Source organism: uncultured Friedmanniella sp. (assembly GCF_964244285.1).
GTDB lineage: Bacteria > Actinomycetota > Actinomycetes > Propionibacteriales > Propionibacteriaceae > Microlunatus.
In genome coordinates, this window is the sequence record NZ_CAXTHT010000003.1 from 503487 (window position 1) to 614842 (window position 111356).

General features: G+C 71.8%; 109 protein-coding genes and 2 tRNA genes (2 of these 111 cut by a window edge). 68 read left to right on the plus strand and 43 right to left on the minus strand.

What is annotated here, in order from left to right:
* The 4 genes from ACFE7W_RS10455 to dcd all read left to right on the plus strand — a co-directional run.
* A protein-coding gene (locus tag ACFE7W_RS10455; RefSeq protein WP_375424702.1) for a siderophore-interacting protein crosses the window boundary here: on the plus strand, positions 1 to 444 show its 3' portion. It extends 369 nt beyond the left edge of the window; the window shows 444 of its 813 coding nt (coding positions 370–813); its start codon lies off the left edge, out of view; the stop codon is at positions 442 to 444.
* 144 nt (positions 445 to 588) lie between these two features.
* Complete coding sequence (locus ACFE7W_RS10460) at positions 589 to 1806, plus strand: FHA domain-containing protein (RefSeq protein WP_375424703.1); 1218 nt, start codon at positions 589 to 591, stop codon at positions 1804 to 1806.
* A 42-nt stretch (positions 1807 to 1848) separates the two neighbouring features.
* Entirely contained in the window at positions 1849 to 2952 is a 1104-nt protein-coding gene (locus ACFE7W_RS10465) for an RDD family protein (RefSeq protein ID WP_375424704.1), read from the plus strand.
* A gap of 10 nt (positions 2953 to 2962) precedes the next feature.
* Complete coding sequence (dcd, locus tag ACFE7W_RS10470; protein ID WP_375424705.1) at positions 2963 to 3532, plus strand: dCTP deaminase; 570 nt, start codon at positions 2963 to 2965, stop codon at positions 3530 to 3532.
* Between the two features lie 213 nt (positions 3533 to 3745).
* On the opposite strand, the gene ACFE7W_RS10475 is transcribed toward dcd, so the two are convergent.
* Positions 3746 to 5938 (minus strand): (Fe-S)-binding protein, encoded by a 2193-nt coding sequence (locus tag ACFE7W_RS10475; RefSeq protein WP_375424706.1) that lies wholly within the window; start codon positions 5936 to 5938, stop codon positions 3746 to 3748.
* Positions 5939 to 6129: 191 nt separating this feature from the next.
* Here ACFE7W_RS10475 and ACFE7W_RS10480 point away from each other — a divergent pair, with 191 nt between their 5' ends.
* From ACFE7W_RS10480 to ACFE7W_RS10495, 4 genes are read left to right on the plus strand one after another with little or no spacing between them, the layout of a single operon-like run.
* A complete protein-coding gene (locus tag ACFE7W_RS10480; RefSeq protein WP_375424707.1) occupies positions 6130 to 7341 on the plus strand; it encodes an ABC transporter ATP-binding protein in 1212 nt (403 codons plus the stop codon).
* Positions 7338 to 7985, plus strand: coding sequence for an ABC transporter permease (locus ACFE7W_RS10485; protein WP_375424708.1), 648 nt, complete (start codon positions 7338 to 7340; stop codon positions 7983 to 7985). Before ACFE7W_RS10480 ends, ACFE7W_RS10485 begins: the two co-directional genes overlap by 4 nt.
* Entirely contained in the window at positions 7982 to 8671 is a 690-nt protein-coding gene (locus tag ACFE7W_RS10490; protein ID WP_375424709.1) for an ABC transporter permease, read from the plus strand. The genes ACFE7W_RS10485 and ACFE7W_RS10490 overlap by 4 nt, the downstream gene beginning before the upstream one ends.
* 13 nt (positions 8672 to 8684) lie before the next feature.
* A complete protein-coding gene (locus ACFE7W_RS10495) occupies positions 8685 to 9593 on the plus strand; it encodes an ABC transporter substrate-binding protein (RefSeq protein WP_375424710.1) in 909 nt (302 codons plus the stop codon).
* A gap of 16 nt (positions 9594 to 9609) precedes the next feature.
* Here the strand turns inward: ACFE7W_RS10495 and ACFE7W_RS10500 are convergent, their stop codons facing one another.
* The gene (locus tag ACFE7W_RS10500) at positions 9610 to 10632 is read right to left on the minus strand and encodes a zinc-dependent alcohol dehydrogenase family protein (protein WP_375424711.1); all 1023 of its coding nucleotides are present in this window, start codon (positions 10630 to 10632) and stop codon (positions 9610 to 9612) included.
* A gap of 68 nt (positions 10633 to 10700) precedes the next feature.
* Between ACFE7W_RS10500 and ACFE7W_RS10505 the strand changes: the two genes are divergently transcribed.
* Positions 10701 to 11846: a PQQ-dependent sugar dehydrogenase gene (locus ACFE7W_RS10505; RefSeq protein ID WP_375424712.1), complete on the plus strand. Its 1146-nt coding sequence runs from the start codon at positions 10701 to 10703 to the stop codon at positions 11844 to 11846.
* Positions 11847 to 11850: 4 nt separating this feature from the next.
* On the opposite strand, the gene ACFE7W_RS10510 is transcribed toward ACFE7W_RS10505, so the two are convergent.
* The 5 genes from ACFE7W_RS10510 to ACFE7W_RS10530 all read right to left on the minus strand — a co-directional run bounded on the left by ACFE7W_RS10510 (position 11851) and on the right by ACFE7W_RS10530 (position 18352).
* On the minus strand, positions 11851 to 12801 hold the full coding sequence (locus ACFE7W_RS10510; protein ID WP_375424713.1) for a DNA polymerase domain-containing protein: 951 nt from the start codon (positions 12799 to 12801) through the stop codon (positions 11851 to 11853).
* Positions 12802 to 12822: 21 nt separating this feature from the next.
* Positions 12823 to 14073, minus strand: coding sequence for a glycosyltransferase (locus tag ACFE7W_RS10515; protein WP_375424714.1), 1251 nt, complete (start codon positions 14071 to 14073; stop codon positions 12823 to 12825).
* A gap of 47 nt (positions 14074 to 14120) precedes the next feature.
* Complete coding sequence (locus ACFE7W_RS10520) at positions 14121 to 16193, minus strand: glycosyltransferase family 39 protein (RefSeq protein ID WP_375424715.1); 2073 nt, start codon at positions 16191 to 16193, stop codon at positions 14121 to 14123.
* A 108-nt stretch (positions 16194 to 16301) separates the two neighbouring features.
* Positions 16302 to 16964 (minus strand): response regulator, encoded by a 663-nt coding sequence (locus ACFE7W_RS10525; protein ID WP_375424716.1) that lies wholly within the window; start codon positions 16962 to 16964, stop codon positions 16302 to 16304.
* 44 nt (positions 16965 to 17008) lie between these two features.
* Positions 17009 to 18352, minus strand: a complete 1344-nt coding sequence (locus ACFE7W_RS10530; RefSeq protein WP_375424717.1) for a sensor histidine kinase — start codon at positions 18350 to 18352, stop codon at positions 17009 to 17011.
* A 123-nt stretch (positions 18353 to 18475) separates the two neighbouring features.
* Here ACFE7W_RS10530 and ACFE7W_RS10535 point away from each other — a divergent pair, with 123 nt between their 5' ends.
* On the plus strand, positions 18476 to 20362 hold the full coding sequence (locus ACFE7W_RS10535; protein WP_375424718.1) for an ABC transporter ATP-binding protein: 1887 nt from the start codon (positions 18476 to 18478) through the stop codon (positions 20360 to 20362).
* On the opposite strand, the gene ACFE7W_RS10540 is transcribed toward ACFE7W_RS10535, so the two are convergent.
* From ACFE7W_RS10540 to ACFE7W_RS10555, 4 genes are all read right to left on the minus strand, one after another.
* Positions 20349 to 21998: a sensor histidine kinase gene (locus ACFE7W_RS10540; protein WP_375424719.1), complete on the minus strand. Its 1650-nt coding sequence runs from the start codon at positions 21996 to 21998 to the stop codon at positions 20349 to 20351. The genes ACFE7W_RS10535 and ACFE7W_RS10540 overlap by 14 nt on opposite strands.
* Positions 21995 to 22729 (minus strand): response regulator transcription factor, encoded by a 735-nt coding sequence (locus ACFE7W_RS10545; RefSeq protein WP_375424720.1) that lies wholly within the window; start codon positions 22727 to 22729, stop codon positions 21995 to 21997. Before ACFE7W_RS10545 ends, ACFE7W_RS10540 begins: the two co-directional genes overlap by 4 nt.
* A gap of 145 nt (positions 22730 to 22874) precedes the next feature.
* Positions 22875 to 24410 (minus strand): flotillin family protein, encoded by a 1536-nt coding sequence (locus ACFE7W_RS10550; RefSeq protein WP_375424721.1) that lies wholly within the window; start codon positions 24408 to 24410, stop codon positions 22875 to 22877.
* 29 nt (positions 24411 to 24439) lie between these two features.
* Entirely contained in the window at positions 24440 to 24958 is a 519-nt protein-coding gene (locus tag ACFE7W_RS10555) for a hypothetical protein (RefSeq protein WP_375424722.1), read from the minus strand.
* Positions 24959 to 25063: 105 nt separating this feature from the next.
* Here ACFE7W_RS10555 and ACFE7W_RS10560 point away from each other — a divergent pair, with 105 nt between their 5' ends.
* Together ACFE7W_RS10560 and ACFE7W_RS10565 are read left to right on the plus strand one after the other, a co-directional pair.
* Complete coding sequence (locus tag ACFE7W_RS10560; protein WP_375424723.1) at positions 25064 to 25351, plus strand: hypothetical protein; 288 nt, start codon at positions 25064 to 25066, stop codon at positions 25349 to 25351.
* Positions 25352 to 25451: 100 nt separating this feature from the next.
* Positions 25452 to 25958, plus strand: coding sequence for a GyrI-like domain-containing protein (locus ACFE7W_RS10565; RefSeq protein ID WP_375424724.1), 507 nt, complete (start codon positions 25452 to 25454; stop codon positions 25956 to 25958).
* A 45-nt stretch (positions 25959 to 26003) separates the two neighbouring features.
* Here ACFE7W_RS10565 and ACFE7W_RS10570 read toward each other — a convergent pair whose 3' ends face one another.
* Positions 26004 to 27131 carry a hypothetical protein gene (locus tag ACFE7W_RS10570; RefSeq protein ID WP_375424725.1) on the minus strand — a complete coding sequence of 376 codons (1128 nt, stop codon included), beginning with the start codon at positions 27129 to 27131 and terminating at the stop codon, positions 26004 to 26006.
* Positions 27128 to 28264 (minus strand): hypothetical protein, encoded by a 1137-nt coding sequence (locus ACFE7W_RS10575; protein WP_375424726.1) that lies wholly within the window; start codon positions 28262 to 28264, stop codon positions 27128 to 27130. The genes ACFE7W_RS10570 and ACFE7W_RS10575 overlap by 4 nt, the downstream gene beginning before the upstream one ends.
* Before the next feature lie 194 nt (positions 28265 to 28458).
* Between ACFE7W_RS10575 and dnaK the strand changes: the two genes are divergently transcribed.
* The 6 genes from dnaK to ACFE7W_RS10605 all read left to right on the plus strand — a co-directional run bounded on the left by dnaK (position 28459) and on the right by ACFE7W_RS10605 (position 34090).
* Complete coding sequence (gene dnaK / locus ACFE7W_RS10580; protein WP_375424727.1) at positions 28459 to 30336, plus strand: molecular chaperone DnaK; 1878 nt, start codon at positions 28459 to 28461, stop codon at positions 30334 to 30336.
* A gap of 8 nt (positions 30337 to 30344) precedes the next feature.
* The gene (gene grpE, locus ACFE7W_RS10585) at positions 30345 to 30983 is read left to right on the plus strand and encodes a nucleotide exchange factor GrpE (protein ID WP_375424728.1); all 639 of its coding nucleotides are present in this window, start codon (positions 30345 to 30347) and stop codon (positions 30981 to 30983) included.
* A gap of 69 nt (positions 30984 to 31052) precedes the next feature.
* The gene (gene dnaJ / locus ACFE7W_RS10590) at positions 31053 to 32210 is read left to right on the plus strand and encodes a molecular chaperone DnaJ (protein WP_375424729.1); all 1158 of its coding nucleotides are present in this window, start codon (positions 31053 to 31055) and stop codon (positions 32208 to 32210) included.
* A 41-nt stretch (positions 32211 to 32251) separates the two neighbouring features.
* On the plus strand, positions 32252 to 32680 hold the full coding sequence (locus ACFE7W_RS10595) for a heat shock protein transcriptional repressor HspR (protein ID WP_375424730.1): 429 nt from the start codon (positions 32252 to 32254) through the stop codon (positions 32678 to 32680).
* Between the two features lie 96 nt (positions 32681 to 32776).
* Positions 32777 to 33208 carry a hypothetical protein gene (locus ACFE7W_RS10600; protein WP_375424731.1) on the plus strand — a complete coding sequence of 144 codons (432 nt, stop codon included), beginning with the start codon at positions 32777 to 32779 and terminating at the stop codon, positions 33206 to 33208.
* Positions 33209 to 33307: 99 nt separating this feature from the next.
* Positions 33308 to 34090 (plus strand): hypothetical protein, encoded by a 783-nt coding sequence (locus ACFE7W_RS10605; RefSeq protein ID WP_375424732.1) that lies wholly within the window; start codon positions 33308 to 33310, stop codon positions 34088 to 34090.
* On the opposite strand, the gene ACFE7W_RS10610 is transcribed toward ACFE7W_RS10605, so the two are convergent.
* Positions 34087 to 34368: a DUF427 domain-containing protein gene (locus ACFE7W_RS10610; RefSeq protein ID WP_375424733.1), complete on the minus strand. Its 282-nt coding sequence runs from the start codon at positions 34366 to 34368 to the stop codon at positions 34087 to 34089. The genes ACFE7W_RS10605 and ACFE7W_RS10610 overlap by 4 nt on opposite strands.
* 172 nt (positions 34369 to 34540) lie before the next feature.
* On the opposite strand from ACFE7W_RS10610, the gene clpB reads away from it, so the two are divergent.
* The 3 genes from clpB to ACFE7W_RS10625 are packed head-to-tail and all read left to right on the plus strand — an operon-like array spanning position 34541 to position 38634.
* Complete coding sequence (gene clpB / locus ACFE7W_RS10615; protein ID WP_375424734.1) at positions 34541 to 37138, plus strand: ATP-dependent chaperone ClpB; 2598 nt, start codon at positions 34541 to 34543, stop codon at positions 37136 to 37138.
* 35 nt (positions 37139 to 37173) lie between these two features.
* Positions 37174 to 38010 (plus strand): spermidine synthase, encoded by an 837-nt coding sequence (locus tag ACFE7W_RS10620; protein WP_375424735.1) that lies wholly within the window; start codon positions 37174 to 37176, stop codon positions 38008 to 38010.
* Between the two features lie 24 nt (positions 38011 to 38034).
* Complete coding sequence (locus ACFE7W_RS10625; protein WP_375424736.1) at positions 38035 to 38634, plus strand: hypothetical protein; 600 nt, start codon at positions 38035 to 38037, stop codon at positions 38632 to 38634.
* A 42-nt stretch (positions 38635 to 38676) separates the two neighbouring features.
* On the opposite strand, the gene ACFE7W_RS10630 is transcribed toward ACFE7W_RS10625, so the two are convergent.
* On the minus strand, positions 38677 to 39840 hold the full coding sequence (locus tag ACFE7W_RS10630; protein WP_375424737.1) for a pyridoxal phosphate-dependent aminotransferase: 1164 nt from the start codon (positions 39838 to 39840) through the stop codon (positions 38677 to 38679).
* A 40-nt stretch (positions 39841 to 39880) separates the two neighbouring features.
* Between ACFE7W_RS10630 and ACFE7W_RS10635 the strand changes: the two genes are divergently transcribed.
* From ACFE7W_RS10635 to ACFE7W_RS10645, 3 genes are all read left to right on the plus strand, one after another.
* Complete coding sequence (locus tag ACFE7W_RS10635) at positions 39881 to 41353, plus strand: NAD-dependent succinate-semialdehyde dehydrogenase (protein WP_375424738.1); 1473 nt, start codon at positions 39881 to 39883, stop codon at positions 41351 to 41353.
* A gap of 33 nt (positions 41354 to 41386) precedes the next feature.
* Entirely contained in the window at positions 41387 to 41800 is a 414-nt protein-coding gene (locus ACFE7W_RS10640; protein WP_375424739.1) for a VOC family protein, read from the plus strand.
* 71 nt (positions 41801 to 41871) lie between these two features.
* A complete protein-coding gene (locus ACFE7W_RS10645) occupies positions 41872 to 42594 on the plus strand; it encodes a class E sortase (protein WP_375424740.1) in 723 nt (240 codons plus the stop codon).
* A 38-nt stretch (positions 42595 to 42632) separates the two neighbouring features.
* On the opposite strand, the gene ACFE7W_RS10650 is transcribed toward ACFE7W_RS10645, so the two are convergent.
* Positions 42633 to 42815 carry a hypothetical protein gene (locus ACFE7W_RS10650; RefSeq protein ID WP_375424741.1) on the minus strand — a complete coding sequence of 61 codons (183 nt, stop codon included), beginning with the start codon at positions 42813 to 42815 and terminating at the stop codon, positions 42633 to 42635.
* A gap of 285 nt (positions 42816 to 43100) precedes the next feature.
* Here ACFE7W_RS10650 and pyrE point away from each other — a divergent pair, with 285 nt between their 5' ends.
* The 3 genes from pyrE to ACFE7W_RS10665 all read left to right on the plus strand — a co-directional run bounded on the left by pyrE (position 43101) and on the right by ACFE7W_RS10665 (position 45497).
* Positions 43101 to 43661, plus strand: coding sequence for an orotate phosphoribosyltransferase (pyrE, locus tag ACFE7W_RS10655; RefSeq protein WP_375424742.1), 561 nt, complete (start codon positions 43101 to 43103; stop codon positions 43659 to 43661).
* Between the two features lie 101 nt (positions 43662 to 43762).
* A complete protein-coding gene (locus ACFE7W_RS10660) occupies positions 43763 to 44533 on the plus strand; it encodes a LemA family protein (protein WP_375424743.1) in 771 nt (256 codons plus the stop codon).
* A 19-nt stretch (positions 44534 to 44552) separates the two neighbouring features.
* Positions 44553 to 45497, plus strand: coding sequence for an aldo/keto reductase (locus ACFE7W_RS10665; RefSeq protein ID WP_375424744.1), 945 nt, complete (start codon positions 44553 to 44555; stop codon positions 45495 to 45497).
* Positions 45498 to 45504: 7 nt separating this feature from the next.
* Here ACFE7W_RS10665 and ACFE7W_RS10670 read toward each other — a convergent pair whose 3' ends face one another.
* On the minus strand, positions 45505 to 46149 hold the full coding sequence (locus tag ACFE7W_RS10670; RefSeq protein ID WP_375424869.1) for a DedA family protein: 645 nt from the start codon (positions 46147 to 46149) through the stop codon (positions 45505 to 45507).
* 68 nt (positions 46150 to 46217) lie between these two features.
* Between ACFE7W_RS10670 and ACFE7W_RS10675 the strand changes: the two genes are divergently transcribed.
* From ACFE7W_RS10675 to ACFE7W_RS10685, 3 genes are read left to right on the plus strand one after another with little or no spacing between them, the layout of a single operon-like run.
* A complete protein-coding gene (locus tag ACFE7W_RS10675; RefSeq protein WP_375424870.1) occupies positions 46218 to 46856 on the plus strand; it encodes a TrmH family RNA methyltransferase in 639 nt (212 codons plus the stop codon).
* 31 nt (positions 46857 to 46887) lie between these two features.
* A complete protein-coding gene (locus ACFE7W_RS10680; RefSeq protein ID WP_375424745.1) occupies positions 46888 to 47103 on the plus strand; it encodes a helix-turn-helix domain-containing protein in 216 nt (71 codons plus the stop codon).
* Positions 47104 to 47133: 30 nt separating this feature from the next.
* Positions 47134 to 47700 (plus strand): Clp protease N-terminal domain-containing protein, encoded by a 567-nt coding sequence (locus ACFE7W_RS10685; RefSeq protein ID WP_375424746.1) that lies wholly within the window; start codon positions 47134 to 47136, stop codon positions 47698 to 47700.
* A 23-nt stretch (positions 47701 to 47723) separates the two neighbouring features.
* On the opposite strand, the gene ACFE7W_RS10690 is transcribed toward ACFE7W_RS10685, so the two are convergent.
* On the minus strand, positions 47724 to 48767 hold the full coding sequence (locus tag ACFE7W_RS10690; protein WP_375424747.1) for an SIS domain-containing protein: 1044 nt from the start codon (positions 48765 to 48767) through the stop codon (positions 47724 to 47726).
* Positions 48768 to 48901: 134 nt separating this feature from the next.
* On the opposite strand from ACFE7W_RS10690, the gene ACFE7W_RS10695 reads away from it, so the two are divergent.
* Entirely contained in the window at positions 48902 to 49675 is a 774-nt protein-coding gene (locus tag ACFE7W_RS10695; protein ID WP_375424748.1) for a GntR family transcriptional regulator, read from the plus strand.
* A 30-nt stretch (positions 49676 to 49705) separates the two neighbouring features.
* Here ACFE7W_RS10695 and ACFE7W_RS10700 read toward each other — a convergent pair whose 3' ends face one another.
* Positions 49706 to 49990, minus strand: a complete 285-nt coding sequence (locus ACFE7W_RS10700; protein ID WP_375424749.1) for a DUF1540 domain-containing protein — start codon at positions 49988 to 49990, stop codon at positions 49706 to 49708.
* Positions 49991 to 50125: 135 nt separating this feature from the next.
* On the opposite strand from ACFE7W_RS10700, the gene ACFE7W_RS10705 reads away from it, so the two are divergent.
* From ACFE7W_RS10705 to ACFE7W_RS10730, 6 genes are all read left to right on the plus strand, one after another.
* Entirely contained in the window at positions 50126 to 50659 is a 534-nt protein-coding gene (locus tag ACFE7W_RS10705; RefSeq protein WP_375424750.1) for a hypothetical protein, read from the plus strand.
* An 81-nt stretch (positions 50660 to 50740) separates the two neighbouring features.
* Positions 50741 to 51766 carry a class II fructose-bisphosphate aldolase gene (gene fbaA, locus ACFE7W_RS10710; RefSeq protein WP_375424751.1) on the plus strand — a complete coding sequence of 342 codons (1026 nt, stop codon included), beginning with the start codon at positions 50741 to 50743 and terminating at the stop codon, positions 51764 to 51766.
* 44 nt (positions 51767 to 51810) lie between these two features.
* Positions 51811 to 52854, plus strand: coding sequence for a magnesium transporter CorA family protein (locus tag ACFE7W_RS10715; RefSeq protein ID WP_375424752.1), 1044 nt, complete (start codon positions 51811 to 51813; stop codon positions 52852 to 52854).
* A gap of 23 nt (positions 52855 to 52877) precedes the next feature.
* A complete protein-coding gene (locus tag ACFE7W_RS10720) occupies positions 52878 to 53348 on the plus strand; it encodes a DUF3151 domain-containing protein (protein WP_375424753.1) in 471 nt (156 codons plus the stop codon).
* 147 nt (positions 53349 to 53495) lie between these two features.
* Entirely contained in the window at positions 53496 to 54779 is a 1284-nt protein-coding gene (locus ACFE7W_RS10725) for an adenylosuccinate synthase (RefSeq protein WP_375424754.1), read from the plus strand.
* A gap of 32 nt (positions 54780 to 54811) precedes the next feature.
* Complete coding sequence (locus ACFE7W_RS10730; protein ID WP_375424755.1) at positions 54812 to 55834, plus strand: LacI family DNA-binding transcriptional regulator; 1023 nt, start codon at positions 54812 to 54814, stop codon at positions 55832 to 55834.
* A gap of 27 nt (positions 55835 to 55861) precedes the next feature.
* Here ACFE7W_RS10730 and ACFE7W_RS10735 read toward each other — a convergent pair whose 3' ends face one another.
* Complete coding sequence (locus ACFE7W_RS10735; protein WP_375424756.1) at positions 55862 to 57118, minus strand: hypothetical protein; 1257 nt, start codon at positions 57116 to 57118, stop codon at positions 55862 to 55864.
* A 39-nt stretch (positions 57119 to 57157) separates the two neighbouring features.
* On the opposite strand from ACFE7W_RS10735, the gene purD reads away from it, so the two are divergent.
* Together purD and purB are read left to right on the plus strand one after the other, a co-directional pair.
* Positions 57158 to 58417: a phosphoribosylamine--glycine ligase gene (gene purD / locus ACFE7W_RS10740; protein ID WP_375424871.1), complete on the plus strand. Its 1260-nt coding sequence runs from the start codon at positions 57158 to 57160 to the stop codon at positions 58415 to 58417.
* A gap of 2 nt (positions 58418 to 58419) precedes the next feature.
* A complete protein-coding gene (gene purB, locus ACFE7W_RS10745) occupies positions 58420 to 59847 on the plus strand; it encodes an adenylosuccinate lyase (protein ID WP_375424757.1) in 1428 nt (475 codons plus the stop codon).
* Between the two features lie 13 nt (positions 59848 to 59860).
* On the opposite strand, the gene ACFE7W_RS10750 is transcribed toward purB, so the two are convergent.
* Entirely contained in the window at positions 59861 to 60046 is a 186-nt protein-coding gene (locus tag ACFE7W_RS10750) for a PspC domain-containing protein (RefSeq protein ID WP_375424758.1), read from the minus strand.
* Positions 60047 to 60186: 140 nt separating this feature from the next.
* Here ACFE7W_RS10750 and ACFE7W_RS10755 point away from each other — a divergent pair, with 140 nt between their 5' ends.
* From ACFE7W_RS10755 to purL, 5 genes are read left to right on the plus strand one after another with little or no spacing between them, the layout of a single operon-like run.
* The gene (locus ACFE7W_RS10755) at positions 60187 to 61068 is read left to right on the plus strand and encodes a phosphoribosylaminoimidazolesuccinocarboxamide synthase (protein WP_375424759.1); all 882 of its coding nucleotides are present in this window, start codon (positions 60187 to 60189) and stop codon (positions 61066 to 61068) included.
* Between the two features lie 27 nt (positions 61069 to 61095).
* Entirely contained in the window at positions 61096 to 61356 is a 261-nt protein-coding gene (gene purS / locus ACFE7W_RS10760) for a phosphoribosylformylglycinamidine synthase subunit PurS (protein ID WP_375424760.1), read from the plus strand.
* Complete coding sequence (gene purQ / locus ACFE7W_RS10765) at positions 61356 to 62036, plus strand: phosphoribosylformylglycinamidine synthase subunit PurQ (protein ID WP_375424761.1); 681 nt, start codon at positions 61356 to 61358, stop codon at positions 62034 to 62036. Before purS ends, purQ begins: the two co-directional genes overlap by 1 nt.
* Positions 62037 to 62043: 7 nt before the next feature.
* Positions 62044 to 64041, plus strand: a complete 1998-nt coding sequence (locus ACFE7W_RS10770) for a hypothetical protein (protein WP_375424762.1) — start codon at positions 62044 to 62046, stop codon at positions 64039 to 64041.
* Between the two features lie 5 nt (positions 64042 to 64046).
* Entirely contained in the window at positions 64047 to 66329 is a 2283-nt protein-coding gene (gene purL / locus ACFE7W_RS10775) for a phosphoribosylformylglycinamidine synthase subunit PurL (protein WP_375424763.1), read from the plus strand.
* Positions 66330 to 66393: 64 nt separating this feature from the next.
* Here the strand turns inward: purL and ACFE7W_RS10780 are convergent, their stop codons facing one another.
* Positions 66394 to 67176 (minus strand): sugar isomerase domain-containing protein, encoded by a 783-nt coding sequence (locus ACFE7W_RS10780; RefSeq protein ID WP_375424764.1) that lies wholly within the window; start codon positions 67174 to 67176, stop codon positions 66394 to 66396.
* A 33-nt stretch (positions 67177 to 67209) separates the two neighbouring features.
* On the opposite strand from ACFE7W_RS10780, the gene ACFE7W_RS10785 reads away from it, so the two are divergent.
* Entirely contained in the window at positions 67210 to 68547 is a 1338-nt protein-coding gene (locus ACFE7W_RS10785) for a dipeptidase (protein ID WP_375424765.1), read from the plus strand.
* A gap of 155 nt (positions 68548 to 68702) precedes the next feature.
* The gene (locus ACFE7W_RS10790; RefSeq protein ID WP_375424766.1) at positions 68703 to 68891 is read left to right on the plus strand and encodes a hypothetical protein; all 189 of its coding nucleotides are present in this window, start codon (positions 68703 to 68705) and stop codon (positions 68889 to 68891) included.
* A gap of 4 nt (positions 68892 to 68895) precedes the next feature.
* On the opposite strand, the gene alc is transcribed toward ACFE7W_RS10790, so the two are convergent.
* Together alc and allB are read right to left on the minus strand one after the other, a co-directional pair.
* Positions 68896 to 69984, minus strand: a complete 1089-nt coding sequence (gene alc, locus ACFE7W_RS10795; RefSeq protein ID WP_375424767.1) for an allantoicase — start codon at positions 69982 to 69984, stop codon at positions 68896 to 68898.
* Positions 69981 to 71372 (minus strand): allantoinase AllB, encoded by a 1392-nt coding sequence (gene allB / locus ACFE7W_RS10800; protein ID WP_375424872.1) that lies wholly within the window; start codon positions 71370 to 71372, stop codon positions 69981 to 69983. The genes alc and allB overlap by 4 nt, the downstream gene beginning before the upstream one ends.
* 213 nt (positions 71373 to 71585) lie before the next feature.
* Here allB and zwf point away from each other — a divergent pair, with 213 nt between their 5' ends.
* On the plus strand, positions 71586 to 73013 hold the full coding sequence (gene zwf / locus ACFE7W_RS10805) for a glucose-6-phosphate dehydrogenase (protein ID WP_375424873.1): 1428 nt from the start codon (positions 71586 to 71588) through the stop codon (positions 73011 to 73013).
* A gap of 156 nt (positions 73014 to 73169) precedes the next feature.
* A complete protein-coding gene (locus tag ACFE7W_RS10810) occupies positions 73170 to 73499 on the plus strand; it encodes an Lsr2 family protein (protein ID WP_375424768.1) in 330 nt (109 codons plus the stop codon).
* A gap of 272 nt (positions 73500 to 73771) precedes the next feature.
* On the opposite strand, the gene ACFE7W_RS10815 is transcribed toward ACFE7W_RS10810, so the two are convergent.
* Genes ACFE7W_RS10815 through ACFE7W_RS10825 form a run of 3 tightly spaced genes read right to left on the minus strand, consistent with a single transcriptional unit; the run spans position 73772 to position 78176 of the window.
* On the minus strand, positions 73772 to 75034 hold the full coding sequence (locus tag ACFE7W_RS10815; RefSeq protein ID WP_375424769.1) for a DUF6986 family protein: 1263 nt from the start codon (positions 75032 to 75034) through the stop codon (positions 73772 to 73774).
* Positions 75031 to 76422, minus strand: a complete 1392-nt coding sequence (locus ACFE7W_RS10820) for an 8-oxoguanine deaminase (protein ID WP_375424770.1) — start codon at positions 76420 to 76422, stop codon at positions 75031 to 75033. The genes ACFE7W_RS10815 and ACFE7W_RS10820 overlap by 4 nt, the downstream gene beginning before the upstream one ends.
* Positions 76419 to 78176, minus strand: a complete 1758-nt coding sequence (locus ACFE7W_RS10825) for a CDP-glycerol glycerophosphotransferase family protein (protein WP_375424771.1) — start codon at positions 78174 to 78176, stop codon at positions 76419 to 76421. Before ACFE7W_RS10825 ends, ACFE7W_RS10820 begins: the two co-directional genes overlap by 4 nt.
* Before the next feature lie 89 nt (positions 78177 to 78265).
* On the opposite strand from ACFE7W_RS10825, the gene purF reads away from it, so the two are divergent.
* The 6 genes from purF to ACFE7W_RS10855 all read left to right on the plus strand — a co-directional run bounded on the left by purF (position 78266) and on the right by ACFE7W_RS10855 (position 84402).
* Complete coding sequence (purF, locus tag ACFE7W_RS10830; RefSeq protein ID WP_375424772.1) at positions 78266 to 79831, plus strand: amidophosphoribosyltransferase; 1566 nt, start codon at positions 78266 to 78268, stop codon at positions 79829 to 79831.
* Positions 79828 to 80913 carry a phosphoribosylformylglycinamidine cyclo-ligase gene (gene purM / locus ACFE7W_RS10835; protein ID WP_375424773.1) on the plus strand — a complete coding sequence of 362 codons (1086 nt, stop codon included), beginning with the start codon at positions 79828 to 79830 and terminating at the stop codon, positions 80911 to 80913. The genes purF and purM overlap by 4 nt, the downstream gene beginning before the upstream one ends.
* Positions 80914 to 81047: 134 nt before the next feature.
* Entirely contained in the window at positions 81048 to 81248 is a 201-nt protein-coding gene (locus tag ACFE7W_RS10840; RefSeq protein WP_375424774.1) for a DUF3073 domain-containing protein, read from the plus strand.
* A gap of 109 nt (positions 81249 to 81357) precedes the next feature.
* Positions 81358 to 82050 (plus strand): DUF4870 domain-containing protein, encoded by a 693-nt coding sequence (locus ACFE7W_RS10845; RefSeq protein ID WP_375424775.1) that lies wholly within the window; start codon positions 81358 to 81360, stop codon positions 82048 to 82050.
* Between the two features lie 31 nt (positions 82051 to 82081).
* On the plus strand, positions 82082 to 83074 hold the full coding sequence (locus tag ACFE7W_RS10850) for an alpha/beta hydrolase (protein WP_375424776.1): 993 nt from the start codon (positions 82082 to 82084) through the stop codon (positions 83072 to 83074).
* 65 nt (positions 83075 to 83139) lie between these two features.
* Positions 83140 to 84402, plus strand: coding sequence for an NAD(P)/FAD-dependent oxidoreductase (locus ACFE7W_RS10855; RefSeq protein ID WP_375424874.1), 1263 nt, complete (start codon positions 83140 to 83142; stop codon positions 84400 to 84402).
* A 213-nt stretch (positions 84403 to 84615) separates the two neighbouring features.
* On the opposite strand, the gene ACFE7W_RS10860 is transcribed toward ACFE7W_RS10855, so the two are convergent.
* The 4 genes from ACFE7W_RS10860 to ACFE7W_RS10875 all read right to left on the minus strand — a co-directional run bounded on the left by ACFE7W_RS10860 (position 84616) and on the right by ACFE7W_RS10875 (position 86417).
* Positions 84616 to 85350, minus strand: a complete 735-nt coding sequence (locus tag ACFE7W_RS10860) for an anti-sigma factor domain-containing protein (RefSeq protein ID WP_375424777.1) — start codon at positions 85348 to 85350, stop codon at positions 84616 to 84618.
* Positions 85334 to 85894, minus strand: a complete 561-nt coding sequence (locus ACFE7W_RS10865; protein WP_375424778.1) for an RNA polymerase sigma factor — start codon at positions 85892 to 85894, stop codon at positions 85334 to 85336. Before ACFE7W_RS10865 ends, ACFE7W_RS10860 begins: the two co-directional genes overlap by 17 nt.
* A gap of 294 nt (positions 85895 to 86188) precedes the next feature.
* A tRNA-Phe gene (locus tag ACFE7W_RS10870) sits at positions 86189 to 86262 on the minus strand.
* Between the two features lie 81 nt (positions 86263 to 86343).
* Positions 86344 to 86417 (minus strand) — tRNA-Asp (locus tag ACFE7W_RS10875).
* Between the two features lie 172 nt (positions 86418 to 86589).
* On the opposite strand from ACFE7W_RS10875, the gene ACFE7W_RS10880 reads away from it, so the two are divergent.
* Positions 86590 to 87501 carry a cation diffusion facilitator family transporter gene (locus ACFE7W_RS10880; RefSeq protein ID WP_375424779.1) on the plus strand — a complete coding sequence of 304 codons (912 nt, stop codon included), beginning with the start codon at positions 86590 to 86592 and terminating at the stop codon, positions 87499 to 87501.
* A gap of 14 nt (positions 87502 to 87515) precedes the next feature.
* On the opposite strand, the gene ACFE7W_RS10885 is transcribed toward ACFE7W_RS10880, so the two are convergent.
* Positions 87516 to 88820 carry an MFS transporter gene (locus ACFE7W_RS10885; RefSeq protein ID WP_375424780.1) on the minus strand — a complete coding sequence of 435 codons (1305 nt, stop codon included), beginning with the start codon at positions 88818 to 88820 and terminating at the stop codon, positions 87516 to 87518.
* 27 nt (positions 88821 to 88847) lie between these two features.
* A complete protein-coding gene (locus ACFE7W_RS10890) occupies positions 88848 to 89255 on the minus strand; it encodes a MarR family winged helix-turn-helix transcriptional regulator (RefSeq protein WP_375424781.1) in 408 nt (135 codons plus the stop codon).
* A gap of 391 nt (positions 89256 to 89646) precedes the next feature.
* Between ACFE7W_RS10890 and ACFE7W_RS10895 the strand changes: the two genes are divergently transcribed.
* The 5 genes from ACFE7W_RS10895 (at position 89647) to ACFE7W_RS10915 (ending at position 94641) form a co-directional block, all read left to right on the plus strand.
* The gene (locus ACFE7W_RS10895; RefSeq protein ID WP_375424782.1) at positions 89647 to 90054 is read left to right on the plus strand and encodes a YciI family protein; all 408 of its coding nucleotides are present in this window, start codon (positions 89647 to 89649) and stop codon (positions 90052 to 90054) included.
* Positions 90055 to 90062: 8 nt separating this feature from the next.
* Positions 90063 to 91202, plus strand: coding sequence for an RNA polymerase sigma factor (locus tag ACFE7W_RS10900; protein ID WP_375424783.1), 1140 nt, complete (start codon positions 90063 to 90065; stop codon positions 91200 to 91202).
* A 73-nt stretch (positions 91203 to 91275) separates the two neighbouring features.
* On the plus strand, positions 91276 to 91875 hold the full coding sequence (locus ACFE7W_RS10905; RefSeq protein ID WP_375424784.1) for a short chain dehydrogenase: 600 nt from the start codon (positions 91276 to 91278) through the stop codon (positions 91873 to 91875).
* Positions 91872 to 93119: an NAD(P)/FAD-dependent oxidoreductase gene (locus ACFE7W_RS10910; protein ID WP_375424785.1), complete on the plus strand. Its 1248-nt coding sequence runs from the start codon at positions 91872 to 91874 to the stop codon at positions 93117 to 93119. Before ACFE7W_RS10905 ends, ACFE7W_RS10910 begins: the two co-directional genes overlap by 4 nt.
* A gap of 40 nt (positions 93120 to 93159) precedes the next feature.
* Positions 93160 to 94641, plus strand: a complete 1482-nt coding sequence (locus ACFE7W_RS10915) for a gamma-aminobutyraldehyde dehydrogenase (RefSeq protein WP_375424786.1) — start codon at positions 93160 to 93162, stop codon at positions 94639 to 94641.
* 16 nt (positions 94642 to 94657) lie between these two features.
* On the opposite strand, the gene ACFE7W_RS10920 is transcribed toward ACFE7W_RS10915, so the two are convergent.
* Both ACFE7W_RS10920 and ACFE7W_RS10925 read right to left on the minus strand, forming a co-directional pair.
* On the minus strand, positions 94658 to 95995 hold the full coding sequence (locus ACFE7W_RS10920; protein WP_375424787.1) for an aspartate aminotransferase family protein: 1338 nt from the start codon (positions 95993 to 95995) through the stop codon (positions 94658 to 94660).
* Positions 95992 to 96732: a GntR family transcriptional regulator gene (locus ACFE7W_RS10925; protein WP_375424788.1), complete on the minus strand. Its 741-nt coding sequence runs from the start codon at positions 96730 to 96732 to the stop codon at positions 95992 to 95994. The genes ACFE7W_RS10920 and ACFE7W_RS10925 overlap by 4 nt, the downstream gene beginning before the upstream one ends.
* Before the next feature lie 111 nt (positions 96733 to 96843).
* Between ACFE7W_RS10925 and ACFE7W_RS10930 the strand changes: the two genes are divergently transcribed.
* Positions 96844 to 97911: a proline racemase family protein gene (locus ACFE7W_RS10930; RefSeq protein ID WP_375424789.1), complete on the plus strand. Its 1068-nt coding sequence runs from the start codon at positions 96844 to 96846 to the stop codon at positions 97909 to 97911.
* A gap of 43 nt (positions 97912 to 97954) precedes the next feature.
* Here ACFE7W_RS10930 and ACFE7W_RS10935 read toward each other — a convergent pair whose 3' ends face one another.
* On the minus strand, positions 97955 to 98845 hold the full coding sequence (locus tag ACFE7W_RS10935; RefSeq protein ID WP_375424790.1) for an LLM class flavin-dependent oxidoreductase: 891 nt from the start codon (positions 98843 to 98845) through the stop codon (positions 97955 to 97957).
* A 66-nt stretch (positions 98846 to 98911) separates the two neighbouring features.
* Here ACFE7W_RS10935 and ACFE7W_RS10940 point away from each other — a divergent pair, with 66 nt between their 5' ends.
* Genes ACFE7W_RS10940 through ACFE7W_RS10950 form a run of 3 tightly spaced genes read left to right on the plus strand, consistent with a single transcriptional unit; the run spans position 98912 to position 101605 of the window.
* Positions 98912 to 99928 carry a proline racemase family protein gene (locus ACFE7W_RS10940; protein WP_375424791.1) on the plus strand — a complete coding sequence of 339 codons (1017 nt, stop codon included), beginning with the start codon at positions 98912 to 98914 and terminating at the stop codon, positions 99926 to 99928.
* Positions 99925 to 100836, plus strand: a complete 912-nt coding sequence (locus ACFE7W_RS10945; RefSeq protein ID WP_375424792.1) for an ornithine cyclodeaminase family protein — start codon at positions 99925 to 99927, stop codon at positions 100834 to 100836. Before ACFE7W_RS10940 ends, ACFE7W_RS10945 begins: the two co-directional genes overlap by 4 nt.
* 19 nt (positions 100837 to 100855) lie before the next feature.
* Entirely contained in the window at positions 100856 to 101605 is a 750-nt protein-coding gene (locus ACFE7W_RS10950) for a DinB family protein (protein WP_375424793.1), read from the plus strand.
* 39 nt (positions 101606 to 101644) lie between these two features.
* Here the strand turns inward: ACFE7W_RS10950 and ACFE7W_RS10955 are convergent, their stop codons facing one another.
* The 3 genes from ACFE7W_RS10955 to ACFE7W_RS10965 all read right to left on the minus strand — a co-directional run bounded on the left by ACFE7W_RS10955 (position 101645) and on the right by ACFE7W_RS10965 (position 105028).
* Positions 101645 to 102040 (minus strand): hypothetical protein, encoded by a 396-nt coding sequence (locus ACFE7W_RS10955; RefSeq protein WP_375424794.1) that lies wholly within the window; start codon positions 102038 to 102040, stop codon positions 101645 to 101647.
* Positions 102041 to 102158: 118 nt separating this feature from the next.
* Entirely contained in the window at positions 102159 to 102452 is a 294-nt protein-coding gene (locus tag ACFE7W_RS10960) for a hypothetical protein (protein ID WP_375424795.1), read from the minus strand.
* Between the two features lie 71 nt (positions 102453 to 102523).
* Positions 102524 to 105028 (minus strand): AAA family ATPase, encoded by a 2505-nt coding sequence (locus ACFE7W_RS10965; RefSeq protein ID WP_375424796.1) that lies wholly within the window; start codon positions 105026 to 105028, stop codon positions 102524 to 102526.
* A gap of 202 nt (positions 105029 to 105230) precedes the next feature.
* Here ACFE7W_RS10965 and ACFE7W_RS10970 point away from each other — a divergent pair, with 202 nt between their 5' ends.
* Complete coding sequence (locus ACFE7W_RS10970) at positions 105231 to 105365, plus strand: hypothetical protein (protein ID WP_375424797.1); 135 nt, start codon at positions 105231 to 105233, stop codon at positions 105363 to 105365.
* A 252-nt stretch (positions 105366 to 105617) separates the two neighbouring features.
* On the opposite strand, the gene ACFE7W_RS10975 is transcribed toward ACFE7W_RS10970, so the two are convergent.
* Positions 105618 to 106610, minus strand: coding sequence for an aldo/keto reductase (locus tag ACFE7W_RS10975; RefSeq protein ID WP_375424798.1), 993 nt, complete (start codon positions 106608 to 106610; stop codon positions 105618 to 105620).
* 176 nt (positions 106611 to 106786) lie between these two features.
* On the opposite strand from ACFE7W_RS10975, the gene ACFE7W_RS10980 reads away from it, so the two are divergent.
* Complete coding sequence (locus ACFE7W_RS10980) at positions 106787 to 107701, plus strand: AraC family transcriptional regulator N-terminal domain-containing protein (RefSeq protein ID WP_375424799.1); 915 nt, start codon at positions 106787 to 106789, stop codon at positions 107699 to 107701.
* Positions 107702 to 107763: 62 nt separating this feature from the next.
* Here the strand turns inward: ACFE7W_RS10980 and ACFE7W_RS10985 are convergent, their stop codons facing one another.
* Positions 107764 to 108207 (minus strand): DUF6069 family protein, encoded by a 444-nt coding sequence (locus tag ACFE7W_RS10985; RefSeq protein ID WP_375424800.1) that lies wholly within the window; start codon positions 108205 to 108207, stop codon positions 107764 to 107766.
* Positions 108208 to 108240: 33 nt separating this feature from the next.
* Entirely contained in the window at positions 108241 to 108861 is a 621-nt protein-coding gene (locus ACFE7W_RS10990; protein ID WP_375424801.1) for an NAD(P)-dependent oxidoreductase, read from the minus strand.
* Positions 108862 to 109008: 147 nt separating this feature from the next.
* Here ACFE7W_RS10990 and ACFE7W_RS10995 point away from each other — a divergent pair, with 147 nt between their 5' ends.
* Positions 109009 to 109485, plus strand: a complete 477-nt coding sequence (locus ACFE7W_RS10995) for a MarR family winged helix-turn-helix transcriptional regulator (RefSeq protein ID WP_375424802.1) — start codon at positions 109009 to 109011, stop codon at positions 109483 to 109485.
* A gap of 94 nt (positions 109486 to 109579) precedes the next feature.
* Here the strand turns inward: ACFE7W_RS10995 and ACFE7W_RS11000 are convergent, their stop codons facing one another.
* Entirely contained in the window at positions 109580 to 110587 is a 1008-nt protein-coding gene (locus ACFE7W_RS11000; RefSeq protein WP_375424875.1) for a LacI family DNA-binding transcriptional regulator, read from the minus strand.
* A gap of 134 nt (positions 110588 to 110721) precedes the next feature.
* Between ACFE7W_RS11000 and ACFE7W_RS11005 the strand changes: the two genes are divergently transcribed.
* On the plus strand, positions 110722 to 111356 hold the 5' portion of the coding sequence (locus tag ACFE7W_RS11005; protein WP_375424803.1) for a nucleoside/nucleotide kinase family protein. Its footprint extends 70 nt past the window's final position; the window shows 635 of its 705 coding nt (coding positions 1–635); the start codon lies at positions 110722 to 110724; its stop codon lies beyond the right edge, outside the window.

Genomic DNA, 111356 nt, shown 5'->3' on the forward strand with positions numbered 1-111356 from the left:
CCGGACTCCACCGCCGACCATCACCTGCTGGTGGGCGACGAAGCGGCGCTGCCGGCGATCTGCGCCTCGTTGGACCGGCTCGGACCGACCGCACGCGCCACCGTGTACGTCGAGATCGACGACGCCGCCCAGCAGCAGGAGATCTGCTCGGCGCCTGCGGTCCAGGTGGTCTGGGTGCCCCGCGCCGGCCGGCCCTACGGGGACGCACTGGCCGAAGCGGTCCGCACGGCCGGCCTGCCGAGCGGCGACGTCCAGGCCTTCGTGCACGGCAACGCCGACATGATCCGCCAGCTGCGCCGCTACCTCTTCGTCGAGCAGTCCTTCGACCGGACGCGGGTGTCGATGTCGGGCTACTGGCGCACGGGTCAGACGGAGGACCGCTGGCAGGCGACCAAGCGGGAGTTCAACGCCGAGCTGGAGGCTCAGGACACCGCCGCCGCCTGACCGCTGGCCCGCGTTCGCGGGGCCGTCGAGCCAGGGGTCGCTCGCGCGGTCTGCGTTCCGACCTGCCGTCCGCCGGTTGTTGGGCGACAATGAGTCGGAGCCGCCCGGACTTCGTGGCGGCGAACGGCGGCGATGGGCTGAGGCATGGCGGTGGTGGGACGGTGGCGTGCGACGTACGCGCCTGGCGACTGGCTCGTGCTCTGCGGTCCGAGCTCGCTGGTCGTGATCGAGCCCCCCGGTGCCGGCTGGACCCCGCTGGCCGCGGAGCTGTGGCAGGAGGTGCTCGGCTCGGTCTCCCTGGCGGACCTCGCGGCACGGCTCGCCGGCTACGGCCTGGACACCATGCCGAGCTTCGGGGCCCTGTTCTGGACGTCCGAGGGCATGCGCTCTCTCGTCCGCGGGTCCGTCCGGCTGGTGGACCCGGCAACCGACCGCCTGCTGGCCAGCGGCGAGGGCATCCAGACCTGGTCCGAGGTGGGGCTGACGGGGCTGACCCGCGTCCGGATCGACACCGCCGGAAGCCAATCCGACCGGTGGGAACCCGACCGGGAGGACGCTGACCGGGAGCACGCTGAGGTCGACGTGCTGAGGCTGCCGGTGGTCGTCGGGGCCGTCCGGGCCTCCTCGGTCGTGCTGGACGCCTCGCCCGACGTCGTCCCCGACTCCCCGCAGACCGAGGGGCTCGAGCCGGTCGAGGTGGCCCCGTCCGTCGGGGAGCCGGAGACCACCGAGGCGATGAGTGCGGAGGAGCTCGATCTCGGCACCTCACGGACCGAGCCGGAGCCGACCGTCTCGCTGGCCGACCTGGAGAACGCCGACACCCGGCTGGTGGCGTTGCCGGCCTCGCTGCCCCCGGCCCCGACGTCCCTGGCCCCGACGGCGCCACACCCCCCGGCTGCCGCGTCCACCCCGACGGTCCTCGCCGTCCTATGCCCGTACGGGCACCCGAACCCGCCCGAGAGCAAGCGGTGCACCGACTGCGGTGTCCGGGTCATCGACGCCGAACCGCGTCGGGTGGCCCAGCCCGCGCTGGCCACGTTGCGCGTCACCGACGGCACCCAGGCGGTGCTGGACCGGGTGGTGCTTGTCGGACGCGCCCCCAGCGAGCGTGGCGAGCTGCCCGCCCGGTTGCTGACGGTGCCGAGCCCGGCGCACGACATCAGCCGGACCCACCTCGAGATCGCTCCGGACGGCTGGCGGGTGCTGGTCAAGGACCTCAACTCCACCAACGGGACGGTGCTGGTGGGCCCCGACGGCGCGAGCCGCCGCCCGCTCCCGCCCGGGCAGGCGGTACCTGTGGCGCTGGGCAGCATCCTCGAGCTCGCTGAGGGGGTCTCGGTGCTGCTCGACCTGCCGCAGTAGGTTTGCGCAAAGTCCCACGCTCGACAACCAGAGGAGCAGGACATGACGAGCACCCAGGCGCGAACGCCTGACCGGACGACCGGTCTGCCTCCGGGCGTGATCGTCGGTCCGCTGGGACGACGCTTCGTGGCCCACCTGATCGACGGGATCGTCCCCACGGTCATCAGCCTGGTCGCGTTCGGGCTGCCCGGGGGCGACGCGTCCTCCACCGCAGCCACGACCGTCGGCGTGGTGCTGATCGCCGTCTGGGCTCTGGTCGTGTGGTGGATGTTCGCCACCCGTGCCGCCGGTCCCGGGATGCGGCTGCTGAAGCTGCAGCTGGTCGGCTTCACCGACGGTCGGCCGATCGGCTGGGGCCGGTTCCTGCTGCGGGCCGTGGTGCTCAACCTGCTCAGCGCCACCGGGCTCGGACTGCTGCTGATGCTGGTCTTCCTGCTGCGGCACCCGCGGCACCAGGGCTGGCACGATCTCGCCGCGGGTTCGGTGGTGATCCGGGCGCGAGCGCTCGCACCTCGGACGGCCCAGCCGCCGAACAGGCCGGCCGCCGCCCAGGTCCGCCCCGCCGCCTCTCCCGCCCCGTCGACCGCTGACGCTGCCCCGGTCCAGCCGGTCCCTGTTGAGCCTGCCCCGGTTCAGCCCGCTCCGGTTCAGCCCGCTTACGTTCAGCCCGCTCCGGTTCAGCCTGCTCCGGTTCAGCCCGCTCCCGTCCAGCCCGCCCGCATCCAGCGGCCCCGGGTCGAGCCTGCGCCGGTCGAGCCCGTCACGGTCGCGGTCGGCGCGCCGACGTGGGTGGCCGAGCTCGAGGACGGACGCGAGCTGGCGGTCACCGGCCTGGTGCTGCTGGGCCGCAACCCGCAGCCGCGGCCGGGTGAGGAGGGGGCTGAGCTGATCAAGCTCTCCGACGAGAGCCGGACGGTCTCCAAGTCCCACCTCGCGCTCGACGTCGACGAGCACGGGCTCTTCGTGGTGGACCGTGACTCGACGAACGGCTCCACCTTCACCACCGCCGCCGGGGAGGCGTTCCGCTGCGTCCCCGGCCAGGTCACCTACGTCGGCGAAGGCTCGGTCATCTCCATTGGTGACCATCGCTTGACCGTCCGGCTGGCCGCGGACGAGACCAACGGGGAGCAGCGCCGGCCGCGATAGTGTCGCGGGCATGCTCCTCTCCGACCGCGACATCCGGGCCGGGATCGAGTCGGGCCGGATCGGCCTCGACCCGTACTCGCCCGAGCTGGTGCAGCCGTCGAGCATCGACGTGCGGCTCGACCGGTACTTCCGGGTGTTCGAGAACCACCGTTACCCCCACATCGATCCCGCCGAGGAGCAGAGCGAGCTGACCCGCGCGGTGGAACCTGTCGAGGGCGAGCCGTTCATCCTGCATCCCGGGGAGTTCGCCCTGGGCTCGATCTATGAGGTCGTCACCCTGCCCGACGACCTCGCGGCCCGGGTGGAGGGCAAGTCCTCCCTCGGCCGGCTCGGGCTGCTCACCCACGCCACCGCCGGCTTCATCGACCCGGGCTTCTCCGGCCACGTGACCCTCGAGCTGTCCAACGTGGCCACCTTGCCGATCAAGCTGTGGCCCGGGATGAAGATCGGCCAGTTCTGCTTCTTCCGCCTCACCTCGGCCGCCGAGCTGCCGTACGGCTCAGCCGCCTACGGTTCCCGCTACCAGAACCAGCGCGGCCCCACCCCGAGCCGCTCGCACCTCAACTTCCAGCGCTTCTGACCCGCGCGGCGGGAGCGCCCCACCGCGCTTCCGATCCGCCGCTGCCTCATCCCCCAGCGCGGAGATGCCTCCGTCACTTCACAGGCCCAGGGTCCGCATCACACCCGTTCGCACGGCTGTGATGTGACCCGGAGGGGTGTGGAGTGACGGTCGGGCCTCGGACCGGGGCGCGGGCGCGGACGCCGTAGGGGCGCGGACGCCGGCAGGGGAGGGTCAGCCGCGGTGGACCGACTCCAGCAGCAGCTGGGCGACGTCGAGGACCTCGACCGACTCGGGTGCGGCGCCGTCGGCCTGCAGGCCGGTCAGCCCGTCGCTGAGCATCACCCGGCAGAAGGGGCAGCCGGTGGCGATGGCGGCGGGCTCCGCGCCGGCCCCGGCCAGCTGCAGCGTCTTCACCGCCTCCTCGGTCCGGTTCACGTTGATCCGGGTGCCGATCTTCTCCTCCATCCACATCCGCGCGCCGCCCGCGCCACAGCAGAAGGAGGTCTTGCCGTGCCGCGGCATCTCGGCCACCGTGGCGCCTGGGATCGAAGCGAGCAGGTCGCGGGGCGGGTCGTACACCTGGTTGTGCCGGCCGAGGTAGCAGGGGTCGTGATAGGTGATGGTGCGGCCGCCGACCGAGCCCACCGGCGGGGCGACCGGGGTCAGCCGGCCGTCGCGGACCAGCCGGTTCAATAGCTGGGTGTGGTGCACGACCTCGGCCTCGACGCCGAGCTGGGGGTACTCGTTCTTCAGCGTGTTCAGGCAGTGGGCGCAGGTGGTGACGATCTTGGTGGCGTGCGCCTCCTTGAGGGTCTCCGCGTTCTCCATCGCCAGCTGCTGGAAGACGAACTCGTTGCCGGCGCGCCGGGCCGGGTCTCCGGTGCAGGTCTCGCCGTTGCCCAGCACCGCGTAGCTGACCCCGGCGGTGTTCAGCAGCTCCGCGACCGCGCGCGTCGTCTTCTTCGCCCGGTCCTCGTACGCCCCGGCGCAGCCCACCCAGAACAGGTACTCGACCGACGTGAGGTCCTCGACGTCCTCGCCCACCACGGGCACCTCGAACGGCAGGTCCTTGGCCCAGTCCATCCGACCGCGCGGGGAGGCGCTCCACGGGTTGCCCTTGGTCTCGAGACCCTTGAACAGCCCGTTCAGCTCCTTGGGGAAGTCGGAGTCCATCAGCACCTGGTAGCGGCGCAGGTCGAGGATGTGGTCGACGTGCTCGATGTCGACCGGGCACTGCTGCACGCAGGCGCCGCAGCTGGTGCACGACCACAGCACGTCCGGGTCGATCACGCCGGCGACCCCGGAGTCGCTGACCTGGATCGGTCCGACGAGTGGCCGCTCCGCCTCGGCCAGGGTCGCCGCCGCCAGCGAGGCACGCGCCTCCTCGGCGGCCTGCAGGTACGGCGCCTTGGCGTAGGCGTGCTCGCGCAGGTCCATCACCACGAGCTTCGGCGACAGCGGCTTGCCGGTGTGCCAGGCGGGGCACTGGGACTGGCAGCGACCGCACTCGGTGCACGAGGTGAAGTCGAGCAGGCCCTTCCAGGTGAAGTCCTCGACCTTGCCCACGCCGAGCGAGGCGTTCTCGTCCAGGTCCTCGATCTCGGCGAAGTCCAGCGGGGCACCGTCGACCACGATCGGTGCCAGCGCGCCCAGCGCGGGGCGGCCGTCGGCCCGGCGCTTGAACCAGATGTTGGGCCACGCGGTGAACCGGTGCCAGGCCACGCCCATCGTCGTGTTGAGCCCGATCACCACGAACCAGGCCATCGAGATGACGATCTTGAGCGCCGCCACCAGCACCACCGCGGTCTCGAGGCTGCCCGCTGCCGTTCCGCTCCGCAGCAGGAACCAGCTCAGCGGGAAGTGCCAGCGGCTCGTCCCGTCGGTCGATGACCCGGCCCCGAGCAGGTGGTACTCGAGAGCCCGGATGGTCAGGACGCAGACCACGATGCCGAGGATGGTGAGCTCGACGTAGATCCCCATCCAGCCCCGGGAGCCGAAGAAGCGCGACGCCCGACCACGCGTCCGGGAGCGGATCCGCAGCCCCATCAGGACCAGGATGGCGACCAGTCCGGCCCAGGCGATCAGCTCGCTGGCCCACTCGTAGACCACCCAGTGACCGATCACGGGCAGGGCGAAGCGGGGCTGGAAGAGCTGGCCGTAGGCCGTGATCAGGGTGAAGAAGAGCGCGCCGAACGCCACGAAGACGAACCAGTGCGCGGCGCCCACCAGCGTCCACTGCAGCATCCGGGTGTGGCCGAGCGTCTCGGTCAGCATGTGCCGCCAGCGGTCCCCGGGCTGGTCGCGTCGGCCGACGACCGGCCGTCCCAGCCTGACGACCCCGACGATGCTCGCCACCGCGCGGGCGAAGAGGGCCACGCCGAGCACGGAGACGGCCAGGGCGACGACGATCGCGACGATCTCCACGTGCGGTGCTCCTCTGCTGGCTACTGGTGAGTAACTTACCGGCCCCGCCAACAGGCGCCGACGGAGCGACACCACAGGGGGGAGGCGCGCCGGAGTGAGACCCAGGAATTGTCGGTGGCGGCCGTTAGGGTCGATTTCAGTCCTCAGCAGGTCGGGGAAGAGTCGTCGTACCGAGAGGTGAGTGGGTCGTCGTGATCGAGTTCGAGTCCGTCGGAAAGACCTTCCGCGACGGCACCGCGGCCGTCGTCGACCTCAGCCTGACCGTCCCGTCCGACCAGATCACGGTCATCGTCGGCCCGTCCGGTTGCGGTAAGACGACGACGCTGCGGATGCTCAACCGGATGATCGAGCCCACCTCGGGCAAGATCACCTGGGACGGATCGCCGCTGCGGTCGCGGCGCAAGACCACGTTGCGCCGCCAGATGGGTTACGTCATCCAGAGCGGCGGCCTCTTTCCGCACCGCACCGTGATCGACAACATCGGCACCGTCCCCGGCCTCCTCGGCTGGTCGAAGGCCAAGATCTCGGCCCGGTCGCTGGAGCTGCTGGACAGCGTCGGTCTGGACCGCCGGCTGGCCGACCGCTATCCCGCGCAGCTCTCCGGCGGTCAGCAGCAGCGGGTGGGCGTGGCCCGCGCCCTGGCGGCCGACCCGAAGGTGCTGCTGATGGACGAGCCGTTCTCGGCGGTCGACCCGGTCGTCCGCAGCGAGCTGCACGAGTTCTTCCTCAACCTGCAGCGCGAGATCAGCAAGACGATCATCCTGATCACCCACGACATCGATGAGGCGGTCAAGCTGGGCGACCAGGTCGCCATCCTGCGGGTCGGCGGGCACCTGGCCCAGGTCGGGACGCCTCAGCAGCTCCTGGAAGAGCCGGCGGACGCGTTCGTCGAGGGCTTCGTCGGCCGGGACCGCGGCTACCGGTCGCTGTCCTTCCTGCCCGCCGCCGGGCTGAGCCTGGACAGCGTGCAGGTGGTGCGCGACCCCGCCTCGGCGAGGAGGGACGAGCCGACGCTCGTGGTCGACGGCGACGCCCGGCCCACCGGCTGGGTCGACGCCACCGCGGCCGGCGGGGTGCTGCCCCTGGGCGCCACCTTCGACGTCGACGAAGGCAACGTCCGCAGCGCGCTGGACGCCGCCCTGACCTCGCCGTTCGGCCTCGCCGTCGGGGTCACCGCGCGCGGCGGCCGGTACGCCGGGGTCGTGACCGCCGCGACGATCCTGGCTGCGGTCCACGGCACTCGCGCGGCGTCGCCGGCGGCCGAACCGGAGCAGCACGGCTACCGCGACCACGCGTACGCCGAGCTGGGCGATGAGAGCGGCGACGAGATCGACGCGTCCGTGCTCGGGCCCGGCAGCGGCGAGCCGGCGCTCTACCGAGCTACCGCGGACGCCCGCTCGTGAACTGGGACTGGCTGCAGCGCAACGCCGGCACCATCGGCTCGCTGCTGGGCCAGCACGCGGTGCTGGCGGTGGTGCCCGTCCTGGTGGCGCTGGCGGTCTCGCTGCCGCTCGGCTTCCTGGTGTTCCGCTCGGGCCGGGCGGCGAACGCGGTCCTGGCCGTGCTCGGCGTGATCTACTCCATCCCCTCGCTTGCCCTCTTCGTGGCCCTGCCGCTGCTGCTGGGGACCAAGATCCTGAACCCGGTCAACGTCGCCGTCGCCCTGACCATCTACTCGGTGGCCCTGCTGGTCCGCAGCGTGGTGGACGGGCTCCGCTCGGTGCCGGAGAGCGTCCTTCAGTCCGCCGAGGCGGTCGGCTTCGGCTGGTTCCGGCGACTGGTGCGGGTGGAGCTGCCGCTGGCCATGCCCGTGGTCTTCGCCGGCCTGCGGGTGGTCACCGTTTCCAACATCGCGCTGGTCACCGTGGCTGTGCTCGTGGCCAGCGGCGGTCTCGGCCAGCTCTTCCTCCGCGGCTACCACAGCATCTTCTACACCCCGCTGGTCGCTGGCCTGGTGCTCACCGTGCTGCTGGCCCTGGTGGCCGACGCGGTGATCCTGCTGGTGCAGCGGGGGACGCTGCCCTGGGCCCGGGCGCGGCGCGCATGAACGTCTTCGGCTACCTGACCGACGGGGGCAACTGGCCCGGTCCGGACGGGATCCTGCACCTCCTGCTGCAGCACCTGGCCTACACCGCCGCCGCGGTCGTGCTGGCGGCCGTAGTCGCCATCCCCCTGGGCATCCTGATCGGGCACACCCGGCGGGGCGGGGTCTTCGTGATCGGGCTGAGCAACGCCGCCCGCGCCATCCCCTCCCTCGGACTGCTCTTCCTGGCGGTGATGCTGCTGGGCACGGGCGCGGGGAACATCGTGGTCGTGCTGGCGATCCTGGCGCTGCCCGCCATCCTGACCGCGGTCGCGGCCGGGGTGGCTGGCGCCGACCGCGAGGCGGTGCACGCAGCCCGGGCCCTGGGGATGACCGAGGCCCAGGTGGTCCGCCAGGTGGAGTGGCCGTTGGCGCTGCCGCTGGCGGTCTCCGGCCTGCGCAGCGCCACCCTGCAGGTGGTCGCCACCGCCACGGTCGCCGCGTTCGCCTCGGGCGGCGGGCTCGGCCAGCTGCTCACCAGCGGCCAGGCGCAGAGCGACTACCCGAAGATGTTCGCCGGTGCGCTCATGATCGCCGCGCTGGCCATCGTGCTCGACCTGCTGCTCGGCGGTCTCGGCTGGTTCGCCGCCCGTCGGGCCCGGCCGAGGAGCCGGACGGCCGCAGGTTCGCTGACGGTGGCTCCTGCCTAGACGGGGTGCCGCGGTGGCGGTGCTCGGGCTTGTCTCGCTGCTGTTGACCGCCTGCGGTGCCAGTACGGCCGACCCGCTGGGCCCGTCCTCGTCCGCCGGTTCCGGTGCGGCCGGGGACGGCAAGGCGATCGTCGTCGGATCGGCCGCCTTCACCGAGTCGAACGTCGTCGCCGAGCTCTACGCGCAGGCGCTGACCGCCAAGGGGGTGCCGGCCTCCACCAAGCCGAACATCGGCTCGCGCGAGGTCTACCTCAAGGCGCTCGGCGACGGCTCGATCTCCGTCGTCCCCGAGTACACCGGCAACCTGCTGCTCCACTACGACAAGGACGCCACCGCGACCACCGCTGCCGAGGTGGAGGAGGCGCTGCCCAGGGCGCTGCCGTCGGACTTGACGCTCGGGACGCCCTCGAAGGCGGTTGACCAGGACGTCTACGTCGTCACCAAGCAGTTCTCCCAGCAGCACGGGGTCACCTCGCTGGCCGACTTGAAGAAGGTACCCGGCGGCGTCGTCCTCGGCGGTCCGTCCGAGCTCGAGACGCGCGCGTACGGGCCCGAGGGCCTGGAGCAGATCTACGGCGTGAAGCTCAAGCAGTTCAAGCCCTACGACTCCTCGGCCGTCCGCTCCCGCGACCTCGACGACGGCAAGATCCAGCTCGGGGAGTTCGTCAGCACCGAGGCCGTCATCCCCGACCACGGCTACGTCGTCCTCAGCGACCCGCAGGCGATGATCCTGCCGCAGAACGTGGTGCCGCTGATGCGCTCGGAGGTCGCGAGCAACGCCACCGTGACCTCGACGCTGGACGCGGTGCAGAGCGCGATCACCACGGAGGAGCTGACCGCCCTCGACCAGCGGGTGGACGTCGACAAGGACGACGCGAACCAGGTGGCGGGGGAATGGCTGACGAGCAAGGGCCTGGCCTGACGCCACCCCGCAGCGGTCAGCCGAGCTCGACGGAGCTGGACAGCTGCGGCCTGATCTGCAGCTTGCGTCCGGTGCCGGCGCGGAACAGCTCGAGCGCGTCGCCGTAGTCCTCGAGGGCGAAAGCGTGGCTGACCATCGGCTTGGTGTCGAGCGCGCCGGCGGTGAACATCTCCACCGCCCGGGCGTAGGAGTTGAGCACCGCCATCGAGCCGACGACGGTCAGCTCGTCGTTGTAGACCCGGAACGGGGAGAAGGTGGCCTTGGCGTCGGTGGGCGCGACCCCGAACTGCTGGAACGTGCCGCCGCGGCGGACCCGGGTCAGGCCGTCCTCGATGGCGGCGACCACGCCGGTGCAGTCGATCACCACGTCCCAACCGCCCCGGCGCTGGACGTCGTCGGCCGAGGTGGCGACCAGCTCGACGCCCACGTCCTGGGCTGCCTCCAGCCGGGTCGGGTTGCGGTCCACCACGGCGACACTGGCCGCACCGGCTCGCGGAGCCAGCTGCGCCATCATCAGGCCCATGGTCCCCGCGCCGTAGACCAGGTAGTGCTCGCCCATCCGGCGCGGCAGGAGGTCGTAGCCGCGGATGGCGCAGGAGAGTGGCTCGATCATCGCGGCCAGGTCGAGGTCGACGTCGTCGCTCAGGTGGTGGACGTTCTTGACCGGGGCGACCTGGAAGTCGGCCACCGAGCCGTTGGTCCGGGCGACGCCGGAACCGTTCCAGCGCAGGCACAGGTTCGCGTGCCCGTCGGCGCAGAAGCTGCACTCGCCGCAGGTCAGCGTCGGGTCCACCGACACGCGGTCACCGGGGGCGAACTCGGTCACGGCGTCGCCGACCGACTCGACCACGCCGGAGGTCTCGTGCCCGGGCACGATCGGGAAGACCGTCGGCTCGAACTCGCCCTCGAGCACGTGCAGGTCCGTGCCGCAGATCCCGACGGCCTGGACCCGGACCAGCACCTCCCGCGGCCCGGGAACCGGGTCGGGCACCTCCTGCAGCGAGAAGGAACCGGGCCCGGCGAAGACGATGGCGCGCATGGATCAAGTTCTACCGTGGTGCGGGGACGTACGCTGACTCCCTCGGGGCCGAGTCGAGGAGGAGCGCGATGTCGCGCTGGAAGCACTGGGCCGTCATCACGGCCACCACCACCGCCCTGGGGGCCTCGGCCGTCGTCGCCGGACCCGCCGCCACGAGTACGGCCGTCGACCCGGCGTATGACTACACGACCGTGGTCAGCGGCCTGGCCATCCCGTGGGACGTCACCTGGGTGGGCACGACGATGCTCTACGACCAGCGCGCGGGCGGTCTCTACGCCCAGCCCCGCGGCGGTCGGGCGCACCGGCTGACGGCCAAGGTGCCCACCCCGTACGCCCAGAGCGAGGGCGGCCTGCTGGGGATGGTGGCCGATCCGAAGGCGGCCACGAACCGGGTCTTCTACACCTGCCAGACGGTCAAGAAGAACAAGGACGTCGAGGTCCTCCGCTGGCGGTTGGGGGCCGACGCCCGCTCGGCCGCCCTGATCGGCAAGCCGCTGATCAAGGGCATCCCGCTGAGCAGCGGCCGGCACAGTGGCTGCCGGCTGCGCTTCAGCCCGAAGGGCATGCTCTACGTCGGCACCGGGGACGCGGCCCAGACCAAGAACCCGCAGAGCCTCTCCTCCCTCGGCGGCAAGGTGCTGCGGATCCACCCGGACGGCCGCCTCGCCAAGACCAACCCCTTCTACCGATCCGGCGGCAAGGCCCGCTACATCTGGAACTTCGGCCACCGCAACGTGCAGGGGCTGGCGATCCGGCCGGGCACGGGCCGGATGTACAGCGCCGAGCAGGGCACCGATCGCGACGACGAGGTGAACCTGGTCCTGGGGGGCAAGAACTACGGCTGGCAGCCCGGGCCCGGCTACAACGAGAACCGGCCGATGACGGACCGGAAGAGGTTCCCCCACGCGGTCCGCGCCGTCTGGTCCTCCGGCAAGCCCACGAAGGCCACCAGCGGGATCACGTTCCTGAGCGGCTCCGGCTGGCAGGACTGGGACGGTGCGCTCGCCGTCGGCCAGCTCAAGGCCACCGGCATCCGGCTGCTCTTCCTCAGCAAGGCCGGGAACGTGACCGGTACCGAGGTCGTGCCCGGCAGCGAGGCCTTCGGCCGGATCCGTACGGTTCAGCAGGGCCCCGACGGCGCGCTCTACTTCACCACCTCCAACAGCACCGGCAAGCAGCACGTCGACAAGATCGTGCGGGTGACGCTGCGGTAGCGGCTCACTCCTCGGGCGGGGTGGCCCGGCCGTCGCGCTCGTCGCGGTCGGCCCACTCGAGCAGGGTGTCCAGCGGGTAGGCGTGCTGGTCGAGGTCGGCGTGCAGGTCGCCGAGCTCGGTGAAGCGCGCCGGCATGGTGGCGATGGTGAAGTCCTGCGGCTCGGCGTCGTCGATCTCGTCCCAGCGCACGGGGGCGGAGACGAGGCCCAACGGGGTACCCCGGACCGAGTAGGCGCTGGCGATGGTGTGGTCGCGGGCGTTCTGGTTGAAGTCCACGAAGATCGTCGCGGGATCGCGGTCCTTGCGCCACCAGGTGAGGTCCACCAGCCCGCTGCTGCGCCGTTCCACCTCGCGGGCGAAGGCCAGCGCGGCCCGGCGGACGTCGCCGAAGCCGTGGTCGGGCGGGATCCGGACGTAGATGTGCAGCCCCTTGCCGCCAGAGGTCTTCGGGAAGCCGACGGCGCCGAGCTCGTCCAGCACCTCGCGGACGATCTCCGCGACCTGCCGGACCTCGCCGTAGCCGGCCTCCGGCATCGGGTCGAGGTCGATCCGCCACTCATCAGGGCACTCGGTGTCCTCGCTCCGGGAGTTCCAGGGATGGAACTCCACCGTGGACATCTGAACCGCCCAGATCACGTCGGCCGGGTGGGCGACGCACAGCTCGTCGGCGTGCCGGTGGTAGCGCGGGAAGTGCACCCGCACCGTCTCGACCCAGGGCGGCGCCCCGGACGGCAGTCGCTTCTGGTGCACCTTCGCCCCGTCCACCCCGTCCGGGAAGCGGTGCAGCATGCACGGCCGGTGGTAGAGCGCGTTGACGATGCCGGGGGCGACGGCCAGGTAGTAGCGGGCCAGGTCCAGCTTGGTCTCACCGCGGGCCGAGAAGTAGACCCGCTGCGGGTTGCTGATCGAGACCGTCCGGCCCTCGACCTCCAGCTCGAACCGCTCGGCCGCCATGGGGGGAGGCTACCGTCAGGCTCAACGGCGGTGGGCCATCAGCTGGCGGAGGGCGAGGAACCGGACCAGGGTCGAGACCCCGTTGGCGATCACGAGCACCGCGACCTCGACGGCGCGACCCGGGTCGCCGTGGCTGTGCAGCAGCCAGAGGGCACCACTGGTCAGGCCGAGGCCGACGCCGAAGGCGATCAGCCCGCCGGCGTGGTGCCGCAGCGCACCGTCGCTGCCGCGGAGTCCGAAGGTCAGCCGCCGGTTGGCGGCGGTGTTGGCGACGGCGGTGACCACCAGGGCGATCAGGTTCGCCGCCTGGGCGCCGGTCACCTCGCGCAGGGCGAGGTAGAGCACGAAGTAGGCCAGGGTGCTCAGCACGCCCACGCCGCCGAAGCGGACCAGCTGGCCGAGCATCCCGCGCGGCACGCCCGGCACGGTCGAGGGCACCTCGCTGTCGCGGCCCAGCTCGGTCCGGACGCGGGCCACGGGGATCCGGCCGCCGGCGAAGCCCTTGAGCAGCCGGGCCACCCCGCGCAGGTCCTCCTTCGCGGTGGCCACGATGTCGACGGTGCTGTCCGGGTCGTCCACCCAGTCGACCGGCACCTCGTGGATGCGGAGCCCGGACCGCTGGGCGAGCACCAGCAGCTCGGTGTCGAAGAACCAGTTGTTGTCCTCGACCATCGGCAGCAGGTCGACCGCCACGTCGGCCCGGATCGCCTTGAAGCCGCACTGGGCGTCGGAGAAGGTGGCCGCCAACGCGCTGCGCAGGATCAGGTTGTAGCTGCGGGAGATGAACTCCCGCTTCGGTCCGCGGACGACCTTGGCCGAGCGGGCCAGCCGGCTACCGATGGCGATGTCGGAGTGGCCCGAGATCAGCGGCGCCACCAGGGGCAGCAGGGCGCGCAGGTCCGTGGACAGGTCCACGTCCATGTAGGCCAGGACGGGCGCGCTGGAACCGGCCCAGACCGCCTTGAGGGCGCGGCCACGTCCCTTCTCGGCCAGATGCACCGCCCGGACGCGGGGCAGCTCCGCGGCCAGTCGCTGCGCCTGCGCCCAGGTGCCGTCGGTGCTCGCGTTGTCGGCGATGGTGACGCAGTAGCTGTAGGGGAAGTGGTCCCCGAGGAACTCCGTCAGCCGGGTCACCGAGGGGCCGAGGTCGACCTCCTCGTTGTAGACGGGGATGACGATGTCGACCACGGCGTCCACGTCGACGGAGTAGGCGGTGCTCAGGTGCTGGTGGGGCTCGACGGTGGGCCGCTCGAGGGCGTGTGCGGAGGTCATATCGGGTCGCTTCCGGTTTCGGTCAGGCATCGGGGGTGGTGAAGGGTTCAGTGGGAGGCGGTCAGGTCGTAGACCTCGACGCCGCCGACGGTGGTCGCGGTGAACTGGGAGGCGACCCAGCTCGCGATCTCCGACGACGCGCCGTTGCCGCCGCCCGGCCCGGCCCGGTTGCCGCCGCTGACGTAGTAGTGGATCTCACCCGAAGCGACGTAGCTCTGGAACTGGGCCAGCGTCGGGCTGGGGTCGCTGCCGGTGAAGCCACCGATGGCCATCACCGGGAGCTCGGTGGCCAGCTGGTAGGACGCGGCCCCCTGCGAGCCCGTCGTGGCCGCGGCCCAGCGGTAGGAGTGCGCGTCGGTGGTCAGCAGGTCACGCAGCTCGGTGCTGACCGTGGCGCCACCGCCGCCGCCACCGCCGCCGCCGCCGAAGCCGCCCCCGAAGCCGCCGCCCTGCTGGGTGCCGCCGGGCTGGGCCTGGCCCCCGCCGGGAGCCTGACCGCCGCCGGGAGAGCCTCCGGCACGCTCGCGGTCGCCGAACCGACCGTTGCCCTGGCTGCGGGCGCCGGTCCCGCCGAACCCGCCGCCGGAGATCGGACCGGCCGTGACGATCCCGCCGCTGTGCGGGGTGGCGGCGGTGTCGAGGGCGAACGCCACCGGTCCGGTCCCGGCGCCGACGATCGCCAGCGCCAGCACGACCTTGGCCAGGACCCGCGGCAGCCGGTGGCTGAGCAGCAGCCCGGCCGTGGCGACCGCGCCGACCAGGAGCACCGGCCAACGAAGGGTGTCGTAGACCCCCGTCGCGCGGCCCAGCAGCACGACCGCCCAGGCGGTGGTCACCGCCATGGTGACGGCCAGGCCGATCCGGGCGGTCCAGCTCGACCGACGGGCCCAGAGCACCGACCCCCCGACGGCGACCACGGCGGCGACCGCCGGCGCGAGGGCCACGGTGTAGTAGTCGTGGTACGTGCCCTGCATGAACGAGAAGGTCAGCGCGGTGACGACCAGCCAGCCGGCCCAGACCACCAGGGCAGCGCGGACGGGGTCGGTGCGGGGCAGTCGACCGCCCAGCAGCAGGCCGACAACGGCGAGCAGCAGGGCCGCCGGCAGCAGCCAGCCGATCATCCCGCCGGCGACGCCGTCGAAGAGCCGGGTGACGCTCGGGCTGCCGAACATGCCGCCCTGGTTGCCGGCCGAGGTGCCGAGCACGGTGCTCGCGTCGCGACCGAGGATGCGACCGAGGCCGTTGTAGCCGATCACCAGGTCGAGGATGGAGTCGTTGGTCGAGCCGCCGACGTAGGGGCGCATCGACGCGGGCACCAGCTCGACGATCGCCACCCACCAGCCGAGGGAGACCAGGAGCGCACCGAAGGCCCCGAGCAGGTGCAGGATCCGCCTGCCCAACGAGACGGGGGCGGCGAGGGCGTGGACCAGCACGAAGGCCGGCAGCACCAGGAAGGCCTGCAGCATCTTGGTCAGGAAGGCGAAGCCGATCAGCACCCCGGCGAGCGCCAGCCAGCGGCCGCTCGCCTTCTCGGTAGCCCGCAGCACCACGTAGGTGGCCACGGTCAGCAGGAAGACCAGCAGGGCGTCGGGGTTGTTGAAGCGGAACATCAGCGTCGCGACGGGGGTGACGGCGAGCATCGCCCCGGCCACGATCCCGGCCGTGTGGCCACTGGTGCGGCGGACGGAGGCGTAGAGGACGCCGACGGTCGCCACCCCGAGCAGGGCCTGGGGGGCGAGGATGCTCCAGGCGTTCAGCCCGAAGATCCGGACCGACAGCGCCATCAGCCAGAGCGAGGCGGGCGGCTTGTCCACGGTGATCGCGTTGCCGGCGTCGAGCGAGCCGTAGAAGAACGCCTTCCAGCTCTGCGAACCGGCCTGGACGGCGGCGGAGTAGAAGGAGTTGGCGTAGCCGGAAGCCGAGAGGTCCCACAGGTAGAGCACGGCGGTGCCCACCAGCAGCAGGGCCAGCGCGAGTCGACGCCCCCCGGTGCTGCCGGTCCGGGCGGGGCCCAGAGCCGTGGCCCCCGGACGCGAGGACCCGGCCGCGACCGGCCCCGCGCCGGGGGGCAGGGGCGTCACGGCGTAGGGGTCCGGCGCATGCAGGGTCGGGCTCGACATGGGCCCAGCCTCGGTGCGCCGACTGTGGGGTGCGTCGGGCGAACCTGTGCCGCGACTGTGACTGCGGTGACGATCAGGAGTCAGCGCAGACGAGGGTCGGCCCCGCGGCTAGCGGGACCCGAGCCAGGTGAGCACGGCCAGCACCCGACGGTTGTCGGCGCCAAGGTCGGGCAGGTCCATCTTGGCGAAGATGTTCGAGATGTGCTTCTCGACGGCACCGGCGCTGACCACCAGCCGGGCGGCGATCGCAGCGTTGCTGCGCCCCTCCGCCATCAGCGCCAGCACCTCGCGCTCCCGCGGGGTCAGCCGGGCCAGCGGGTCGGCGCGTCGGGCGACGAGCAGCTGGGCCACCACCTCCGGGTCGAGCACGGTGCCGCCGGAGGAGATGGTCCGCAGCGCGTCGACCAGGGCGTCGAGCGAGGTCACCCGGTCCTTGAGCAGGTAGCCGACGCGACCACGGCCATCGGCCAGCAGCACGTCGGCGTAGGAGAGCTCGATGTAGGCCGACAGCATCAGGACGGCCAGCTCCGGGTACGCCGCCCGGGCCTCGACGGCAGCCCGCAGGCCGTCGTCGGTCATCTGGGGCGGCATCCGGATGTCCACCACGGCGACGTCGGGCTGGTGCTCGGCGATCGCCGGCAGCAGCGCGGGCGCGTCAGCCACGGCGGCGACCACCGTGCAGCCGGCCTCGGTCAGCAGCCGGACCAGGCCCTCCCGCAGCAGCACGGAGTCATCCGCCACCACCACCTTGAGCCGGTCGAGGGGACGCACGGGGTCAGCCTGCCAGTCGGCGGCGGGCTGCGTCCCGGACGCGGTCAACGGGTCTGCGGAAGCGTCGCCGTCAGCTGCGTGGGGCCGCCGGCCGGTGAGGAGACGGTGAGCGTGCCGTCCACGCCGGCGAGCCGGTCGACGAGACCGGCGAGGCCGTGGCCCTTGGCGGTCGAGGCGCCCCCGACCCCGTCGTCGGTCACGTTGACCACGGCCAGAGCCCCGATGCTCTGCACCTCGACGCCGGCTCTCCGGGCGCCGCTGTGCTTCTCGACGTTGGTCAGCGCCTCGGCCACCACGAAGTAGGCCGCGTTCAGGGCGGCCGCCGACAGCCGGACCGGTTGCACATCGACCGCCGTCGGGACCGTGCCCCGGGCTGCGAGGGCCCGGACGGCCGGCCCCAGACCCTGCTCGGCCAGGATCGGCGGCGCGATGCCGCGGGAGAGCCCGCGGATCTCGGCCAGGGCCTCCTGCGACTGGGCCAACGCCTCGTCCAGCAGCGCCCGGGCCCGTTGCGGGTCGTCGTCGAGGCGGCGCTGGGCGGCCGAGATGTCCATCCCCAGCCGGACCAGCCGCTGCTGGGGACCGTCGTGCAGGTCGCGCTCGAGCCGTCGCAGGGTGTGCACCTCGGCGTCCCCGGCGGCCGTCCGGCTCTGGCTCAGGTCGTCGACCTGCTGCCGCAGCGCCGACGTCTCGTCCACGGCGAGGCCCTGGGCGATGGCGGTGTGCAACCGGACGAGCCCGCGCAGCACCAGGGGGGTGGTGGCCAGCAGGACGACCCCGAGCACGGTGTTGACGGTGAGGTCGGCGAGGTGGCTCGGGAAGCCCAGCAGGTAGGGCAGGCCCTGGTTGTCCGCCGGCAGCCAGCGGCTCCAGAACCAGTAGGTGATGCCGCCCAGCCCGCCGGCCACCCAGCTGACCGCGACCGAGAAGCTGAACACCGACACCGGGAACGTGACCAGGACGTAGAGCAGGTCCCGCCACGACTGCGCGTGGCCCAGCCGCCGCAGCCGACTCCGACGACCTGGTCCGGGTGCCGGGTAGCGGGTCGGCGGCAGGTCGGCGCCGGCGGACCCCAGCAGCAGCCGGCTCATCCGTGTGGCCCAGCCGGCCACCACGAGGGCGGCGACCAGAAGGAACAGCCCGAAGACCAGGACGGCCAGGCCGAGGCCGAGGCTGGCGAGGGTGACGCAGACGACGAACGCCGTCAGTGAGACCGCGAACAGCCCGACGAGGACGGCGAAGTCCCGTCCGACGTCCCGCAGCACAGCGACCACCGGGTCATTGTCGCGGTCCGGACGCGGGGAGAGGGTGGTCGGCGCGTCGTAGAGGTCGCGGAGGTCGCGGGGCAGCTCGTCGGTCAGGACGCGCTCGGGCTCGGTGCTGGTCATGGCTCCCACGCTGCCGGACCGGGCAGGCCCCGCACCATCCCGCTGCCCGGCCGAGCTGTCCGGGGGAAAGCCCCACGTCGCGAGGGCGAGAAGTGTCGGCGGGGGAGCCTAGGGTTCGTTGCTATGAGCATGGAGAGCGCTGCGTGGTCGCAGCTGTACCGCACCATGTCGGCGCAGCAGGAGCGGCGACCGTTCTCCCAGGCGACCGTCCGCCGGATCGGCGGCTTCGCCCGGCCTCAGCGGCGCGAGCTGGCCGCGTTCATCCTGCTGAGCGTGGTCGGGGCGTTCCTGGCCATCGCCACGCCGATCCTGGCGGGCCGGGTGGTCAACGCGATCACCGCCCAGGCGGCGGTCGGGGTGGTCGTGCGGCTGGCGGTGCTGATCGCGGTGATCGCGGTCGCGGAGGCCGGCCTGGGCCTGGTCTCGCGGTGGCTGTCGGCCCGGATCGGCGAGACGCTGATCCTCGATCTGCGTCGGGCGGTCTTCGACCACGTCCAGACGATGCCGATCGCCTTCTTCACCCGCACCCGGACCGGTGCGCTGGTGAGCCGGCTCAACAACGACGTCATCGGGGCGCAGCGGGCCTTCTCCGACACCCTCTCCGGCGTGGTGGGCAACTTCGTCGCGGTGGTGCTCGCCCTGGTCGCGATGGCCACCATCTCGTGGTCCATCACCCTCCTCGCGCTGCTGCTGCTGCCGTTCTTCGTGTTGCCGGCCCGCCGGATGGGTCGCCGGCTGGCCAAGATGCGGCTCGAGGCCGCCAACCACAACTCCACCATGAGCACACAGATGACCGAGCGCTTCTCCGCCCCTGGAGCCACGCTGGTCAAGCTGTTCTCCTCACCGGACCGTGAGTCGGCGGAGTTCCGGGTCCGGGCCACCCGGGTCCGCGACATCGGCGTCAGCTCCGCCTTCCTGCAGATGGTGTTCGTGACCGCGTTGACCCTGGTCTCCGCGCTCGCGCTCGCCCTGGTCTACGGACTCGGCGGGTACTTCGCGCTACGGGGGACCCTGGCGGCCGGCTCGGTGGTCACGATGGCCCTGCTGCTGACCCGGCTGTACGCCCCCCTCACCTCACTCGCCGGCGCCCGGGTCGAGGTGATGAGTGCCCTGGTCAGCTTCGAGCGGGTCTTCGAGATCCTCGACCTGCCCGCGCTGATCACCGAGCGGCCGGGAGCGACGACGCTGGCCCCAGGGCCGGTCGCGTTCTCCTTCGAGCACGTCAGCTTCGCCTACCCGACGGCCGACAAGGTGTCGCTGGCCTCGCTGGAGGAGGTCGCCGTGCTGGACAACCGCGGTGGTGTCCCGGTGCTGCACGACCTCTCGTTCCGGGCCGAGCCGGGGGAGATGATCGCCCTGGTCGGCTCATCCGGCGCGGGCAAGTCGACGGTGGCCCAGCTGCTGGCCCGGCTCTACGACGTCGACTCCGGAGCCATCCGGCTCAACGGGGTCGATGTCGGCGACCTCACCTTCGCCGGGCTGCGCGAGACGCTGGGGATGGTGACCCAGGACGGCCACCTGTTCCACGACTCGATCCGCGGCAACCTGCTGCTGGCCCGGCTCGAGGCGACCGAGGACGAGCTGTGGGCCGCGCTGCGGCGAGCCCGGCTGGACACCCTCATCGCCAGCCTGCCGGCCGGTCTGGACACCGTCGTCGGCGAGCGGGGCTACCGGCTCTCCGGCGGTGAGCGGCAACGGCTGACCATCGCCCGGCTGCTGCTGGCCCAGCCTCGGGTGGTGATCCTCGACGAGGCGACCGCCTCGCTGGACTCCACGTCCGAGGCCGCGGTGACCGCTGCGCTCGGCGAGGCCTTGTCGGGTCGGACGGCTCTGGTGATCGCGCACCGGTTGTCGACCGTGCGGTCGGCCGACCGGATCCTCGTGCTTGAGGAGGGCCGCGTCGTCGAGCAGGGTCGCCACGCCGAGCTGCTGGCCATGGACGGTCGGTACGCCGAGCTCTACCGGACGCAGTTCGCCGCGGGGACCGAAGACCCGGTCAGCCTCGGCTGAACGGGTGCGGCCCGGTCGGTACCGGGGGGACCGGCACGGCAGGCTCGGCTGAATGCACCGGCTCCACCGGCTCGTCCGGCTCCAGCGGCGCCGTCGGCTCGACGGGGCCGGGCCCGGCCGCCAGCGGCAGCCAGACCGAGAACTCGGTCCGGCCGGAGACGCTGCTGACGGTGACCCGGCCCTGGTGGGCCTCGACCACCGCGGCCACGATCGCGAGTCCGAGGCCGGTGCTGGTCCCGCTGGTGGCGCCCTCGGCCCGGACGCGGCTGGTGTCGGCCCGGGTGAACCGTTCGAAGACGTTGTCCCGGATGTCCGACGGGATCCCGGGGCCGTTGTCGGTGACCCGGATGACCGCCTGGCCCTCACGCAGCTCGATGGCGGTCTCCACCCGCGTCCCGGAGGGAGTGTGGGTACGGGCGTTGGCCAGCAGGTTGGCCACCACCTGGTGGAGCCGGTGCCGGTCGCCGAGAGCGAGTACCGGTTCCTCAGGCAGGCTGAGCATCCAGGTGTGTTCAGGACCGGCGACGCGGGCGTCGCTGACGGCGTTGATGACGATCTCGGTCACGTCGGCCGGCTCCACCTCGATGGCGGGACCGGAGTCCAGCCGAGCCAGCAGGAGCAGGTCCTCCACCAGTCGCGACATCCGCTCGGCCTCGGACTCCACCCGCGACATCGCGTACGCGGCGTCGGCCGGCATCTCCGAGCGGCTCCGTCGGGTCAGCTCGGCGTAGCCCCTGATCGCGGCCAGCGGGTTGCGGAGCTCGTGAGAGGCGTCGGCGACAAACCGTCGCACCTTGGTCTCGCTGGCCTGTCGGGCCTCCAGGGCGTCCTCCACGTTGTTGAGCATGTGGTTCAGCGCCTGGCCCACCCGACCCACCTCCGACGTCGGGTCCGCGTCGGCCTCGGGGACGCGGACGGCCAGCGCCACCTCGCCCCGGTCCAGCGGCAGCTGCGAGACCTGCTGTGCCGTCGCGGCGACCCGGTTGAGCGGACGCAGGCTGCGCAGTACGACGGCCCGCGCGGCCAGGACCGCACCGGCCATGGCGAGCAGCGTGAGGACGAGCTCCAAGCCGATCAGCTCGAACAGCGTGTGGTCCATCTCGTTGAGCGACAGGCCCCAGTACGCGCGACCCGGGACGATCTCGCCGTTGACGACGATGTTGACCGAGCGACCGACCACCCGGTAGTGCCCCAGGCCCACCAGCTGCACCGACTGCTTGCCGGTACCGACGGGCAGGGTGCCGATCGCCTCCAGCACGTCGGCGGGCAGGTCCGGAGCGTTGCCGTCGTCGTCGAGGACCTGACCCACCGAGGTGCTGCCGTCGTTGGTGAGCGCTGCCGCCAGGCTGCCGGCGGGCTGTCCCGGCGCCAGCAGCTGCAGGCGTGGGCCCTGCCCGCGGGGGTCGGCTCGCTGGGCTCGGGTGCTGACGCCGTCCAGCTGGTCGTTGATTTGGTTCAGCAGCAGCTGCCGGGTGGCCAGCGCGGTGGCCGCGCTGAGCAGGATGGCGGCCAGCGCCACCAGGGCCGTGACGCGGATGACCAGCTGCCGGCCGAGCGTCCCGCGTCCGAGCGGAGCAGCTGCCTGGCCGGCCGTCGGGGGGTCGACAGGGGTGGCGACCGCGTCGGCGTAGCTCACGCCGCCGGACGCAGCACGTACCCGGCACCCCGCATGGTGTGGATCATGGGGGAGCGTTCGGCGTCGATCTTCTTGCGCAGGTAGGAGATGTAGAGCTCGACCACGTTCGCCTGGCCGCCGAAGTCGTAGTTCCAGACCCGGTCCAGGATCTGCGCCTTGCTCAGCACCCGGCGCGGGTTGCGCATCAGGTAGCGGAGCAGCTCGAACTCGGTCGCGGTCAACGAGATGTCGGTGCCCCCGCGGGTGACCTCGTGGCTGTCCTCGTCGAGGGTGAGGTCGCCGACCACCAGCATCGAGTCGCTGCGGGCGAAGGCGGCACCGGAGCGGCGCAGCAGCGCTCGCAGCCGGGCGATGACCTCCTCCAGACTGAACGGCTTGGTCACGTAGTCGTCCCCGCCGGCGGTGAGCCCGCCGATCCGGTCCTCGACGGCGTCCTTGGCGGTCAGGAAGATGACGGGGACGTCCGGGTCCTCGGTCCGGATCCGGCGCATCACCTCAAGGCCGTCGAAGTCCGGCAGCATCATGTCCAGCACGATCGCGTCCGGCCGGGTCTCGCGCGCGGCCTTGACCGCGGCCGTGCCGGACCCGGCGGTGGTGACCTGCCAGCCCTCGTAGCGCATGGCCATGCTCAACAGCTCGGTGAGGCTGGTCTCGTCGTCGACCGCCAACACCCGGATCGGGGTGCCGTCGGGACGGGTTAGCGGGGCGGCGGCGGTGTCGGTGCGGGACATGGACACAGGCTTACATCGATCCTCTTCAGGCAACTGTGGCTTCTCTGTGTATCACCTGTGAGGGTTGGCGACGAGCTGGCGGGCGAGCCAAGGTGCCGGCTCAGCACCCGCACCGCGGCCACCGCGACCGGTATCAGAGGCGTTCCTATCCGTTCTGCTCCCTGCCGCTGTTCTGCCCGATACCGTCCTGCCCGATGCCGGCCTTCCGGACGGCACCGTCGACCCCGCGCTTGATCAGGCTCTCCAGGTCCAACCCGGTGCTGGTCTTCAGCATGGCCAGGGTCTGCACGACGTTCTCGTTCACCTGCTTGGGCAGCGCCCCGGCGCCGTCGGTGGAGACGATGGTCAGCTGGTCGATGGCCGCGATCGGCGCCGCCACCTCCTTGGCGATCTGCGGCAGCACCTCGATCAGCATCTGCAGCACGGCCGCGTCGTTGTAGTGAGCGAAGGCGTCGGCCCGCTTGTTCATCGCCTCGGCCTGCGCCTGTCCGACGGCCAGGATGGAGGAGGCCTGCGCGGTGCCCTCGGCGGAGGTCGCCTCGGCCTCGGCCACGCGCCGCGAGCGCTCCGCCTCACCACGCTTGGTGCCCTCGATGGCCTCGGCCTCGGCCAGCGCGGCCCGGCGGGACTTCTCGGCCTCACCGTCCAGCCGGATCTCCTCGGCCTTGGCCTGGGCGGCGGCGATGGTCGCGGCCCGTCGCGCGTCGGCGGCGGCGATCTCGGCCGTACGGCGACCCTCGGCCTCCTGTTCCACCCGGTAGCGGGCGGCGTCGGCGGGCTTGCGGACCTCGGTCTCCAGCTTGCGCTCGGTCAGCGCCGCCTGCCGGACGGCTACCTTCTCCTGCTCGAGCAGGATCGACTGGTCGCGGTCGGCCTGGGCCAGCGGGCCGGCGGCGGCGGCGTTGGCGGAGGCGGCGTCGGTCTCGGCCCGAATCTCGGCCTGCTTCAGGGCGAGCGCGCGCTGGGAGATCGCGACCGCCTGCTCGGCCACGATCCGCGCCTGCTCGGCGGCCTGACGCGCGTTGGCTTCGGCGATCGCGGCGGCCTGGCCGATCCGGGCGGCCTCGGGTCGGCCGAGGTCTGCGAGGTAGCTGCCGTCGTCGGTGACGTCCTGGATCTGGAAGGTGTCCAGGATCAGGCCCTGCCCGGTCAGGGAGTTCTCGGACTCGTCCGCCACGCGCTGGGCGAACGCCGCCCGGTCGCGGATGATCTGCTCGACGGTCAGCCCACCGACGATGGAACGCAGCGCGCCGGCGAGGACCTCCTGGGTGAAGGGCTCGATGTCCTGCTGCTGGCTGAGGAAGCGCTGGGCCGCCAGCCGGATCTGGTCGGCGTTGCCCCCGACCTTGACGATGGCCACGCCCTCGACGTTCAGCTTGATGCCCTGGCCCGAGACGGCGCCGCGGATCTGGACCGAGATGCGCCGGCTGGAGAGGTCCATCGTGGCTAGCTTCTGGACGAAGGGGACCACGAACGTGCCGCCGCCCAGGATCACCTTCTGGCCGGACAGGTCGGTGGTCAGGGCTCCGGTCTCCGGGTTGAGCACCGCCTTGCCCTTGCGCCCGGTGACGATGTACGCCTGGTTGGGCCCGGCGACCTTGTAGCGGCTGGTGATGAGGAGGAAGAGCAGCACGACGAGGACGACGATGCCGGCGATCGGGACGAGGATGGAGCTGGACACAGGGTTCCCTTCTGGACGACGAGCGGGTTCTACGGAGCCGGGGGGAGCTCGAGGTCGCCCCAGACGGGTGCGACGGAGACGGCGGTCGGGGAGAGCATGCGGGTGACGTGCACCGCGGTGCCGACGGTGACGGGGGCATCGGCCCGGGCGTTGTAGCGCAGGACGTGGCCGCCCACCTGGACGCGGACGACGCCGAAGCCGTCGGCCGGGATGTCGGTGATGACGTCCGCGTCGCGGCCGATGACGTCCTCCGCGGCGGGGAGGTCGTCGCTGCCACCGCCCCGGACGAGCCGGGTGAGCCAGGCGGCGAACCAGCCGAACACGACACCAGCGACCACGCCGACGGGGATCGCCACCAGCAGCGGCGCGCCGGCCGACTGGGCGATCGCGGCACCGAAACCGAGGGCCGCCACGAAGCCGCCGATGACCGCGCTGGAAAAGACGTCACCGGCCAGCGCGTCCAGGACGCCGTCGAAGAGGTCACCCAGCACCAGCGAGATCCCGAGCAGCACCAGACCGGCCAGCCCGATCACCAGGAACGTCGTCACGGCAGGGTTTGCACAGTCCTTCTGGAGTCGGGGCTCGCGGGGGCGGTGGTGTCGGATCAGGGTAGCCCCGGAACCGGGTCACGTGGTCTGGTCAGGGGAGATGCTGTGACCCTGGAGGTCGGGGTGCAGCTGGTCTGGGACAACGACAACTTCCTGGTCATCGCCTTCGGGCCCACCACCCGTCCCTCCCAGGTGGTCCTCTCGTTGGCGGCCCAGCGGTCCGGAGTCGCCCTGTGCCTGCAGCACGGTGGCGGGCTGGCCGATCCGCAGCAGCTGCTGCGGGGCTCCGGCGTCCGGGTTCGCACCCTGCGGCTCGAAGCTCCCGACGACCTCGACCGCCTGCGATACGGGCGCTCCTGGACCAGGTTGCCGCAGCTGCGCCCGTGCCGATGAGCGCAGCTGAGGGGCCGGAGCTGTTGATTCGTTCCGTCTCGGAGAAGCAGCGCCCCCGCCGCTGACGATGAGTCTCGCCCGTCGGGCGAGTCGGAGGGGCATGACCACACCGCAGCCTGGAGTCCACAGCGTCGTCGAGCAGGACGAGCAGCCCTTCGTCGGCGTCACCCGCACCCTGTCCATGGCCCGGCTGAAGGAGGCCTCCGACGAGATTCCCCGGCTGTTCGGCTGGCTGCGCGAGCGGGGCATCGCGCCGACCGGTCCGCCGTTCGTGCGGTTCCTGGTCATCGACATGGCCGCGGACATGGTGGTCCAGGCCGGGGTGCCCGTCGCGGCCCCGGTCGCGGCTGACGGCGAGATCGAGGTCGGGACGCTGCCCGCCGGCCGCTACGTCACCGTCGTCCACGTCGGCCACTACGACGGCTTGTACGACGCGACGACCCAGCTGCTGCGCTGGGCGGGACAGCAGGGCCTGCACTTCGACAAGCACCCGTCCGAGGCCGGCGAGGTCTGGACCAGCCGGCTGGAGTGGTACGAGTCGGACCCCGCCGAGCAGCCCGACCCCAGGACCTGGGTCACCCAGCTCGCCTTCAAGCTGGCCGACTGAGGGCGCCGGCGACCGGCGCGACCCGGCGTGACGCTGGCGGCGATCTCAGGTGCAGGGCCCGGCTTTCAGCCAGCTCGTCCCGCCGTACTCCGAGCTGCCGACGACCCGTTCCCGCCGGGTGATGCCGGTGGGGGCCCCGTAGTTCTCGGGCAGCACGGTCAGCGGGGAGCAGGCGTTCCAGATCACCGCCTTGGTGTTCGGTCCGCTGCTGCCGCTCAGGGGCGGCTGGTCCAGCTGACCGACGACGACGCCGTGGTAGTTGATCGCGGTCGCCCGGCTGGCCAGCCCGGACGGGGTGCTGAGCGCGGTGACCGTGCGGGTCAGCGGGCTCCAGACAAAGGCGCGCGACTGGCGCGGATTGGCGGCGTTGAAGTCCTCGCCGACGACGTACCCGCGGTCGTTGACGTCCCGGGCGACGCCGCTGTCGTAGCCGGGCAGGGTGCCGATGTCGGTGACCGTGTGCTGTCCGGCGCTCCAGATCACGGGCCGGACCACTCGTCGTCGGGTGGTGGCCGAGCCGACGACCGTGCCGGCGTTGTTGATCCCGTACGCCACCGAGTCGACCCCACCCAGGGTCCCCAGGTCGCGCATCTTGACCGGCTTGACGGTCGGGTCCCAGACGAAAGCGTGGCCGGAGTAGCCGGAGTCCGGGGTGTAGGTCCAGCCGACCACGACGCCGTGGTCGTTGATCGCGGTCGCGCCGGAGTTCGGGTCCTCGGCATCCAGCGAGCCGAGGGCGTACATCGTGGGCCTGGCGAGGGTCCACAAGAACGCCAGGGTCGGCCCGCCGGACTCGATGTCGGTCCCGCCCGTCCCCACGACGTCGCCGCCCTCGTTGACGTCGGCCGCAGCGGCGTCGGCCGACCCGCGCAGGGTACCGATGTCGGTCCAGGTGCCGGTGTTGACGTTGTAGAGGGCGGCAACCGAGGGCGCCCGGAAGTCGCCTCCCACGGTGCTGCCGGCCACCAGCCCGGACGAGTTGACCGGGTTGCCCGTCGTGCTCACCCTGAAGGCGTCCGGGAAGTCTGCGGTCCCGGTCTGCAGCACCGTTCGGGTGTAGCCACCCACCGTCGGCCCCGCCGAGGCCGGGAGGGCCAGCGAGGTCAGCAGCAGCGCCGCAGCCAGGGCCGAGGTGAGGGCCAGCAGATTGCCCGCCCGGGGCAGATGGCTCACGGGCCGGCCGTACACGGGTCGGCCCTGACGAATTCGGCCCCCCAGGTCGGGGAGGTGCTGGAGGTGCCGACGATCTCGCCGTACCGGTTCACGCCGGTCCCGGTTGACCCCTGCCCGTCCGGAGCGGGCAGCACGTACACGGGCGTGCCGCAGGCGTTCCAGACCGCGAGCCGGTTGAGCCTGAACTGCCGGGACACGCCGACGATGATGCCGTAGCGGTTGATCGCAGTGACCTCGTCGTAGTAGTCCGAGTCCACGGGCGCCGTGACGAGCAGGGCCGAGGACCGCGTGGTCGGGCTCCAGCGATAGGACCGCGAGGCCGGGTAGGCCCCCGACGGACCGGTGCGGTCGACCGCGGCCGGACCCACCACGAAACCTGCGTCGTTGATGTCCACGGCGCCCACGATCCGGGCGCCCGGTGGTGAGCTCAGCACCGTCGGCTGCGTCGTCCCCGGATCCCACAGGACACCTTCGTCGTCGTCTCCGGTGGCCCGTCCCACAACCTGACCCCTCGCGTTGACCGCCGTGGCCGTCGCGGTGCGGGTGCCGGGCGGCAGCGCAAGCTCGCGCATCCTGACCGGGCTGGCGGTCGGGTCCCACACGAACGCGTGGGGTGTCTGGTCTGGGCGCGTAGGGGTCCCCCAGCCCACCACCACCCCGGCATCGCTGATCGCGTTGGCCTGGGAGTAGTCGCCCCGGCCGTCGAACGAGCCGAGGTCGTGCATCACACCGGTGCGGGCTGTCCACAGGAACGCATGGGTGTAGCCGCGAAAGGTGAGCTCGGAGTAGCCGACCACGTCGCCGGCCGCGTTGACGTCGGTACCCCAGGAGTTCCGGCCGCCGAGAGTGCCCAACGTCGTCAGCGTGTGGCTGTGCAGGTTGTAGACCGCAGCGCGGTCGTTGCGGCCGACCAGGGTGGAGCCGGCCACCAACCCGCTGTCGGTGACCGGGTTGCCGGTCGTGCTCGGGGTGAACACGTCGTCGTAGGTACTCGTCATCGGACGCACCGCGAAACCCGCCGGTGACAAGGTGGCCAGTGCCGGGTCCGGGGCCGACCAGGACGCCACGAGCAGAGCCGCCCCGACGGTTGCCGCTAGCAGCGTCGAGGGCCGCACCCGCCGGGCCGCTGCCATGGTGGCACCGTACGCTGCTCCGTCGCCGCCGCGCCAGGTTCGGGGAAGCCGTCCTCGGAAGGAGGCACGTCGTCAGCGAAGTTGAGTCCGATGCACTCAATGGTCTCGCTCCTGGCTTGAGTCGAGCCCGCTCAGGTACTAAGGTTGAGCGCAGCAGGCTCAAGCACCGCAGATTTCTCTGGAGGAAACACACCATGGCTCGTGCAGTCGGTATCGACCTCGGCACCACCAACTCCGTCGTCGCCGTACTCGAGGGCGGGGAGCCCACCGTCATCCCCAACGCCGAGGGCGCGCGCACCACCCCCTCGGTCGTCGCGTTCGCCAAGGGCGGCGAGGTGCTGGTCGGCGAGGTCGCCAAGCGCCAGGCCGTCACCAACGTCGACCGGACCATCCGTTCCGTCAAGCGCCACATGGGCACGGACTGGAAGGTGCGTATCGACGACAAGGACTACCGGCCGCAGCAGATCAGCGCCTTCGTCCTGCAGAAGCTGAAGCGGGACGCCGAGGCCTACCTGGGCGAGCAGGTCACCAACGCCGTGATCACCGTCCCGGCGTACTTCTCCGACGCCGAGCGTCAGGCCACCAAGGAGGCCGGCGAGATCGCGGGCCTCACGGTCGACCGGATCATCAACGAGCCCACCGCGGCCGCGCTCGCCTACGGCCTGGACAAGGCCGGCACCGACCAGACCATCCTCGTCTTCGACCTCGGTGGCGGCACGTTCGACGTGTCCCTGCTGGAGATCGGTGACGGCGTCTTCGAGGTCAAGGCCACCAAGGGCGACAACCGCCTCGGTGGTGACGACTGGGACGCCCGGATCGTCGACTTCCTGGTCAAGCAGTTCAAGACCAAGTACGGCACGGACCTGTCCAAGGACAAGATCGCCCGTCAGCGGCTGCAGGAGTCGGCCGAGAAGGCCAAGATCGAGCTGAGCTCGGCGAGCGAGACCTCGATCAACCTGCCCTACATCACCCTCGGTGAGAACGGGCCGCTGCACCTGGAGGAGAAGCTGACCCGCTCGGAGTTCCAGCGGCTCACCTCCGACCTGCTGGACCGCTGCCGGACGCCGTTCAATGCTGTGATCGAGGACGGCAAGATCAGCGTCGGCAAGATCGACCACGTGATCCTGGTCGGCGGCTCCACCCGGATGCCGGCCGTCGCCGAGCTCGTGAAGGAGCTGACCGGCGGCAAGGAGCCCAACAAGAGCGTCAACCCCGACGAGGTCGTGGCCCTGGGCGCGAGCCTGCAGGCCGGCGTCCTCAAGGGTGAGGTCAAGGACGTGCTGCTGCTCGACGTGACCCCGCTGAGCCTCGGCATCGAGACCAAGGGTGGCGTGATGACCAAGATCATCGAGCGCAACACCACGATCCCGACCAAGCGCTCGGAGGTCTTCACCACCGCCGACGACAACCAGCCCTCGGTGATGATCCAGGTCTACCAGGGCGAGCGTGACTTCGCGAAGGACAACAAGTCCCTCGGCAACTTCGAGCTGACCGGCCTCCCGCCGGCCCCGCGCGGGGTGCCGCAGGTCGAGGTGGCCTTCGACATCGACGCCAACGGCATCGTGCACGTGCACGCCAAGGACCTCGCCACCGGCAAGGAGCAGTCGATGACCGTCACCGGGGGCTCGGCCCTCGGCAAGGACGACATCAACCGGATGGTCCAGGAGGCTGAGGCGAACGCCGAGGAGGACCGCAAGCGTCGCGAGGTCGTCGAGATGCGCAACGAGGCCGAGAACCTCGTCTTCCGCACCGAGAAGCTGTTGAGCGAGAACGCGGACAAGATCACCGACGACGTCAAGACTCCGGTCGAGGAGTCGCTGGCCGAGGTCAAGACGGCGCTCGAGGGCACCGACAACGACGCGGTCAAGGCGGCGGTGGACAAGCTCAACACCACCAGCGCCGCGCTGGGCCAGGCGATGTACGCCGCCGCCCAGGCCGCCCAGGCGCCGTCCGAGGCCGGCGAGCCGAGTGACAGCGCCCCGTCCGACGGTGCCAGCGGCAGCGCGGCCGAGGACGACGTGGTCGACGCCGAGATCGTCGACGACGACTCCGCCGCCAACGACCGCAAGTGAGTGGCCGGATGAGCGACGAGCAGGAGCGCGAGCAGCAGGGTCCGACCGTCCGGGACAGGCGTCGGATCGACCCGGAGACCTTCCAGGTCAGGGAGCCGCAGTCCGCTGCGGCTCCCGCCGAGGGGCCGGCGACCCCGGTAGGGGAGAGCGAGCAGGTGACCGAGCTTCAGGCGGCACTCGCCGAGCGGACGGCGGACCTGCAGCGGTTGCAGGCCGAGTACGTGAACTACAAGCGGCGGGTCGACCGCGACCGCGACGTGGCGCGCAAGTCGGCGCTGGAGGGCCTGGTCAAGGAGCTGCTGCCGGTGCTCGACGACCTGCGCTCGGCACGGGAGCACGGTGAGCTGACGGGGGCGTTCAAGGCCGTCGGCGACGAGGTCGAGCGGGTCACGGCCAAGCACGGCCTCGAGACGTTCGGGACCAAGGGTGACCCCTTCGACCCACACATCCACGACGCGCTCATGCACGCCCACGCCGAGGGCATCAGCGGTCCGACCTGCGTGGAGATCCTGCAGCCCGGCTACCGGATCGGCGAGCGGGTCCTGCGGCCGGCACGGGTGGCCGTGGCCGAGCCCAGCGGAGCGCCGGAGGCGGCGGCCGACGCTTCGACGCCGGGCGAAGCCGAGCCCGATGTCGCCGCTGAGTAGGACCCCCGCCCTTCGACAGGCTCTGTCTCCTGAGCCTGTCGAAGGGCACCACCGTGGAGGGAGGCGTTCGTGAGCACGAAGGACTGGATCGAGAAGGACTACTACAAGACCCTCGGTGTGGCCAAGGACGCCAAGCCCGAGGAGATCAAGAAGGCCTACCGCAAGCTGGCCCGGGAGAACCACCCGGACCAGAACCCGGGCAACCCGGAGGCGGAGCGGCGCTTCAAGGAGGTCTCGGAGGCGAACGACGTCCTCTCGAGTGAGTCCAAACGCAAGGAGTACGACGAGGCCCGTCGGCTCTTCGGGGGTGGCGGGTTCCGCTTCCCGCGGAGCGGCGGCGGCGGCCCGACGTCCGGTCCGACGGTCGACGACCTCTTCCGCTCGAGCGGTGACAACGGGTTCTCCGACCTCTTCGGTGGCCTGTTCAACGGCGCCGGTCCGGCTCGGACCCGCACCACCTCAGCCACGCGCGGGCCCCGTCGGGGCAGCGACGTCGAGGGAGAGGTGACCGTCGACTTCGTTCAGGCGATCGAGGGCGTCACGGTCGGCATGCAGATGATCTCCGACTCGGCCTGCGCCGAGTGTCACGGCACCGGCGCCAAGGCCGGGACGGTGCCCAAAGTCTGTCCGACCTGTGAGGGCTCCGGGATGCAGACCTCCACCTCAGGTGGGGTCTTCGCCGTGACGGAGCCGTGCCGGGACTGCCGCGGCCGCGGGATGGTCGTCGACGACCCGTGCCCGGTCTGCCACGGCTCGGGCCGGGGAAAGTCCACTCAGACCATGCAGGTCCGGATCCCGGCGGGCGTCACCGACGGCCAGCGGATCCGGTTGAAGGGCAAGGGTGGCACCGGGGAGAACGGTGGCGCAGCGGGTGACCTCTACGTCGTCGTGCACGTCCGGCCGCACCCGGTCTTCGGTCGCAGGGGCGACAACCTCACGCTGTCCGCGCCGGTCACGTTCAACGAGGCCGCACTCGGCGCGGAGATCGAGGTGCCCACCCTGGGCGGCGCGCCGGTCAAGCTGAAGATGCCGTCCGGCACCCCGAACGGCCGTACGTTCCGCGTGCGCGGCAAGGGTGTGGCCAAGCGCGACGGCACCAAGGGTGATCTGCTGGTCTCGGTCGACGTCGTCGTCCCCGAGTCGCTCAACGAGCAGGCGAAGGCGGCGCTGTCGTCCTACGGTGAGGCGGTCGGCGCGGCGGACGTGCGCGCCCGACTGTTCCGGTAACGCTGGTTCCCGTACATCCGAGCAGTCGAGGAGGAGGTCACGTGCCAGCGTCAGAGCTTCCGCAGCGGATCGACCACGACGCGCCCGTCTTCGTCATCTCGGTGGCGGCGCAGCTGGCGGGCATGCACCCGCAGACCCTACGCACCTACGACCGGATGGGTCTGGTCTCCCCTCGCAGGGCGGCCGGCCGGGGCCGGCGTTACTCGGCACGCAACATCGCCCAGCTGCGGCTGATCCAACGGCTGAGCCAGGACGAGGGCGTCAATCTCGAGGGCATCCGCCGGATCCTGGCCATGCAGGACGAGATCGAGGAGCTCCGCGCCCGGGTCAGCGACCTCGGTGAGCTGCTGGCGCTGGCTCGCTCCGCACCGCCCGGCGTCCGCGTCTTCACCGCCGATCCCAGCGGTGGGGTGCACCTGGGCGGGATGGCTCGCCGGCGGCCCGCGCCGCGGGCGATCACCTCGCGCTGATGCGCCGCTGTCCACAGCCCCGGGCCTCGGCGCACGGCTCGAGGCAGCTCTGTGGGTAACTCTTCCCCCTCCTGATCCGGCGGTCAGGGTGGAGTCATGACCTCACGTGAGCAGGTGCTCCAGACCACCACCATCACCACGACCCAGGACCTGCGTCGGCTGTGGGCCTCCCTCATGGGCGCCGAGAGCTTCGGCCGCCGGACGCTCTGGCTGGTGATCCTCGACGACGACGGTCGCCCCAGCCCGGTCGTGATGCCGATCGACGACCTACCCGCCGCCCCCACCGACGCTGAGGTCGACTCCTTCGGTCACTTCTTCGACCACCTGGTCGAGTACGGGACGCCCGTGCTGCTGCTCTCGCGTTCCGGACCAGCGACGGTGCAGGAGGCAGACCGTCAGTGGGCCCTCGCGCTGGCGTTCCTGACGCCTCGATGGCCGGTTCACCTCGCCGCCGAGAACGCCTTCGGCCAGTGCGTTATCACCGACCTCTCCGGAGACCCGGACGGCGACCGGGCCAACGCGTCCTGACCCGTGGTGGTATCACCGGATCCTCGGGGCGCTCCCCAGGGTGACGCGTCCTCGTCGGGTACCGCACCCGACCGCCGTCGAACCCTCACCGGAGCCCGCATGCGACCCCTGCTGCCCGCCGTAGCTGCCACCACCGTCCTGGTCCTCGCCGCCGTTCTCCCGAGCGGTAGGGCGGCCGAGACGGTCGACTGCACCCCCGTGATCGACACGTCCAGCATCAGCCTGGCCCCGAGGACGCTCGCCGTCACCGCGACCGGCTACCAGACGCTGCAGTTCTCGGCGGCCTTCACTGCCGCGTGTGGAGAGGACAACGGCAGCGACCTGGACGCCGCCGTCATCTTCAGCTCGCCCGACCTCGACGGCAGCTCGCTGCTCGAGGCAAGCGACGGCATCTACCCCTCGACGGACCCGCACAGCTACGGCGTGTCCGCGCTCGACCACATCCTCAGCGGCGACCTCGAGAACTCCTTTGCGGGCACGTGGACCACCGAGGTCTCGGTCACCGACACCGCCGACGACTCCGCGCACAGCTACGACGACGAGCCGGGACCCACGATCCGGGTGCTGCGAGCCGCGAAGGTCACCGCCACCGCCACCCCCGAACCGGTCGAGAAGGGTCACTCGATCACCGTCACGGGAGCTCTGGCCCGCGCGAACTGGGACACCCGGAAGGACGGGCCCTACGCCAAGCGCGCCGTCAAGCTCCAGTTCCGAACCACGAGTGGGACGTACGCGACGGTGAAGACGGTGACCAGCACCAGCAAGGGCAAGCTCCACGCCACGGTCGCCGCCCAGCAGGACGGCTACTACCGGTACGCGTTCGTCGGCTCCTCCACGACCGCCCGCGCGATCAGCCGGGGTGACTTCGTCGACGTCTCCTAGCTCGTGACCTGGACGCCCTTCCAGAAGGCCAGCCGGTCCTTGATCTGGGCGGCGGCGTCTTTCGGGGTGGGGTAGAACCAGGCCGCGTCGACGTTGGTCTGACCGTCTGCCGTCACGCTGTAGTAGCTGGCCGTCCCCTTCCAGGGGCAGACGCTGTGCGTGGCGGTCTCGGCCAGGACGCCCGGCTGCACCGAGTCGAGCGGGAAGTAGTGGTTGCCCTCGACCACCACGGTGTCGTCGGACTCCGCGATGACGGTGCCGTTCCAGATGGCCTTCATGGTGCCTCCTCGGGGTTGGTGCTGCACTCGAAGTCTTCCTCTGCCCGCCAACCCCGTCAACGCGCGGATCGCCTGAGGTTGAGCGGAACACGCTCAAGTCGACTTGCGTTAGCAGGGTGTCCGGCGGATAGTTGAGTGCGTCGGACTCAACCCTCTAGCACTTCGAGGATCGATGGACACGAACAAGCTCACCACCAAGAGCCGCGACGCGGTCTCCACCGCCCTGCGGCTGGCTCTCTCCACGGGTAACCCGAACGTCGAGCCGTCGCACCTGCTGCACGCTTTGCTGCTGGTGCCGGGCAACACCGTGGCGCCCCTGATCACCGCCGTCGGCGCCGACCCCGCCGTGGTCGACGCCGCCGCGCAGGGCGCCATCGCCAAGCTGCCGAAGGCCAGCGGGTCCTCCGTGGCCCAGCCGCAGCTCTCCGGCGCCTTCGCGCGGGTGCTCGCCGACGCCGAGAACCGCGCCGAGCAGCTCGGCGACACCTTCGTCGCTACCGAGCACCTGATGGTCGCCCTCGCCGCCGTGGACTCCGACGTCAAGAAGGCGCTGCTCGACCTCAAGGTGGACCCGCGGGCGCTGACCCGCGCTTTCAACGAGGCCCGCGGTAGCAAGCGGGTCACCAGCGCCGAGGCCGAGGGCACCTCGTCCGCGCTCGACCAGTACGGCGTGGACCTGACCGCGCAGGCCCGCGAGGGCAAGCTCGACCCCGTCATCGGGCGGGACACCGAGATCCGCCGCGTCGTCCAGGTGCTGGCCCGGCGCACCAAGAACAACCCCGTCCTGATCGGTGAGCCCGGCGTGGGCAAGACCGCCGTCGTCGAAGGGCTGGCCCAGCGGCTCGTCGCCGGCGACGTCCCCGACTCGCTCAAGGGCCGCCGGCTGATCTCGCTGGACCTCCCGTCGATGGTGGCGGGGGCGAAGTACCGCGGCGAGTTCGAGGAGCGGCTCAAGGCCGTCCTCACCGAGATCCGTGAGGCCGAGGGCCAGGTCATCACGTTCATCGACGAACTGCACACCGTGGTCGGCGCCGGCGCGTCCGGCGACTCGTCCATGGACGCCGGCAACATGCTGAAGCCGATGCTGGCCCGCGGCGAGCTGCGGATGATCGGCGCCACCACCCTGGACGAGTACCGGGAGCGGATCGAGAAGGACCCGGCCCTGGAGCGTCGCTTCCAGCAGGTCTACGTCGGGGAGCCGAGCGTCGAGGACACCATCGCCATCCTCCGCGGGCTGCGTGAACGCTACGAGGCGCACCACAAAGTGGCCATCACCGACTCCGCCCTGGTCGCAGCGGCCAGCCTCTCGAACCGCTACATCACCTCCCGGCAGCTGCCCGACAAGGCGATCGACCTGGTCGACGAGGCGGCGTCGCGGCTGCGGATGGAGATCGACTCCTCCCCCGAGGAGATCGACGTGCTGCGGCGCAGCGTCGAGCGGATGAAGATGCAGCGCTTCGCGCTGGAGAAGGAGTCCGACGCCGGCAGCCGCGACCGGTTGCACCGGCTCGACTCCGAGCTGGCCGACACCGAGGAGGAGCTGCGCGGCCTGGAGGCCCGCTGGGAGGCCGAGAAGCAGGGCCTCAACCGGGTCGGCGACCTGAAGAAGCAGATCGACGAGCTGCGCAGTCAGGCCGACCGCTACCTGCGTGACGGTGATCTGGTCCGCGCCAGCGAGATCCGCTACGGCGAGATCCCGTCGCTGGAGAAGGAGTTGGCCGCCGTGTCCATGGCGGAGAGCGAGCTGCCGTCCATGGTCAGCGAGCAGGTCAGTGCCCAGGACATCGCCGAGGTCGTGGCCAACTGGACGGGCATCCCGACGGGCCGGCTGCTGCAGGGCGAGACGGAGAAGCTGTTGAGCATGGAGGACCGGCTGGGCGAGCGGCTGATCGGTCAGCGGCAGGCCGTCCGCGCGGTGTCCGACGCGGTCCGGCGCTCGCGGGCCGGCATCTCCGACCCCAACCGGCCCACCGGTTCGTTCCTGTTCCTGGGCCCGACCGGCGTGGGCAAGACCGAGCTGGCCAAGTCGTTGGCGGAGTTCCTCTTCGACGACGAGCACGCGATGATCCGGATCGACATGAGCGAGTACTCCGAGAAGCACTCGGTGGCGCGGCTGGTCGGTGCCCCTCCCGGCTACGTCGGCTACGAGGAGGGCGGTCAGCTGACCGAGGCGGTGCGCCGCCGGCCGTACTCGGTGGTGCTGCTGGACGAGGTCGAGAAGGCGCACGGCGAGGTCTTCGACATCCTGCTGCAGGTGCTCGACGACGGTCGGCTGACCGACGGGCAGGGCCGGACCGTCGACTTCCGCAACGTGATCATGATCCTCACCTCGAACCTCGGCTCCCAGTTCCTGGCCAACGCCAGCCTGGACGAGGCGATGAAGCGGAACGCGGTGATGGGGGTGGTCCGGGGCGCCTTCAAGCCCGAGTTCCTCAACCGGCTGGACGAGATCGTGCTCTTCGACGCCCTCGGCACCGACGAGCTGGCCCGGATCGTGGACATCAACCTCGGTCGGCTCAACGCGCGGCTGGCCGAGCGGCGGATCAGCGTGGTGGCCACCCAGGCGGCCAAGGACTGGCTGGCGCTGACCGGCTTCGACCCCGTCTACGGGGCCCGGCCGCTGCGACGACTGATCCAGACCACGATCGAGGACCAGCTCGCCCGTCGGGTACTGGCCGGTGAGGTTCTCGAAGGTGACACGATCACCTTCGACGTCGACCCGGCCCGCGACGGCCTGATCGTGGTGGTCCCCGAGGTCGTCGCCGTCTGACGCCTCGACCGCGGGCGTGACGAGGAGGACCGGCAGTGGGTGATCTCGTCCTGCGGACGGGCGAACGAGAGGCGCTGCTGGTCCCGGACCGGTTGCGTCCCCGGGCGTTCACGCTGCAGGTCGGCGGCGCGGACCAGTCCTACGTCGACCTCGACGACCCGCTCCGGCTCGAGTTCGACTACGTCCAGCGGCTGGCCGACGTGCTGGAGAGCACCTCGCGGCCCGGCGAGCGGCTCGGGGTCGTGCACGTGGGCGGGGCGGCGCTGACGCTGCCCCGCTACGTGGCGGCGACCCGTCCCCGCTCGGCCCAGGTGGTGCTCGAGCCCGACGCCGAGCTGACCGCGTTCGTCCGTCAGCACCTCCCGCTACCCCGGCAGAGCGGCATCAAGGTCCGCGACATCGACGGCCGCACCGGCATCGCGGCTCTGCGCGACGCGTACGCCGAGGTGGTCGTCGTCGACGCTTTCGCCGGGGCCCAGGTGCCGGCGGAGCTCACCACGCTGGAGTTCCTGGCCGACGTCCACCGGGTGCTCGTGGCACCGGCCGGGCTCTTCCTGCTGAACATCACCGACCGGGGACCGTTCGGCTACGCCCGGCGCGTCCTGGCCGGGGTGCGGGCCACCTTCGGCGACGTCGCCTTCTGCACCGAGCCGGCCACCGTCAAGGGTCGCCGGTTCGGCAACGTGGTCCTCGTCGGCTCGGACCGGCCGCTGCCGCTGGAGGAGATCGCGCGGCGGGCGGGCAGCGCGCCCTACCCGTACCGGGTGCTGCACGGACCCCGCCTGGACCAGCTGCAGGCCGGCGCCTCGCCCTTCACCGAGGCCGACCGGGCGTCCTCGCCGGCACCTCCCCAGGATCTGCTCTTCGGCTGAGGCTGCTCGCCTACCCTGGACTGCATGTCCCAGGGGTTCGTGCCGCCGCCGTACGGTGCGCCGCAGTTCCAGCCCCCGCATGCCCAAGGCGCGATGCCGGTGTACCAGGTGGTCCCGGTAGCCGGACAGATGGCACCGGCCCCCTGGGCTCCGGTCCTGCCCGTGACAGGCCCCCCGCAGCGCCCCGCGGTCATCGGCCTGGCCGCGACGTTGGCGGTGACGGCTTCGCTGCAGTGGATCTGTGGGCTCAGCCTGATCTGGGTCACCGCGGCGGTCGGCAGCAGCACCTTCGATCAGCTCGGCGACAACGGCGCCATCTTCCACATCCTGCGACGCTTCGAGGACCGGATGCTGGACGGCCTGGCGCTGCCGCTGTTCCTGTTCCCGCTGGCCTCGCTCGTCACCGGCTTCCTGGTGCTGTCGCAGCGGCCCTGGACCCGGCTCGCGCACACGGTGGTGGGCCTCGCGGCGCTGGCGTGGGCGGCCTGGTGGCTGCAGGACAACCTGCTCTGGTGGTTCAGCGCGGCCTGGTACGTCGTCCTCGGCTGCCTGGTGCTCTGGACGCCCGGGGCCACCGCCTGGTACCGCTGGCGCCGCGACGAGCGTCCCCCACCGCTGGGCTGAGCCCGCCCGTCGGACCGGGGGCCAGTCAGACCCGGGAGCCCGTCAGACCCGCAGCCGGCCGAGTCGTTCGACGGCCTCGTCCAGGACGCTGTCGCGCTTGCAGAATGCCCACCGGACGTAGGGCCGTCCGGCCTCGACCCGGTCGTAGAAGACCGCGTGCGGGATGGCCACGACCCCGCAGTGGTGCGGCAGCTCGCGGCAGAAGGTGACGCCGTCGTCGTAGCCCAGCGCCCGGACGTCGGTGGTCATGAAGTAGGTGCCGCGGGGAACCACCGGGTCGAGCCCGACCGAGCGGAGCCCGTCGGCGAGCCGGTCCCGCTTGCCCTGCAGGCCCAGCCGGGCCTCCTCGACCCACGCGTCGCCCTCGTCCAAGGCCCGGGCCACCGCCGGTTGGAAGGGGGCGCCGGAGACGAAGGTGAGGAACTGCTTGACCGCGGTGACCTCGGTGACCAGCTCGGCCGGTCCGAGCGCCCAGCCGATCTTCCAGCCCGTGGCCGAGAACGTCTTGCCCGACGACGAGATCCGGATGGTGCGTTCCCGCATGCCGGGGAACGCGGCCAGCGGCAGGTGCTCGGCGTCGTCGAAGACCAGGTGCTCATAGACCTCGTCGCAGACCACCAGCACGTCGTGGGCGACGGCCAGCCGGGCGACCTCGGCCAGGTCGGCCCGGTCCAGCACCGTCCCGGTCGGGTTGTGCGGGGAGTTGAGCAGCACGACCTTGGTCCGAGGGCTGAACGCGGCGGCCAGCTCGGCATGGTCGAGGCGGAAGCCGGGGCCGAAGAGTCCGACGCCCACCCGCCGGCCGCCGGCCAGCTCGATCGAGGCGGCGTAGGAGTCGTAGAACGGTTCGAGGGCCACGACCTCGTCGCCCGGGTCGACGAAGGCCAGCATCGCCGCCGCGATCGCCTCGGTGGCCCCGGTGGTCACCAGCACCTCGGTGTCCGGGTCGTACTCCAGCCCGTAGTGACGTCGGCTGTGGGCCGCGATCGCCTGGCGCAGCGGGGCGATGCCGCGGCCCGGCGGGTACTGGTTGACCCCCGCCGCGATGGCCGCCCTCGCCTCCTCGAGCATGAACGCCGGACCGTCGGTGTCGGGAAAGCCCTGGCCGAGGTTGACCGATCCGGTCGCCACCGCGAGCGCCGACATCTCCGCGAAGATCGTCGCGGTCGACGCCGCGACGCGCTCGGCTTTCCACCGTGAGGACATGCCCGGAAGCCTAGATCCTGCCCCCAGTAGGGTCCGGGGTATGTCTGAGGCGTCGGAACGGTCGTTGCTGGAGTCGGTTCCGGACGGGTTGCTGATCGGCGGCGAGTGGCGTCCCGCCGCCTCGGGCCAGTCGCTCGACGTCGAGGACCCGTCGACCGGGGCCGTGATCAAGACCGTCGCCGACGGCGGCGTCGCGGACGGTGCGGCGGCGATGGACGCCGCGGCCGCGGCCGCCCCCGGCTGGGCCCGTACGCCGCCCCGCGAGCGCTCGGAGCTGCTGCGGCGCACCTTCGAGCTGGTCCAGGCCCACCGCGACGACATCGCGCTGCTGATGACGCTGGAGATGGGCAAGCCGCTGGCGGAGTCCCGGGCCGAGGTCGCCTACGGCGGTGAGTTCCTGCGCTGGCACGCCGAGGAGGCCGTCCGCATCGCCGGCCGCTACGGGGTGAATCCCGAGGGCACCGGGCGGATGACCGTCAGCAAGCATCCCGTCGGGCCCTGCTACCTGATCACGCCCTGGAACTTCCCGCTGGCCATGGCTACCCGCAAGATCGCGCCGGCGCTGGCCGCCGGCTGCACCGCCGTGGTCAAGCCGGCCGAGCTCACCCCGCTGACCACGCTGTACGTGGCCGACCTGCTGCTCGAGGCCGGGCTCCCGCCGGGGGTGCTCAACGTGGTGGTCACCTCCACGGCCGGGGACGTGTCGGCACCGATCATCGCCGACCGGCGGCTGCGCAAGCTGAGCTTCACCGGCTCCACGCCCGTAGGCAAGCGGCTGCTGGCCCAGGCCAGCGAGGGGGTGCTCAGGACCTCGATGGAGCTCGGCGGCAACGCGCCGTTCCTGGTCTTCGAGGACGCCGACCTCGACGCCGCCGTCGAGGGCGCGATGCTGGCCAAGTTCCGCAACGTCGGCCAGGCCTGCACGGCGGCGAACCGCTTCCTGGTGCACGAGCGGGTCGCCGAGGAGTTCGCCGGCCGGGTGACGGAGCGGGTGGACGCCTTCCGGCTGGGGCGGGGGACCGAGGACGGGGTGCAGATCGGTCCGCTGATCAACGCCGCCGCGGTGCAGAAGGCCGACGACCTGGTCCGGGACGCCGTCGACCGTGGGGCCGAGGTGCTCACCGGTGGTCAGCGGGTCGACCGGCCCGGCACGTTCTACGCCGCCACCGTGGTCACCGACGTGCCGCCGGGCAGCGACATCCTGGCGGCGGAGATCTTCGGTCCGGTGCTGAGCATCTCGACCTTCGCCGACGAGGACGAGGCCGTCCGGCTGGCCAACGACACCGAATACGGCCTGGTGGGCTACGCGTTCACCCGCGACGCCGACCGCGGCCACCGCCTGATCGACCGGCTCGAGACCGGGATGATGGGCCTCAACGTCGGGGTCATCTCCAACGCCGCCGCGCCCTTCGGTGGGGTGAAGCAGTCCGGGGTCGGCCGCGAGGGCGGACTCGAGGGCATCGGGGAGTACCTCTCGACCAAGTACACGCTGAGCCCCGACCCCTACCGCTGACGCCGGGTTGGTCACACCCGGCATGATCGGGCCGTGCCCATACCCACGACCGCCTACGCCCACGTACGCCTCACCGTCACCGACATCGACCGCTCACGGAGGTTCTACGACGACGTCCTGGGACTGCCGGTGGCCTTCGAGCTACCGGCCGACGCCGACGAGGCGACGCGCCAACAGCTGGACTTTCTGTTCGGTGGCGTGATCTATCACCTCGGTGACTCCCTGCTCGGCCTGCGGCCAGTCTCCGCCGACGAGTTCTCGGAGAACCGCACCGGGCTGGACCACGTCAGCTTCGCGGTGGGTTCGCACGTCGACCTGGTGGACGCCGTCGCCACCCTGGACGGGCTCGGTGTCGGCCATGGCGGCATCAAGGACATCGGTGCCGGCTACATCCTGGAGTTCCGCGATCCCGACAACATCGCCCTGGAGATCTTCGCCGCCAAGTAACCCTCGATCTCCTGCCCGCCGAGCGCGGCGAGGGGGCTGTGCGGGGCCGGTTCCGGTGAGAGCATGTCGGGGTGAGCCCTTCCCCCCAGGGTGCTGGATCGACGGCCGTCGCCCCGCGCAGCCGGTCCCGTCGCCGGCCGTCCGTGCTCACCGTCGTCGGGCTGCTGCTCCTGGTCGCGGGGCTGAGCTGCCTGGGCTGGGTGGCCTACCAGTACTTCGGCACCAACGTGGTGGCTGACCGGCGGTTCTCCCGGGAGCGCCAGGAGCTCCGCAACAGCTGGGACGCCGCCGGGCCGGCCGCGACGCCACCGGCCTCGGGCGCCTCCGCGCCGGCCGGCAGCCCGCCACTTCCGGGTCACGCCACCGCGTTGCTCCGCATCCCGCGCTTCGGCGCCGGCTACGAGGTTCCCGTCGTGGAGGGCACCGGTCTGGACCAGCTCTCCGAGGGAGTCGGCCACTACGAGGGGACCGCCGCACCGGGCGCCGTCGGCAACTTCGCCATCGCCGGTCACCGCGTCACGCACGGCGAGCCGTTCTCCCGGCTGCTCGAGCTCGGCAAGGGAGACCAGGTCGTGGTCGAGACCTCCTCAGCGGTCTACACCTACGTCCTCGACACCGCACCCAGGGACCTGACGGTCAAGGACACGGCCGGCTGGGTCCTCGACCCCGTCCCGGGGGAGCCGGAGACGCGGGCGACCAGGCCGCTGATCACCGTGACGACCTGCCAGGACCTCTTCCACTCCGCCGACCGCTCCGTCGCCTTCGGTCACCTGGCCAGCACGCAGAACACGTAGGTGCCGATAGCCCGGTGACCGAGGCTGGCGTGCTGCGGTCAGACCGGCAACGGTCCGGCCGCGGCGGTGTCCGGGGAACGACGAGGCCCGGGCACCATCGGCGCCGCCCCGTCGGCGACGCGCGGGATCCGCGCCATGCCGCGGGTGGGGCCGACGTCGCGGAGGACGGAGGTCGTGCCGCTGAACGCGGGGCTGTCGTTGCCGGGGTGGACCGACCTCATGACGTCCCGCCCACGGTGCGGCGGCTCGCGCGCAGGCGCAGCTGATGTGGTGCAGGCATCCCGATTCCCCCGAATCGACGCAGGTTCCGCGTGAGTGGGAGCCCGCCTCTTCGCTGCCGACGATAGCGAGGTCGCCTCGCGTCGTCTGGCGAATGGGGTTAATTGACCAACTCGAGATGGCCGGCGGTTGAACTCGACACCGCGGCCTGTCTCCGGATGGCCGAGTTGACCCGCTACCGACGCCGAGGCTGCGGCCGCTGCGTCCGGCTGGACTAGTCTCGCGCCATGTCCGAGACCCCTCCGACCTCCGACCGGGACCGCCTCATCGAGCGGATCGGGGCCCTGGCCGTGGTCCACGGAGAGGTGACGCTGAGCTCTGGCCGGACCGCCGACTACTACGTCGACCTGCGCCGGATCACCCTGGACGGTGAGACCGCGCCCATCGTCGGCCGGGTGATGCTCGAGCTGGTGGACGGCTGGGACTTCGATGCGGTGGGCGGTCTCACTCTCGGCGCCGATCCGGTGGCCACCGCGATGCTGCACGCCAGCGCCGCGACGGGCGGCCGGCTGGACGCCTTCGTCGTCCGCAAGCAGGGCAAGGCCCACGGGCTGCAGCGGCGCATCGAGGGCTCACCGGTCGAGGGACGACGGGTGGTCGCCGTGGAGGACACCAGCACCACGGGCGGCTCGGTGCTGACCGCCGTCGAGGCCCTGCGGGAGGCCGGCGCCGAAGTGGTGGGCGTGGCGGTGATCGTGGACCGCGACACTGGGGCCCGGGAGCAGATCGAGGCCGCCGGCCTGCCCTACCGGTACGCCGTCTCGGCGGCCGATCTCGGCCTCCACTGAGCGTCGTCGCGAGTCCGGACGCCGGACCCGCTCAGGCACTACTGTGGGAGCGCTTCGGCGGCTCCCCCTGAGCCGGCGACCGACGTGGCCAAGGAGATCCGATGGGCACCGCCATCACCCTGATCATCATCCTCGTGGTGATCGTCGTCATCATCGCCCTGATCGCGATGGGCTCCTACAACGGCTTCGTGAAGTCCCGGAACCTCATCCAGGAGTCCTGGCGCCAGATCGACGTCGAGCTGAACCGCCGCTACGAGCTGATCCCCAACCTGGTGGAGACGGTCCGGGCCTACGCTGCGCACGAGCGCAACACGCTGGAGGACATCACCCGGCTGCGCAGCCAGGCCCAGTCGGTCGCCCAGTCCGACGGGGCCCTGCCCAGCCAGCAGCGGGCCGACGTGGAGCAGGCGCTGTCCGGCGCGGTCCACAACCTGATCGTCAGCGTCGAGGCCTACCCCGACCTGAAGAGCAACCAGAACTTCCTCGAGCTGCAGCGTCAGCTGGCCGAGACCGAGGACCGGATCGCCGCCGGCCGCCGCTTCTACAACGCCAACGTGCGGGTCTACAACACCAGGGTCGAGTCGGTGCCGTCCAACCTGATCGCCAACATGTTCCACTTCGAGAAGGCCACCTACTTCGAGGTGAACGACCCCTCGGTCCGGCAGGCGCCCAGCGTCAGCTTCGGCGAGATCGCCTACCGCGGTGACCCGCAACAGGGTCAGCTGCCGCCGCAGCAGAGCGCGCCGCCCGTCCAGTTCGGCGGTGGTGCCGACTCGATGCCCAACCCGCAGCAGCAGTACGCGCCCCCGCCCCAGCAGCAGGGTCAGTACCAGCCCCCGCAGACTGGTGGGTACCAGCCGCCCCAGCAGTAGCACCTCAGGAGATCCGCCCATGCCGGACATGACCTACCGCCAGCTCGGACCCTCGGGCCTCACCGTCTCCACCGTCGGGATCGGCTGCAACAACTTCGGCGCCCGGATGGCTGACGAGGACGTCCCCCGGGTGGTCGACGCGGCGATCGAGGCCGGCATCACCCTGTTCGACACCGCCGACGTCTACGGTAACCGGGGTGGCTCGGAGCGGCTCCTCGGTCGGGCCCTGCAGGGCCGACGCGAGCAGGTGGTCCTCGCCACCAAGTTCGGCATGGACATGGGCGGGACGAACGGCCCCGACTGGGGTGTCCGCGGCTCCCGCCGCTACATCCGGTTGGCGGTCGAGGCCAGCCTGCGGCGGCTGGGCACCGACTGGATCGACCTCTACCAGATGCACGCGCCGGATCCGGCGACGCCGGTCGAGGAGACCCTCGCCGCGCTGACCGAGCTCGTCGCCGAGGGCAAGGTCCGCTACGTCGGGTCCTCCAACTTCGCCGGCTGGCAGGTCGTCGACGCCGACTGGACCGCCCGGACCCGGCACCTGACGGGTTTCGTCTCCGCGCAGAACGAGTACTCGTGGCTGAAGCGGGGCATCGAGGCCGAGCTGGTGCCGGCCCTCACCCACACCGGGCAGAGCCTGCTGCCGTACTTCCCGCTGGCCAGCGGTCTGCTGACCGGCAAGTACAAGCGCGGTCAGGTCGCTCCGGACGGCACCCGGCTGGCCGGTCGCGCCGAGGTGCTCGAGGGAGCCGACTTCGACACCGTCGAGGCCCTCGAGAAGTTCGCCGCCGAGCGGGGTGTCCCGCTGCTGGCCGTGGCCGTGGGCGGGCTGGCCGCTATGCCTACCGTCGGCTCGGTCATCGCCGGCGCCACCAAGGTCGAGCAGATCGAGCAGAACGTCGAGGCGGGCCTGTGGGAGCCGACGCCGGAAGACCTGGAGGAGCTGCGCCGGATCACGGGCTGACCCGGGCTCAGACCGCGGCCGCCTGCCGGCGCTGGCGGCGGCGGCGGGCGAGCAGGAACTCCACAGCCATCGGGATCAGCGAGACTCCGACGATCAGCACCAGCACGGCGTCGATGTTGTTCTTGATGAAGCTGACGTTGCCGAGGTAGTAGCCCAGCGTCGTCACGCCGACGGCCCACAGGACGCCACCGACCGCGGTGTAGGCGATGAAGTGCCGGAAGCTCATCCGGCTCACCCCGGCCACGAGAGTGACGAAGGTCCGGACGATAGGGACGAAGCGGGCCAGGACCAGCGCGCGGCTGCCGTAGCGGTCGAGGAAGATGCGGGTCTTCTCGACGTAGGACGGCTTGAAGACCTGCCCCAGCACCCCACGGCGCTCGCGGAACAGCGGCGGTCCGATCAACCGCCCGAGCAGGTAGCCGCTGACGTTGCCGAGCACCGCGGCGAGGGTCAGCACCGTACAGACGAAGACCATCGAGTGGTCGATCGACCCGAGGGCCACGAAGATCCCGATGGTGAAGAGCAGCGAGTCGCCGGGCAGGATGGCGAACAGGCCGCATTCGGCGAAGACGATGAAGGCGACGCCCCACAGCGCGTACGGGCCGAGCCAGTTGATGATCACCTCGGGGTCGAACCACGAGGGCAGCAGCATCGGCGTCACGAGCACGGCGTCGAGTGGGGTCACGACGGAGAACGGTACCGTCGGCGACTGTGGGTTTGCTGAGCGAGGACGAGGTGGCCGCCGTGGCCGGGCCGGGCGTCGGGCCGCACCCGGAGCCCTGGCCGGACGGTGCGCACTACGATCCGGAGCTGCTCGCGGGCGGCGACCACCGCAACGTCGTGGACCGCTACCGCTACTGGCGGCTGGAGGCGGTCGTCGCCGACCTGGACACCCGGCGCCACCCGCTGCGGGTGGCGATCCAGAACTGGGAGCACGACTTCAACATCGGCTCGATGGTCCGGACGGCGAACGCCTTCAACGTGGCCGGCGTCCACATCGTCGGTCGGCGCCGCTGGAACCGGCGGGGAGCGATGGTCACCGACCGTTACCTGCACGTCGAGCACCACCCGGACGTGGCCGACTTCGGGGCCTGGCTCCAGACGCACGACTACGTCGCCGTCGGCGTGGACAACCTGCCGGGCTCGACGCCCATCGAGACCACCCCGCTGCCAGAGCGTGCCTGCCTGGTCTTCGGCTCCGAGGGCCCGGGCCTGACCGAGGAGATGCTGGCGGTCTGCCGGTCGCTGGTAGCCATCACCCAGTACGGCTCCACCCGCTCGCTGAACGCCGGTGCGGCCGCCGCGATCGCGATGTTCGCCTGGACGACTCGCTGGGGACCTGTCGTCAATAATGGTTGACGAGAACGCATCGTCAACCTAAGGTGACGGTATGGCTTCCCCAAGCGACACCGTCGAGGGCACGACCAGTCCCGACCCTTCGGTGGGGCTGCGGGCTGTGGCGGCCCTGCGGCGACTCACCGAGCAGCTCGAGGACCTCCAGGTCGCGAGCGCCCGCCAGCAGGGCTGGTCGTGGGCCGAGATCGCCGCCGTGGTCGGAGTCTCCAAGCAGGCGGTGCATAAGAAGCACGCCCACCACACCTCCTGACCGCACCAACCGCACCAGGAAAGGTCCGCCATGTTCGAACGCTTCACCGCTGCCGCCCGCTCCGCTGTCGTCGGTGCCCAGCAGCACGCCTACCACCTCCAGCGCACCGAGATCGGGGCCGGCGACCTGCTGGCCGCGGTGCTCGACGACCCCGACGGCGTGCCGGCACGGGTCCTCCGCGGCCTGGGCGTCGACCTGCCCGCCGGCGCGGTGGTGGCCGAGGAGACGTTCGACGCCGGCGACGCCTCCGCGCTCGGTTCGCTGGGGATCGACCTCGACTCGGTGCGCCGTCAGGCGGAGGCGACGTTCGGGGCGGGCGCGCTGGACCGTGGACGACGGCAGCGCCCCGGGCTCTTCGGCCGCCGTGCGGGCGCAGGTGCCCTGCCCTTCAGCACCGAAGCCAAGTCATCTCTGGAGCTCGCTCTGCGCGAGGCGGTGGGCGAGCGGCACCGCGAGCTGGCCCTCGAGCACCTGTTCCTCGGCCTGCTGGCCACCGAGCAGGGGACGGCGCTACGGCTGCTGGCCCGGCTGGGCGTCACTCAGGACCGGACCACCCTGCGTCGGCTCGTGCTGGCCGGCCGGGCCGAGGCCGCCTGATCCTCCGAGCGACACGTCGGGTCTCAGTCGGTCTGGGTGACCTTCTTCAGTCCACGCGGCGCGTCGGGGTCCAGTCCGAGCCGGCGGGCCAGCCGCTCCACGAGCAGCTGAGCCGGGATGACCAGGGCCAGGGGAGCGAGCAGCTCCGAGAGTGCCGGTCCGGGCACCGCGAGGTCGCAGGCCGACCGGAAGCCGGCGTCCCCGCCGACCCCCAGGACGGGGCTGCCGGCCGTGCGCGCCGTGGCGGCCAGGTCGACCAGGCCCGGCAGCGTCGGACCGCTCGGGCCGGCGACGAGCAGGGTCACCAGGTGCTGGTCCACGATCGCGATCGGACCGTGCTTGAGGTCGGCGTAGGACAGCCCCCGGACGGGCCGGAGGCACGTCTCCTCCAGCTTGAGCGCGACCTCGAGGGTGGTGCCGAAGGCCAGGCCGCGGCCACTGGCCAACACCTCGTCGGTGTTCGCGAGCAGCTCGACCATGGCGTCCAGGGCGTCTCCGGGTTCCAGCATCCGCTCGGCCTCGGCGGCCACGGTGGCGAACTCCGCGTCCAGGGTGCCGGGGGTCGAGGCCAGAGCGTCGACCGCGACGGCGAGAGCGGCCACCTGGGTCGTGTAGGTCTTGGTGGCGGGCACGGCCAGCTCCGGCCCGGCCTGGGTGACCAGCGCCACGTCCGCGATCAGGGCCAGCGGTGAGTCCGCGATGTTGGTCACCGCCACGGTCGCCGCGCCGGACGCCTTGGCCCACTCGAGCGTCTCCACGATCTCCGCCGTCGACCCGGACTGGCTGACGGCCACGGTGACGGTGTCGGACAGGTCGAGCTGCGCGTCGTAGAGGGTGGCGACCGAGGGAGCCGCCAGCGCGCCGGCCATGCCCGCGTGCACCTCGGCGAGGTAGCGGGCGTAGATGGCCGCGTTGTCGCTGGAGCCCCGAGCCACCAGCAGCAGCCGACGCCGGCCCCGGGCCAGCGCGGTCACCTCGGCTCGCAGGGGCAGCAGGGCCTCGAGCGTCCGGGCGATCGCGGCCGGCTGCTCGGCGACCTCACGAGCCATCCGGGTCGGGTTCGCCACGTCGGGCCTCCTGCTGGTCTGGTCTGGGCTGATCTGGTCTGGGCTGATCTGGTCTGGGCTGGACGGTGTGGGGCTGGTCTCTGCGGGGCTGGTCTTTACTGGTCTACTAGACGAACCAGTAGCGAGGAGAAGCATTGCAGCACAACCTCAGCCGCGGCGACTTCGGTCCGTACCGACTCGACCGCCCGCTGACCCCAGCCACGACCAAGCGGGCGCAGGTCCGGGCGATCCTCGAGACGTTGATCGACACCGAGCTCAACCCGGGTGACGCCATCCCGTCCGAGCGGGCCCTGGTGGTCCGGCTCGCCGTCAGCCGGGTCACCGTCCGGCAGGCCATCGCGGACCTCGTGGAGACCGGGGCGCTCGAACGCGTCCACGGCAAGGGCACCTACGTCACCGGCCCCCAGGTCGACTCCCGGCTGCACCTCACCTCGTTCTCCCGCGAGATGCGCGACCGCGGGCTGGTCCCGGCCACCGTGGTGCTCTCGGCCCGGGAGGAGGCGGCCGACGACGACGTGGCCTACGCGCTCCGGATCCGGCCCGGTCGGCCGGTGGTGCGCGTCGAACGGCTGCGCACCGCGGACGGGACGCCGATGGCCTATGAGGTGGGGCAGTACCCGTCCGCGCTCTTCCCCGGACTGCTGCAGCGCGAGCTGGGGGCGCTGTACGACGTCTTCGCCAGCGAGTACGGGGTGGTGGTGACCAGCGGCGAGCAGACCGTCCGGGCCGAGTCCGCCGACGCGTCCCAGGCGCGGGTGCTGGGGATCGCCAAGCGGGCGCCGCTGCTGGTGCAGGAACGGGTCACCTACGCCGGCGACCGCGTGATCGAACTGTCGACCTCGTGGTACCGGGCCGACCGCTATCGCATCCACATGGCCATCACGCCCCGCGGGGCGCGCGAGAACTGAGGCCTACGCGCAAGAAGAGAGGCGGGCGGCTCAGGCGGACTGGTAGGACAGGCAGTCGGCGTTGTCGCTGGTGAAGCCGACCGTGATCGAGCTGGCGTGGCACTCCAGGGCCTGGTTGTGGACGCAGTCCTGGCGCTGGCACGCGCCCACCTGGGCGACGACGTCGAGGCCGCCCTTCTCGTTCAGGGACAGGAAGGTGCCGCACGTCGCCGCCGAGTCGATGTTGACCGCGAAGGCGTGACAGCCGTCGTGGTTGTAGGCGCACGACGTCGCCGTGCAGTCACTCACCTGGGGCATCTCGAGCATGCTGGTCATGGTTCTCTCCTCGTGTGGTTGGCGAAGCCTGGAACGACCGTAGGCCGGTCCCGGCCGGAGCGATAGCCAGGCGAGGCTCGGCTAACCACCCCCCGAGCAGCCCGGAGCGGCGCCGCTGTCCGGCACACTGGGGACATGAGCACCGGCCCGATCGAGGAGCTGGCGGTGCCCTACGACGGGTCGGAGCTGGCGGCCGCCGTCCTCCGGCGACGTCGCACCGTCCGCTCCCGCCTGGTCAGCCTGGGGATCACCGTGGTGATCTTGGTGCTGCTCTACCGGTTCGGCGGCGAGCGCCTGCAGGCAGCGGGGTTCCTCGCCGTCTACGGGCTGGCGCTGGTGATCTCACTCGCCTGGTTCGCCGTCACCGTGGTCGGCTACCTGCTGGCCCGCCGCGAGCTCGGCACCCTCGGCAGCGGAACGGCGATCAGGATCGGCCGGGCGGGCGTGGAGGTGGCCGGCAGCTTCGCCGGCTGGCCGGATGTCCGCGGCCTCAGCGTCGTCTCGGGCGGTCTCGGGCGCAGCCCGCGGCTGGAGCTGCGACGGACCTCCGGGGAACCGGCCTCGGTGCCGTTGAACCAGGTCGTCGTGCACCCCGCGACGCTGGACAGCACGGCTCGCGCCTACTCCGCCGGACGGCACGGCGTCGACCTGGCCGCGCTCGAGAGCTAGGAGGGTGGTTGGCGACCTCGCCGACCCCTGACAGACTTGGCCGAGAAGTCCACTACCGCCGGTACCCGTAGGAGAACGCCCATGCCCATCGCCACCCCAGAGGTCTACGCGCAGATGATCGACGCGGCCAAGAAGGGCTCTTTCGCCTACCCGGCCATCAACGTCAGCTCGTCTCAGACCCTGAACGCGGCCCTGCAGGGGTTCACCGAGGCGGGGTCCGACGGCATCGTGCAGGTCTCCACCGGCGGTGCGGAGTACGCCTCCGGCCCGACGATCAAGAACCAGGTCACCGGCGCCGCCGCGCTGGCCGCCTACGCCCACGAGGTGGCCAAGAACTACCCGGTCAACATCGCGCTGCACACCGACCACTGCCCCAAGGACAAGCTGGACGGCTACGTCCGCCCCTTGATCGCCATCTCCCAGGAGCGGGTGGACCGCGGCGAGAACCCGCTGTTCCAGTCCCACATGTGGGACGGCTCGGCGGTACCGGTCGAGGAGAACCTCTCCATCGCCCACGAGCTGCTCGCCCTCACCGCGAAGGCCCGGATCATCCTCGAGATCGAGGTCGGCGTGGTCGGCGGGGAGGAGGACGGCGTCAGCCACGAGATCAACGACAAGCTCTACACGACCGTCGAGGACGGCCTGCGCACCGTCGAGGTGCTGGGCACCGGTGAGCACGGGCGCTACATCACCGCCCTGACCTTCGGCAACGTGCACGGGGTCTACAAGCCCGGATCGGTCAAGCTGCGGCCGGAGGTCCTCAAGGACATCCAGGAGGCTGTGGGCGCCAAGATCGGCCAGGCCAACCCCTTCGACCTGGTCTTCCACGGCGGCTCGGGCTCCACGCTCGAGGAGATCCGTGCGGCCGTCGACTACGGCGTGATCAAGATGAACATCGACACCGACACCCAGTACGCGTTCACCCGCCCGGCGGCCGCCCACATGTTCAGCAACTACGACGGGGTGCTCAAGGTGGACGGCGAGGTCGGCAACAAGAAGGCCTACGACCCGCGGGCCTGGGGCAAGGCCGCTGAGGCCGGGATGGCCGCCCGGATCGCGCACGCCTGCGAGGACCTGCGCAGCACCGGCACCTCCCTCCTCGGCTGAGTCCTGACCGGTCGACGCGGGCTCACGGGACTACCCTCGAAGCCGTGAGCACCGCGTTGTCCGCGACCCCGGAGCAGGCGTCCGGTCCGGTTCCGCTGAGCCGCGTCTGGTCGCGGGGCAAGGTGATCGCCGAGGATCTCACCGGGGAGAACCTGAGTGACGTCCTGCAGCACAACTCCGACGCGTCGGCCTGGTGGGTGCTGCCCCGCGATCCGGACTACGGGGCGGCGGAGCTCCGGGGCGTCGCCCAGGCCCTCGACCTGGACGACCTGGCGATCCGCGATCTGCTGGCTGAGGACCGGCGGGCCAAGTTCGAGGCGATCGGCGGCGCCCGGCTGGTCATCACCAACTACGTGAGCGTCGACACCCGGCAGCGTGCGGTGACGATCCACCCGATCTCGGTCATCGCCACCGACCGGGCCCTGATCTGCCTGGTGGCCGAAGGCGAGTTCAAGCCGGGGCGGCTCCTGCAGCAGCGGGCCCACGACCTCGCCGAGGGAGGGGTGGAGGCGGGGCTGCAGCTGCTCCTCGCCGCCGTCATCCACACCTACGAGGACGCGGCGCAGTGGCTGGAGGACGCGGCCGACTCCCTGTCCGACGTCTTGTTCGACCAGGAACGCGCGCTGGCCAAGGACGAGCAGCTCGAGGCGTTCCGGCTGCGGACCGCCCTCAGCCAGCTGCGCCGCTCCACCGAGCCGATGCGGACGGTGATGGACGACCTCGTCGAGGAGCCGTTGCCGGCCGCGAAGGGCAAGCGGATCCCGGCCGCCACCAGCGCCCGGCAGTGGCGGGTGCTCTCCGAGCGGCACACCCGGGCCGCCAACGCCGCGGACGCGCTGCGGGAGGTGCTGTCCTCGGTCTTCGACACCAGCCTCGCCCTGGCCGACCTGCGGATGAACCTGATCATGAAGCAGCTCAGCGGCTGGGCGGCGATCATCGCCGTGCCCACGCTCGTCACCGGCTTCGTCGGGATGAACGTGAGCTTCCCCCTCGACGGCACGTCGACGGGCTTCTGGGTGGCGATGGTGATCATGGTCGTCTCGTCGGTGATCTTGTACCTGGGCTTCCGCCGCCGCGGCTGGATCTGAGCCCTGGCCGGTAGGTTGGGGCGGTGACCGAGACCCATCGCAACCTGCTCGCCGCCCCCGGTGCCGGCCCCGCGCCCACGCTGCTGCCGGTGGACCCTGCGGCGGCCGAGCTGGCCGAGCGTGGCCAGGAGCAGTTCCTGACCGTCGTGCGCGACCACCCGGCCTCCAGCCTGTGCTGGGCCCTGCTCGCCGAGACCGCGCTGGCGACGTCCAGCCTGGCGGGCGACCTCGGTGCGTACGCCTACGCCCGGACGGGCTACCACCGCGGCCTCGACGGGCTGCGTCGGGCCGGCTGGAGGGGTACCGGTCCGGTGCCCTGGGAGCATGTCCCCAACCAGGGCTTCCTGCGGGCGCTCTGGGCGCTGGCCATGGCCGCGATGAGGATCGGGGAGACCGAGGAGTACGAGCGCTGCGCCCAGCTGCTGCGGGACTCCTCCGAGACCGGCTACGCGTCTCTCGCCGCCGGCTCGGTGGGCCTGCGGACCTCGGACTGAGCCGCGGGTCGCAGCACGTGGGGGCGACAGTTCCCGTCGAGTTCGGTAGGGTTCCGGGGTAAGAGTCCTGTGCGGTGCGGTGCGGAACCGTGCTGTCCGGGGCTTCACTCTTCTCCTGCGCGGTGACGCGCGAAGGGCGGCGATCACATGCCGGGCATTGTGGTGGTAGGTGCACAGTGGGGCGACGAGGGCAAAGGCAAGGCGACCGACCAGCTCGGTGACCGCGTCGACTACTGCGTGAGGTACTCCGGCGGCAACAACGCCGGTCACACGATCGTGGTCAACGGTGAGCGCTACGCGCTGCACCTGCTCCCCTCGGGGATCCTGAACCCGAACTGCGTGCCGGTGATCGGCAACGGCGTCGTCGTCGACCTCGACGTCCTGTTCGAGGAGATGGACGGGCTCGCGGACCGGGGTGTCGACGCCTCCGGCCTGCTCGTCTCGGCGAACGCGCACCTCATCACCAGCTACCACCAGGTGATCGACAAGGTGACCGAGCGCTTCCTGGGCAAGAACCGCATCGGCACCACGGGCCGTGGCGTCGGCCCGGCCTACTCGGACAAGGTCAACCGGATCGGCATCCGCGTCCAGGACCTGCTGGACGAGTCGATCCTGCGGGACAAGGTCGAGGCGGCCGTCGACCAGAAGAACCACCTGCTGGTGAAGGTCTACAACCGCCGGGCGATGGATCCCGCGCAGGTCGCCGACCACCTGCTCAGCCACGCCGAGCGGCTGAAGCCGCACATCACCGACGTCAGCCGAGTGCTCAACCAGGCTCTGGACGCCGGTGGCGTCGTGCTTTTCGAGGGCGCCCAGGCCCACCACCTCGACGTCGACCACGGGACGTACCCCTACGTCACGTCCTCCAACCCGGTCGCGGCCGGCGCCTGCGTGGGTTCGGGGGTCGGTCCCACCCGGATCGACCGGGTGGTCGGTATCGCCAAGGCCTACACGACCCGCGTGGGCGAGGGCCCGATGCCCACCGAGCTGACCGACGCCGACGGCGAGCGGCTGCGGTCCGACGGGGCGGAGTTCGGCACCACGACCGGTCGGCCGCGGCGTTGCGGCTGGTTCGACGCGGTCGTCGTCCAGGCTGCGGCCAGGGCGAACGCCTTCACCGACATCTTCTTGACCAAGCTCGACATCCTCACCGGCTGGGACCGGATCCCGGTCTGCATCGGCTACGAGGTCGACGGCGTCCGGCACGATACGATCCCGATGTCGCAGGCCGACTTCGCTCGTTCGGTGCCGGTGTATGAGGAGCTGGACGGGTGGAGCGAGGACATCAGCGGCTGCCGGAACTTCGACGACCTGCCCAAGAACACGCAGGCCTACGTGAACCGGCTGGAAGAGCTGTGCGGCGCCCGGATCTCGGGCATCGGGGTCGGACCGTCCCGTGAGCAATCGATTGTCATCAACGACCTCCTCTAGGCGTGAGGGGGCGGCTCCGGGAAGCGGGGACCATGTCGCGCAAGGCCACGGCACGAGATGTCGCCGACCTTGCCGGGGTGTCCCGCAGCGCGGTGTCGCTGGTGCTCAACGGCCGTGCCGCGGGCAACATCAGCGCCGAGAAGCAGCGGGCGGTCATCGCCGCGGCGCAACAGCTGCGCTACACCCCGAACGCCGTCGCGCTCAGCCTGCGCAGCCAACGGACCCGCACCCTGGGCGTCCTCTCCTGGCCGGGGCGGGCCCGGCTGGCCCAGGTGCTGCTGCACACGGCTTGGCAGCGGGCGCACGCCGACCACTACCTGATGCTGCTGATGGACACCGGCGGCGACCCGGAGACCGAGCGGCGGCAGCTGGACACGCTGCGCGACCGTCAGGTGGACGGCTTCTTGATCATCGCTCCCGACATGACCGAGTACGAGCCGCCCGACGTGCTGCTCAGCGTGCCGGCCGTGCTGCTCAACTGCGTCGACGCACACGCCGCGCTGACCAGCGTGGTCCCGGACGAGGTCGGGGCCGGCAGGCTGGCCGCTGAGGCGCTGCTGGCTCACGGCCACCGCACGGTCGGGCTCTTGGTCGGGGACGAGGCAGCTCCGCAGACGCGGCTGCGGGTCCGGGGGGTGCAACAGGCGTTCACGGCGGCCGGCCTGTCGACCCCGGCCCCGGTCGACGCCGGGACCGCCATCGACGCGGGCTACCGCGCCGCCCGACAGCTGCTGCTGGAGCCCGACCGGCCCACCTCGCTGATCTGCACCCAGGAGCGCCTTGCGGTGGGCGCGGTGCTCGCCGCGGCCGACCTGCACCTGTCGATCCCCGGCGCTCTGTCGGTCGTGAGTCTGGAGGACGGTGAGGAGCTGGCCGGCAGCCTCGTGCCCACCCTGACCACGGTGCACCGGCCGGACGCGGCGATGGCCGAGCAGGCGGTCGACCTGCTGGTCGAGCGGCTGGCCGCCGAGGAGCCGCCGGAGGTGCGTCAGCTGCTCTTCAGCTGCCAGCTGCGGACCCGGTCGTCGGTCGCCGTCCCCGCTTCGGGGCGCTGAGACCTGCTCTGAGCCCGCCGGGCTGCCTCATTCCAGACCGAGCCGGTGAACCACGACCTCGGCCGGATCGCCCTCGACCTGCCAGTGACTGCCATCGTCGGGGTAGGCGCGGCCGGTCCAGCAGCTCGGGCCGGCGAACGTCTCGACGAGGCTGCCGTCGACCAGGATCCGTGCCGGTTCCTCCGGGCTGCCGTGCGCCTCGGTCACCAGCTGCGGTCCGGGCGGGTGGTGCAGCAGCAACCGGACAGGTCCGGCGGCGATTACCTCGAAGGCGGGTTCGCGCAGCGGTGGCCCGGGCTGGTCGACCAGCACGCCCCGACGCAGGCCGGTCAGCTCCGGTGCCGGCACGCTGACCAGTGTCTCGTCCCGCAGGCTGAGCTCCCGCGGAAAGGTCAGCACCCCGGCCCAGCCGGCCGCGCTGACCTGCTCCAGCGTCCGGCCCAGCTCCCACGCCCAGCCCCAGAGCAGGACCCGGTCGCCGTCCAGCAGGACCTGCGGTGCGTAGTGAGCGGGCCCGTCGTCCAGCACGCCGCCCCGGTGAGGACGAAAGCGCAGGCCCTCGGCCTCGGGTTCCAGGTCACCGACCAGCCAGCGCACGCCGGCCAGCAGGTGGCTGTCGTCGACCCAGCGCCAGAGCGAGACCAGCAGCACCCAGCGCCCGTCGAGGGCGAACAGGTTGGGGCACTCCCAGATCTGCGCGGGCGCGACGGCGGCCGCGACCGGGTCGTCGGCGTCCAGCATCGGCCCGAGCGGGCGCCAGGACGTCAGGTCGGTCGCATCGTAGAGCAGCAGGGCCGGCGGACCGGTGCGGCTCCCGCCGCCCTGCACCGCGTAGCGGCGCCCCTCGAAGGTGAAGACGAACGGGTCGCGGACCTCACTGACCGAGCCGTCGGTGGGGGTGGTCGCCGCCGGCACGGCGTCCCGCTGCCAGTGGCGCAGGGAGCGGTCACTGCGGGCGAGGGCCACCACGGCCTGGTGCGCGTGTTCCGGGACGGCGGTGTAGATCGCGGTCGGTACGCCGTCGTCCTCGACGATGCAGCCGCTCCAGCACCCGGCCGCGTCGAGCCCACCCGGCACAGGGCGGAGCGCGACGGACTCCTCGGTCCAGTGCAGCAGGTCCGGAGAGCTCTGGTGACCCCAGCAGATGTCGCCGTGGGTGGGCAGGTCCGGGTTGAGCTGGAAGAAGACGTGGTAGACCCCGTCGACCCGGCAGAGGCCGTTCGGGTCGTTGACCCAGCCGGACGAGGGGCGTACGTGGAGCCTCGGGAAGGTGGGATCGGGCACCCGGTGAACGCTATCGCCCCGGTAGGCTCTGCCCACGTGGTGCAACCGAGATGCGTGCTGGTGGTCGGGTCGGGTGGCCGGGAGCACGCGCTGGTGCTGGCGCTGAGCCGCGATCCCGCCGTGGCCGAGGTGCACGCCGCGCCCGGCAACCCGGGGACCGCCCTGGTCGCGACCAACCACGCTGTGGACATCATGGACGGAGCCGCTGTCGCCGCGCTCGCCCGCGAGCTGGGCGCCGACCTCGTGGTGGTGGGTCCGGAGGCGCCGTTGGTCGCCGGCGTGGCCGACGCGGTCCGGGCCGCCGGGACCGCCTGTTTCGGCCCGTCCGCCGCCGCGGCCCGGCTCGAGGGCAGCAAGGCCTTCGCCAAGGACGTGATGGCGGCCGCCGGGGTTCCGACGGCCCGGGCCCACGTCTGCGCCACCGCCGAGGCGGCCGCCGCCGCCCTGGACGAGTTCGGGCCGCCGTACGTGGTGAAGGATGACGGGCTGGCCGCCGGCAAGGGGGTGGTGGTCACCGACGACCGGACGGAGGCGCTGGACCACGCCGCCGCCTGCGGGCGGGTCGTGGTCGAGGAGTACCTGGACGGGCCGGAGGTCAGCCTGTTCGCGGTCACCGACGGCAGCTGCGTCCGGGCGCTGCAGCCCGCCCAGGACTTCAAGCGGGTCGGGGACGGTGACGCCGGCCCCAACACCGGCGGGATGGGGGCCTACACGCCGCTGCCCTGGGCGCCTCCCGACCTGGTCGCCGAGGTGACCGCCACCGTGCTGCAGCCCACGGTGGACGAGCTGGCGCGGCGGGGTACGCCCTTTGCCGGTCTGCTCTACGCCGGGCTGGCCCTCACCTCTCGGGGAGTCAAGGTGATCGAGTTCAACGCCCGCTTCGGCGACCCCGAGACCCAGCCGCTGCTGGCCCGGCTGCGGACCCCGCTGGCCCCGCTGCTGCACGCAGCCGCCACCGGCACCCTGGCTGCGCACCCGGAGCTGGACTGGAGCCCCGACGCGGCCGTCGCCGTGGTGCTGGCCGCCGGCGGCTACCCCGGCCCGGCCCGTACCGGAGGGGTGATCGCTGGTCTGGACGCCGACGCCCCGGACGCCTACGTGGTCCAGGCCGGGACCGCCACGGACTCCGAGGGCCGGGTGGTCGGCTCCGGTGGCCGGGTGCTCGCCGTCGTGGGCACCGGCGCGGACCTGAGCGCCGCGCGGGAGTCCGCGTACGCCCGGATCGCGGCCGTCCGGCTCGAGGGCTCGTTCTACCGCACCGACATCGCCGCCGCCGCGGCTACCGCCGAGAGAAGTTGATCATGGTCCCGAACGTCCTGGCCAGCCGGTACGCGTCCGCCCAGATGCGGTCCGTCTGGTCGGCACCGAACAAGATCATCGCCGAGCGGCAGCTGTGGCTGGCCGTGCTCACCGCGCAGCGCGAGCTCGGAGTTGATCTTGGCACCGACGACGTCGACGCCGTGCTGGCCGCCTACGGGTCGGTGCTCGAACAGGTCGACCTGGAGAGCATCGCCGCCCGGGAACGCGTGACCCGGCACGACGTCAAGGCCCGGATCGAGGAGTTCAACGCCCTCGCCGGGCACGAGCAGGTGCACAAGGGGATGACCTCGCGCGACCTGACGGAGAACGTCGAGCAGCTGCAGATCATCAGCTCACTCAAGATCATCCGCGACCGGGTGGTGGCGGCGCTGGTCCGGCTGACCGGGCTGGCCACCCAGTACGCCGACCGCCCGATGGCCGGCCGCTCCCACAACGTCGCGGCCCAGGTGACCACCCTGGGCAAGCGCTTCGCCACCGCCGCCAACGAGCTGCTGGTCGCGTACGCGCGGCTGGAGGAGCTGATCGCCCGCTACCCGCTGCGCGGCATCAAGGGCCCTGTCGGCACCGGCCAGGACATGCTGGACCTGCTCGGGGGCGACCAGGCCCGGCTGGCCGAGCTGGAGCAGCGGGTGGCCGACCACCTCGGCTTCGGCCAGCTCTTCGTCAGCACCGGTCAGGTCTACCCGCGTTCGCTGGACTACGACGTGGTCACGGCGCTGGCCCAGACAGCGGCCGCGCCCTCCAACGTGGCCACGTCGATCCGGTTGATGGCCGGCGCCGAGCTGGTCACCGAGGGCTTCCGGCCCGGCCAGGTCGGCTCCAGTGCGATGCCGCACAAGATGAACACCCGGTCCTGCGAGCGGGTCAACGGGCTCTCGGTGGTGCTGCGGGGCTACGTGAGCATGGTGGGTGAGCTGGCCGGGGACCAGTGGAACGAGGGTGACGTGTCCGACTCCGTGGTCCGCCGGGTGGCCCTGCCCGACGCCTTCTTCGCCCTCGACGGGCTGTTCGAGACGTTCCTGTCGGTGCTCGAGGACTTCGGGGCCTTCCCGGCGGTGATCGAGGCCGAGCTGCAGCGCTACCTGCCGTTCCTGGCCACCACCAAGGTGCTGATGGCCGCCGTCCGGCACGGGGTGGGCCGCGAGACCGCCCACGAGGTGATCAAGGAGCACGCGGTGGCCGTGGCGCTGGGGATGAGGGAGTCGGGAGGGGCCAATGACCTGCTGGACCGGCTCGCCGGCGACGGACGCCTGGGCGTCAGCCGGGCCGACCTGGACGCGGCCCTGGCCGACCCGATGGAGCTGACCGGAACCGCCGGTCTCCAGGTGGCCACGCTGACGACCCGGGTGGCCGAGATCGCCGCCGCTCATCCCGAGGCGGCGGCGTACGAACCCGGCGAGGTGCTCTGAGAGCCCGTTGGCCTCAGTACTCCTTGGGGATGAGCAGCCAACCGGCGAGGTAGATCAGGATCTGCGGGCCGGGCAGCAGCATGCTCAGCAGGAAGATGAGACGGACGACGTTGGCACTGACGCCGAAGCGGCGACCGATCCCGGAGCACACCCCCGCGATCATCCGGTCGGAACGGGGGCGGACGAGGGTGGTTGACACGGAGGTCCCTTCGGTAGTGGGCTGCTCCTCCACTGTGGCCCACCGCCGGAGGCGCCGCCAGGGTCCTGCTGGCTGGTTCCGGGTCGACGTCAGGGGTGGACGCGAGGCTTCCCTGAGCGCCCTGGTGACAGGATCGCTGTATGGACACCTCGTCGCTGGGCCTGCCGCTCGTGCACGCAGGCAAGGTTCGCGAGCTGTACGCGCTGGAGGACGACCGGCTGCTGATGGTGGCCTCGGACCGGATCAGCGCGTTCGACTTCGTCCTCGAGCCGGCCGTGCCCGACAAGGGCCGGGTGCTGACCCAGCTGTCGCTGTGGTGGTTCGCCCAGCTCGGCGACCTCGTTCCCGACCACGTCCTGTCCACCGAGGTGCCGGTGGAGGTGGCGGGCCGGGCGGTGGTCTGCGAGCGGCTCACGATGCTGCCGGTCGAGTGCGTCGCCCGCGGCTACCTGACCGGCTCCGGGTGGCTGGAGTACCAGGAGTCGAGGACGGTCTGCGGCGTGCCGCTGCCCGAGGGGCTGGTCGACGGCTCCCGGCTGCCGGAACCGATCTTCACCCCGGCCACGAAGGCCGAGCTGGGGGAGCACGACGAGAACGTCGACTTCGCCACGGTCGCCGCGACGGTAGGGGAGGAGACCGCAGCGACGTTGCGGGACCTGACGCTCGCCGTCTACGCCCGAGCCGAGGGGGTCGCCCGTGAGCGCGGCATCATCCTGGCCGACACCAAGCTCGAGTTCGGGCAGCGTCGCGACGGGACGATCGTGCTCGCCGACGAGGTGCTGACCCCGGACTCCTCACGCTTCTGGGAGGCGGCCACCTGGGAGCCCGGCGGCCGGCTGGACTCCTTCGACAAGCAGTACGTGCGCAACTGGCTGCTGCGCGAGTCCGGCTGGGACCGCCACTCGGGTCAGGCGCCGCCGCCGCTCCCGCCCGAGGTGGTCGCCGCCACCCGGCAGCGGTACCTGGACGCGTACGAGCGGCTCACCGGGGCGCCGCTCGTCCTCGAGGCGGAACCGGGATGATCGCCACTCCCCGATAAGATCGCCCGTATGGCGCGAGTGGTGGTCGACGTGATGCCGAAGCCGGAGATCCTGGATCCCCAAGGCAAGGCGGTGACCGGGGCGCTCGGGCGGCTGGGCTTTGCCGGCCTGTCGGTGCGCCAAGGCAAACGGTTCGAGATCGAGGTCGACGGCGAGGTGACCGACGCGCGGCTGGCCGAGATCCACCGGGCGGCCGAGACGCTGCTGGCCAACACGGTGATCGAGAGCTTCGACGTCCGCCTGGAGACCGCCGCCGAGGCGGCGCTCTGATGGCGGCCCGGATCGGCGTGGTCACCTTCCCCGGGTCGCTCGACGACGTGGACGCGCTCCGTGCCGTCCGGCTCAGCGGGGCCGAGCCGGTGCCGCTCTGGCACGGCGAGGCCGATCTGCAGGGCGTCGACGCGGTGATCCTGCCCGGCGGCTTCTCCTACGGCGACTACCTGCGCTGCGGCGCGATCTCGCGCTTCTCGCCGGTGATGGAGTCGGTCATCGCAGCGGCGGGGGCCGGGATGCCCGTGCTGGGGATCTGCAACGGCTTCCAGATCCTCTGCGAGGCCCACCTGCTGCCGGGTGCCCTGATCCGCAACGACGTCCGGACCTTCGTCTGCGTCGACCAGGATCTCGAGGTTACCTCGACCAGCACGGCCTGGACCTCGGACTTCGCGCCGGGGCAGCAGATCACCATCGTGCTCAAGAACGGCGAGGGCGGCTTCGTGGCCGATGCCGACACCCTGGACCGGCTGGAGGGCGAGGGCCGGGTGGTCTTCCGCTACCGCAACGGCAACCCGAACGGCTCCTACCGCGACATCGCCGGGATCAGCAACGAGCGTGGCAACGTCGTCGGCCTGATGCCGCACCCCGAGCACAACGTCGACCCGCTGACCGGCCCGACCACCGACGGCGTGGCCTTCTTCACCAGCGTCCTGAGCGCCCTGACCGCTCGGGTCTAGCCGTCCGATGGCGGCCCACCGCGCCCGGCCCCGGACACCCGCACCGGCCCCGGCGCTCAGCCGACGCTGGTTCGCGGTCCTGCTGCTGCTGGTCGCACTCTTCGCCGTGCTCCGCGGGGTGCACGCACTGGCCGAACCGGCCGTCGAGGTCGCGGTGTCGCGCGACCAGGTCGTGCTGGTCGGGATACCCGGGCGCACCGACCTGACCGCGGTGGACCGCACCGTGCTGGGTGCCCACCTCGACGACGCCGAGGTGGGCTCGGTCAGCATCCGGCCCCGCTACGTGGGTCGCTGCGCAGCCGCCGGCTGGACGACACTGGGTGCCGGTCGCCGCGCCGCGGTCGGCGATCTCTGCGACCCGCAGGTGGTCGACGGCCGGATCGCGGACTGGCCCGCCTACCGCGCCGCCGCCGCCGCGAGCCGGGGCGACGCACAGCTGGGGACGCTGGCCGCGTCCGTGCGGGGCTGCATCACGGCCGTCGGTCCGGGCGCCGCGCTCGCGGCCGCGCGTCCGGACGGGTCGGTGCCCGGGTACCGGACCGTCGCCCAGTTCCTGGCCGACGGCATGAGCACGTCCTGCCCCACCACCCTGGTGGACGCGGGCGCGGCCAGCGACGAGGTGATCGCCCGGCTGGCCGCCGACGGCTCGCGGGCCCTGGTCGTCACCGGGATCGGCCCGGTCACCGGCTCGGACGACCCGAGCCTGCAGGTGGTCTACCGGCTGGGCACCACGTTCCCCGGCTGGCTGACCTCGGCCAGCACGCGACGGGAGGGGATCGTCACCCTGACCGATCTGACCCGGACGCTGATCGACCACGACGCGCGTCCGGGCGCCGGCGTCCCGGAGGCCGTCGACGGATCGCCGCTGGCGGTCGACCCGTCGACGCTGAGCGTCCCGGCCGTGAGCCGACACCTCGCCGCCGTCCGGGCGCTGTCGGAGAGCGTGGTGGTCGGCTACACGATCCTGGGCCTCTTCGGCGCCTTCTGGTTCGTCCTCCTGGTCGTCCAGGTGCTCCGGCGCCGCTGGGCGCTGCCGCGGCTGGTGATGGCCTACGGCAGCGTGCTGAGCGCCGTGATGATGCTCACCGGAGCCGTGCCGTGGAGCCGGGCCGCTCACCCCGGTCCGGTCCTCGGCGCCGTGGTGGTCGGCTGGTCGGTGGTCCTCACGACGCTGGTGCTGGTGCTGGCGCGTCGGCTGCGGGTCCCGGCCCCCGTCGTCGGTGCCGCGATCGCGGTCGCCGCCTTCACCGTGGACGCGGCCCTCGGCGCGCCGATGCAAGCGGGCTCGATGCTCAACTCCCGGCCGATCTACGGGCTGCGCTGGTACGGCTTCGGCAACGTCACCTTCGCCACCTACGCGACCGCGGGGCTGTTCCTGGCCGGCTGGATCGCCCACCGCCAGCTCGTGCACGGTCACCGCCGGGCTGCGGCGGTGGCGGTGGCGGTGATCGGGTTCGGCATCGTGATCTGCGAGGGGTGGCCCTCGATGGGCACCGACTTCGGCGGCGTCATCGCTCTGACCCCACCGGTGCTGTGGCTGCTGCTGATGGTCAGCGGCGTCCGCATCACGTGGCCCCGGCTGGTCGCCGTCGGGCTGTCCGCGGTGCTGGCCGTCGGCGCGATCTCGGTGCTCGACTGGGCCCGGGGACCGGACCGGCGCAGCCACCTCGGCAACTTCGTCCAGCGGGTCATCGACGGCGACGCGGTCGACGTGGTCGCCCGCAAGGCCGTGGCGTCGGCGGAGACCTTCATCAGCCCGCTCGGCGTCCCCTCGATCATCATCGGCGCGGTCGTCTGGGTGGCGATCTTCCGCTACGCCCTGCCGGTGCTGGTCGAGAGGTTCTCCACGCTCCGGGCCGTACTGGTCGCGGCCCTGGCCACCGGGGTGCTCGGGACGCTGCTCAACGACGGCGGGGCGAGCGTCTTCCTGGCGGGGACCGGTGTCGTGGCGGTGACCATCGCCTGGTTCTGCTTCGACCGGCTGCTCCGAGGCCCGGTACCCTGACGCCCGTGGTGGACACCGTCGAGAACGCGTCACGCACCCCCGACCAGGTCCAGCCTTGGTCCGACCTCGGGCTGACCGAGGGGGAGTACGGACGGATCCGCGAGATCCTCGGCCGCCGGCCGTCCTCCTCCGAGCTGGCCATGTACTCGGTGATGTGGTCCGAGCACTGCTCGTACAAGTCCTCCAAGGTGCACCTGCGCCGGTTCGGCGAGCTGAGCCAGGAGACGCCGGCCGGCAAGCTGCTCGCCGGCATCGGCGAGAACGCCGGGGTGCTGGACATCGGCCAGGGCTACGCGGTGACGTTCAAGATCGAGTCCCACAACCACCCGAGCTACGTCGAGCCGCACCAGGGCGCGGCTACCGGGGTGGGCGGCATCGTCCGCGACATCCTGGCCATGGGCGCCCGGCCGATCGGGGTGATGGACTCCCTCCGCTTCGGTCCGCTGGACGAGCCCGACACCGCGCGGGTGCTGCCCGGCGTCGTGTCCGGGGTAGGCGGCTACGGGAACTGCCTGGGCCTGCCGAACATCGGCGGCGAGGTCGTCTTCGACCGCAGCTACCTCGGGAACCCGCTGGTCAACGCGCTCTGCGTTGGCGTGCTGCGGCACGAGGACCTGCACCTGGCCAAGGCCACGGGCGCCGGCAACGCGGTCATCCTCTACGGCGCCTCGACCGGCGGTGACGGCATCGGCGGCGCCTCGATCCTGGCCTCGGAGACCTTCGACGCCGCTGCTGACGGGACGAGCAAGGGGCCGTCCAAACGCCCAGCGGTCCAGGTCGGCGACCCGTTCATGGAGAAGCTGCTGATCGAGTGCACGCTGGAGCTGTTCGCGGCGAGGGTGGTCACCGGCATCCAGGACTTCGGCGCCGCGGGCATCTCCTGCGCGACCTCCGAACTGGCGGCCGCCGGTGACGGGGGGATGCACGTCGAGCTCGACCGGGTACCGCTTCGGGACTCCTCGCTGGCGCCGGAGGAGATCTTGATGAGCGAGTCCCAGGAGCGGATGATGGCCGTCGTCGAGCCGGCCGACGTCGAGCGGTTCCTGGCCATCTGCGCCAAGTGGGACGTGCAGGCCACGGTGGTCGGGGAGGTCACCGAGGACGACCGGCTGGTCATCCAGTGGCACGGGGAGACCATCGTCGACGTCGACCCGCGCACCGTCGCCCACGAAGGCCCGGTCTACGAGCGCCCTTACGGCCGGCCGGCGGCCCAGGATGAGCTGCAGGCGGCCGGGGTGGAGGGACTTGCGAGACCCGCGACCGGCGCCGAGCTGGCCGACACGCTGCTGGCGCTGGTGGCCTCGCCCAACCTCTGCGACCGCTCCTGGGTGACCGACCAGTACGACCGCTACGTCCGCGGCAACTCGGTGCTGGCCCAGCCGGAGGACGCCGGGATGCTCCGGATCGACGAGGCGTCCGGGCTCGGCGTGGCCCTGGCCACCGACGGCAACGGTCGCTTCACCGCCCTCGACCCCTACACCGGAGCCCAGCTGGCCCTGGCCGAGGCGTACCGGAACGTGGCCGTGACCGGTGCCCAGCCGGTCGCGGTCTCGGACTGCCTGAACTTCGGCTCGCCGGAGGACCCGGCGGTGATGTGGCAGTTCACCGAGGCCATCCGGGGTCTCGTGGACGGCTGCCGTGCGCTCGGCACCCCGGTCACCGGCGGCAACGTCAGCTTCTACAACCAGACCGGCCGGACCGCGATCCTGCCGACGCCGGTGATCGGCGTGCTCGGCGTGATCGAGGACGTGGCGCGGCGGACGCCGATGGGGTTCGCCGCTGAGGGGCACCAGATCCTGCTGCTGGGCGACACCCGCGACGAGCTGGCCGGCTCGGCGTGGGCCGAGGTCGCCCACGACCACCTCGGCGGGCTGCCGCCGACGGTCGACCTCGCCCACGAGCAGCGGCTGGCCTCGCTGCTGGTCGTCGCGGGCCGCGAGGGCCTCTTGACCAGCGCTCACGACCTGGCCGACGGGGGGCTGGCGCAGGCTCTGGTCGAGTCCACGCTCCGCCGCGGCCACGGGGCCTCGGTCCGGCTGCCGGACGGTCTGGACCCCTTCGTCGCCCTGTTCTCCGAGAGCGCGGGCCGGGTGCTGGTCTCGGTGACGTCCGACCAGGTCTCGAGGCTCACCGCCCTGGCCGCTGAGCACGAGGTGCCGCTGCAGCCGTTGGGTCAGGTCACCGGCACCGGCAGTGCGGCGCTGGCCGTCGAGGGTCAGTTCGAGTTGCGGCTGGACCAGGTCCGCCAGGCCTGGACGGGCACCTTTCCCGCCGCCCTGGCCTCCTGAGACCGACCTGTCAGAACCCAGTTGTTCCCAGGGGCAACTCAGTTCTGACAAGTCGGCGAGGGAGCTACGGCCCGCCGGACCTGACCCGGCTGCCGTAGCGCTCGCGGAGCCGGTCGTTGTGGGCGTCCCCGCCCGGGATGTTGGCCGAGATGAGGATCGGCACCTCCTCGCCGGCCTCGAGCAGCAGGCCGCAGACCTCGGTGACGAGCAGCTGCGCGATCAGGGCGCTCGTCACCGTGGAGGTCGCCAGGACGGCGCCGCGCTCCTCACCGTCGGGGCCTGCGGGCAGCGGCAGCTCGGCGTCGCCGAAGACGCCGCGGTTGTCGATCACCACGTCGGCCAGCTCGAACAGCCGCAGGCCGCTGGGATGCCGGGACTCGATCCTGGACGTGTGGTCCATCGAGGTGACCGCGACCAGCGGGTGGCCGTGCTCCTTGACCAACCGGGCCAGCTCGACGGTCGAACCGTTGCCGCCGGAGTTCGAGCAGACCAGGAAGATGTCGGCCGGCCGGATGTCGTGCACCGCCAGCAGTGAGGCGGCCAGCGAGGGGTCGCGTTCCAGGTGCGGGTCCAGCACCTGCTCAGGGCTCAGCTCGCCGTAGAAGACGAGGTCGGTGATCGAGATCTTGTTGGCCGGGACCAGCCCGCCGGCCCGCCCGGCGATCTCCATCGCGAAGCTGCGCGAGTGCCCGGTGCCGAAGACCTGGACCACCCCACCGGCCCTGAGAGACGCCACCACCAGGTCGGCCGCGGCGGCGATGGCCGGCTGCTGGGTCTCGACGACGGCGTCGAACGCGGCCCGGAGCCGCTGCGCCGCCGTCTGCTGGTTGACGGTCCGGTCACCCATCACTGCCCTCCACCGCTGCCCTAGGCTCGTGCCATGACTCTGGCCGAGACAGTACGCGCCCAGCAGCCCGCCGTCCTGGCCGACCTCGCCCGGCTCGTGGCCATCCCCTCGGTCAGCGACGACCCTGCGCGGGCCGATCAGGTGGAGGCCTCCGCGGCCCTGGCGGCGGGGCTGCTCACCGAGCTCGGCTGCCCCGACGTCCAGGTGGTCCGCGCCGCCGGCGGCAAGCCGGCGGTCATCGCCCGCTACCCCGCACCCGCCGGCCAGCCGACGGTCTGCCTGTACGCGCACCACGACGTCCAGCCCGAGGGCGACCTGGCGCTGTGGTCCAGTCCGCCGTTCGAGGCCACGCAGCGTGGCGCGCGCCTCTTCGGCCGCGGCACCGCCGACGACAAGGGTGGCCTGGCCGTGCACCTGGCCGCGTTGCGCGCCTTCGACGGCCAGCCGCCGGTGGGGGTGACGGTGTTTCTCGAGGGTGAGGAGGAGATGGGCTCGCCGACCCTGGCCGCGCTGCTCGACGCGCACCGCGAGCAGCTGGCCGCCGACGTCTTCGTGATCGCCGACTCGGCCAACTGGGCGGTCGGGCAACCGGCCTTCACCACCTCGCTCCGGGGCATCGGGGAGTGCTACGTCGAGCTGCGCACCCTCGACCATGCCGTTCACTCGGGTGCCTACGGCGGCGTGGCCCCGGACGCGCTCACCACCCTCTGCCGGCTGCTGGCCACCCTGCACGACGAGCACGGGGACGTCGCCGTGGCCGGGCTGAGCACGTCGCCGCCCCCCGAGCTGGAGTATCCCGAGGACCGCTTGCGTGCCGAGTCCGGGCTGCTCGACGGCGTGCAGCAGATCGGTACCGGCACGGTGGTGGAACGGCTGTGGTGCAAGCCGGCGGTCGCGGTGATCGCCCTCGACGCCACCCCGGTGGCTCGGGCCTCCAACACCCTGGTGCCGGTGGCCCGGGCCAAGCTCAGTCTCCGGGTGGCCCCGGGCGACGACGCCCGTGCGGCCACGGCCAAGCTGGCCGCCCACCTGCACGAGCACGTGCCCTACGGCGCGCATCTCACCGTCACGCCGGGCGACAGCGGCGAGCCGTCCACCATCAGCTTCGCCGGCCCGTACGCCGAGGTCGCCCGGACCGCCTTCGCCGACGCCTGGGGGGTGCCGCCGGTCTTCGTCGGTCAGGGCGGCTCGATCCCCATGGTCGCCGACTTCGGCGCGGCCTTCCCGGAGGCGACCGTCCTGGTCACCGCCGTGGGCGACCCGGACACCCGGGCCCACGGCACCGACGAGTCGCTCCACCTCGGTGACTTCCAGGCTGCCTGCGTTGCGGAAACGCTGATGCTGCAGGGATTTGCCGACCTCCAGAGCTGATGATCAAGGTGTGTCCGTGACCAAGATCATGAAGCCGCACCTCTCCACGACGGGAATGCCGGAACCCTCGCCGGGGCTGTAGGCGGTGCCGCGGCAGCAGGCCGCGTGCGTTCCGGCAGCGTCGCCCTCCACCCCGAGGTTCCCTGGAGGATCCGATGTCCCACGCCCTGTCCGCCTTCCGCCACCTCCTGCATCGTGCGGGCTCGCCCCAGTGGTCCCGCCTCGAGCGGACCCTGGAGGAGTCGGCGAGGCCGGCCGCGCTCGTCCCCGAGGACGAGCAGGCGGTCGCCGAGACCGCCGAGCTACGGCACTACCTCGCGGCCCAGACCTCGCAGGTCGTCTGAGCTCTCACACCTGGTCGGCGGGCAGGGCGTCCTGGGGAGCGGTCGGCATCGTCTCGCCGAACTGCCGGTGCTCCGGCGGCAGCCGGTCCCAGAAGCGTTGGTACAGCTGCTCACGCTCGCCGGGAGCCAGCTCGCCGAAGCAGCGCAGCCGGGTCATCCCACCGTCGGGGTAGACGTCGAGCCGGAGGTGGGTCGCGGGCCGCCGGGTGTCGACGAGGAACCGGTGGCGGGTGTCCACCAGCACCGGGATCTGGGGCACCACGTCCCACCAGGCGCCCTCGTCGGTCACTGGTCCGGCGTCCTCGTCGGCCACGCTGATCCGGACCTTGCCGGGCGCGTTGCCGATGAAGTAGGAGGTGTCGACCTCGATCATGGTCGGCTCCCCGCGCGCGGCCAGCCGGTAGACGGCCCAGTCGTTCCCCGGCCCGCGCCGCCGCGCGTTCTCCCAGCCCTCGCCCATGATCCGGGCCCGGCTGGTCAGGATCAGGTTCTCGGGGGAGGAGTAGAAGGCGTCCGAGGTCTCGAGCAGCCGGCCGCCGTTCTCCAGCGCCAGCAGGTCGACGGTGGTGGTCAGGTAGCGCGGGTCGAGGACCACCTCGCCGTGCACGCGGAAGCGGGCCACGCCGCCGTCGGGGTAGATGCTGAGCCGTACGTGGGTCCAGCGCCGGTCGCTGGTCACCGGGTAGTGGTTCTCGGTGTCCCCGCGGCAGGGCGTCCGGTCCAGGATCGTCGTCCAGGTCAGCGAGGCGAAGGCCTCGGCGTCCGGGTAGCCCTCGACCGAGGTGGCCTCGACGCTGACGAAGGGCGGGTAGTTGCCCTTGAAGAAGGCGGTGTCGACGACCACGCCGTGCACCACGCCGGGGACGCCGAGCCGGACCACCGCCCAGTCGTTGCCGGGCTCCCGCCGGCGCCGGGTCTCCCAGCCGTCGTAGACCTTGCCCGTGTGGCCGAACTCGTCCGCGGCGTGCACCGCCGGCCGCGGCATGATCAGCGCCTGGCGCGGGGCGAAGAGCTCGTCGTTGGCGCTGATCACGCTACCGGCGAGGTCGCGGGAGGCGAGGTCGGGGTAGGAGGTGAAGTCGCGCACGGTCATGCCGCCCCGCGGACCAGCAGCCGACCAGACGGCTCGGCCGTGACCGGCCGGCCCGCCAGGTAGGTGGCGCGGACCACGCCGCGCAGGACCAGGCCGTCGTACGGGGTGACCGGGTTGCGGTGCTCCAGCCGGGTGGCGTCCACGGTGTGCTCCTGCTCGGGGGCGAAGACGGCGAGGTCGGCCGCGTAGCCGACCGCAATCCGGCCCTTGCCGGCCACGCCGACGATCTCGGCGGGCCGTCGGGCCATCCAGCCGAGGACGTCAGCCAGCTCGAGACCGCGTTCCCGGGCCCCGCTCCAGACCAGCGACAGGCCCAGCTGCAGCGAGGAGATGCCGCCCCAGGCGGCTCCGAAGTCGCCCTCGTCCAGCAGCTTGAGGTCCGCGGTCGAGGGGGAGTGGTCGGAGACCACGAAGTCGATCACACCGTCGGCCAACGCCTGCCAGAGCTGCTCGGCGTTCGCCGCCTCGCGGACCGGCGGGCAGCACTTGAACTGGGTCTGGCCGTCGGCGATCCGCTCCGCGGCCAGGGTCAGGTAGTGCGGACAGGTCTCGACGCTGAGCCGGACCCCGGCCGCCCGGGCCGCAGCGATCGCCGGCAGCGCGGCGGCGCTGGAGAGGTGCACCAGATGGGTGCGGCAGCCGGTCTCCCGGGCCGCGTCGATCACCGTGTCGATCGCCGCGGTCTCGGCCTCGGGAGGCCGCGAGCCCAGGAACTCCGCATAGTGGACGGTGTGCGGGACGGCGTGGCCGGCGATGACGTCCGGGTCCTCGGCGTGCACGATCAGCAGCCCGTCGAACGCGGCGATCTCGGTCATGGCCTCCCGCAGCTGGGAGGGCGAGAGCGGCGGGAACTCCGGCACGCCGGAGTCGAGCAGGAAGCACTTGAAGCCGAAGACCCCGGCCTCGTGCAGCTCGGCGAGGTGGCCGAGGCTGTCCGGTACGGCGCCGGCCCAGAAGCCCACGTCGACGCTGCACTGCCCCTCGGCCGCGGCCTGCTTGACCTGCAGGCTGGTGAGGCTGGTGGTGGCGGGGATCGAGTTGAGCGGCATGTCCAGCAGCGTGGTCACCCCGCCGGCCGCGGCAGCCCGGGTCGCCGTGGCGAACCCCTCCCACTCGGTCCGGCCGGGCTCGTTGACGTGCACATGGGTGTCCACCAGCCCAGGGACGAGCACCTCGTCCTCGGCCAGCTCGACGACGTGGCCATCAGTTCCCGGGTCGGCGCCGGCGGACCCGTGACGGGTGGTCGAGGCCCAGTCCGACACCGACTCCACGGTGACGATGCGCCCGTTGCTGACCGCCACCCGCCGCAGCACGATCCCGTCCTCGGTCAGCACCCGGCCCCGGAAGACCAGGTCGACGCCGTCGGGTCGAGGTTCCTCGCTGCTCATCACGCGGCCATTCTGTCGTGCCCGGCTGCGTGCGCTCGACGTCGCCGTCTCGCCGACGCTGCCCGGCGGGCCACGGAAAAAGCCTCCGCGGCGCGCGACCCTGCCGTTGTTGGCCGGGGGCGCAGGTGCGAGCATCGGACCGTGGTCTCCGAACTCGCCCAGACGATCGCCTATCCTGCGCCCGGCTCACGGCCCTCGCGCAACGGCCTCGAGATCTTGCAGCCGCACGTCATCGTGCTCTTCGGAGCCACCGGTGACCTGTCCCGCCGCAAGCTGCTGCCCGGGCTGGCGCACCTCGCGCTGTCTGCCCTGGCTCCCGACATCCAGGTCATCGGCACCTCGCTGGAGGACTACACCGAGGAGTCGTTCCGGGAGTTCGCCAAGCAGGCGGTGACCGAGTTCACCCACCACCCGCTCAGCGACGGCCAGTGGGTGGAGTTCGCTCAACGGCTGACCTACGTGCCCCAGTCGGCGGGGCCCGAGGGCCTGGCCGAGGCGGTACGGATCGCCGAGGAGAAGCTGGGCGGCCAGGTCGGCCGGCTGCACTACATGAGCGTGCCGCCGGCCGCCGCGCCGGCGGTGATCAACACCCTGCGTTCCGCCGGACTGGTGGAGCGGTCCCGGGTGGTGATGGAGAAGCCATTCGGCACCGACCTGCAGAGCGCGATCCTGCTGAACGACCAGGTCCACGAGACGTTCCGTGAGCGTCAGATCTTCCGCATCGACCACTTCCTGGGCAAGGAGGCGGCTCAGAACATCCTGGCTTTCCGCTTCGCCAATGGCCTGTTCGAGCCCATCTGGAACCGCAACTTCATCGACCACATCCAGATCGACATTCCCGAGACCCTCGGTCTGGACCGTCGCGCCGGCTTCTACGAGGCCACGGGCGCGTACAAGGACATGGTCGTCACCCACCTCTTCCAGGTGCTCGCGTTCGTCGCGATGGAACCACCGACGGCGCTGGAGCCGCGAGCCATCAGCGAGGAGAAGAACAAGGTCTTCCGCTCGATGCTGCCGCTGAACCCGAACGAGGTCGTCCGCGGCCAGTACAGCGGTTACCGGCAGGAGGAGGGGGTGGCCCGGGACTCCGACACGGAGACCTTCATCGCCCTCAAAGCGGGGATCGACAACTGGCGCTGGGCGGGTGTGCCGTTCTACTGCCGTACCGGCAAGCGGCTCGCCGAGGGCCAGCGCATCATCTCGATCGCTTTCAAGGAGGCGCCCAAGTCGATGTTCCCGGGCGGCTCCGGAGTTGGCGCCTCAGGCCCGGACCACCTGACCTTCGACCTGGCGGATGAGTCCAAGGTGTCGCTGTCGTTCTACGGCAAGCGGCCAGGACCCGGGATGAAGCTGGACAAGCTGAGCATGCAGTTCTCCACCCAGGAGACCGACCGGGCCGGTGACGTCCTCGAAGCGTACGAGCGGCTCATCATGGACGCGATGCGCGACGACCACACCTTGTTCACCACGGCCGAGGGTATCGAGAGCCTGTGGGAGCGCTCCGAGCCCCTGCTGCGCAACCCGCCCCCGGTGAAGCCGTATGCCCAGGGTTCCTGGGGTCCGAACGCCATTCACCAGCTCGTGGCCCCGCACGCATGGCGGCTGCCCTTCGAACGCGCTTGGCGCACCAAGCGAGCCTGAGCGAAATTACCCCGACGCTCTCACGACGTCGCCTTTTGCCCCCGACGGGATAACCCTCAAGATTTGCTCAAGTTGTCCGAGTCAATTGGACGCGCGAAAGAATCGCCCTACACTCATGGTTGTCAGGGTGTCTCGAGGGAAGAAAGGCTCACAGCAGTGGCGCAGAAGACCATCGTCAAGACGTATGACGATCTGGATGGCAGTGAAATCGACGCCGAAGGTAAGAGTGTCTCCTTCTCGCTGGAAGGCGCCACCTACGAGATCGACCTCAGCAGCAAGAATGTCGAGAAGCTGCGCGAGGACCTTCGCGTCTACACCGAGAAGGCACGCCGGGTGACCGGCCGCGGCACTCGTGGAGGCAAGGCCGAGCCGGCTCCGGTGGACACGAGGGCCGTGCGTGCCTGGGCCGAGGAGAAGGGTTTGGGTGTCTCCTCGCGCGGTCGCCTTTCCACCGAGCTGATCGAGCAGTACCGCGCCGCTCACTGAAGCCGCGATGAAATACCGGTCGCTCTCGGAAACTTTTTTGCGAAAGTAACGATTAGTCGCCGCACAGAGTTCCGCGCGTTCCGGCGGGGGGCGGGTCGCCCTGCGACCCGTGCCGCCGCCGGTCTCAGCGTTATCCGGTTCTCGGCGACTCGGAGCCGATTAGCCGGTGGGCCCGGACCTCGACTCGATATCGACGGCCGAGCGGCCGGGGAAACGCTCCCACTACCGGATCGCTGCCTTGCCGCAGGGGTGGATCGAGCGAGCGGAGAGGTTCAGCCGACGCGTCGAGAGGCCAGCGCCGCCACCTGCTCGGGTTCGGCTCCGGTCCGTTCCCGGACCTCCGCAGCCGAGACCGCCCCACAGTGCATCCCACGCAGCAGGAACGCCGCCAGGGCCTGGGCTGTCGCCGGCTCGTCCATCGCCCCGCCCGCCGAGGTCGTTCCCTTCAGGTAATGGCCCAGCCGCTGGCCGAGCACGTCTAGGTCGGAGCGGAAGAAGAGGTAGGTCGCGAGGTAGCGGGTGGGCAGCTGGGCCGGGTGCAGGTCCCAGCCCTGGTAGAAGCCCCGCTCCAGAGCCCGGCTCACCAGCCGCGCGTGCCGGGCCCAGCCGGCGTGCACCGCGACCCGGTCGCCGCTCGGCACCAGGTTGGTGGAGCCGTCGCTGACCCGGACCCCGGTCCCGGCGGCGGCCAGCTGGAGCACGGCCTTGGCGTGGTCGGCGGCCGGGTGGTCGAGCGCCTGGAAACCCCCGGCGATGCCGAGGGCGGCGGTGTAGTCGTAGGTGCCGAAGTGCAGACCGGTGCAGCGGCCGTCGGCGGCCTGCAGCATCCGTGCCACCCCGGCCGCACCGTCCGGCAGCAGCACCGCCTGAGGCGTCTCGACCTGGATCTCGAACCGCAGCGCGCCGGCGGCGAGGCCGTAGCCGCGCTCCAGTCGCCCGCAGACGTCGACCATCGCGCTGACCTGGGCGACCGAGGTCACCTTGGGCAGGGTGACCACCCAGCCGGTCGGCAGCTCGGTCCCCGCGAGCAGCGCGCCGAGGACCAGGTCGAGACTGCGCAGGCCGCGCCGCCGCGTCGCGCCCTCCAGCGACTTGAAGCGGATCCCCAGGTACGGCGGGGCGGTGCCCTGGCGCACCGCCACCGCGATCGACCGACCGGCGGCGACGGCGTCGGCGTCCTCCACGTCGTCGGGGCGGGTGCCGTAGCCGTCCTCCAGGTCCACCCGCAGGTCCTCGATCGGCTCGCGTGTGAGCTTGGCCATGACCGCGTCCCAGACCGGGGCGACCTCCTCCTCGGGCCAACCGACCACGCGGGCCAGGTCGGCGGCGCCGGGTGCGTGCTCCGCCAGGGCGGCCTGCGCGGCGGCACCCCAGCGGTGGGCGAGGTCAGCGGTGAAGCGGTCGGCCGGGACGTAGACGGTGTGCACCGGCTGCCGGTCCGTCCGGTCACCCGGGAACCGGGCCACCCGCTCCGCGTCGGCCGGGGCCAGAGCGGCGTCGACGGCGGCCAGGTCGTCCGGGGTCAGCGCGGTCATCGAGCCTGACCCGCCCGGGCCCAGAGCTCGCGGCTCGCGGCCGCGACCTCCGCCGCCAGCTCGTCGGCGTCGACGCCCAGCACCGCGTCGGACTCCACCACCCGTCGGCCGTTGACCAGCAACAGCTCCAAGGGCGGCGGTCCGCCCAGGACCAGGGCGGCGACCGGGTCGGCGACGTCGGCGTGTCCGAGCCCGTCGATCCGCCAGACGGCGACGTCGGCCAGCTTGCCGACCTCCAGCGAGCCGATCTCGTCCTGCCGACCGAGCACCCGCGCGCCGCCCATGGTGGCCATGTCGAGGGCGTCCCGGACGCCCAGGGCCTGCGGTCCGCCGCGGGCGCGCGCGAACAGCAGCGCGTGCCGCATCTCCTCCCACAACGAGCTCGCCTCGTTCGAGGCGGCGCCGTCCACCCCGAGCCCGACCGCGACGCCGGCGGCACGCAGGTCACGGGCGCGGGCGATGCCGGCGCCCAGCCGGGCGTTCGAGGAGGGGCAGTGCGCGACGCTCGTCCCCGTCGCCGCCATCCGGGCGATGGAGGCGTCGTCGAGGTGCACGGCGTGGGCGAACCAGACGTCAGGGCCGAGCCAGCCCAGGGAGTCCAGGTGCTCGACCGGGGTCCGGCCGAAGTGCTCCCGGCAGTAGTCGTCCTCGTCGGTCGACTCGGCCAGGTGGGTGTGCAGCCGGACGCCGTAGCGGCGGGCGAGCTCGGCCGAGGCGGTCAGCAGCCCGGCCGTCACCGAGAAGGGCGAGCAGGGCGCCAACGCGATCCGCAGCATCGAGTCGGCCGACGGGTCGTGGTGGGTGAGGATCGCCGCTTCCGATGCCGCCAGGATGGCGTCCACGTCCTCGACCACGTCGTCGGGCGGCAACCCACCCGCGCTGACGCCGAGGTCCATCGACCCTCGGGTCGGGTGGAACCGCAGCCCCACCCGCCGGGCCGCCGCGATCTCCGCGCCGAGCAGGTCGCCCCCCTGGGCCGGGAAGACGTAGTGGTGGTCGGTGGTCGTCGTACAGCCCGAGCGCGCCAGCCAGGCCAGCGCGCCCGTGGCGGCCGTGGTGGTCAGCCCGACGTCCAGCCCGGCCCAGACGGGGTAGAGCGTCTGCAGCCACTCGAAGAGCGTGCCGTCGACGGCCGCACCGCGGGTGATCCACTGGTAGAGGTGGTGGTGGGTGTTCACCAGCCCCGGCGTGATCAGGCAACCACTGGCGTCGACCACGCTCGCCTCGCGGTACTGCGCCGGCAGTGGCCCCGCGCCGACCGCGACGATCCGTTGGCCCTCGACAACCAGGTGACCCGGGCCGTGCTCGCTCCGGCCGGCGTCGTTGGTGGCGACGTGGCCGCCGACCAGGGCGAGCAGGCCCCCTCCGGTCTCGGGCGGGGCCGTCACTTCTGGCGTCCCACGATGCGTCCGGCGGCGCGCAGGAACGGCTCGGCCGCGTGTTCGCCGAGCTCGTCCCCGAGGCAGTAGCTGCGGTACGCGCGGCGCTTCTCGGCCAGCGGATCGTCTTCCAGCAGGTCGTCCAGGGCGCTCTCCAGCGTCGACAGGTCCTTCTCGATCAGGTACGAGACCCGGGCCATGGCGAACTCCTTGCGGAAGGCGTCCCCGCGACGCTGGATGGCGACCATGGCGATCGGCTTGCCCGACGCGAGGAAGTCCGAGGCGACCGACGAGACGTCGGTGACCAGGGCGTCGACCGCGTTCACGCAGTCGGGGATGTCCCATTCCTGCTCGGCCTTCGCTCCCCAGACGTGGACCCGACCGGTGGCCCTGCCGTCAGCGGTCAGCCGGTCGTGGATCCGGCGGCAGATATCGGCGTCGGTGGGTTCGTTGTAGCTCAGCGGGTGCGGTCGGAACACCACCGTGGCTCCGTGCTCGAGCAGCCCGTCGACGATCCTCTCCGCGACCGGCAGCGAGGAGTGGTTGGTCTTCGGCCGCCCACCGCGCCAGGTCGGAGCGTAGAGGACGGTGCGCGGCCGGCCGGGGGGCGGCGGTGCGTCGTGCACCTCGATCCGTTCCACCTGCGGCCGGCCGGCGCGGACGAACCGGCTCGGGCTGATGCCCACCTTGTGCGCGGCGTAGCGGTCCTCACCCTGCTGGCCGCAGACGAACACCTTGTCGAAGGCGGCGTGCTTGGGGCTCCAGTTGGCGGACTTATCGGAGTCGCCGTGGTTGAGCCAGCAGTGGGTCAGCTGCTCGTAGCGCATGAAGTGGGAGTTGCGCACGTCGCCCTGGACGTAGAAGGCCGCCCGCAAGGTGGGTACCACCACCGCGTCCAGGCCGCCGACGCTGCCCCGCGTGCGCGGCACCACGATGGGAGCCGCGGTCAGTGTGGCGATGGTCGGCACGGTGGAGGCGTTACGGGTCACCACCACGAAGGGCAGGCCCATACGTTCCAGGTAAGGCAGCCACATGCCGAGCTGGTACCGGGCGCCGACCACCGCGGCGTAGTAGACGACGAACGCGGGCTGGTACCTCTCCAGCGCCTTGCGCAGTCCGGTGGCCGCGCGGGTGGCCACCAGGTTCGCCCGGGTGGCCGCCGCGAGCTGGGCACCGACGGCAGCCAGCGCCGACGCCGCGAGGACGAGGTAGAGCCAGCCCGGGGCGGCAACGGCAGCGAGGACCGCCCCGAGCAGCACCAGGGCCACGCTGGCCCAGACGACCGACCTGGGCGGGAACGGCGGCTCCGGCACGGGCTCGACGCCGGGCAGGTTGACCGCCACCTGCTCGGTCTTGGCCAGGGAGACCCGCAGCGAGGTCTCGGTCAGCACGGCCAGCAGGCCGAGACCGGTCGCCGACCAGAACCAGCCGGCGTCGTCGGGGCGGCGGGCCACCAGGGCGGCGCCGACGGCCACCAGCAGCAGCAGCCGCGGGCCGGCCGAGGAGCCGAGGAACGGCGTCAGCGGTCGGCGGGCGGCCTGGCGCAGCAGCCAGCCGGTGGTCCCCAGCGCCGCGAGACCCGCCAGGCTCCCCAGCAGCCGGCCGACCAGACCCGAGGGGGCCAGCAGCAGCACGGCGGCCAGCACCGAGCAGACCTGGGCGGCGTTGGCGAGGGCGAGCTCGACCACCTTGGAGAGCGCCGTCCCGACCACCGAGGACCAGCCGCGCAGGCTCACGCGGGAGGTCTGGCGGGAGTCGGGCATGACGAGAAGGGTAGTGGTCAGGCCCCGTCGCGCCGTGTTGACCGCGCGGGCCGGAGAGCCGGGGGGACCGCTCAGGTTACGATGAGGCAGTGGCACTTGCTGACGGGCGCTTGAATCACGACCTCGACCCCGCCGAGCGCGGTCCCCAGGACGCCTGCGGGGTGTTCGGGGTGTGGGCTCCGCACGAGGAGGTCGCCAAGCTCACCTACTTCGGCCTCTACGCGCTGCAGCACCGCGGCCAGGAGTCCGCTGGGATCGCCGTCAGCAAGAGCACGCCGCGCGGCCAGCAGATCATGGTCTACAAGGACATGGGGCTGGTGTCGCAGGTCTTCAACGAGGCCACCCTGGAGTCCCTCGGCGGCGCCCACCTCGCCGTCGGGCACTGTCGCTACTCCACCACCGGTGCGAGCGTGTGGATGAATGCGCAGCCCACCTTCCGCTCGACCGCGGCAGGCAGCATCGCGCTGGCCCACAACGGCAACCTCACCAACACCCTCGAGCTGCAGGAGTGGCTGCACCAGCGCGACGACGAGTCGGCCGAGCTGCTGCCGGGCGCCCTTTCCCAGGAGGCCACCACCGACACCTCCCTGGTCACCGCGCTGATGGCCACCTATCCCGGTCTGAGCATCGAGGAGGCCGCCGTCGAGGTGCTGCCCCGGCTGCGCGGGGCGTTCAGCCTGGTCTTCATGGACGAGGAGACCCTGTACGCCGCGCGGGATCCTCAGGGCATCCGGCCGCTGGTGCTGGGCCGGCTGGAACGGGGCTGGGTGGTGGCGAGCGAGACCGCCGCGCTGGACATCGTGGGCGCGTCCTTCATCCGTGAGGTGGCTCCCGGTGAGCTGATCACCATCGACGGGGACGGACTGCGGTCGCGCACCTTCGCGACGCCGGAGCCCAAGGGCTGCCTGTTCGAGTACGTCTACCTGGCCCGGCCCGACACCATGATCTCGGGCCGCCGGCTGCACTCGGTCCGGGTCGAGGTGGGCCGGACGCTGGCGAAGGAGTTCCCGACCGACGCCGACCTGGTCATCCCGGTGCCGGAGTCGGGCACGCCGGCCGCGATCGGCTACGCCGAGCAGTCCGGCATCCCGTACGGCCAGGGCCTGGTCAAGAACTCCTACGTCGGCCGGACCTTCATCCAGCCCAGCCAGACGATCCGTCAGCTCGGCATCCGGCTCAAGCTCAACCCGCTGCGCGACGTGATCGCCGGCAAGCGGCTGGTGGTCGTCGACGACTCGATCGTCCGCGGCAACACCCAGCGAGCCCTGGTGCGGATGCTGCGCGAGGCCGGGGCCAAGGAGATCCACGTCCGGATCTCCTCGCCGCCCGTCAAGTGGCCGTGCTTCTACGGCATCGACTTCGCCTCCCGCGCCGAGCTGATCGCCACCGGCCTGAGCAGCGACGAGATCTGCCGCTCGATCGGTGCGGACTCCCTCGGCTACGTCTCGCTCGACGGCCTGGTCGCGGCAACCGAGGTCGGCAAGGACGCGCTCTGCCGGGCGTGCTTCGACGGCGTCTACCCGGTCGAGCTGCCCCTCAGCGAACGGCTGGGCAAGAACGTCCTCGAGGACGCTCACGGCCGCCACGACACCCACGGTCGCCACGTCGTCAGTCCCGTCAGCGTCGGGGCCGGGGACGCCCTCGCCCGCCCGTGACCACGGAGCAGTCGGCCTACGCCGCGGCCGGAGTCGACATCGAGGCGGGCGACCGGGCCGTCGAGCTGATGAAGGAGTGGGTGGGCAAGACCCGCCGCCCCGAGGTGCTGGGCGGGATCGGCGGCTTCGCCGGACTCTTCGATGCGAGCCGGATCGCCGGCATGCGCTCCCCGGTGCTGGCGACCTCGACCGACGGCATCGGCACCAAGGTGGCGATCGCCCAGGCGATGGGCGTGCACGACACCATCGGCTTCGACCTGGTCGGGATGGTCGTCGACGACCTGGTGGTGTGCGGCGCCGAGCCGCTGTTCATGACCGACTACATCGCGTGCGGCAAGGTCGAGCCTGAGCGGATCGCCGCGATCGTGAAGGGGATCGCCGAGGCCTGCACCGCGGCGGGTTGTGCCCTGCTGGGCGGCGAGACGGCCGAGCACCCCGGCCTGCTGGAGCCGGAGGAGTACGACGTCGCGGGGGCGGCGACCGGTGTGGTCGAGCGGGACCGGATCCTCGGCGCCGACCGGATCGTCCCGGGCGACGTGGTGCTGGCCCTGGAGTCCTCGGGCCTGCACTCCAACGGCTACTCGCTGGTGCGACACGTGCTGCTCACCCGGGCCGGCTGGAGCCTGGACCGCGACGTGCCCGAGCTCGGCCGGACCCTCGGGGCCGAGCTGCTCGAGCCCACCCGGGTCTACGCCCTGGACTGCCTCGCCCTGCTCGACGTGGTCGAGGTGCACGCGATGAGCCACGTCACCGGCGGCGGCCTGGCCAACAACCTGGCCCGTGTCGTGCCCGCCTCGTGCTCGGTCACCATCGACCGCGGCACCTGGACCCCAGCCCCCGTCTTCGACCTGGTGCGGCGGGTCGGGAGGGTGTCGACGCCTGACCTGGAGGCCACACTCAACCTCGGCGTGGGGATGGTCGCGGTGCTGCCGGCCGACGCCGCGGACGCGGCGATCGGGTTGCTCGGCGAGCGGGGGCTGCGAGGGTGGGTCTGCGGTACTGTCGAGCCAGCCGGCGGCGCCTCCGACCGCAGCGCCCGTGCCGGCACCGTGAGCCTGGTCGGTGAGCACCCTCGCGGCTAGTGGTCCTGCCTCCACGGGCCGAGCCCTGCTTTGCAGCGTGCAGACCATTGGGTAGCATCGTGGGCACGACAGCATATTCAACCTGAGCCGCGGCCGAGGCCGCCGGCAGACAAATGCGAGGGGGTCGACCCGATATGGGGCGCGGCCGTGCGAAGGCGAAGCAGACCAAGGTCGCTCGCGAGCTGAAGTACCGATCGTTCGACACGGACTTCACCTCGCTCGAGCAGGAGCTTCGGGGGTCGGATGGGCAACAGATTCCGCCTGCCTACGCTGATCCGGCCGACGATCAGGTCGAGGACGACGACGGGTACCAGGCGCTCCGCAAGTCCGGCTAGTCCTGCCGCACCGGTCCGTCGAGCCAAAGGTTGCTCGTCCGGCTGCCCTGAAGTGAAGATCTGTGGGTAAATGCCCCACCATGGGCCGCTGGCGTTCTAGCCTGTCCGCATGAGTCAGCCACCATCGGACGTACCCGGTCCGTCCTCCGCTGCGAGCGACGACCCGAACCAGCCGCCCTACGGCGCCGGGCCGAGTTCTGCGACCTCGGCCAACGACCCGGCGGGCTACCAGCAGCAGACGCCTCCGCCGGCCTACGACCAGCAGGCGCCGCAGGGCTACCCCCCTCAGCAGGGCTACCCGCCCCAGCACGGCTTCCCGCAGCAGGGCGACTACCCCCCTCAGCAGGGTGGCTACCCGCCCCAGCAAAGCTACGCCGGGCAACCGGGCTACCCACCGCAACAGGGCGGTTACCCGCCCCAGCAGGGCTACCCGCCCCAGCCCTACGGTCAGCCGGGCTACCCGGGCGGCGGCGCACCGGTGTCGGAGAGTGACGAGAAGCTCTGGGGCCTGCTGTCCCACATCTCGATCCCGTTCTTCGGCTTCATCGGCCCGCTCATCGTGTACCTCGTCTACAAGGACCGCAGTGCCTGGCTGAAGGAGACCTCGGTCGAGGCGCTCAACTTCTCGATCCTGTACACCATCGTCCAGGTCGTCTGCTCGGTGCTGGTCGCCGTGGTGGTCGGGGGCATCCTGCTGCCGCTGGTCTTCATCGGGGGCCTGGTGCTCTGCATCCTCGCCGCCATGGCCTCGAACCGGCACGAGCTCTACCGCTACCCGGTCAACTGGCGGCTCATCAAGTAGCCGCTCCTGGGGCGTCTGGCAGGCTGGACCGGTGACCGAGTGGAATCCCGACCTGCTGCCGGGCTTCGAGGCCACCGATCTCGTCCTGCCGGACGCCGCGCGCGCCGCCGGTGAGCCGGACGACGTCGAGATGGTGGCCACCCTGGTCCGGCGGTCGGGGCCGGTGGCTCCTGGCCGCCCGCCGGCCCTGCTCTACGTGCACGGCTGGAACGACTACTTCTTCCAGACCCACCTCGCCGACGCGGTCGAGGCGATGGGGTACGCGTTCTACGCCCTCGACCTGCGGCGCTATGGCCGTAGCCTCCGTCGCGGTCACCTGCCCGGGTTCGTCACCGACCTGGACGAGTACCAGGTCGAGCTGGACGCCGCGACGGACCTGATCGCCGAGGAGCACGACGGCCTGCTGCTGATGGGGCACTCGACCGGCGGCCTGGTCACCGCGCTGTGGGCGGCCGCCCGGCCCGGCCGGCTGTCCGGGCTGGTGCTCAACTCACCGTGGCTCGACCTCCAGGGCTCACCGCTGATCCGTACGGTGGGCAGCCCGCTGATCGACGCGCTGGGCAGCCGCAACCCCACGTCGGTACTGCGGCTCCAGCCTGATCTGGGCTTCTACGCCCGGGCGCTGCACCGCACTCTCGAGGGTGAATGGGACTACGACCTGGAGCTGAAGGTGACGCCCAGCCCGCCGATCCGCGCCGGCTGGCTGCGCGCCGTCCTCGCCGGCCACCAGCGCGTCGCTGCCGGTCTGGGCATCGACGTGCCGGTCCTCGTCCTGGCCTCGGGCGCCACCGACTTCGGCCGACGCTGGCACGAAGGGCTGCGCACCGTCGACAGCGTCCTGGACGTCGACCAGATCGCGGCCCGCGCCGTCAAGCTCGGACGCCACGTGACCCTGGTCCGGATCCAGGAGGGGATGCACGACCTGCTGCTCTCCGCGCCGGAGGTGCGGGCCCGGGTGGTCGGGGAGATCGCCCGCTGGACCGCCGCCTACGCCGACCCGGCCGCCTCGACCCGGGCCCCCTAGGACGAACCTGTGGGTGCCCCTTGGGTGTCTGCGGTCAACCCTGATTAGATGGTGCAGTGACTGAGATGCCGCATGTCGTTGTCGTCGGAGCAGGTTTCGCTGGTCTGTCGGCCACGAGCGAGCTGGCCAAGGAGGGTTTCCGGGTCACCCTCATCGACCGGCACCCCTACAACACCTTCCAGCCCCTGCTATACCAGGTGGCGACGGGCGGTCTGAACGCCGGCGACGTCACGTACTCGCTGCGCTACTTCGCCGCCCGGCACAGCGGCGTCCGGTTCCGTCGGGCTGGGGTGACCACGATCGACCACGACTCGCGCGAGGTCGTCTGCGACGACGGCGTCCGGGTCGGCTACGACTACCTCGTGGTGGGCACAGGTATCACCACCAACCACTTCGGCATCCCGGGTGCGGCGGAGTACACGATGTCGATGTACACCCGCGCCGACGCCCTGAAGGTGCGGGACACGATCTTCGGCAGCATGGAGATCATCGCCGGCATGTCCGACCCCAACACGGGCGCCTTCACCATCGTCATCGTCGGCGGCGGCGCTACCGGGGTGGAGATGGCCGGCCAGCTGGCCGAGCTCAAGACCGAGGCGCTGCCTCAGACCTATCCCGAGCTGAACCCGGCGCAGGTCCGCGTGGTGATGGTGGAGATGGGCGAGGTCCTGCTGGCCCCGTTCGACGACAGCCTGCGCCAGTACGCGCTGCAGGAGCTGATCAAGCGGGGCGTCGACGTCCGGCTCAAGACCGCCATCTCGGAGGTGCACCCCGACCGGGTGGACTTCAAGGACGGCTCCTCCATGCCCGTCGACCTGGTCATCTGGGCGGCCGGGGTCTCCGGCAGCCCGCTGCTGCGGGAGTGGGGCCTGCCCATCGGCCGCGGCGGTCGGATCGAGACCAACGGTGACCTCCGGGTGATCGGTTTCGAGAACGTCTTCGCCGTCGGCGACGCCAGCGTCACCGTGGAGAAGCCGCTGCCCCAGCTGGCGCAGCCGGCCATCCAGTCCGGCAAGTTCGCCGCCCGGCAGATCGCCCGGCTGTACCGCGGCCTGGACACCGAGACGTTCGCCTACTTCGACAAGGGCACCATGGCCACGATCGGCCGGGGCGACGCGGTCCTGCAGATGCCGAACGGCCTCAAGCTGCGTGGCGTCACCGCGTGGCTCGGTTGGATCTTCCTGCACATCCTCTACCTGCTCGGCGGCCGCAACCGTCTCCAGACCCTGATGAGCCTGGGCTCCCGCTACGTGCTCCCGCGCCGCTCGAACACCATCGTCGGCGACGTGATGGAGACCCCGAAGCTCAAGGCCATCAAGAACTCCTGAGCCGGACGCCTCACCCCGCCCCAGCCCTGGCCCGGCTGCTCCGGGGCGATCTGCTCGGGGGGTCGAACCCCGACGGTCACTTCACAGCCCGTGGCCCATCTTGACCCTGCGCCAAGGTCTGTGACGTCGCCCGGAGGGCTGTGAAGTGACCGTCAGATCTCGGTCGGGCCAGCCCACGGTCGAGCGTACCGGGGTGGGGCTCGGGCGAGCGGGTCAGACGGGGAGCTTGCCGCGCAGCATCGAGTGGCCGGAGTGGGCGGGATCCTTGTCGCCGGCCGGCTCCTGGGAGACGTCGACCAGCGGGTTCCGCGCCAGCTGCATACCGGGTGGGATGGGGAAGCGGCCCGCGTTGCCGTCCAGGTAGCCCATCGCCACCATCGGCTCGGCCAGGCTGTCGGTCAGCCACACCTCGCGCGGGCCGGTGGCCGGCTCCGGGGAGCTGATCTGGACGACCAGGGTCTGGCTCCCCTTCCGGTCACGCTCGACCCAGGCCCGTCCGGACGAGCCGGCATAGGGCGGCAGGGCGTTCAGCTGGATGGAGCTGACGGTGGACTCGGCCGGAGACAGCTGGTCGAGGTTCGCGCCGATGCCGATCCCGACGACCAGAGCGAGCGCGGCCGCCAGCACGAGGGCTGCGGCTCGCACGCCGCGGCGGTTCGGCGGGACCGGGGTGGGGCCGACCGGGACGACGTCTGCCCCGGGTGCGTCGGGCGGACCGGAGGCACCGCCGTCCAGCTGCAGTTCCTGCCGGATCCGCTGCCAGACGTGGGGTGGTGGGCTGGTCAGGGCGTCCCCCTCGGTCGTACGTCGCCCGAGGTCGGTGACGGCGCGTAGGGAGCCCAGCTCGGCCCGGCACTCGGAGCACTCAGCCAGATGAGCGTGCTCGAGCGGCGACCCGACGCGCTCCCCGAGCGCCAGCAGGGCGAGGAGGTCAGGATCCGTGTGCACGAGAGGAGACCTCCAATCGGCGTCGGAGCTTGATCAGGCTTCGCCGGATGTGGCTCTTCACGGTGCCCGGCGGCAGCTGCATCCGCTCGGCAATCTGGGCGTGGGTCAGGTCCTCGTAGAAGGCCATCTTCAAGACCCGCTGCGGGACCTCGTCCAGCCGGGAGATCTCGTCGGCGATGATCAGCCGGTCGGCGATGTCCAGGGTGGTGTCGGGCGGGACGCCGAGGCTCGCGCTCATCTCGCTCTGGATGCGCCGCTGCCTGGTGCGGCTCTGGTGGGTGTCGGCCACCTTGTTCCGGGTGATGCCCATCAGCCAGGCCGACAGGCTGGCCCGCTCGGGCTTGTAGGTGTGCCGCCCGGTCCAAGCCGCGACGAAGACCTTCTGCACGACGTCCTCGGCCTCGGTCGCGTCACCGAGGGAGCGCAACGCGACCGTGAAGACGAGGGCGGAGAAGCGTCGGTAGATCTTCTCCAGAGCCACCTCGTCCCCGGCGAGGAAGTCCGTGACCAGTCCGCTCAGGTCGTCGTCTGGCGAGACGGTCACGACCTGTGGTTCCCTCCGTGGTCTGAGCATGTCACCGGCACCCGTGCCGGACTGGCCATACTCTACCCACGGCGGTCGGCGCCGAGGATGGCGTCGGTCGGGGCCCGGCACCCGGGAGCGAAGCCGTCCGTGCTGGCACCGGTCTCTCCCCTTCCGTCCGAGGCTGGTCGCCGAGCGGGTGAGGATCCGGGCCGACGTCACTGCAGGGTTCGCGCGGTCGCGAGGGTTTGGATGCAGGGCCAGGTCGGCACACGCCGCCTGCGGCCGGGGCGGGACCGGCGGTCGGGGAGAGGGTGGCCAGGGCCGGGTTCGAACCGGCGACCTTTCACTTTTCAGGCGAACGCTGCTACCAGCTGAGCTACCTGGCCGTGGGCTCGACCGCCCGGACGGGACGGCGGGGCGAGCATCACAAGCGGTGACCATCCGACTGGGATGGGTCACCGCTTTTGCGACCCCGACGGGACTCGAACCCGCGACCTCCGCCGTGACAGGGCGGCGCGCTAACCAACTGCGCTACGGGGCCTCGAGAGGCCCTACTCGCTGCACCCTCACCGGGTGCCCGCGAAACTATAGCCCAGATGACCGGGCGGGGTGAAAATGATCCTCCCCGGCCGGCTGTCGTCGACGCCCTGTCGGCCCCGACGTCGATCGGTAGGCTCGACCCGTGCGCACCCGACCTGAACTCGCGGTGGCTCGTGGCGCATGACCACGGCCACGACGGCGCCGTGCACGGTCGGCGGCTCGCCCTCGTGCTCGCGATCACGGGGACGGTGCTCGTCCTCGAGGTGGTCGGAGCGCTGCTCACCGGCAGCCTGGCGCTGCTCGCCGACGCCGGTCACCTGCTCACCGACAGCGCCGGCCTGGTGCTGGCCCTGCTGGCGGTGCGGTTGGGGCAGCGGCCGGCCGACGACCGCCGGACCTGGGGCTACTCCCGCGCCGAGACCCTCGCCGCAGCCGGGCAGGCCGTCCTGCTGCTGGCCGTGGGCGGCTACGTGCTGGTCGAGGGCGTCCGCCGACTGCTCGAACCGACCTCCGTCGCCTCGACCGGGATGCTCGTCTTCGGCGTCGTGGGCCTGGTCGGCAATGCCGCGTCCCTCGCGGTGCTGTCGGGGAGTCGGTCGGCCAACCTGAACCTGCGGGCGGCGTTCCTGGAGGTGCTGCTGGATGCCGTGGGCTCGCTCGCGGTCGTGGTCGCCGCGGTCGTCATCGCCGTCACGGGTTGGACGCGGGCGGACGCGGTGGTCTCGCTCCTGATCGGCGTCCTGATCCTGCCGAGGACGATCGCCCTGCTCCGCGACGCCACCCGGGTGCTGCTGGAGACGACCCCGGCCGGGCTGGATCTCGCCGACGTGCGCCGGCACATCCTCGAGGTTCCGCACGTCCAGGAGGTGCACGACCTGCACGCCTCCCAGATCGCGACCGGCCTGCCGGTGCTCAGCGCCCACGTGGTCGTCGACGACGCGTGCTTCTACGACGGTCACCTGCCCCGGCTGCTGGACGACCTGCAGCACTGCGTGGCCGAGCACTTCGACCTCAGCGTCGCCCACTCCACGTTCCAGTTCGAGCAGGCCGCGCACGTCAGCCACGAGGCGCCGGGCCACCGCTGACGCCGGGCGCGCGCTCAGGGGGTCAGGTCGAGCGCCGCCTCGGCGGCAGGACCGGACACCGGTGCGGTCGGGGCCGCGGGCGACGGTGGCTCGGGACGGGAGCGCAGGCTGATCGAGAGGATGGCCGCGACCACGCAGAGCGCGGCGCCGCCCAGCCAGGCGTAGGTGTAGGAGCCGAGGTTGTCGCGGATCACCCCGGCGGCGAAGGCGGCCGCCGCGGCGCCGAGCTGGTGGGAGGCGAAGACCCAGCCGAACACGATGGTGCCGCGGGCGCCGAAGACCCGTCGGCACAGCATGACTGTGGGCGGCACGGTGGCCACCCAGTCGAGGCCGTAGACCACCACGAACAACACGATGCTCGGATGCAGGGTCGCCGACAGCAGCCACGGGAGCAGGACGAGCCCGACCCCGCGGAACGTGTAGTAGGCCAGCAGCAGCAGCCGGGGGTCGACCCGGTCGGTCAGCCAGCCCGAGGTGATCGTGCCGACGATGTCGAAGACGCCGACGACCGCGAGCAGCCCGGCGGCGGTGGTGGTGGCCATCCCGTGGTCGTGCGCGGAGGGGATGAAGTGGATCCCGACCAGCCCATTCGTCGTGGCCCCGCAGATGGCGAACCCGCCGGCCAGGGCCCAGAACGCCCGGGTCCGGGCCGCGTCGCGCAGCGCCCCCAGCGCCGTCCGGACCGCGCTGCCGCTCGGGATCGGCCGCGGCAGCACCGTGTCGCCGCCGTACGGGGCGAGGCCGAGGTCGGAGGGTCGGTCCCGCAGCACCAGGACCACCAGCGGCAGCACCGCGAGCGCGACGGCGGCCACCAGCAGCGACGCGACCTGCCAGCCGGCGGTCGCGGCGAGGTGCGCGACCACGGGCAGGAAGACGAGCTGTCCCGCCGCGCCGCCGGCGGTCAGGATGCCCATCACCAGGCCCCGCCGGCGGACGAACCAGGCGTTGGTGACGGTGGCGGCGAAGACCAGGGCCATCGAGCCGGTGCCGAGCCCGATCAGCAGTCCCCAGGTGAGCATCAGCTGCCACGCGGCGGTGGCCAGGGCGGACAGCCCCGCCCCGGCGGCGATCAGAACGAGGGCGACGCTGGTCACCCGGCGGACGCCAAGGCGTTCCATCAGCGCCGCGGCGAAGGGCGCGGTGAGCCCGTAGAGGACGAGGTTGACGCTGACGGCGGCCGACATGGTGGTGATCGACCAGCCCAGGTCCTCGTTCAGCGGCACCATCAGCGGGCCCGGGGCGGCTCGGAACGCGGCCGCGCCGAGCAGCGCGACGAACGCGACGGCGGCGACCACCCAGGCGTGGTGGATCTTCCTCATGCGGGTCCTTGGTCTCGGGTCGGGGGGTCAGACCGCGTGCAGGAGGGAGCGCAGCTCGATCGCCTGGTCGCCGCCGAGCAGCGTCTGGACCTCGCGCTGGGCTTGGTGCCACAGCGGCTCGCCGAGGTGCAGCACGGCCAGACCCTGCTCGGTCAGCTCGATCAGCGCCAGGCGTCGGTCCCCGGCGGAACCGCCCAGCCGCACCAGTCCGTGCTTCTCCAGCACCCGGACGTTGCGCGCGGCGGTCGAGCGTTCGAGCTCGGTCCGGTCGGCGAGCTCCTGGATGGAGATCGGCTCCCCCGGTGGTCGGGCCAGCTTGCGCAGCAGACCCCACTGGGCGACGTTCACCCCGACCGGCTCGAGCGCGGCGTCGTAGCGGGCGGTGAGCCGTCGGGTCGCGGCTCGCAAGGTGGTGCAGTAGCACTCGGTGTCCACGAAGCGAGTATATGCACGGATCGTCGGTCGTCGGTCGTCGGTCGTCGGTCGTCGGTCGTCGGTCGTCGAGCTGTCGTGCGGCCCCTTCTCGGCGCCCCCCTCGCCACGGCTGCCAGCACGAACCTGTTCCTTTCGGTCCGGTCGTCAGCTCGCGCCAAAGATCGCGTCGTGATCTGCCGCGAGTACGCGGCAGATCGCTACGCGATCCGGAGCGAAGCGTGAGCTCACCGTCCAGGAGGGCACCGTTGTCGCGAGCCAGGTAGCGGACGTCGCGCCGGTGTGGGCGGCGGTTGGGGTTTCTGCCGCGGTCGCTGTCGAGAACCGGCCACTGGTTCCGTCCCTGGTACGAGCGCGGCCACAATGGGTCGCACCAGCACCAAGGAGAACTCCGATGGCCAAGTACCTGCTGCTCAAGCACTACCGGGGCAACCCGGCTGCGGTCAACGACGTCCCGATGGACCAGTGGACGCCGGAGGAGGTGTCAGCCCACCTGAAGTACATGGCCGACTTCGCGGCCCGGCTCGAGGCGTCCGGGGAGTACGTCGGCGGCCAGGCGCTGTCGCCGGAAGGGACGTTCGTCCGCTACGACGGCGAGGGGCGCCCGCCCATCACCGACGGCCCCTTTGCCGAGACGAAGGACCTGATCGCCGGCTGGATGGCGATCGACGTCGACAGCTACGAGCGTGCCCTCGAGTGCGCCGGGGAGCTCTCGGCGGCGCCCGGGGCGGGCGGGCGGCCGATCCACGAGTGGCTCGAGCTGCGTCCCTTCCTGACCGAGCCGGCCACCATCGAGGACTGAGCTCCCACGTGGACGACGTCGCGCTGCGGAGCCTGACGCCCAGCGTGCTCGGCATCCTCGTCCGCCGCGGAGCCGATTTCGCGGCGGCCGAGGACGCCGTGCAGGACGCGCTGGTGGAGGCGGTCCGGGTCTGGCCGACCGTCCTTCCGCGTGACCCCAAGGCCTGGCTGGTCACGGTGGCCTGGCGCCGCTTCCTCGACGCCACCAGGGCCGAGACGGCTCGCCGCCGGCGCGAGGACCTCGTCGAGGAGGAGCCCTCGCCCGGTCCGGCGGCGGCCGTGGACGACACGCTGCAGCTCTACTTCCTGTGTGCACATCCATCGCTGACCCCGTCCTCCGCCGTCGCGCTCACCCTGCGTGCCGTCGGGGGCCTGACCACCCGGCAGATCGCGCAGGCCTACCTGGTGCCCGAGGCCACCATGGCGCAGCGGGTAAGCCGGGCGAAACGCACCGTCGCCGGCGTGCGCTTCGACCAGCCCGGCGACGTGGGCACGGTGCTGCGGGTGCTCTACCTGGTCTTCAACGAGGGCTACTCCGGCGACGTCGACCTCGCGGCCGAGGCCATCCGGCTCACCCGGCAGCTGGCGGCCAGCGTGGACCACCCCGAGGCGGCCGGGTTGGCGGCCTTGATGCTGCTGCACCACGCCCGGAGGCCCGCCCGGATCGCACCCGACGGCCGCCTGGTGCCGCTGGCCGAGCAGGACCGCAGCCGGTGGGACACCGCCCTGGTCGCCGAGGGGGTCGACCTCCTGCAGTCGGCTCTCGCCCGCGACCGGCTGGGGGAGTACCAGGTCCAGGCCGCCATCGCGGCCCTGCACGCCGACGCCGCCACCCCCGCGGAGACCGACTGGGTACAGATCGTCGAGTGGTACGACGAGCTGGTGCGGCTGACCGGCAACCCGGTCGTCCGGCTCAACCGCGCGGTGGCCGTGGGCGAGGCCGACGGGGCGCGGGCCGGTCTGGCGGTGCTCGCGACCCTGGACGAGGCACTGCCCCGCTACACCGCGGTGGCCGCGCACCTGCATGAGCGTGGCGGCGACCTGATGCTGGCCGCCCAGCTGTACGCCGAGGCGGCCTCCAGGGCGCCCAACCTGGCGGAGCGGGACCACCTCGTCCGGCAGGCCGCCCGGCTGAACGCCTTGCCTTGATTGTCAGACAATCTGGGTGCTAGCGTGCGGCTCAGCCTTCCCCAAGGGGCGGCTGGAGCCGTAGGAGAAACGTGTGAGGGTGTTGGTCATCGGTGCGTCCGGCCTGGTCGGCGGCGCCGCCGCCGACGCGCTCGCCGAGGACGGCTGCGAGGTGCTGAGGGCCTCGCGGTCTGCCGAGCTGTCGGTCGACATCACCGATCCGGGGTCGATCCAGGCGCTCTACGAACAGGTCGGGACGCTCGACGCCGTGGTCTGCGCCGTCGGGTCGGTCCCGTTCAAGCCGCTGGGCGAGCTGAGCCGCGACGACTTCATGGCGGCGTACGTGGGCAAGGTGCAGGCGCAGCTGGACGTCGTGCAGCTCGGCACCCCGCACCTGGGTGACGGCGGCTCCTTCACCCTGACCACCGGGATCCTGGCCCGTGAGCCGATCGCCGCCGGGGCCGCCGCGTCGCTGGCCAACGGCGCTGTCGACTCGTTCGTGCTGGCCGCCGCCACCGAGCTGCCCCGGGGCCTCCGGATCAACGCCGTCAGCCCCACCGTGCTGGCCGAGGCCACGGGCTACCACTCCTCCTTCCCCGGGTTCGCTCAGGTGTCGGCGGCCGCCGTCGGCCAGTGCTTCGTCAAGGCGGTGAGAGGCGTGCAGACGGGTCGGGTCTTCGTGCTCGACGCGTGAGCCGCAGCGTCGTCGTCATCGGCGGGGGAGCGGTCGGCCTGATCTCGGCGTACCACCTCGCGCGCCAGGGAGCGGACGTCACGATCGTGGAGGCGCGTCGGACCGGCCGAGGCGCCGCCGAGGTCAACGCCGGCTGGATCTGTCCGGCCGAGGCGGCGCCGGTGCCCGGCCCCGGGATGATCGGCAAGTCGTTGAAGTGGATGCTGCGCAGCGACAGCCCCCTCTACATCCGGCCGTCGCTGGACCCGATGTTCTGGAAGTTCATGCTCGGCATGTGGAAGAGCTCGAACGGCCCCGCCCAGCGCGCCGGCCACGAGGCCCACCTGGCGCTGGCGCAGGGCACCGTCGAGGCCTATGACGACTACCGCACCGACGGGATCGAGTTCGAGCTCGAGCACGACGGTCTGCTGATGGCGTTCACCGACCGCGAGAACCTCGAGCACCACCTCGAGACCCTGGACGTGGTCCGCCGGTACGGCCGCGACCCGCAGGTGCTGCTGGGCGACGACGTCCGGGTGCACGAGCCCCTCCTGTCCGACCGCGTCTGCGGCGGCGTCTTCTTCCCCCTCGAGGAGCACGTCGACCCGAACGCACTGATGCGGTCGCTGCACCGCCGGCTCCTGGAGCTGGGCGTCACGATCCTGGAGGACTGCCCGCTCTCCGGCGCGGAGCAGTCGGGCTCGCGGCTGACCTCGGTCGTCGCCGGTGACCGCCGACTCGAAGCGGACGCCTTCGTGCTGGCCGCCGGGGCCTGGTCCGGGCCGATCTCGCGGCTGCTCGGCGTACCGCTGCCGGTCCGTCCGGGCAAGGGCTACAGCATCGACGTCGAGCCGTTCGGGCTGCGCAGCTCCACCAGCCTGTCGGACGCGAAGGTGGCGGTGACGCCGATGGCGCGCCAGCTGCGGCTGGCCGGGACGATGGAGTTCGGCGGCCTGGACGAGGACCTCAACCAGGTCCGGGTCGACGCCATCCTGCGGGCGCCGCAGGCCTACTTCCGGGACTTTCCGGCGCCCTCCCTCGACAGCCTGACGCCGCGGGCCGGCATCCGACCGATGACTCCGGACGGGATGCCGATCATCGGCCGGCTGGGCGAGCTGGAGAACGCCTACGTCTCCACCGGCCACGGGATGCAGGGCATCACCCTGGGCCCGGGTTCTGCGATGGCGCTGACCGAGCTGGTGCTGCACGACCACCTGCGCGACGTCCTCGCCCCCTTCACCCCAGCCCGCTTCACCGCGGCCTGAGCCCCCTCGCCACCCACACCTCTGGAGAAAGGACCGTCCCATGAGCCAGTACATCGACGGCGCCCGGGCCGAGTCGCTCCACGGTCGGGGTGACGTGGTCCGCGACCCGAGCAACGGGGACGTGGTGGCCGAGGTGACGCTGGCCGGGCCCGAGGACGTCGACCGTGCCGTCCGGGCGGCCCGCGCCGCGTTCCCCGACTGGTCACGCGCCACCCCGATGGAGCGGTCGACGGTGCTCAGCACCTGGGCCCGGCTGCTCGAGGAGCGCGCCGAGGAGCTCGCCCAGCTGGAGAGCCGGCAGGCCGGCAAGCCGATCCGCCTCGCCCGGGAGTTCGACGTCCCCGGCACGATCGACAACGTCGCCTTCTTCTCCGGCGCCGCCCGCGACCTGGAGGGCCACGCCACCGCGGAGTACTCCGGTGACCACACCTCCTCGATCCGGCGCGAGGCGATCGGCGTGGTCGGGTCGATCTCGCCCTGGAACTACCCGCTCCAGATGGCGGCCTGGAAGATCCTGCCGGCGGTCGCGGCGGGCAACACCATCGTGCTCAAGCCCTCGGAGCTCACGCCGCTGACCAGCCTGTTGTTCGCCGAGACCGCCGGCGAGGCCGGGCTGCCGGCCGGCGTGGTCAACGTGCTCACCGGGACGGGCGCCGACTGCGGCTCGGTGCTGCTGCGGCACCCGGAGGTGGACATGGTCTCCTTCACCGGGTCGACCCGGGTGGGCCGGACCGTGCTCGAGGCCGCGGCGACGAACGCGAAGCGCGTCCACCTGGAGCTGGGCGGCAAGGCCCCTTTCGTGGTCTTCGACGACGCCGACATGGCCGCCGCCATCCACGGCGCCGTGGCCGCCAGCCTGATCAACAGCGGCCAGGACTGCACGGCCGCCACCCGGGCGATCGTCCACCGCTCCCGCTACGCGGAGTTCGTGGCCGGCGTCGCCGATCTGTTCCAGAGCGTCCGGCTCGGCCCGACCGCGGACCCGGAGACCGACCTCGGCCCGGTCATCTCCACCGCCCACCGCGACCGCATCGCGGCCATGGTCGAGCGCGCCCGGGAGTACGCACGCGTGGTCACCGGAGGTGCGGTCCCCGGCGGAGACCTGGCCGGCGGCTCCTATTACCAGCCGACGCTGATCGCCGACGCCGGAAAGACGAGCGAGGTGATCCGGGACGAGATCTTCGGGCCCGTGCTCTGCGCGATGCCGTTCGACGACGACGACGAGGCGATCACGCTCGCCAACGACACCCCGTACGGGCTGGCCGCCTCCGCGTGGACCCGCGACGTGTACCGGGCGCTGCGGGCGACCCGCGAGATCCGGGCGGGCTGCGTCTGGGTCAACGACCACATCCCGATCATCAGCGAGATGCCGCACGGCGGGATGAAGGAGTCCGGCTTCGGCAAGGACATGTCCAGCTACTCCTTCGAGGACTACACCGTGGTCAAGCACGTGATGTTCGACATCACCGGCGTGGCCCGCAAGCCCTGGCACCGCACGATCTTCGCCGACCCGACTTCCTGAGCTCGGGCGACCTGGCTCAGCGGGCCAGGTTGGTCAGAGCCTGGTCGATGATCTGCAGGCCCTGCTCGACCTCGGCCGGGGTGATGATGGCCGGCGGCACGACGTGCAGCCGGTTGTCGGCGGTGAAGGGCAGCAGGCCGAGACCCAGCAGGTCCGACTTCAGCCGGCCCATGGCCGCGGCGTCGAGGGGAGCCTTGGTGGCGCGGTCCGAGACCAGCTCCAGCGCCCAGAACACGCCCGTGCCGCGGACCTCACCGATGACGTCGTGCTGGTCGGCCAGCGCGGTCAGCCCGGGGGCGAGGTGCTCGGCGCCGATGGTGGCGGCGTTCACGACCACGCCCTCGTCCTCCATCGCCGTCAGCGCGGCGACGATGCTGGCGGCGGCGAGCGGGTGCCCGGAGTAGGTGAGGCCGCCGGGGAAGACGCGCTCGTCGAAGGCGTGGGCGATGGCGTCGGAGATGATCACGCCGCCGATCGGCACGTAGCCGGAGTTCACGCCCTTGGCGAAGGTGATCAGGTCGGGTCGGACGTCGAAGGCGTCGAGGGCGAACCAGTGGCCCGTCCGGCCGAAGCCCGCCATCACCTCGTCCAGGATCAGGACGATGCCGTAGCGGTCGGCGATCTCCCGGACGCCCCTGAGGTAGCCCGCCGGCGGGACCATGATGCCGGCCGTGCCGGGGATGGTCTCCAGCAGGATCGCCGCCACCGTGCTCGGACCCTCCGCCTGGATGACCCGCTCCAGGTGGTGCAGGGCGCGGGAAGACTCCTGCTCGGGGCTGTCGGCCCAGAACTCCGTCCGGTACAGGTAGGGGCCGAAGACGTGGACGTGGCTGCGGGCGAACTCGTTGGGGATCCGTCGCCAGTCACCGGTGGCCACGACGGCCGCACCTGTGTTGCCGTGGTAGGAGCGGTAGCGGGAGATGATCTTGTCCCGGCCGGTGGTGAGACGGGCCATCCGGATGGCGTTCTCGTTGGCGTCGGCGCCCCCGTTGGTGAAGAAGACCTTGTTCAGGCCCTCGGGCGCGCGGGCGGTGATCAGCTCCGCGGCGCGGGCTCGGGTGGCGTTGGCGTGCGCCGGAGCCACCGTGGTCAGGGTCTGCGCCTGCTCGATGATGGCGGCGACCACCTTGGGGTGCTGGTGGCCGAGGTTGGTGAAGACCAGCTGGCTGGAGAAGTCGAGGTAACGCTTGCCGTCGTGGTCCCACACCACGCTGCCGGAGCCGCCCGCGAGCGGCAGGGGCTTGACGCTGCCCTGGGCCGACCACGAGTGGAAGACCGAGCCGGTGTCGGCCGCGGCGACCTCGGCGTTGGTCGGGTCGGCGTCGGTGGTGGTGCGCGTGTCGAGCGTGGTCATGGTGCCTTCCGGTGGTGAGCGGGCGAAGCGGCGGGCGTCGGTCCCATCTTCTCCTCCGCCGCGGCCCCGACGACAGTGGTCGGCCGGGTGCTGGCGGCGATGTGCCGGCGGACCTCGGCGGTGATCGCGGCCTCCTCACCGGCGGCGATGACGTCGACCAGCCGCTGGTGCAGGCCGGCGTCGCGGCCCGGAGCATCGCGGGCGGCCCGGTCGATGGTCATCGCGATCGAGATCTGGGCCTCGACCAGCGGCCAGAACTTCGCCAGCATCAGGTTCCCGGAGACCTCCCAGAGGGTGCGGTGGAGGTCCAGATGGGTGCGGCCGGCGGCCGTGTCGTTGTCGGTCCGCAGGGTGTCGAGGTGCCGTGCGAGGGCGGTCCGCAGCGCGGACATCGCCGGGCCGTGCGGGTCCCGGGCGATGCGCAGCGCCGCCAGGGTCTCCAGCGACACCCGGACCTCGGCGACGTCGGCCAGGTCCTGCGCGCTGGGGTGGGCCACCCGCACCCCCTTGTACGGCTCCTGGACCAGCGAGCCCTCCGAGATCAGCTGGTTCATCGCCTCCCGGACGGTGGGCCGGCTGATGCCGAGCAGCGCCGCCATCGCCGTCTCCTTGATCCGCTGGCCCGGGACCAGCTCACCCGACAACAGGGCGCTGCGGATCGAGGCGACCGCGATCTCGCGACGGGTGCTGGACACGAGCGGGGACAGGACGGGCGTGGCGTCCGGCTGGGTGCTCATCGTGCCCTCGCTTCTCCCGCTAGGCCCGCGATGCTACCGGGATTGTCTGACAAGATGCTGACGGAGGCGGGGCGGCGGCCGTGTCCACGACGAACGAGGTGGAGGAGCGCGGTGGGTCAGGTACGGGTGATCGAGTCGATCGACGTGCACGCCGAAGGTGAGCCGGGCCGCGTCCTGCTCGGGCTGCACCTGAGTGTCAAGGGCACGACGATGACCGAGCGGCTGCAGTGGTGCACCGACCACCTCGACCCGATCCGGCACCTGCTGCTGCACGAGCCCCGCGGCCACCCGGCCGTCTGCGCCGTCCTCGTGCTGCCGCCGGTCTCCGACGACGCCGACGTCGGCATCATCGTGGTCGAGCAGGGCGGGTTCCGGCCGATGTCGGGCAGCAACACCATCTGCGCGGTGACGGCGCTGCTCGAGACCGGGGCGCTACCGATGGTCGAGCCCGAGACGGTCGTCCGGCTGGACACCGCGGCCGGCCGGGTCGACGCCGTGGCCCGGGTCCGAGGCCGCAAGGTCGTCTCCGTCCAGGTGCGGAACGTGCCCTCGTTCGCGGTCAGCCTGGATCTGCCGGTCGAGGTCGCCGGCTACGGCACCGTTGCCGTCGACATCGCCTTCGGCGGCCAGTTCTACGTGCTGGCCCCGGCAGCCGCCCTGGGCGTCGAGCTCGGCCGCGCGGACGTGCCGGGTCTGGTCCGGGCGGGCATCGGCCTGCTGGCTTCGGCCCGGGAGCAGGTACCCGTCCGGCATCCCGACAACCCGGCGATCGACCAGATCGGGCTGGTCATGCTGCACGGGCCCTCCGACGAGCCGGGCATCGAGGGTCGGAACAGCGTGGTGATGCCGAACGGTCCGCTGGACCAGGCCGACCCGGGCACCTGGCGCGGGTCGCTCGACCGCTCGCCCTGCGGCACCGGCACCTCGGCCCGGATGGCCTGCCTGCACGCGCGCGGTCAGCTGGAGCTGGGCCAGCCGTTCGTCCACCAGGGCGTCCTGGGAACCACCTTCACCGGCCTGCTGCACGAGGCCACGACGGTGGGGGGGCTGCCCGCCGTGCTGCCCTCCATCGAGGGACGCGGCTGGCTCACCGGCCTCAACACTCACCTGCTCGACCCCGACGACCCCTTCCCGGAGGGCTACACCCTGAGCGACGTCTGGGGCAGCTCGAGCTTCTAGCCGTCGGGCCAGCTCTGAGCTCTTCGACCGGGCGCTCCGACTGTCAGGGTTCGAGGCCGCCGTCCTGCAGCAGGCCGCCGAGCTCGGCCAGGACCGCCGGCGAGCCGTCCAGCGGCGGCGTGCTGCGGGGCCAGGCGATCACCACGTCGGTGAAGCCCAGTGCGGACGCTCGGCCGATCTGGTCGCGGACCTGCTCCAGCGAGCGGGGTGCCCCCATGCCGAAGGCCATGTCCAGCACCCGACGGAACCCGGCCGGCGTCGGGTCGGGTCCGGCGGCCCGCTCCAGCCGGCGGACGGACTCGGCCACCCCGCCCCACCACGCCTCGTCTCCCTCGCCCGCCCCGGGCGGCTCGACCGTGCCGTTGGTGACCCAGCCGTCGCCGGTGGCCAGCGCCAGCCGGATGCCGCGCGGGCCGTTCCCGGCCACCAGCAGCGGCGGCCGCGGCTGCTGCACGCCACCGGGGATCATCCGCGCCTCCACGGCGCTGAACCACCGTCCCGACCAGCTGGTCCTGGGCGTGCGGAGCAACAGGTCGAGCAGGGTGACGAACTCCTCGAACCGGTCGGCTCGCTGCCGGCCGGTGAGGGCGGGGCCGCCCAGCACCGCGGCGTCGAAGCCGGGTCCGCCGGCGCCGACCCCCACGTTCAATCGGCCACCGGAGATCGCGTCCAGCGTCATCAGGTCCTTGGCGAAGGGGACCGGGTGCCGGAAGTTCGGCGACGCGACGAAGGTGCCCAGCACCAGTCGGGAGGTGGTCAGCGCGGCCGCCGTCAGGGCGGGCACGGTCGCGTACCAGGGCTCGTCGACGAACGCGCGCCAGGCCAGGTGGTCCAGCGACCAGCCGTGCGCGAACCCGAGGCTCTCCAGCTGGGACCACCGCGTGTCGAGCGCCGGGTTCACCTCGGGCAACAGGGCGACGCCCACCGTGATCATGGACGTGAGGATAGGGGCCTCGTCACTGCCGGCCCCGGACGGAGGGTCTCCTCTAGGGTTGAGGCCGTGCTCGCGGCGACGATCCGGACGACCGACTACCACACCGGCGGGGAGCCTTTCCGGATCGTCGCCGAGCCGCCGGTCCCGCTTCCGGGCCGCACCGTGGCCGAGCGTCGCGCCGGGGCGATCGAGGACGCCGACGTGCAGGCGCTGCGGGCGTTGCTGTGCTCCGAGCCTCGCGGGCACGCCGACATGTACGGCGGTTTCGTCGTCCCGCCTGACGACGACGGCGCCCACCTCGGCGTGCTGTTCTGGCACAAGGACGGCTTCTCCACCGCCTGCGGGCACGGCACGATCGCCCTCGGCGTCTGGGCGGTGGACAGCGGCCGGGTCGCGGCCCCCGACGACGGCAGCGTGGACGTGGTGGTCGACGTGCCCTCCGGCCGGGTGACCGCGCGGGTGCACCGCGAGCGCGGCCGGACGGTGGCCGTCGACTTCGTCAACGTGCCGAGCTGGGTCGTGGCCCGTGACCTGTCCGTCCACACCAGCCGGGGTGACCTGACGGCGACGCTGGCCTTCGGCGGCGCGATCTACGCGACCCTGCCGGCGGCGTCGGTCGGGCTGACCGTGACCCCGGAGCACCTCGGCGACCTGATCGCCCTCGGCCGCGAGATCAGATGGGCGCTGGACGACAGCCCGCAGGCCCAGCACCCGAGCGACCCGCGACTGTCGGGGGTCTACGGGACGATCTGGTACGACGAGCTCGGCGACCCCGCCGGTGAGGTGCACCAGCGGAACGTGACCGTCTTCGCCGACGGCGAGGTCGACCGTTCCCCGTGCGGGTCGGGGACCTGCGCCCGGCTCGCGGTGCTCGCCGCCGACGGCCGGCTGCCGGACGGGACGGTGCTGCGGCACGACTCGATCCTCGGCAGCACGTTCACGGGCCGGCTGCTGGGCCGCCAGGACGTCGACGGCCGGTCGGCGGTGCTGCCGCAGGTCACCGGGATGGCCTACCGGACCGGCGAGCACGTGTTCTCCGTCGATCCGCACGATCCCCTGGTACCCGGGTTCGTGCTGCGATGAGGTACCTCGACGCCGCGGCGGTGCTCGCCCTCGGCCCCGCCGCCGCCGTCCGGGCCGTCGGCGACGCCCTGCGCGCGGGGCTGGACCCGACCCTCGACCCGGCACGGTCGTCCGTGGGACTCACCCACGGCCAGTTCCTGCTGATGCCCTCGGAGACGGCGAGTGCCGCCGGGGTGAAGGTGGTGACCATCGCGCCGGGCAACCCGGGCCGCGGGCTGCCCCGGATCGGGGCCGCGTACCTGCTGTTCGACCGCGACACCCTCGCGCTGCGGGCGGTGCTGGACGGCACCGCGCTGACCACGCTGCGTACCCCGGCGGTCTCGGTCGCCGGGGTGCTGCCGGTGCTCCAGGCGCGGCCCGAGCGGGAGCTCCGCGTCGTGCTGGTCGGTTCCGGGCCCCAGGCGTACGGGCACGAGGCGACCCTGGCCGCCGTCCGGCCGCTCGCCTCGGCGACCTACCTGAGCCGGACGCCGACGGAGCCCGGACAGGTGCTGCTGGGTTCGGCCGAGGCCGCCGACGCGCTGGCCGCCGCGGACGTCGTGGTCTGCGCGACCTCGGCGCGGACCCCGCTGTTCGACTCGGCGGTGCTGCGCGAGGACGTCGTGGCGCTGGCGGTCGGCTCGCACGAGCCCGACGCCCGCGAGCTGGACGCGGCTCTGCTGGGCCGCGCGACCGTGGTGGTCGAGGACGTCGGCACGGCGCTGCGCGAGGCGGGGGACGTCGTGCTGGCCATCGGCGAGGGCGCGCTGGCCGAGGCGGACCTGGTGCCCATGAGCGAGGTGACCAGCGGCGCCTTCGTGCCGCCCCGCGACCGGCCGCTGGTCTTCAAGACCGTCGGCATGTCCTGGCAGGACCTCGTCGTGGCCGAGGAGGTCCTCGCCCGGAGCGACGAGCGCCGCTGTCAGTGAGCGGTGGCAGGGTGACCTCATGACCGACTACCTGCGCGCGGACCTGACCCACAGCCGTTTCGAGGAGGTCGACTTCAGCCGGTCGCGCTTCCACAACGTCTACTTCTCCGACACCGTCATCCGGGGCGCCTGGCTGCAGCGGGTGGAGATCGACGGCTTCGTCGAGGACGTGACGGTCAACGGCGTCAGCATCGGCCCGCTGGTCGAGGCCGAGCTCGACCGGCGCGACCCCGACCGCGTCCTGATGAGACCCACCGACGCCGACGGGTTCCGGCGGGCGTGGGATGTCGTCGTCCGGCGGTGGGACGAGACGGTCCAGCGGGCCCGGGCGCTGCCCGAGGACCGGCTGCACGAGCGGGTCGACGGTGAGTGGTCCTTCGTCGAGACCCTGCGGCACCTGGTCTTCGCCACCGATGCCTGGGTGCTACGGGTCGTCCTGGGCGACCCGGCCCCGTACCACCGGTTCGGCCTGGCGCACAGCGAGATGCCGGCCGATACCGTCGGCGTGCCGCAGGACCTGGAGGCCCGAGCTGGTCTGGAGGAGGTCCTCCAGGTGCGCAGCGACCGGATGGCGACAGTGGGGCGGCTGATCCGCGAGCTGACCGACCAGCGCCTGGGCGAGACGACGGAGCCGGTGCTCGAGGCCGGCTACCCGGAGTCGGAGTCGTTCCCCGTCCGCCGCTGCTTCCAGACGGTGCTGAACGAGGAGTGGTCGCACCGGGAGTTCGCCGAGCGCGACCTCGCCGTCCTCGAGGGCCGGTCTTCCTGAGGCGGCTCGACGGGGAGCCGTATCTGAACCACGCCGGCGTCAGTGCGACCAGCGACGGGACCACCAGGGCAAGCGTGGGTCGGACAACGGGTTGTGCCGGGTCTTGCGCTCGAACTCGGCGTCCAGGCGGGCGAGCTCGCGACGCAGCGGAGCGCCGTCCCTCCGGTTCAGCGCCTGGTCGGCCTCGTCCAGGACCGCTCGCGCGGAGGGGCCGATGAACTCGATCCAGTCGTTGAGAGGGCCCGAGAGGATGGAGACCGGCTGTCGCACGACGTCGCGCCAGGCCTGCAGCTCGAGAGCCACCGTCTCCGGTTCGAGCCCCGGCTGGCCGAGGCGGGCGAGGGCTTGGGCGGTGACGGCAGGAAGGCCGATCTCCTCCACCTGGTCAGCCGTCAGGTCAGCCGGCCTCAGCCGGTTCGGTCGCCTACGCGGCATCGATCCTGACGGTGTTGGTCGTGCTGTGTCGAGTGGTCATGACCACATGGTGGCACCCCTGCGGCAGCGATGACCACCACCGCGACGGGGGCGGTGCAGGAGAGAGCAGGCGATCTACTCAGCCGTAGCGGTGGCTCTTCTCGCTGTGGCCTGCCGGGCGGGTGCACGCGCGACCGTTCATGGACTTGTGCCCGCACAGCTCGCCCTCAGGTGTGGCGGCGGTCGGAGTGGCCTTGGGCGCTCGAGCGGGCTTGGTGCTGGGCTTGGTGATCGGCGTCGCCTCCGGTACGGCGGCGGCGGGGGCGGCCGGGGTTCCCGCGGCGGCGGCAGCCTCGCGACGGGTGGGCCCGCTGGCCCGGTTCTGGGCGTACCGGGCTTCGCGCATCGCCCGCTGGGCGTCCACCTTGCTCATCGTCGGCTCACACCACGGAGCCTACGGGGTCCTCCCGCCGCCGCCCGGCTCGACCAGCAGGGCCCCGGACCTCAGCCGGACGCCGGGGTGAGTCGCCGGGCGAGGTGCACCCCGGTGGGGCCGAGGCCGCGGGTGAGCACGCCGGTGGGCGGGCCCGTGTCGACGATCCGACCGCCGGCGTCCCCGCCGCCGGGTCCGAGGTCGACCAGCCAGTCCGCGGCCAGGGCGACGGCCGCGTCGTGCTCGACGACGACCACGGTGCTGCCGGCGTTGACGAGATCCTGCAGCAGCCGGAGCAGCCGTTCGGTGTCCGCCGGGTGCAGGCCGATGGTCGGCTCGTCCAGCAGGTAGAGGGTGCCGGCGAGGCGGGATCGCTGCAGCTCGGTGGCCAGCTTAATCCGCTGCGCCTCCCCGCCCGACAGCTCGGTGGCCGGCTGGCCCAGCCGCAGGTAGCCGAGGCCGACGTCGCGCAGGGCGGTCAGCCCGCGGACGGCCGCTGGGATGTCCTCCAGCGCCGTCACCGCCTCGTCGACGTCGAGATCGAGCACGTCGGCGATCGTCCGTCCCCGGTGGGTGACCTCGAGCGTCTCCGCCGCGTAGCGCGAGCCGTGACAGGTGGGGCAGGGGGCGTAGGAGTCGGGCAGGAAGAGCATCCGGACGGCCAGAAAACCCTCGCCGCGGCAGGTCGGACACCGTCCGGCGGCGACGTTGAACGAGAACCGGCTGGCGGTCCAGTGCCGGCGGCGAGCCTCCGGCGTCCGGGCGAACGCGCTCCGCACGGCGTCGAACAGCCCGGTGTAGGTCGCCAGGTTCGATCGGGGGGTGCGCCCGATCGGCCGCTGGTCCACCAGCACGAGCCGGCGGACGGCGTCGAGCCCGTCGGTTCGTCCGACGCGGGTGGGCGCTTCGTCCGGCTCGGTGTCCGCCGCCCCCTCGTCGGGGGTGGGGTCGTCCGAGGTCTCCGGCTCGTCGGGCTCCTCCTCGGGCTCGTCCGGCAGGCCCAGGTGGTGGCGGACCACGTCCGCCAGCACCCCGGTGACCAGGGTCGACTTGCCCGCCCCCGAGACGCCGGTGACCACGGTGAAGGTCCCCAGCGGCAGCGCGACGTCGAGGCCGCGCAGGTTGTGCGCCCACACGTCGTGCAGCGCCAACCAGCCGGTGGGGGTCCGAGGGGACGCGCGGACGGCCGGGCGGTGGTCCGGGTCGAGGTAGGCCCGGGTGACCGAGCCGGCCACCTCCTGCAGGCCGGCCACGGGACCGCTGTGCAGCACCTGGCCGCCGTTGGTTCCCGCGCCCGGTCCGACGTCGACCAGCCAGTCCGCCGTACCGCGGACCAGCTCGAGGTCGTGCTCGACCAGCAGCACGGTGTTGCCGGCATCGCGCAGGCCGAGCAGCACCGCCTGCAGGGCCTCGGTGTCGACCGGGTGCAGGCCGGCCGACGGCTCGTCCAGCACGTAGACGACGCCGAAGAGCCCCGAGCGCAGCTGGGTGGCCAGCCGCAGCCGCTGCAGCTCGCCGGCCGAGAGCGTGGGGACGGCCCGGTCCAGGGCGAGGTAGCCGAGCCCGAGGTCGAGGACCAGCTCGCTGCGGCCCAGCAGGTCACCGAGCAGGATGCCGGCCGCGCTCTCCGGCTCGTGGGCGGCGTCGGCCCGGCGCAGCACGGCGACCAGCTGCTCCAGAGGCATGGCCGCCAGCTGGGCGATGTCGTGGCCGGCGAAGGTCACGGTCAGGGCCTCCGGCCGCAGCCGCCGGCCGCCGCAGACCGGGCAAGGAGAGGTGTCCAGGTAGCCGCGCAGCCGGCGCCGGATCGGGACCGACTTGGTGGAGGCGAAGGTGTGGAGCACGTAGTTGCGGACGCTGGTCCACCTGCCCTGGTAGGGCCGCTGGATCCGTCCCGCCTCGCGCTCGGAGTGCACGGTGACCACGGGTTGCTCGTCGGTGAACAGGATCCACTCCCGGCTGGCCGGGTCGAGCTCGCGCCAGGGCCGGTCGATGTCGTGACCGAGGGTGGCCAGGATGTCGCGGAAGTTCTTGCCCAGCCACGCACCCGGCCAGGCGGCGACGGCACCCTCGCGGATGCTGCGTGACGGGTCAGGAACGACCGAGGACTCGCTCACCGCGAACGTCACCCCGACGCCGTGGCAGTGCGGGCACGCCCCGACGGCGGTGTTGACCGAGAAGGAGTCCGAGTCCATCCGCTCGGCCCCAGCCGGGTAGTCCCCGACGCGGGAGAACAGCATCCGCAGCGAGTTCGAGAGCGTGGTGACGGTCCCCACCGACGAGCGCGACGACCCCGCCGCCCGCTGCTGCTGCAGGGCCACGGCCGGGGGCAGCCCGGTCACGGCGGTGACGTGCGGTGCCGCCGCCCGGTTGATCAGCCGTCGGGCGTACGGCGCGACCGACTCCAGGTAGCGCCGCTGCGACTCGGCGAACAACGTGCCGAAGGCGAGCGAGGACTTGCCGGAGCCCGAGATGCCGGTGAACGCCACCACCGCGTCGCGGGGCAGGTCGACGTCGACGTCGCGCAGGTTGTGCTCGCGGGCCCCGCGGACCGAGATGTTGGCGTGGTCGGGCATCAGGTCAGTATCGGGCCTGCCCCCGGCGTCCTGCCGCGCGTGTCTGCGCCCCGCGGTCTGAGGGGCAGCCGTTGACGGTCTCGGCTCCGCAGCTGGTGTTCCACGTCCGTCCTTCCGGCACCCGCACCGACAACGACGGCTGGAGAGGGCACAAAGCCCGGCCGGCGGGAGGTTTGTCGTCTGAGCGGTTTCCCTCGACGAGATGCGCGACGACATCATGGTCTACTGGCTGCCCAACGCCTCCGCCTCCTCCGCCCGCATCTACTGCGAGATGAACCAGGTCCACTGGGACCAGGCCGGCACCCTCGACGCTCCCTCACCGTCCCGACCGGTCTGAGCATCATGCCGGGCGAGTACGTCCGACGGTCGCGTCGGTGGGCTGAGCGCCGCTACTCGAACCTGGTGTTGTTCAGCGAGGTCGCTCGCGGCGGGCGTTTTGCACTCCTCGAACAACCCGAGCTCCTGGTCGCCGACATCCGTCGTACCTTCGGCTCCCTTCGGTAGCCCAGTCCGTGGCCCGTCCAGGATGGCTGCTCCGCGGTAGGAGATGGTGCACCCACCGGGTCGAGCGGGACCGTGGGCGCCGACCTCACTGGCCCGTGAGATCGAGCATGCTCTCGGGCAGGCGGTCGCCGACCAGTGGGAGCTTCGAAGCGGCGGTCGTCAGGTCGTGGAGCTCAGCGACCGAGAACTCAACCTCGGCACCGCCGAGGTTCTCCTCGAGGCGGTGAAGCTTCGTCGTTCCCGGGATCGGCACGATCCACGGCTTCTGGGCCAACAACCAGCCCAGCGCGACCTGAGCCGGCGTCGCGGACTTGCGCGCGGCGACCGCGCGGATCAGGTCAACCAGGGCGAGGTTCGCCGCACGTGCGTCGGCGGCGAAGCGCGGCACCGCGGTGCGGAAGTCCGACGGATCCAGCTCGGTGGTCAGATCGATCTTGCCGGTCAGGAACCCGGCCCCCAGGGGCGAGAACGGCACGAAGCCGATCTCCAGCTCCTCCAGCGCCGGAAGCAGGTCGGCCTCCGGTCCGCGGTACCAGAGCGAGTACTCGCTCTGCACCGCGGTCACCGGCTGCACGGCGTGGGCTCGGCGGATCGTCGACACCCCGGCCTCGGACAGGCCGAAGTGTCGGACCTTGCCCTCGGCGATCAGCTCCTTGACCGCTCCCGCGACGTCCTCGATCGGCACTTCCGGATCGACCCGGTGCTGGTACAACAGATCGATGTGATCGGTCCGGAGCCGGCCGAGCATGCCGTCGACCACTGTTTTGATGTGCTCGGGTCGACTGTTGAGAGATCCGAGTCGATCCGAGCCCGGGTCGAGATCGAACCCGAACTTGGTGGCGATCACCACGTCTTCGCGGATGCCCTCGAAGGCCTCGCCCAGCAGCTTCTCGTTCTCGAATGGCCCGTAGGCTTCGGCGGTGTCGAAAAGGGTCACCCCCCGATCGACCGCGGCGCGCAGCAGCGTGATCATCTCCGTGGGGTCCTGCGGTGGGCCGTAGGGTCCGGTCATGTTCATCGTTCCGAGCCCCAGGGCCGATACCTCGAGGCCTCGCCCACCGAGAATTCGCTTGTTCATGGTGCTCTCTCCTTCTGTTGGATCCAGAAACGGGTCGTGATCATGGCCAAACCGAGCCCGGCCATGAATTCCAGCCAACCACCGGTCGGTTCGGACCGGTAGCACGATGCTGCTGGTCCCTTGCCTGATCCTGCCAACCTTGCACTGATCGCACTCTCACCTGCTTGACTTCCGCCATGGACGCCCTGCTCGAGATCGGACGCGCGGTCAGTCGGCACGCGGGAGACGGCCTCACCCCCACATCACTTCCGGGACTCTCGGTGATGCGTGCCACCCGGCCGAGCCAGCCGGTCGGTGACGTCCTCGAACCGACCTTCGCCCTGGTCGTGGGGGGGATCAAGCACACAGCACTGAACGGGGAGGTCTATCGCTACGGGGCCGGGGAGTACCTGGTCGTTTCGGTCGACCTCCCCGTCATGGGCAGCATCGTCGCCGCGGACGACGATGACCCCTTCCTGGCCGTCGCCCTTCGACTGACTCCCGAACTGATCGCGAAGCTGTTGCTCGACACCAACGTCCCGGGCCCCGCGCAGCCGCGGCAATCGCCGTCGGCCTTCGGCGTCGGTGTGGCGTCGCCGTCGCTGGTGGATGCGGTCGCGCGGCTGCTCGGGCTGCTCGATCGGCCTGCCGATGTCCCCGCGCTCGCCGCGGGCATCGAGCGCGAGATTCTCTGGCGCCTGCTCACCGGACCGCAGGGGTCAACCATCCGGCAGATCGGCATCGCCGACAGCCGACTCGCCCACATCACCCGGGCCATCCACTGGATCCGCGACCACTACAACCAGTCGCTGCGGGTGTCCGAGATCGCCGAGATCGCTGCGATGAGCTCGTCGTCCTTCCACCGGCACTTCCTTGCCCTGACCTCGATGAGACCGTTGGAGTACCAGAAGCAGCTACGACTCAACGAAGCCCGGATGCGGCTGCTCAGCGGCGACCGCGAGGTCGGCGCCGTCGGTTTCTCCGTCGGCTACTCCAGCCCGTCGCAGTTCAGCCGTGAGTACCGCCGGATGTTCGGCACGGCACCCAGCGCTGCCGTCGGCAGCGAGATCGTCGGCAGCAACACGGTCGGCGCCGTGCCGTCACCCGGCTGACCGCGGCTTCGGTTCGGACTGCCCTGGTCGGACGGTGCCCATGGCCCCGCGGCGTACCAGGGTCAGCGGTCGCTCAGGGGAAGTGCTCGTACCAGGGCGGACACCGTCACGGCGGCGACAGCGACGTGCATGAGGACCAGCGCTCCAACGGCCAGGCCACTGGTGCCGGGCCAGGTTCGGAGGACGAGCAGACCTCCGTCGGGGACGAAGGAGACCGCGAGCACGACGGGAACCACCCACCGCAGGACCCGGGCTGGGTGCCGCGTCCTGGCTCGGATCACCGCCCAGCCTGCGGTGCCGGCGATGACGCCGACGACGGTCAGGAAGATGTAGGCAGCCGGCTGGAGCGGGGTGAAGTCGGCCGAGGCGCCCAAGGCGTGGGCCGCGGTGCTGATGAGGGTGTTGAGCACGACGGCGGCGGCGACGGCCGCCACGAGGACGAGGACGCGTGTCCGGCCGCCGAGGCTGGCGGCGCGGTGTCGGCCCGTGCTTGCGGTACTGGTCATGGCTGGTCCTCCTGAGATCGGTGGTGCGGTCGGCTACGTCGTGGTAATGGTGAGGCGCTGCCGGACGTGGGCCGTACTGGTCGCTTCCGCCACCAGAAAGGCGGCCACGTCCTCGCGGGCGATGGCGTTCGTCGTGGAGACGACCTCACCGGCTCCGACGACGCGGACGGGAAGGCCGGCTCGCGCCTTGTCGAGCGTGGTCGGGTACACCACGGTCCAGTCGAGACCGGAGGCGACCAGGACGGCCTCTCCGTCCGCCTTGTCGGCGAGGACCGACTTCATCATCGAACCGAGCACCTTGCTCATCGGTCCCGGCTTGAGGTTCGGGCTGGCCACGAAGGTCGACATGACGACGACCCGGCGGACCCCGGCCGCGGGTGCGACGGCGACGAGCCCCCTGAGGGCTCGGGCGAGCAGCTGGTCCTTGCCTTTCGTGCTGCCCAGAGCGCTGATCACGGCGCCGGACCCGTGGAGCGCCTTCGCGAGGTCATCGCTCTGCCGGGCGTCGCCGACGACGACGTTCAGGCCGGGGTCTGTCCGCGGGAGCCGGGCGCGGTCTCGGACGAGGGCGAGGACCTGGTGGCCGTCGGCGAGCGCGCGGTCGAGAACCGCAGTGCCGGTCCTGCCGGCGGCGCCGAGAACGGTGATCTGCATCAGAACTCCAATCGTATGAACATTCATGTAAACTGTAGAACGAGATGCATGAACTTTCAAGTTCTTCTCTTGAGCGACATGAGAGATGCTGTGGTCGGCAGGCAGCGTGCGGTCCTCAGCTGCACCGGACGGGACGGGAGGACGGACGTGGCCCGCTGGTTGGACGAGGACGAGGCACGGCTGTGGGTGAACCTGATGGTGGTCATCGAGCTGTTGCCGTCGGCGATCGACGCGCAGCTGAAGCGGGACTTCGGCCTGACGCGCTTCGAGTACAACGTGTTGTCGATGCTGAGCGAGGCACCAGGCGACGAGGCACCGATGAACAGCCTCGCGTTCTTGACCAGCGGGTCGCAGTCGCGCCTCTCGCACGCCGTGTCGAAGCTGGAGGCCCGCGGCTGGCTGCGGCGCGTGCAGTCCGACGTCGACAAGCGGTCCTCGCTGGTCTCGCTGACCCCGGGGGGCCGGGCCCTGGTCGAGGCGGCTGCGCCGCACCACGTCGACGAGGCGCGGCGGGCGTTCTTCGACGCGGTGCCTCCGGACAAGGTCGAGGAGCTCGGTGCCTTGCTCGGCGTGGTTGCGACCAACCTGACGGGACGTCCGAGCCCTCCTCGAACGCCTCGCTGACCAGGCCACCGCTCCTCCACCGAGGAGTAGCCGGCCGCGACGGCCTCGGCGACGCACCGCCCTGCGGCGCGAGGCGGGCCTCGTTGTCGTCGGCTCAGCGGTCCAGGATGGCCGCCGTAGGGACGCAGCCGCATGACTCCCGGTGCTCGATGGAGGAGGGGAAGCGGACGGTACGCACGGCGCCCCCCGGGTCCATCAGCCGCTGCAGGCTGAGCTGGACGGCCATGCTGCCGATGGCGTGGAACGGCTGCGCCACGGAGGTGATGGTCGGCGTGACGACATCGCTCCACTCGAGGTCGTCGAAGGTGACGAACGCCAGGTCCTCGGGTGCGCGGAGCTGGCTCTTGCGCAGTGCCTCGAGCAGCCCGATGGTCATGTTGTTGTTGGCACAGAACACCGCGCTGGGTCGTTCTCGACTTCCGAGAAGGTCGACAGCCGCGGAGAACCCGCCGCGCACCGTCGACAGACCCTCGCGCACGAGGCGTTCGTCGACCTCGAGACCCTCCCGCTCGTGGGCGAGACGGTAGCCGGCTTCGCGTTCGTGGGTGGTGGTGATGCCTGCCAAGCCGCCGATCAGGCCGATGCGGCGGTGGCCGAGCGCGATGAGGTGCCCGACGACGGTCTCGCTGGCGACGGCGTTCTCCGAGCCGACCTGGTCGAACGTCCGGTCGTCCAGCCGGTCCACGAGGATCACGGTCGCCGAGCTGTCCTTCAGCAGCGGGCGCGTCCGCCGTCGCCACCCGGCCGAGGGGACGAGGATGATGGCGTCGACCTCGCGGTGCAGCAGGGTCCGAACCGCCGCGTACTCACGATCGGGGTCCTCGTCCGACAGGCCCAGCAGCAGGGTGATGTCGGCGCGGGTCGCCTCGGTGTCGATGCCTTCGAGCATCTCGCCGAAGTAGGGGCTTGCCGCCGACGGCACGATCACCCCGATGACGGCCTCGCTCCTGGGCTGCCGGGGGCCGCGCAGGTGGGCGTAGCCGAGCGACTCCGCCGCTTCTCGGACCTTCCGTCTCGTGCCTTCGTCCACCCGACGGGTGCCGTTCATGACGTGGGAGACCGTGGTCAGGGACACTCCGGCCGCAGCGGCGACCGCTGTCATCGTCACCACGGCGACTGTCTAGTGGCCCCGAGGGCTTTGCGCAAGGGTCTTGCGCAAGATCTGGTGGGACGGACGCGCTCTCCTACGATCGATGCGAACCCAACCCGACCCGGAGGGCGAGGATGACCACCAGGATGCGCCCGTCGCTTGGCTCCGGCGGCGATGTCGTGCGCCACGTCCACGACCTCGCCCGCGACGGGCATCGGGTGCTGCTCGGCATCACCGGCGCGCCCGGCGCGGGCAAGACGACGTTCGCCGATCGGCTGGCCGCCCTCCTCCGCGCCAGCGCCCCGGGGGGTCTTCATGACGACTGGGTCGTCCGCCTTCCGATGGACGGCTTCCACCTGGCCGACTGCCAGCTGGCGCGCCTGGACCGGTTGGCGCGCAAGGGCGCGCCCGACACCTTCGACACCGCCGGCTACGTGGCCCTGCTCGAGCGGTTGGTCCTCGATCGCGACGAGACCATCTACGCGCCGGCGTTCGAACGTGACCTCGAGCAGCCGGTCGCCGGCAGCATCTGCGTGAGCCCGTCCACGCGGGTGCTGATCACCGAGGGCAACTACCTGCTGCTGGCCGACGGCGGGTGGGAACGGGTTCGCGAGGTGCTGGACGAGGTGTGGTACCTGGAGCTTGACGACGCCGAGCGGCGACGTCGGCTGGTCGCCCGGCACGAGCGGTTCGGGAAGTCGAAGGCCGAGGCGCGAGACTGGGTGAACGGCACGGACGAGCGCAACGCCGAGATGGTCGCGCACACCTCGGCTCGCGCTGA

What these genes read in the sequence shown, in the direction of transcription:
- ACFE7W_RS10460 (WP_375424703.1), top strand. Translation starts at nt 589, where the DNA reads ATGGCGGTGGTGGGACGGTGGCGTGCGACGTACGCGCCTGGCGACTGG.
- ACFE7W_RS10465 (WP_375424704.1), top strand. Translation starts at nt 1,849, where the DNA reads ATGACGAGCACCCAGGCGCGAACGCCTGACCGGACGACCGGTCTGCCT.
- dcd (WP_375424705.1), top strand. Translation starts at nt 2,963, where the DNA reads ATGCTCCTCTCCGACCGCGACATCCGGGCCGGGATCGAGTCGGGCCGG.
- ACFE7W_RS10490 (WP_375424709.1), top strand. Translation starts at nt 7,982, where the DNA reads ATGAACGTCTTCGGCTACCTGACCGACGGGGGCAACTGGCCCGGTCCG.
- ACFE7W_RS10500 (WP_375424711.1), bottom strand. Translation starts at nt 10,632, where the DNA reads ATGCGCGCCATCGTCTTCGCCGGGCCCGGTTCCTTCTCGCTGCAGGAG.
- ACFE7W_RS10505 (WP_375424712.1), top strand. Translation starts at nt 10,701, where the DNA reads ATGTCGCGCTGGAAGCACTGGGCCGTCATCACGGCCACCACCACCGCC.
- ACFE7W_RS10510 (WP_375424713.1), bottom strand. Translation starts at nt 12,801, where the DNA reads ATGGCGGCCGAGCGGTTCGAGCTGGAGGTCGAGGGCCGGACGGTCTCG.
- ACFE7W_RS10515 (WP_375424714.1), bottom strand. Translation starts at nt 14,073, where the DNA reads ATGACCTCCGCACACGCCCTCGAGCGGCCCACCGTCGAGCCCCACCAG.
- ACFE7W_RS10520 (WP_375424715.1), bottom strand. Translation starts at nt 16,193, where the DNA reads ATGTCGAGCCCGACCCTGCATGCGCCGGACCCCTACGCCGTGACGCCC.
- ACFE7W_RS10530 (WP_375424717.1), bottom strand. Translation starts at nt 18,352, where the DNA reads ATGACCAGCACCGAGCCCGAGCGCGTCCTGACCGACGAGCTGCCCCGC.
- ACFE7W_RS10535 (WP_375424718.1), top strand. Translation starts at nt 18,476, where the DNA reads ATGAGCATGGAGAGCGCTGCGTGGTCGCAGCTGTACCGCACCATGTCG.
- ACFE7W_RS10545 (WP_375424720.1), bottom strand. Translation starts at nt 22,729, where the DNA reads ATGTCCCGCACCGACACCGCCGCCGCCCCGCTAACCCGTCCCGACGGC.
- ACFE7W_RS10565 (WP_375424724.1), top strand. Translation starts at nt 25,452, where the DNA reads ATGACCACACCGCAGCCTGGAGTCCACAGCGTCGTCGAGCAGGACGAG.
- ACFE7W_RS10575 (WP_375424726.1), bottom strand. Translation starts at nt 28,264, where the DNA reads ATGGCAGCGGCCCGGCGGGTGCGGCCCTCGACGCTGCTAGCGGCAACC.
- dnaK (WP_375424727.1), top strand. Translation starts at nt 28,459, where the DNA reads ATGGCTCGTGCAGTCGGTATCGACCTCGGCACCACCAACTCCGTCGTC.
- grpE (WP_375424728.1), top strand. Translation starts at nt 30,345, where the DNA reads ATGAGCGACGAGCAGGAGCGCGAGCAGCAGGGTCCGACCGTCCGGGAC.
- ACFE7W_RS10600 (WP_375424731.1), top strand. Translation starts at nt 32,777, where the DNA reads ATGACCTCACGTGAGCAGGTGCTCCAGACCACCACCATCACCACGACC.
- ACFE7W_RS10605 (WP_375424732.1), top strand. Translation starts at nt 33,308, where the DNA reads ATGCGACCCCTGCTGCCCGCCGTAGCTGCCACCACCGTCCTGGTCCTC.
- ACFE7W_RS10610 (WP_375424733.1), bottom strand. Translation starts at nt 34,368, where the DNA reads ATGAAGGCCATCTGGAACGGCACCGTCATCGCGGAGTCCGACGACACC.
- clpB (WP_375424734.1), top strand. Translation starts at nt 34,541, where the DNA reads ATGGACACGAACAAGCTCACCACCAAGAGCCGCGACGCGGTCTCCACC.
- ACFE7W_RS10625 (WP_375424736.1), top strand. Translation starts at nt 38,035, where the DNA reads ATGTCCCAGGGGTTCGTGCCGCCGCCGTACGGTGCGCCGCAGTTCCAG.
- ACFE7W_RS10630 (WP_375424737.1), bottom strand. Translation starts at nt 39,840, where the DNA reads ATGTCCTCACGGTGGAAAGCCGAGCGCGTCGCGGCGTCGACCGCGACG.
- ACFE7W_RS10635 (WP_375424738.1), top strand. Translation starts at nt 39,881, where the DNA reads ATGTCTGAGGCGTCGGAACGGTCGTTGCTGGAGTCGGTTCCGGACGGG.
- ACFE7W_RS10650 (WP_375424741.1), bottom strand. Translation starts at nt 42,815, where the DNA reads ATGAGGTCGGTCCACCCCGGCAACGACAGCCCCGCGTTCAGCGGCACG.
- pyrE (WP_375424742.1), top strand. Translation starts at nt 43,101, where the DNA reads ATGTCCGAGACCCCTCCGACCTCCGACCGGGACCGCCTCATCGAGCGG.
- ACFE7W_RS10660 (WP_375424743.1), top strand. Translation starts at nt 43,763, where the DNA reads ATGGGCACCGCCATCACCCTGATCATCATCCTCGTGGTGATCGTCGTC.
- ACFE7W_RS10665 (WP_375424744.1), top strand. Translation starts at nt 44,553, where the DNA reads ATGCCGGACATGACCTACCGCCAGCTCGGACCCTCGGGCCTCACCGTC.
- ACFE7W_RS10670 (WP_375424869.1), bottom strand. Translation starts at nt 46,149, where the DNA reads ATGCTGCTGCCCTCGTGGTTCGACCCCGAGGTGATCATCAACTGGCTC.
- ACFE7W_RS10680 (WP_375424745.1), top strand. Translation starts at nt 46,888, where the DNA reads ATGGCTTCCCCAAGCGACACCGTCGAGGGCACGACCAGTCCCGACCCT.
- ACFE7W_RS10685 (WP_375424746.1), top strand. Translation starts at nt 47,134, where the DNA reads ATGTTCGAACGCTTCACCGCTGCCGCCCGCTCCGCTGTCGTCGGTGCC.
- ACFE7W_RS10700 (WP_375424749.1), bottom strand. Translation starts at nt 49,990, where the DNA reads ATGACCAGCATGCTCGAGATGCCCCAGGTGAGTGACTGCACGGCGACG.
- ACFE7W_RS10705 (WP_375424750.1), top strand. Translation starts at nt 50,126, where the DNA reads ATGAGCACCGGCCCGATCGAGGAGCTGGCGGTGCCCTACGACGGGTCG.
- fbaA (WP_375424751.1), top strand. Translation starts at nt 50,741, where the DNA reads ATGCCCATCGCCACCCCAGAGGTCTACGCGCAGATGATCGACGCGGCC.
- ACFE7W_RS10725 (WP_375424754.1), top strand. Translation starts at nt 53,496, where the DNA reads ATGCCGGGCATTGTGGTGGTAGGTGCACAGTGGGGCGACGAGGGCAAA.
- ACFE7W_RS10730 (WP_375424755.1), top strand. Translation starts at nt 54,812, where the DNA reads ATGTCGCGCAAGGCCACGGCACGAGATGTCGCCGACCTTGCCGGGGTG.
- purB (WP_375424757.1), top strand. Translation starts at nt 58,420, where the DNA reads ATGGTCCCGAACGTCCTGGCCAGCCGGTACGCGTCCGCCCAGATGCGG.
- ACFE7W_RS10755 (WP_375424759.1), top strand. Translation starts at nt 60,187, where the DNA reads ATGGACACCTCGTCGCTGGGCCTGCCGCTCGTGCACGCAGGCAAGGTT.
- purS (WP_375424760.1), top strand. Translation starts at nt 61,096, where the DNA reads ATGGCGCGAGTGGTGGTCGACGTGATGCCGAAGCCGGAGATCCTGGAT.
- purQ (WP_375424761.1), top strand. Translation starts at nt 61,356, where the DNA reads ATGGCGGCCCGGATCGGCGTGGTCACCTTCCCCGGGTCGCTCGACGAC.
- ACFE7W_RS10770 (WP_375424762.1), top strand. Translation starts at nt 62,044, where the DNA reads ATGGCGGCCCACCGCGCCCGGCCCCGGACACCCGCACCGGCCCCGGCG.
- ACFE7W_RS10780 (WP_375424764.1), bottom strand. Translation starts at nt 67,176, where the DNA reads ATGGGTGACCGGACCGTCAACCAGCAGACGGCGGCGCAGCGGCTCCGG.
- ACFE7W_RS10785 (WP_375424765.1), top strand. Translation starts at nt 67,210, where the DNA reads ATGACTCTGGCCGAGACAGTACGCGCCCAGCAGCCCGCCGTCCTGGCC.
- ACFE7W_RS10790 (WP_375424766.1), top strand. Translation starts at nt 68,703, where the DNA reads ATGTCCCACGCCCTGTCCGCCTTCCGCCACCTCCTGCATCGTGCGGGC.
- alc (WP_375424767.1), bottom strand. Translation starts at nt 69,984, where the DNA reads ATGACCGTGCGCGACTTCACCTCCTACCCCGACCTCGCCTCCCGCGAC.
- allB (WP_375424872.1), bottom strand. Translation starts at nt 71,372, where the DNA reads ATGAGCAGCGAGGAACCTCGACCCGACGGCGTCGACCTGGTCTTCCGG.
- ACFE7W_RS10815 (WP_375424769.1), bottom strand. Translation starts at nt 75,034, where the DNA reads ATGACCGCGCTGACCCCGGACGACCTGGCCGCCGTCGACGCCGCTCTG.
- ACFE7W_RS10825 (WP_375424771.1), bottom strand. Translation starts at nt 78,176, where the DNA reads ATGCCCGACTCCCGCCAGACCTCCCGCGTGAGCCTGCGCGGCTGGTCC.
- ACFE7W_RS10840 (WP_375424774.1), top strand. Translation starts at nt 81,048, where the DNA reads ATGGGGCGCGGCCGTGCGAAGGCGAAGCAGACCAAGGTCGCTCGCGAG.
- ACFE7W_RS10845 (WP_375424775.1), top strand. Translation starts at nt 81,358, where the DNA reads ATGAGTCAGCCACCATCGGACGTACCCGGTCCGTCCTCCGCTGCGAGC.
- ACFE7W_RS10855 (WP_375424874.1), top strand. Translation starts at nt 83,140, where the DNA reads ATGCCGCATGTCGTTGTCGTCGGAGCAGGTTTCGCTGGTCTGTCGGCC.
- ACFE7W_RS10885 (WP_375424780.1), bottom strand. Translation starts at nt 88,820, where the DNA reads ATGAGGAAGATCCACCACGCCTGGGTGGTCGCCGCCGTCGCGTTCGTC.
- ACFE7W_RS10895 (WP_375424782.1), top strand. Translation starts at nt 89,647, where the DNA reads ATGGCCAAGTACCTGCTGCTCAAGCACTACCGGGGCAACCCGGCTGCG.
- ACFE7W_RS10915 (WP_375424786.1), top strand. Translation starts at nt 93,160, where the DNA reads ATGAGCCAGTACATCGACGGCGCCCGGGCCGAGTCGCTCCACGGTCGG.
- ACFE7W_RS10920 (WP_375424787.1), bottom strand. Translation starts at nt 95,995, where the DNA reads ATGACCACGCTCGACACGCGCACCACCACCGACGCCGACCCGACCAAC.
- ACFE7W_RS10925 (WP_375424788.1), bottom strand. Translation starts at nt 96,732, where the DNA reads ATGAGCACCCAGCCGGACGCCACGCCCGTCCTGTCCCCGCTCGTGTCC.
- ACFE7W_RS10935 (WP_375424790.1), bottom strand. Translation starts at nt 98,845, where the DNA reads ATGATCACGGTGGGCGTCGCCCTGTTGCCCGAGGTGAACCCGGCGCTC.
- ACFE7W_RS10945 (WP_375424792.1), top strand. Translation starts at nt 99,925, where the DNA reads ATGAGGTACCTCGACGCCGCGGCGGTGCTCGCCCTCGGCCCCGCCGCC.
- ACFE7W_RS10950 (WP_375424793.1), top strand. Translation starts at nt 100,856, where the DNA reads ATGACCGACTACCTGCGCGCGGACCTGACCCACAGCCGTTTCGAGGAG.
- ACFE7W_RS10955 (WP_375424794.1), bottom strand. Translation starts at nt 102,040, where the DNA reads ATGCCGCGTAGGCGACCGAACCGGCTGAGGCCGGCTGACCTGACGGCT.
- ACFE7W_RS10960 (WP_375424795.1), bottom strand. Translation starts at nt 102,452, where the DNA reads ATGAGCAAGGTGGACGCCCAGCGGGCGATGCGCGAAGCCCGGTACGCC.
- ACFE7W_RS10965 (WP_375424796.1), bottom strand. Translation starts at nt 105,028, where the DNA reads ATGCCCGACCACGCCAACATCTCGGTCCGCGGGGCCCGCGAGCACAAC.
- ACFE7W_RS10970 (WP_375424797.1), top strand. Translation starts at nt 105,231, where the DNA reads ATGCGCGACGACATCATGGTCTACTGGCTGCCCAACGCCTCCGCCTCC.
- ACFE7W_RS10975 (WP_375424798.1), bottom strand. Translation starts at nt 106,610, where the DNA reads ATGAACAAGCGAATTCTCGGTGGGCGAGGCCTCGAGGTATCGGCCCTG.
- ACFE7W_RS10980 (WP_375424799.1), top strand. Translation starts at nt 106,787, where the DNA reads ATGGACGCCCTGCTCGAGATCGGACGCGCGGTCAGTCGGCACGCGGGA.
- ACFE7W_RS10985 (WP_375424800.1), bottom strand. Translation starts at nt 108,207, where the DNA reads ATGACCAGTACCGCAAGCACGGGCCGACACCGCGCCGCCAGCCTCGGC.
- ACFE7W_RS10990 (WP_375424801.1), bottom strand. Translation starts at nt 108,861, where the DNA reads ATGCAGATCACCGTTCTCGGCGCCGCCGGCAGGACCGGCACTGCGGTT.
- ACFE7W_RS11000 (WP_375424875.1), bottom strand. Translation starts at nt 110,587, where the DNA reads ATGACAGCGGTCGCCGCTGCGGCCGGAGTGTCCCTGACCACGGTCTCC.